The 111,683-nt window shown below is 72.2% G+C and carries 107 protein-coding genes, 2 tRNA genes and 1 riboswitch (2 of these 110 only partly in view); of the genes, 75 read left to right on the plus strand and 34 right to left on the minus strand.

Annotated features, from left to right (window positions below):
* The 7 genes from QSJ60_RS09955 to QSJ60_RS09985 all read left to right on the plus strand — a co-directional run.
* On the plus strand, nt 1-384 hold the 3' portion of the coding sequence (locus QSJ60_RS09955) for an FHA domain-containing protein (protein WP_230763145.1). It extends 174 nt beyond the left edge of the window; only the last 384 of its 558 coding nucleotides appear in the window; the start codon falls outside the window, past its left edge; its stop codon occupies nt 382-384.
* Between the two features lie 124 nt (nt 385-508).
* On the plus strand, nt 509-1,957 hold the full coding sequence (gene leuC, locus QSJ60_RS09960) for a 3-isopropylmalate dehydratase large subunit (RefSeq protein ID WP_230763147.1): 1,449 nt from the start codon (nt 509-511) through the stop codon (nt 1,955-1,957).
* Nucleotides 1,958-1,959: 2 nt separating this feature from the next.
* Complete coding sequence (leuD, locus tag QSJ60_RS09965) at nt 1,960-2,577, plus strand: 3-isopropylmalate dehydratase small subunit (RefSeq protein ID WP_230763149.1); 618 nt, start codon at nt 1,960-1,962, stop codon at nt 2,575-2,577.
* Nucleotides 2,578-3,948, plus strand: a complete 1,371-nt coding sequence (gene murA / locus QSJ60_RS09970) for a UDP-N-acetylglucosamine 1-carboxyvinyltransferase (protein WP_189084763.1) — start codon at nt 2,578-2,580, stop codon at nt 3,946-3,948.
* 44 nt (nt 3,949-3,992) lie between these two features.
* A complete protein-coding gene (locus QSJ60_RS09975) occupies nt 3,993-4,760 on the plus strand; it encodes a lysophospholipid acyltransferase family protein (RefSeq protein ID WP_502871402.1) in 768 nt (255 codons plus the stop codon).
* A gap of 37 nt (nt 4,761-4,797) precedes the next feature.
* Nucleotides 4,798-5,889, plus strand: coding sequence for an NAD(P)H-dependent glycerol-3-phosphate dehydrogenase (locus tag QSJ60_RS09980; protein WP_372458615.1), 1,092 nt, complete (start codon nt 4,798-4,800; stop codon nt 5,887-5,889).
* Nucleotides 5,789-6,895 carry a D-alanine--D-alanine ligase family protein gene (locus tag QSJ60_RS09985; protein ID WP_230763151.1) on the plus strand — a complete coding sequence of 369 codons (1,107 nt, stop codon included), beginning with the start codon at nt 5,789-5,791 and terminating at the stop codon, nt 6,893-6,895. The genes QSJ60_RS09980 and QSJ60_RS09985 overlap by 101 nt, the downstream gene beginning before the upstream one ends.
* 9 nt (nt 6,896-6,904) lie before the next feature.
* Here the strand turns inward: QSJ60_RS09985 and QSJ60_RS09990 are convergent, their stop codons facing one another.
* On the minus strand, nt 6,905-7,408 hold the full coding sequence (locus QSJ60_RS09990; RefSeq protein WP_230763153.1) for a DUF3515 domain-containing protein: 504 nt from the start codon (nt 7,406-7,408) through the stop codon (nt 6,905-6,907).
* A gap of 24 nt (nt 7,409-7,432) precedes the next feature.
* On the opposite strand from QSJ60_RS09990, the gene thiL reads away from it, so the two are divergent.
* On the plus strand, nt 7,433-8,428 hold the full coding sequence (thiL, locus tag QSJ60_RS09995) for a thiamine-phosphate kinase (protein WP_285463515.1): 996 nt from the start codon (nt 7,433-7,435) through the stop codon (nt 8,426-8,428).
* Here the strand turns inward: thiL and rsmD are convergent.
* A complete protein-coding gene (rsmD, locus tag QSJ60_RS10000; protein ID WP_230763156.1) occupies nt 8,398-9,000 on the minus strand; it encodes a 16S rRNA (guanine(966)-N(2))-methyltransferase RsmD in 603 nt (200 codons plus the stop codon). The genes thiL and rsmD overlap by 31 nt on opposite strands.
* Before the next feature lie 93 nt (nt 9,001-9,093).
* Here rsmD and QSJ60_RS10005 point away from each other — a divergent pair, with 93 nt between their 5' ends.
* Genes QSJ60_RS10005 through mutM form a run of 10 tightly spaced genes read left to right on the plus strand, consistent with a single transcriptional unit; the run spans nt 9,094 to nt 19,796 of the window.
* Nucleotides 9,094-9,897 carry a tetratricopeptide repeat protein gene (locus QSJ60_RS10005; RefSeq protein WP_230763158.1) on the plus strand — a complete coding sequence of 268 codons (804 nt, stop codon included), beginning with the start codon at nt 9,094-9,096 and terminating at the stop codon, nt 9,895-9,897.
* The gene (locus tag QSJ60_RS10010) at nt 9,894-12,095 is read left to right on the plus strand and encodes an ATP-dependent DNA helicase RecG (RefSeq protein ID WP_230763160.1); all 2,202 of its coding nucleotides are present in this window, start codon (nt 9,894-9,896) and stop codon (nt 12,093-12,095) included. The genes QSJ60_RS10005 and QSJ60_RS10010 overlap by 4 nt, the downstream gene beginning before the upstream one ends.
* A gap of 42 nt (nt 12,096-12,137) precedes the next feature.
* On the plus strand, nt 12,138-12,629 hold the full coding sequence (gene coaD / locus QSJ60_RS10015) for a pantetheine-phosphate adenylyltransferase (protein WP_189084771.1): 492 nt from the start codon (nt 12,138-12,140) through the stop codon (nt 12,627-12,629).
* A 29-nt stretch (nt 12,630-12,658) separates the two neighbouring features.
* Nucleotides 12,659-13,642 carry an AAA family ATPase gene (locus QSJ60_RS10020; RefSeq protein ID WP_189084772.1) on the plus strand — a complete coding sequence of 328 codons (984 nt, stop codon included), beginning with the start codon at nt 12,659-12,661 and terminating at the stop codon, nt 13,640-13,642.
* A gap of 2 nt (nt 13,643-13,644) precedes the next feature.
* Entirely contained in the window at nt 13,645-15,021 is a 1,377-nt protein-coding gene (locus tag QSJ60_RS10025) for a DUF58 domain-containing protein (protein ID WP_230763162.1), read from the plus strand.
* Nucleotides 15,011-17,317: a transglutaminase TgpA family protein gene (locus tag QSJ60_RS10030; protein ID WP_285463516.1), complete on the plus strand. Its 2,307-nt coding sequence runs from the start codon at nt 15,011-15,013 to the stop codon at nt 17,315-17,317. Before QSJ60_RS10025 ends, QSJ60_RS10030 begins: the two co-directional genes overlap by 11 nt.
* Before the next feature lie 11 nt (nt 17,318-17,328).
* The gene (locus QSJ60_RS10035; protein ID WP_502871385.1) at nt 17,329-17,889 is read left to right on the plus strand and encodes a YceD family protein; all 561 of its coding nucleotides are present in this window, start codon (nt 17,329-17,331) and stop codon (nt 17,887-17,889) included.
* A 9-nt stretch (nt 17,890-17,898) separates the two neighbouring features.
* Entirely contained in the window at nt 17,899-18,102 is a 204-nt protein-coding gene (rpmF, locus tag QSJ60_RS10040) for a 50S ribosomal protein L32 (RefSeq protein ID WP_067950558.1), read from the plus strand.
* A gap of 28 nt (nt 18,103-18,130) precedes the next feature.
* Nucleotides 18,131-18,841 (plus strand): ribonuclease III, encoded by a 711-nt coding sequence (gene rnc / locus QSJ60_RS10045; RefSeq protein WP_189084775.1) that lies wholly within the window; start codon nt 18,131-18,133, stop codon nt 18,839-18,841.
* Between the two features lies 1 nt (nt 18,842).
* Entirely contained in the window at nt 18,843-19,796 is a 954-nt protein-coding gene (mutM, locus tag QSJ60_RS10050) for a bifunctional DNA-formamidopyrimidine glycosylase/DNA-(apurinic or apyrimidinic site) lyase (protein WP_285463517.1), read from the plus strand.
* Nucleotides 19,797-19,805: 9 nt separating this feature from the next.
* Here mutM and QSJ60_RS10055 read toward each other — a convergent pair whose 3' ends face one another.
* Both QSJ60_RS10055 and QSJ60_RS10060 read right to left on the minus strand, forming a co-directional pair.
* Nucleotides 19,806-20,906, minus strand: coding sequence for a variant leucine-rich repeat-containing protein (locus QSJ60_RS10055; protein ID WP_285463518.1), 1,101 nt, complete (start codon nt 20,904-20,906; stop codon nt 19,806-19,808).
* A 51-nt stretch (nt 20,907-20,957) separates the two neighbouring features.
* Nucleotides 20,958-22,067 carry a GNAT family N-acetyltransferase gene (locus tag QSJ60_RS10060; protein WP_285463519.1) on the minus strand — a complete coding sequence of 370 codons (1,110 nt, stop codon included), beginning with the start codon at nt 22,065-22,067 and terminating at the stop codon, nt 20,958-20,960.
* Between the two features lie 127 nt (nt 22,068-22,194).
* Between QSJ60_RS10060 and smc the strand changes: the two genes are divergently transcribed.
* From smc to ffh, 5 genes are all read left to right on the plus strand, one after another.
* Complete coding sequence (gene smc, locus QSJ60_RS10065; RefSeq protein WP_285463520.1) at nt 22,195-25,713, plus strand: chromosome segregation protein SMC; 3,519 nt, start codon at nt 22,195-22,197, stop codon at nt 25,711-25,713.
* A 64-nt stretch (nt 25,714-25,777) separates the two neighbouring features.
* Nucleotides 25,778-26,452, plus strand: a complete 675-nt coding sequence (locus QSJ60_RS10070; RefSeq protein WP_189084780.1) for a hypothetical protein — start codon at nt 25,778-25,780, stop codon at nt 26,450-26,452.
* Between the two features lie 52 nt (nt 26,453-26,504).
* Nucleotides 26,505-27,380 (plus strand): signal recognition particle-docking protein FtsY, encoded by an 876-nt coding sequence (gene ftsY, locus QSJ60_RS10075; protein ID WP_285463521.1) that lies wholly within the window; start codon nt 26,505-26,507, stop codon nt 27,378-27,380.
* A 25-nt stretch (nt 27,381-27,405) separates the two neighbouring features.
* Nucleotides 27,406-27,894 carry a hypothetical protein gene (locus QSJ60_RS10080; RefSeq protein ID WP_285463522.1) on the plus strand — a complete coding sequence of 163 codons (489 nt, stop codon included), beginning with the start codon at nt 27,406-27,408 and terminating at the stop codon, nt 27,892-27,894.
* 61 nt (nt 27,895-27,955) lie between these two features.
* Nucleotides 27,956-29,539: a signal recognition particle protein gene (gene ffh, locus QSJ60_RS10085; protein ID WP_285463523.1), complete on the plus strand. Its 1,584-nt coding sequence runs from the start codon at nt 27,956-27,958 to the stop codon at nt 29,537-29,539.
* Between the two features lie 3 nt (nt 29,540-29,542).
* Here ffh and QSJ60_RS10090 read toward each other — a convergent pair whose 3' ends face one another.
* Nucleotides 29,543-30,694 (minus strand): glutamate--cysteine ligase, encoded by a 1,152-nt coding sequence (locus QSJ60_RS10090; RefSeq protein ID WP_285463524.1) that lies wholly within the window; start codon nt 30,692-30,694, stop codon nt 29,543-29,545.
* Nucleotides 30,695-30,983: 289 nt separating this feature from the next.
* Between QSJ60_RS10090 and rpsP the strand changes: the two genes are divergently transcribed.
* The 4 genes from rpsP to trmD are packed head-to-tail and all read left to right on the plus strand — an operon-like array spanning nt 30,984 to nt 32,972.
* Nucleotides 30,984-31,409, plus strand: coding sequence for a 30S ribosomal protein S16 (gene rpsP / locus QSJ60_RS10095; protein ID WP_285463525.1), 426 nt, complete (start codon nt 30,984-30,986; stop codon nt 31,407-31,409).
* A gap of 4 nt (nt 31,410-31,413) precedes the next feature.
* Complete coding sequence (locus tag QSJ60_RS10100) at nt 31,414-31,650, plus strand: RNA-binding protein (protein ID WP_285463526.1); 237 nt, start codon at nt 31,414-31,416, stop codon at nt 31,648-31,650.
* 1 nt (nt 31,651) lies between these two features.
* Nucleotides 31,652-32,263, plus strand: coding sequence for a ribosome maturation factor RimM (gene rimM, locus QSJ60_RS10105; RefSeq protein ID WP_230763181.1), 612 nt, complete (start codon nt 31,652-31,654; stop codon nt 32,261-32,263).
* A 16-nt stretch (nt 32,264-32,279) separates the two neighbouring features.
* A complete protein-coding gene (gene trmD, locus QSJ60_RS10110; RefSeq protein ID WP_189085143.1) occupies nt 32,280-32,972 on the plus strand; it encodes a tRNA (guanosine(37)-N1)-methyltransferase TrmD in 693 nt (230 codons plus the stop codon).
* Nucleotides 32,973-32,984: 12 nt separating this feature from the next.
* Here the strand turns inward: trmD and map are convergent, their stop codons facing one another.
* Nucleotides 32,985-33,752, minus strand: coding sequence for a type I methionyl aminopeptidase (gene map / locus QSJ60_RS10115; protein WP_285463527.1), 768 nt, complete (start codon nt 33,750-33,752; stop codon nt 32,985-32,987).
* Between the two features lie 122 nt (nt 33,753-33,874).
* Here map and QSJ60_RS10120 point away from each other — a divergent pair, with 122 nt between their 5' ends.
* The 10 genes from QSJ60_RS10120 to QSJ60_RS10165 all read left to right on the plus strand — a co-directional run bounded on the left by QSJ60_RS10120 (nt 33,875) and on the right by QSJ60_RS10165 (nt 42,156).
* On the plus strand, nt 33,875-34,375 hold the full coding sequence (locus tag QSJ60_RS10120) for a hypothetical protein (protein ID WP_285463528.1): 501 nt from the start codon (nt 33,875-33,877) through the stop codon (nt 34,373-34,375).
* A 196-nt stretch (nt 34,376-34,571) separates the two neighbouring features.
* Complete coding sequence (rplS, locus tag QSJ60_RS10125) at nt 34,572-34,919, plus strand: 50S ribosomal protein L19 (RefSeq protein WP_189084790.1); 348 nt, start codon at nt 34,572-34,574, stop codon at nt 34,917-34,919.
* A 91-nt stretch (nt 34,920-35,010) separates the two neighbouring features.
* The gene (gene lepB / locus QSJ60_RS10130) at nt 35,011-35,760 is read left to right on the plus strand and encodes a signal peptidase I (RefSeq protein ID WP_189084791.1); all 750 of its coding nucleotides are present in this window, start codon (nt 35,011-35,013) and stop codon (nt 35,758-35,760) included.
* Complete coding sequence (rnhB, locus tag QSJ60_RS10135; RefSeq protein ID WP_285463529.1) at nt 35,760-36,449, plus strand: ribonuclease HII; 690 nt, start codon at nt 35,760-35,762, stop codon at nt 36,447-36,449. Before lepB ends, rnhB begins: the two co-directional genes overlap by 1 nt.
* A 6-nt stretch (nt 36,450-36,455) precedes the next feature.
* Nucleotides 36,456-36,779, plus strand: coding sequence for a DUF2469 family protein (locus QSJ60_RS10140; protein WP_189084793.1), 324 nt, complete (start codon nt 36,456-36,458; stop codon nt 36,777-36,779).
* A 111-nt stretch (nt 36,780-36,890) separates the two neighbouring features.
* Nucleotides 36,891-37,247 (plus strand): YraN family protein, encoded by a 357-nt coding sequence (locus QSJ60_RS10145; protein ID WP_285463530.1) that lies wholly within the window; start codon nt 36,891-36,893, stop codon nt 37,245-37,247.
* The gene (locus tag QSJ60_RS10150; RefSeq protein ID WP_285463531.1) at nt 37,247-38,785 is read left to right on the plus strand and encodes a YifB family Mg chelatase-like AAA ATPase; all 1,539 of its coding nucleotides are present in this window, start codon (nt 37,247-37,249) and stop codon (nt 38,783-38,785) included. Before QSJ60_RS10145 ends, QSJ60_RS10150 begins: the two co-directional genes overlap by 1 nt.
* Nucleotides 38,782-40,077 (plus strand): DNA-processing protein DprA, encoded by a 1,296-nt coding sequence (gene dprA / locus QSJ60_RS10155; protein WP_285463532.1) that lies wholly within the window; start codon nt 38,782-38,784, stop codon nt 40,075-40,077. Before QSJ60_RS10150 ends, dprA begins: the two co-directional genes overlap by 4 nt.
* 82 nt (nt 40,078-40,159) lie before the next feature.
* On the plus strand, nt 40,160-41,056 hold the full coding sequence (locus QSJ60_RS10160) for a metallophosphoesterase (RefSeq protein WP_285463533.1): 897 nt from the start codon (nt 40,160-40,162) through the stop codon (nt 41,054-41,056).
* Nucleotides 41,057-41,061: 5 nt separating this feature from the next.
* Nucleotides 41,062-42,156, plus strand: a complete 1,095-nt coding sequence (locus QSJ60_RS10165) for a tyrosine-type recombinase/integrase (protein WP_285463534.1) — start codon at nt 41,062-41,064, stop codon at nt 42,154-42,156.
* Between the two features lie 23 nt (nt 42,157-42,179).
* Here QSJ60_RS10165 and QSJ60_RS10170 read toward each other — a convergent pair whose 3' ends face one another.
* Nucleotides 42,180-42,749: a murein hydrolase activator EnvC family protein gene (locus tag QSJ60_RS10170; protein ID WP_285463535.1), complete on the minus strand. Its 570-nt coding sequence runs from the start codon at nt 42,747-42,749 to the stop codon at nt 42,180-42,182.
* A 350-nt stretch (nt 42,750-43,099) separates the two neighbouring features.
* Here QSJ60_RS10170 and rpsB point away from each other — a divergent pair, with 350 nt between their 5' ends.
* The 9 genes from rpsB (at nt 43,100) to QSJ60_RS10215 (ending at nt 49,835) form a co-directional block, all read left to right on the plus strand.
* Nucleotides 43,100-44,011 carry a 30S ribosomal protein S2 gene (rpsB, locus tag QSJ60_RS10175; protein WP_230763203.1) on the plus strand — a complete coding sequence of 304 codons (912 nt, stop codon included), beginning with the start codon at nt 43,100-43,102 and terminating at the stop codon, nt 44,009-44,011.
* Between the two features lie 23 nt (nt 44,012-44,034).
* The gene (gene tsf / locus QSJ60_RS10180) at nt 44,035-44,859 is read left to right on the plus strand and encodes a translation elongation factor Ts (protein ID WP_230763205.1); all 825 of its coding nucleotides are present in this window, start codon (nt 44,035-44,037) and stop codon (nt 44,857-44,859) included.
* Between the two features lie 196 nt (nt 44,860-45,055).
* Nucleotides 45,056-45,793, plus strand: coding sequence for a UMP kinase (pyrH, locus tag QSJ60_RS10185; RefSeq protein WP_189084800.1), 738 nt, complete (start codon nt 45,056-45,058; stop codon nt 45,791-45,793).
* A gap of 35 nt (nt 45,794-45,828) precedes the next feature.
* Entirely contained in the window at nt 45,829-46,383 is a 555-nt protein-coding gene (frr, locus tag QSJ60_RS10190) for a ribosome recycling factor (RefSeq protein ID WP_189084801.1), read from the plus strand.
* A 9-nt stretch (nt 46,384-46,392) separates the two neighbouring features.
* Nucleotides 46,393-47,409: a phosphatidate cytidylyltransferase gene (locus tag QSJ60_RS10195; RefSeq protein WP_285463536.1), complete on the plus strand. Its 1,017-nt coding sequence runs from the start codon at nt 46,393-46,395 to the stop codon at nt 47,407-47,409.
* Nucleotides 47,410-47,429: 20 nt separating this feature from the next.
* Nucleotides 47,430-47,984, plus strand: a complete 555-nt coding sequence (locus QSJ60_RS10200; protein ID WP_189084803.1) for a DivIVA domain-containing protein — start codon at nt 47,430-47,432, stop codon at nt 47,982-47,984.
* A gap of 144 nt (nt 47,985-48,128) precedes the next feature.
* Nucleotides 48,129-48,725 carry an aggregation-promoting factor C-terminal-like domain-containing protein gene (locus tag QSJ60_RS10205; RefSeq protein ID WP_285463537.1) on the plus strand — a complete coding sequence of 199 codons (597 nt, stop codon included), beginning with the start codon at nt 48,129-48,131 and terminating at the stop codon, nt 48,723-48,725.
* A 55-nt stretch (nt 48,726-48,780) separates the two neighbouring features.
* Nucleotides 48,781-49,086 (plus strand): Rv1322 family protein, encoded by a 306-nt coding sequence (locus QSJ60_RS10210; protein WP_189084805.1) that lies wholly within the window; start codon nt 48,781-48,783, stop codon nt 49,084-49,086.
* Entirely contained in the window at nt 49,083-49,835 is a 753-nt protein-coding gene (locus QSJ60_RS10215; protein ID WP_285463538.1) for an alpha/beta hydrolase, read from the plus strand. Before QSJ60_RS10210 ends, QSJ60_RS10215 begins: the two co-directional genes overlap by 4 nt.
* A gap of 16 nt (nt 49,836-49,851) precedes the next feature.
* On the opposite strand, the gene QSJ60_RS10220 is transcribed toward QSJ60_RS10215, so the two are convergent.
* Nucleotides 49,852-50,928 carry an AI-2E family transporter gene (locus QSJ60_RS10220; RefSeq protein WP_285463539.1) on the minus strand — a complete coding sequence of 359 codons (1,077 nt, stop codon included), beginning with the start codon at nt 50,926-50,928 and terminating at the stop codon, nt 49,852-49,854.
* A gap of 22 nt (nt 50,929-50,950) precedes the next feature.
* Entirely contained in the window at nt 50,951-52,564 is a 1,614-nt protein-coding gene (locus QSJ60_RS10225; RefSeq protein WP_285463540.1) for a DivIVA domain-containing protein, read from the minus strand.
* Between the two features lie 161 nt (nt 52,565-52,725).
* Here QSJ60_RS10225 and QSJ60_RS10230 point away from each other — a divergent pair, with 161 nt between their 5' ends.
* Both QSJ60_RS10230 and QSJ60_RS10235 read left to right on the plus strand, forming a co-directional pair.
* A complete protein-coding gene (locus tag QSJ60_RS10230; protein ID WP_285463541.1) occupies nt 52,726-54,588 on the plus strand; it encodes a DUF8094 domain-containing protein in 1,863 nt (620 codons plus the stop codon).
* A complete protein-coding gene (locus QSJ60_RS10235; protein ID WP_285463542.1) occupies nt 54,585-55,520 on the plus strand; it encodes a tetratricopeptide repeat protein in 936 nt (311 codons plus the stop codon). Before QSJ60_RS10230 ends, QSJ60_RS10235 begins: the two co-directional genes overlap by 4 nt.
* A gap of 28 nt (nt 55,521-55,548) precedes the next feature.
* On the opposite strand, the gene glgB is transcribed toward QSJ60_RS10235, so the two are convergent.
* The gene (glgB, locus tag QSJ60_RS10240; protein ID WP_285463543.1) at nt 55,549-57,729 is read right to left on the minus strand and encodes a 1,4-alpha-glucan branching protein GlgB; all 2,181 of its coding nucleotides are present in this window, start codon (nt 57,727-57,729) and stop codon (nt 55,549-55,551) included.
* Nucleotides 57,722-59,764: a maltotransferase domain-containing protein gene (locus QSJ60_RS10245; RefSeq protein ID WP_285463544.1), complete on the minus strand. Its 2,043-nt coding sequence runs from the start codon at nt 59,762-59,764 to the stop codon at nt 57,722-57,724. The genes glgB and QSJ60_RS10245 overlap by 8 nt, the downstream gene beginning before the upstream one ends.
* Nucleotides 59,765-59,861: 97 nt before the next feature.
* Here QSJ60_RS10245 and glgP point away from each other — a divergent pair, with 97 nt between their 5' ends.
* Entirely contained in the window at nt 59,862-62,441 is a 2,580-nt protein-coding gene (gene glgP, locus QSJ60_RS10250) for an alpha-glucan family phosphorylase (RefSeq protein ID WP_285463545.1), read from the plus strand.
* 7 nt (nt 62,442-62,448) lie between these two features.
* Here the strand turns inward: glgP and ybaK are convergent, their stop codons facing one another.
* Nucleotides 62,449-62,946 (minus strand): Cys-tRNA(Pro) deacylase, encoded by a 498-nt coding sequence (gene ybaK, locus QSJ60_RS10255; RefSeq protein WP_285463546.1) that lies wholly within the window; start codon nt 62,944-62,946, stop codon nt 62,449-62,451.
* Nucleotides 62,946-65,033, minus strand: a complete 2,088-nt coding sequence (glgX, locus tag QSJ60_RS10260) for a glycogen debranching protein GlgX (protein ID WP_285463547.1) — start codon at nt 65,031-65,033, stop codon at nt 62,946-62,948. Before glgX ends, ybaK begins: the two co-directional genes overlap by 1 nt.
* Nucleotides 65,034-65,086: 53 nt before the next feature.
* Between glgX and QSJ60_RS10265 the strand changes: the two genes are divergently transcribed.
* From QSJ60_RS10265 to QSJ60_RS10335, 15 genes are all read left to right on the plus strand, one after another.
* Nucleotides 65,087-66,310 carry a cysteine desulfurase family protein gene (locus QSJ60_RS10265; protein WP_285463548.1) on the plus strand — a complete coding sequence of 408 codons (1,224 nt, stop codon included), beginning with the start codon at nt 65,087-65,089 and terminating at the stop codon, nt 66,308-66,310.
* Nucleotides 66,311-66,394: 84 nt separating this feature from the next.
* On the plus strand, nt 66,395-67,534 hold the full coding sequence (gene mnmA / locus QSJ60_RS10270) for a tRNA 2-thiouridine(34) synthase MnmA (protein WP_352230688.1): 1,140 nt from the start codon (nt 66,395-66,397) through the stop codon (nt 67,532-67,534).
* Nucleotides 67,535-68,281, plus strand: a complete 747-nt coding sequence (locus tag QSJ60_RS10275) for an aminoglycoside 3'-phosphotransferase (RefSeq protein WP_285463549.1) — start codon at nt 67,535-67,537, stop codon at nt 68,279-68,281.
* Between the two features lie 95 nt (nt 68,282-68,376).
* Complete coding sequence (ligA, locus tag QSJ60_RS10280; RefSeq protein ID WP_285465300.1) at nt 68,377-70,722, plus strand: NAD-dependent DNA ligase LigA; 2,346 nt, start codon at nt 68,377-68,379, stop codon at nt 70,720-70,722.
* A gap of 38 nt (nt 70,723-70,760) precedes the next feature.
* A complete protein-coding gene (gatC, locus tag QSJ60_RS10285) occupies nt 70,761-71,063 on the plus strand; it encodes an Asp-tRNA(Asn)/Glu-tRNA(Gln) amidotransferase subunit GatC (RefSeq protein WP_189084818.1) in 303 nt (100 codons plus the stop codon).
* The gene (gene gatA, locus QSJ60_RS10290; RefSeq protein WP_285463550.1) at nt 71,060-72,601 is read left to right on the plus strand and encodes an Asp-tRNA(Asn)/Glu-tRNA(Gln) amidotransferase subunit GatA; all 1,542 of its coding nucleotides are present in this window, start codon (nt 71,060-71,062) and stop codon (nt 72,599-72,601) included. Before gatC ends, gatA begins: the two co-directional genes overlap by 4 nt.
* Entirely contained in the window at nt 72,601-74,121 is a 1,521-nt protein-coding gene (gene gatB, locus QSJ60_RS10295) for an Asp-tRNA(Asn)/Glu-tRNA(Gln) amidotransferase subunit GatB (protein ID WP_285463551.1), read from the plus strand. Before gatA ends, gatB begins: the two co-directional genes overlap by 1 nt.
* 117 nt (nt 74,122-74,238) lie before the next feature.
* Nucleotides 74,239-74,877, plus strand: a complete 639-nt coding sequence (locus QSJ60_RS10300; RefSeq protein ID WP_285463552.1) for a hypothetical protein — start codon at nt 74,239-74,241, stop codon at nt 74,875-74,877.
* A gap of 43 nt (nt 74,878-74,920) precedes the next feature.
* Nucleotides 74,921-76,201, plus strand: a complete 1,281-nt coding sequence (locus QSJ60_RS10305) for a DNA polymerase IV (protein WP_285463553.1) — start codon at nt 74,921-74,923, stop codon at nt 76,199-76,201.
* Nucleotides 76,202-76,265: 64 nt separating this feature from the next.
* Nucleotides 76,266-76,601: a hypothetical protein gene (locus QSJ60_RS10310; protein ID WP_189084823.1), complete on the plus strand. Its 336-nt coding sequence runs from the start codon at nt 76,266-76,268 to the stop codon at nt 76,599-76,601.
* 82 nt (nt 76,602-76,683) lie between these two features.
* A riboswitch (TPP riboswitch) is annotated at nt 76,684-76,794 on the plus strand.
* Nucleotides 76,795-76,829: 35 nt separating this feature from the next.
* Nucleotides 76,830-77,468 (plus strand): ECF transporter S component, encoded by a 639-nt coding sequence (locus tag QSJ60_RS10315; protein WP_502871386.1) that lies wholly within the window; start codon nt 76,830-76,832, stop codon nt 77,466-77,468.
* Nucleotides 77,465-78,955 carry an ABC transporter ATP-binding protein gene (locus tag QSJ60_RS10320; RefSeq protein ID WP_285463554.1) on the plus strand — a complete coding sequence of 497 codons (1,491 nt, stop codon included), beginning with the start codon at nt 77,465-77,467 and terminating at the stop codon, nt 78,953-78,955. The genes QSJ60_RS10315 and QSJ60_RS10320 overlap by 4 nt, the downstream gene beginning before the upstream one ends.
* On the plus strand, nt 78,952-79,809 hold the full coding sequence (locus QSJ60_RS10325; protein ID WP_285463555.1) for an energy-coupling factor transporter transmembrane component T family protein: 858 nt from the start codon (nt 78,952-78,954) through the stop codon (nt 79,807-79,809). The genes QSJ60_RS10320 and QSJ60_RS10325 overlap by 4 nt, the downstream gene beginning before the upstream one ends.
* A complete protein-coding gene (locus QSJ60_RS10330) occupies nt 79,806-80,381 on the plus strand; it encodes a nucleoside/nucleotide kinase family protein (protein ID WP_285463556.1) in 576 nt (191 codons plus the stop codon). The genes QSJ60_RS10325 and QSJ60_RS10330 overlap by 4 nt, the downstream gene beginning before the upstream one ends.
* 47 nt (nt 80,382-80,428) lie before the next feature.
* Nucleotides 80,429-80,686: a hypothetical protein gene (locus tag QSJ60_RS10335; protein ID WP_285463557.1), complete on the plus strand. Its 258-nt coding sequence runs from the start codon at nt 80,429-80,431 to the stop codon at nt 80,684-80,686.
* 36 nt (nt 80,687-80,722) lie between these two features.
* Here QSJ60_RS10335 and QSJ60_RS10340 read toward each other — a convergent pair whose 3' ends face one another.
* The 6 genes from QSJ60_RS10340 to QSJ60_RS10365 form a co-directional block, all read right to left on the minus strand.
* Entirely contained in the window at nt 80,723-81,958 is a 1,236-nt protein-coding gene (locus QSJ60_RS10340; protein WP_285463558.1) for a D-alanyl-D-alanine carboxypeptidase family protein, read from the minus strand.
* 55 nt (nt 81,959-82,013) lie between these two features.
* On the minus strand, nt 82,014-82,361 hold the full coding sequence (locus tag QSJ60_RS10345) for a metallopeptidase family protein (RefSeq protein WP_189084829.1): 348 nt from the start codon (nt 82,359-82,361) through the stop codon (nt 82,014-82,016).
* 56 nt (nt 82,362-82,417) lie between these two features.
* Nucleotides 82,418-82,493, minus strand: a tRNA-His gene (locus QSJ60_RS10350).
* Nucleotides 82,494-82,532: 39 nt separating this feature from the next.
* Nucleotides 82,533-83,156, minus strand: a complete 624-nt coding sequence (gene orn / locus QSJ60_RS10355; protein ID WP_285463559.1) for an oligoribonuclease — start codon at nt 83,154-83,156, stop codon at nt 82,533-82,535.
* 64 nt (nt 83,157-83,220) lie between these two features.
* Nucleotides 83,221-83,293, minus strand: a tRNA-Arg gene (locus QSJ60_RS10360).
* A 40-nt stretch (nt 83,294-83,333) separates the two neighbouring features.
* Entirely contained in the window at nt 83,334-84,554 is a 1,221-nt protein-coding gene (locus QSJ60_RS10365; RefSeq protein ID WP_285463560.1) for a cation:proton antiporter, read from the minus strand.
* 125 nt (nt 84,555-84,679) lie between these two features.
* Here QSJ60_RS10365 and nadE point away from each other — a divergent pair, with 125 nt between their 5' ends.
* Nucleotides 84,680-85,501, plus strand: coding sequence for an NAD(+) synthase (gene nadE / locus QSJ60_RS10370; RefSeq protein ID WP_285463561.1), 822 nt, complete (start codon nt 84,680-84,682; stop codon nt 85,499-85,501).
* Between the two features lie 115 nt (nt 85,502-85,616).
* Here nadE and QSJ60_RS10375 read toward each other — a convergent pair whose 3' ends face one another.
* The 3 genes from QSJ60_RS10375 to QSJ60_RS10385 all read right to left on the minus strand — a co-directional run bounded on the left by QSJ60_RS10375 (nt 85,617) and on the right by QSJ60_RS10385 (nt 87,713).
* Nucleotides 85,617-86,300: a hypothetical protein gene (locus QSJ60_RS10375; RefSeq protein WP_285463562.1), complete on the minus strand. Its 684-nt coding sequence runs from the start codon at nt 86,298-86,300 to the stop codon at nt 85,617-85,619.
* An 80-nt stretch (nt 86,301-86,380) separates the two neighbouring features.
* Nucleotides 86,381-86,620, minus strand: a complete 240-nt coding sequence (locus tag QSJ60_RS10380) for a hypothetical protein (protein ID WP_189084834.1) — start codon at nt 86,618-86,620, stop codon at nt 86,381-86,383.
* Nucleotides 86,621-86,705: 85 nt separating this feature from the next.
* A complete protein-coding gene (locus QSJ60_RS10385; protein WP_285463563.1) occupies nt 86,706-87,713 on the minus strand; it encodes an aldo/keto reductase in 1,008 nt (335 codons plus the stop codon).
* Between the two features lie 247 nt (nt 87,714-87,960).
* On the opposite strand from QSJ60_RS10385, the gene QSJ60_RS10390 reads away from it, so the two are divergent.
* From QSJ60_RS10390 to QSJ60_RS10405, 4 genes are read left to right on the plus strand one after another with little or no spacing between them, the layout of a single operon-like run.
* Nucleotides 87,961-88,503 carry a single-stranded DNA-binding protein gene (locus QSJ60_RS10390; protein WP_285463564.1) on the plus strand — a complete coding sequence of 181 codons (543 nt, stop codon included), beginning with the start codon at nt 87,961-87,963 and terminating at the stop codon, nt 88,501-88,503.
* A gap of 44 nt (nt 88,504-88,547) precedes the next feature.
* On the plus strand, nt 88,548-89,033 hold the full coding sequence (locus QSJ60_RS10395) for a DUF6993 domain-containing protein (protein ID WP_230763268.1): 486 nt from the start codon (nt 88,548-88,550) through the stop codon (nt 89,031-89,033).
* Between the two features lie 5 nt (nt 89,034-89,038).
* Nucleotides 89,039-90,721: an energy-dependent translational throttle protein EttA gene (ettA, locus tag QSJ60_RS10400; protein ID WP_189084838.1), complete on the plus strand. Its 1,683-nt coding sequence runs from the start codon at nt 89,039-89,041 to the stop codon at nt 90,719-90,721.
* A gap of 1 nt (nt 90,722) precedes the next feature.
* The gene (locus QSJ60_RS10405) at nt 90,723-91,202 is read left to right on the plus strand and encodes an acyl-CoA thioesterase (protein ID WP_285463565.1); all 480 of its coding nucleotides are present in this window, start codon (nt 90,723-90,725) and stop codon (nt 91,200-91,202) included.
* Between the two features lie 12 nt (nt 91,203-91,214).
* Here QSJ60_RS10405 and QSJ60_RS10410 read toward each other — a convergent pair whose 3' ends face one another.
* The 3 genes from QSJ60_RS10410 to QSJ60_RS10420 form a co-directional block, all read right to left on the minus strand.
* Complete coding sequence (locus tag QSJ60_RS10410; protein ID WP_285463566.1) at nt 91,215-91,703, minus strand: DUF2231 domain-containing protein; 489 nt, start codon at nt 91,701-91,703, stop codon at nt 91,215-91,217.
* 5 nt (nt 91,704-91,708) lie between these two features.
* Nucleotides 91,709-92,185 (minus strand): QcrA and Rieske domain-containing protein, encoded by a 477-nt coding sequence (locus QSJ60_RS10415; RefSeq protein WP_285463567.1) that lies wholly within the window; start codon nt 92,183-92,185, stop codon nt 91,709-91,711.
* A 149-nt stretch (nt 92,186-92,334) separates the two neighbouring features.
* Nucleotides 92,335-93,216 carry an acyl-CoA thioesterase gene (locus QSJ60_RS10420; RefSeq protein ID WP_230763275.1) on the minus strand — a complete coding sequence of 294 codons (882 nt, stop codon included), beginning with the start codon at nt 93,214-93,216 and terminating at the stop codon, nt 92,335-92,337.
* 90 nt (nt 93,217-93,306) lie between these two features.
* On the opposite strand from QSJ60_RS10420, the gene QSJ60_RS10425 reads away from it, so the two are divergent.
* On the plus strand, nt 93,307-93,987 hold the full coding sequence (locus tag QSJ60_RS10425) for a DUF8185 domain-containing protein (RefSeq protein WP_230763277.1): 681 nt from the start codon (nt 93,307-93,309) through the stop codon (nt 93,985-93,987).
* A gap of 7 nt (nt 93,988-93,994) precedes the next feature.
* Here the strand turns inward: QSJ60_RS10425 and QSJ60_RS10430 are convergent, their stop codons facing one another.
* The 9 genes from QSJ60_RS10430 to pepN (QSJ60_RS10470) all read right to left on the minus strand — a co-directional run bounded on the left by QSJ60_RS10430 (nt 93,995) and on the right by pepN (QSJ60_RS10470) (nt 106,423).
* Nucleotides 93,995-95,653, minus strand: a complete 1,659-nt coding sequence (locus QSJ60_RS10430) for an FAD-binding dehydrogenase (protein ID WP_285463568.1) — start codon at nt 95,651-95,653, stop codon at nt 93,995-93,997.
* A 40-nt stretch (nt 95,654-95,693) separates the two neighbouring features.
* Nucleotides 95,694-96,101 (minus strand): globin, encoded by a 408-nt coding sequence (locus tag QSJ60_RS10435; RefSeq protein ID WP_189085150.1) that lies wholly within the window; start codon nt 96,099-96,101, stop codon nt 95,694-95,696.
* A 44-nt stretch (nt 96,102-96,145) separates the two neighbouring features.
* A complete protein-coding gene (locus QSJ60_RS10440) occupies nt 96,146-97,249 on the minus strand; it encodes a mechanosensitive ion channel family protein (RefSeq protein WP_285463569.1) in 1,104 nt (367 codons plus the stop codon).
* A gap of 22 nt (nt 97,250-97,271) precedes the next feature.
* Nucleotides 97,272-99,839 (minus strand): aminopeptidase N, encoded by a 2,568-nt coding sequence (gene pepN, locus QSJ60_RS10445; RefSeq protein WP_285463570.1) that lies wholly within the window; start codon nt 99,837-99,839, stop codon nt 97,272-97,274.
* Nucleotides 99,840-99,951: 112 nt separating this feature from the next.
* Complete coding sequence (locus QSJ60_RS10450; RefSeq protein ID WP_285463571.1) at nt 99,952-100,659, minus strand: response regulator; 708 nt, start codon at nt 100,657-100,659, stop codon at nt 99,952-99,954.
* A complete protein-coding gene (locus tag QSJ60_RS10455) occupies nt 100,656-101,975 on the minus strand; it encodes a sensor histidine kinase (protein WP_285463572.1) in 1,320 nt (439 codons plus the stop codon). Before QSJ60_RS10455 ends, QSJ60_RS10450 begins: the two co-directional genes overlap by 4 nt.
* Before the next feature lie 10 nt (nt 101,976-101,985).
* Nucleotides 101,986-102,849 (minus strand): ABC transporter permease subunit, encoded by an 864-nt coding sequence (locus QSJ60_RS10460; protein ID WP_230763289.1) that lies wholly within the window; start codon nt 102,847-102,849, stop codon nt 101,986-101,988.
* The gene (locus QSJ60_RS10465; protein WP_189084849.1) at nt 102,846-103,757 is read right to left on the minus strand and encodes an ABC transporter ATP-binding protein; all 912 of its coding nucleotides are present in this window, start codon (nt 103,755-103,757) and stop codon (nt 102,846-102,848) included. Before QSJ60_RS10465 ends, QSJ60_RS10460 begins: the two co-directional genes overlap by 4 nt.
* 116 nt (nt 103,758-103,873) lie before the next feature.
* Entirely contained in the window at nt 103,874-106,423 is a 2,550-nt protein-coding gene (gene pepN / locus QSJ60_RS10470) for an aminopeptidase N (protein WP_285463573.1), read from the minus strand.
* A gap of 127 nt (nt 106,424-106,550) precedes the next feature.
* Here pepN (QSJ60_RS10470) and QSJ60_RS10475 point away from each other — a divergent pair, with 127 nt between their 5' ends.
* The 5 genes from QSJ60_RS10475 to QSJ60_RS10495 all read left to right on the plus strand — a co-directional run.
* Nucleotides 106,551-107,537, plus strand: a complete 987-nt coding sequence (locus QSJ60_RS10475) for a DUF2332 domain-containing protein (RefSeq protein ID WP_285463574.1) — start codon at nt 106,551-106,553, stop codon at nt 107,535-107,537.
* Nucleotides 107,538-107,547: 10 nt separating this feature from the next.
* Nucleotides 107,548-108,072 (plus strand): ribose-5-phosphate isomerase, encoded by a 525-nt coding sequence (locus QSJ60_RS10480; RefSeq protein ID WP_189084851.1) that lies wholly within the window; start codon nt 107,548-107,550, stop codon nt 108,070-108,072.
* A gap of 10 nt (nt 108,073-108,082) precedes the next feature.
* Entirely contained in the window at nt 108,083-109,087 is a 1,005-nt protein-coding gene (locus QSJ60_RS10485; protein ID WP_285463575.1) for an Fpg/Nei family DNA glycosylase, read from the plus strand.
* A gap of 95 nt (nt 109,088-109,182) precedes the next feature.
* On the plus strand, nt 109,183-110,742 hold the full coding sequence (locus QSJ60_RS10490) for a multicopper oxidase family protein (protein ID WP_285463576.1): 1,560 nt from the start codon (nt 109,183-109,185) through the stop codon (nt 110,740-110,742).
* Nucleotides 110,729-111,683: the 5' portion of a sensor histidine kinase gene (locus QSJ60_RS10495; protein ID WP_285463577.1), read on the plus strand. It continues 500 nt past the right edge of the window; the window shows 955 of its 1,455 coding nt (coding positions 1-955); the start codon lies at nt 110,729-110,731; the stop codon falls past the right edge of the window. The genes QSJ60_RS10490 and QSJ60_RS10495 overlap by 14 nt, the downstream gene beginning before the upstream one ends.

The raw sequence follows: 111,683 nt of genomic DNA on the forward strand, positions 1-111,683 counted from the left end.
CCGCCGCTCGACCCGGCGTACGAGGTCACCGGCGTGCGGGTCCGCTGGCGTCTCGTCGCCTCCGGCGGCGTCGACGCGGTCATCACGGGCCCCTCGGTTCTCGGTCGGGCGCCCCGCGTCGAGGATGCCGAGGGCGCTCGGGCGGCGGTGCCGATCGACGATGCGAGCCGGACCGTGTCGAAGACGCACGCCCTCGCCGTCCCGGCGGGGGAGGCGCTCGCGGTCACCGACCTGCACTCCACCAATGGCGTCCGCATCGAACGCGCGGGCGCCGAGCCGGAGGAGCTCGCACCGGGCGCGACGGGACTCGTGGGCGACGGCGAGGTGCTCGTGCTGGGGCGCCTGCGGCTGCTCGTGGCGAGACTGCCCTCGCCGAACGTGTAATCTGTCAGGGTGCGTGCACGGCGACTTCTGCTTCGGTGCCGCGGCGGGGCCTCGTTCTAGGCCCTTCCCCGCCGCGGAGTCCGTCGACGGCTGATTCAGAGCAGAACCGAAGGATGACCACCGCATGACCGCGTCAAGCGAACGCCCCCGCACCCTCGCCGAGAAGGTGTGGGACGACCACCTCGTCAAGCAGGGCGAGGACGGCACCCCCGATCTCATCTACATCGACCTGCACCTGGTGCACGAGGTGACGAGCCCGCAGGCCTTCGACGGGCTGCGGATGGCGGGGCGGCCCGTGCGCCGCCCGGACCTCACGATCGCGACCGAGGACCACAACACCCCGACGCTCGACATCGACAAGCCCATCGCCGATCTGACGAGCCGCACCCAGATCGAGACGCTGCGTCGCAACGCGGCCGAGTTCGGCATCCGCCTGCACTCGCTCGGCGACAAGGAGCAGGGCATCGTCCACGTCGTGGGCCCGCAGCTCGGCCTCACGATGCCGGGCATCACCGTCGTCTGCGGCGACTCGCACACCTCGACGCACGGCGCGTTCGGCGCGATGGCGTTCGGCATCGGCACGAGCGAGGTCGAGCACGTGCTCGCGACGCAGACGCTGCCGCTGAAGCCGTTCAAGACGATGGCGATCAACGTCGAGGGCACGCTGCGCCCCGGGGTCACGGCCAAGGACATCATCCTCGCGGTGATCGCGAAGATCGGCACCGGCGGCGGCCAGGGCTACGTGCTCGAATACCGGGGCAGCGCCATCCGCGCGCTGTCGATGGACGGCCGGATGACGATCTGCAACATGTCGATCGAGGCCGGGGCCCGCGCCGGCATGGTCGCACCCGACGAGACCACCTTCGCCTACCTGAAGGGCCGTGCGCACGCGCCCGAGGGCGAGGACTGGGACGCCGCGGTCGAATACTGGAAGACGCTGCCGAGCGACGAGGGCGCCGAGTTCGACGCCGAGGTCTTCATCGACGCCGACGCGCTCGAGCCCTTCGTCACCTGGGGCACCAACCCCGGCCAGGGCGTCTCGCTCTCCGACACCGTGCCCGACCCCGCCACCATCGACGACCAGCACGAGCGCGCCGCTGCCGAGCGGGCGCTCGAGTACATGGACCTCCGCCCCGGCGTGCCGCTCAAGGAGATCAAGGTCGACGCGGTCTTCATGGGCTCCTGCACCAACAGCCGCATCGAGGACCTGCGGGCCTTCGCGTCGATCGTCGCCGGCAAGCAGAAGGCCGACGGGGTCCGCGTCATGGTCGTCCCCGGCTCCGCGCGGGTGCGCCTCGAAGCCGAGGCCGAGGGGCTCGACAAGGTCTTCGAGGCCTTCGGCGCCGAGTGGCGCTTCGCCGGCTGCTCGATGTGCCTCGGCATGAACCCCGACCAGCTCGCCCCGGGGGAGCGCTGCGCGTCGACGTCGAACCGCAACTTCGAGGGCCGGCAGGGCAAGGGCGGCCGCACCCATCTGGTCTCCCCGCTCGTGGCGGCGGCGACCGCGATCCGCGGCACGCTCTCGAGCCCGTGGGATCTCGAACAGGCCGTGACCGAGGCGGAGGCGAAGTAATCGTGGAGAAGATCAGCACCGTCACCGGCGTCGCCGTCCCGCTGCGCCGCTCGAACGTCGACACCGACCAGATCATCCCCGCGGTGTTCCTGAAGCGCGTCACGAAGACCGGCTTCGACGACGCCCTGTTCCACGGCTGGCGCCAGGACCCGGAGTTCATCCTCAACCAGCCCGCCTACCAGGGCGCCAGCGTGCTCGTCGCGGGCCCCGACTTCGGCACCGGTTCGAGCCGAGAGCACGCCGTCTGGGCGCTCCGCGACTACGGCTTCCAGGTCGTCATCTCGAGCCGCTTCGGCGACATCTTCCGCGGCAACGCGGGCAAGCAGGGACTGCTCGCCGCGCTCGTCGCCTACGAGGACATCGAGCGCATCTGGGAGGTCGTCGAGGCCGAGCCGGGAATGCCGGTCACGGTGGATCTCGTTGAGCGTACGGTGAGCGCAGCTGAGCTCACGGTGCCGTTCGAGATCGACGACTACACTCGGTGGAGGCTGTTGGAGGGACTCGACGACATCGGGCTCACTCTGCGCGAAGAAGAGGCCATCGCCGAGTTCGAACAGCATCGAGCGGCGTGGCGGCCAACAACGCTCCCGATCCGGGAGCCGGCGGAAGCAGGGAACTGAGTGAACACACTCGTTGATGACGCGAAGCAGCACGGGAGCGCAGTGGGACTCGAGGTCGACAAGATCACGATCAACGGTGGCAAGCCGCTGCGCGGCCGCATCGAGCTGAAGGGGGCCAAGAACCTCGTCACCAAGGCGATGGTCGCGGCGATCCTCGGCGATACGCCCAGCGTGCTGAAGGACGTGCCGAACATCAGCGACGTGCGCATCGTCCGCGGCCTGCTCGAGGTGCACGGCGTGACCGTCACCGAGGGTGAGGAGCCCGGCGAGCTCGTGCTCGACCCGTCCGGCGTGGCCCAGGCGCACATGGCCGACATCGACGCCCACGCCGGGTCGAGCCGCATCCCGATCCTGTTCTGCGGGCCGCTCCTGCACCGGCTCGGCGAGGCGTTCATCCCCGACCTCGGCGGATGCCGCATCGGCGACCGCCCGATCGACTACCACCTCGAGGTGCTCCGCAACTTCGGCGCCATCGTCGAGAAGCTGCCGAGCGGGATCCGCATGTCCGCCCCGAACGGCCTGAAGGGCGCGAAGGTCGAGCTGCCGTACCCGAGCGTCGGCGCGACCGAGCAGGTGCTGCTGACGGCGACCCTCGCCGACGGCATCACCGAGCTCACCGGCGCCGCGATCGAGCCCGAGATCATGGATCTCATCAACATCCTGCAGAAGATGGGCGCGATCATCACGGTCGACACCGACCGGGTCATCCGCATCGAGGGGGTCGACCGGCTCTCCGGCTACCGCCATCGCGCCCTCTTCGACCGCAACGAGGCCGCGAGCTGGGCCGCGGCGGCGCTCGCGACCGAGGGCGACATCTTCGTCGGCGGCGCCCGCCAGGCCGAGATGCTCACGTTCCTGAACGTCTTCCGCAAGGTCGGCGGCGCATTCGACATCGCCGAGGACGGCATCCGGTTCTTCCACCCGGGCGGCGAGCTGAGCTCGACGATCATCGAGACCGACGTGCACCCGGGCTTCATGACCGACTGGCAGCAGCCGCTCGTCATCGCCCTGACGAAGGCGAAGGGCGTCTCGATCGTGCACGAGACCGTGTACGAGCAGCGCTTCGGCTTCGTCGACGCGCTCGTCGAGATGGGCGCGAAGATCGACGTGCACAAGGAGTGCCTGACCGGCAAGCCGTGCCGCTTCGGCCAGCGCAACTTCAAGCACTCGGCCGTCATCTCCGGCCCGGCGAAGCTGACCGGTGCCGACATCGAGGTGCCCGACCTGCGCGGCGGGTTCAGCCACCTCATCGCGGCGCTGACGGCCGAGGGTCGATCGACCGTGTCGAACGTCGGCATCATCGCCCGCGGCTACGAGAACTTCATCGGGAAGCTCGAGCTGCTCGGGGCGGACTTCGAACTCGAAGGGTGAACGGCCAGGTGGCGAACGACGACGGCGCGGGTGAATCGAAGCCGGTGAGCGACCCGCCCACGGCGGGGGCGAAGCCGCGGTCCGAGACCCGGCGGCCCTCCTTCTTCTGGTTCCTCGCGGCGATCATCCTGCCGATCATCAACCTCGGCGTGAAGTTCCGCTTCCATCACCGGGAGCGGATGCCGCAGTCGGGCGCCTTCGTGCTCGCGCCGAACCACTACAGCGAGATCGATCCGGTCGTGATGGGCGCCGCGAGCTGGAAGCTCGGGCGCGCACCCCGCTTCCTGGCGAAGGCCTCGCTCTTCAAGGTCCCCGTCGTCGGCTGGGCGCTCCGCGCCTCGGGCCAGATCCCGGTCGAGCGCAGCGGCAGCCGGGGCCACGACGCCCTCCGCGCCGCCGAGGAGCTCGTCGAGAAGGGGCGGATGGTCATCGTATACCCCGAGGGCTCGCTCACCCGCGACCCCGAGCTCTGGCCCATGCGGGGCAAGACGGGCGCGGTGCGCATCGCGCTCGAGCGCGGCATCCCGCTCGTCCCCGCGGCCCACTGGGGCACGCAGGCCCTCATGCCCCGCTACGGCAAGAAGCTGAGCCTGTTCCCGCGCAAGACGATCGACGTCGCCATCGGCGAGCCCGTCGACCTCACCCCCTACCGCGGCCGGCCGCTCGACCAGGCGACGATGGTCGCGGCCACCGCCGATCTGATGGATGCGATCGCGGAGCTGCTCGCCGAGCTGCGCGGCGAGCCGGCGCCCGCCGAGCGCTGGGACCCCGTCGTGCACGGTCAGAAGGAGACGGGCCGAATTGAAGACTAGGAGCGGCCCCCGCAAGCCCCACGGCACGCGCGTCGCGGTGCTCGGGGCGGGCAGCTGGGGCACGACCTTCGCGAAGATCCTCGCCGACGGCGGCGCCGACGTCATGCTCTGGGCCCGGCGGCCCGAGCTCGCGCGCGAGATCCAGGAGGCGCAGCGAAACAGCGACTACCTCCCCGGCATCAACCTGCCGCGGGGGCTCCGCTCGACCAGCCGGCTCGACCTGGCCCTGGCCGGGGCCGAGCAGGTGTACATCTCGGTGCCGAGCCAGTCGCTCCGCGACAACCTCGAGGCCATCACGCCGCACCTCCACGCCGAGGCGATCGTCGTCTCGCTGATGAAGGGCGTCGAGAAGGCGAGCGGCCTGCGCATGAGCCAGGTCATCGCCGAGGTCCTGCCGATCGACGAATCGCGCATCGCGGTCATCTCGGGCCCGAACCTCGCGCTCGAGATCGCGAAGGAGCAGCCGACGGCGGCCGTCGTCTCCTCCTCGAGCCTGGAGACGGCGCAAGCCGTCGCCTCGGTGTCGCGCAACCGCTACTTCCACTCCTTCGTGAACACCGACGTGCCGGGCACCGAGTTCGGCGGCGTGCTGAAGAACCTCATCGCGGTGGCGATCGGCATCGTCGACGGCGCCGGCTACGGCGAGAACACGAAGGCCTCCATCCTCACGCGCGGCCTCGTCGAGATGACGGACTTCTCGGTCGCGTACGGCGCGCAGCCGGAGACGCTCTCGGGCCTCGCGGGGCTCGGCGACCTCATCGCCACCTGCCAGTCGCCGCTGTCGCGCAACAACACCGCGGGTCGGCTGCTCGGGCAGGGCTACCACCTGAAGGACGTCGTCGAGCGCATGCAGCAGACGACGGAGGGCTTGGCCTCGGTCGGCCCGATCCTCGAGCTGGCGAAGGCGAAGGGCGTCGCGATGCCCATCGTCGAGCAGGTGCGCCAGGTGCTCGCCGGCACGCTGGCTCCGCGCGACATCGCCCCTCACCTCACGACCGACGACGAGCCCCAGGGCGAAAGGACGAACGATGGACAAGCTCAGGGTGGTTCTGCTCTTCGGCGGGCGTTCAAGCGAGCACTCGATCAGCTGCGCTACGGCGGGGGGAGTGCTGGGGGCGATCGATCGTGACCGCTTCGAGGTGATCCCGGTCGGGATCACCCGCGACGGCGCGTTCGTGCTCGAGTCGGATGACCCGGCGCGCTTCGCCCTCGACCCGGCGCAGCTGCCCGAGGTCGTCGACAATGGCACCCGGGTGAGCTGGCCCGAGAGCGCCGTCTCGCGCGAGCTGCGGGTCACGACGGCGTCCGCGGAAGGCGGCTCGGACACGCGCTCGCTCGGCGACGTCGACGTGGTGTTCCCGATCCTGCACGGCCGCTTCGGGGAGGACGGCACGATCCAGGGCCTGCTCGAGCTGCTCGGCCTGCCCTACGTGGGCAACGGCGTCCTCGCCTCCGCGGCCGGCATGGACAAGCACGCGACGAAGACGCTGCTCGAGGGCGCCGGCATCCAGGTCGCCCCCTGGGTGACGCTCACCCGTGCGGCGCTCGACGCCGATCCGGTGCTGTGGCAGCGACGGGTGCAGGCGCTCGGTCTGCCCGTGTTCGTGAAGCCGGCCCGCGCCGGCAGCTCCGTGGGCGTCACGAAGGTGAACGACTGGTCCGGGCTCGACGCCGCGCTCGACGTCGCGTTCGCCGAGGACCGCAGCGTGCTCGTCGAGTCCGCCGTGTCCGGGCGGGAGATCGAGATCGCGGTGCTCGAGGGGCCTGAGCCCGGCGAGGTCGGCGTCAGCGTCGCCGGCGAGGTCATCGTCTCGGGCCGCGACTTCTACGACTTCGAGGCGAAGTACCTCGACGCGCCCGGCGTCGAGCTCGTCTGCCCGGCCGATCTGGGCGACGGCGAGCTGTTCGAGCTGCAGCGCGTCGCACGGCGCGCCTTCGAGGCGCTCGGCGCCGAGGGGCTCGCCCGGGTTGACGTCTTCCTGACCGACGAGGGCTACGTCGTGAACGAGGTGAACACGATGCCCGGCTTCACCCCGATCTCGATGTTCCCGACGTGCTGGCTGAACTCGGGGCTCAGCTATCCCGAGCTCATCACCCGCCTCGTCGAGGTCGGCCACGCGCGCGGCGCGCGCTGAGCGGACGGCTCAGCCCTCGCTGGGCACCTCGCCGAGGTCGTCGACCGAGGTGCAGCCGCCGTCGGCGGGGATGACGCCGACGGCGTTCGAGAGGTCGGCGATCGCCGTGGTGCCGCCGACGACGTCGTTGTCGACGAGCACCTCGACGGCCGGCGTGCGGCCGTACGTGGTGAACAGGTAGCGCGGGGCGTCGGACTCGTCGATGATCCAATCGATGCCGTCGACGCTCACGCAGCGGTCGGTCGTCGGCCCGGGAACGGGCACGCCGCAGCGCAGCAGGACCGAGGCCGGCTCGCCCCAGGCTCCGGTGCCCTGCGCGTTCGTCTCCCGCTTCGGCAGCTCGGCGACGGTGTCCGGCAGGCGGACCACGAGCGAGGCGCAGTCGGCGTCCGAGGCCTCGGGGGCGGGGTCGAAGGGCACGATCGGGGTGCAGGCGGCGAGCAGCAGGGCGGCGGGGGCGGTCACGGCTGCGGCGCGCAGGGCGCGGCGGAGCCGGGCGGAGCGGAGAGACATCCAGGCCAGGCTAGCGTGGGAGCCATGGAAGACGCTCTGAGCGCCGCGACCTCGATCGGACGGCTCGGCGAGGACGCGGTGCTGGCCAGGGTGCTGCCGAGGCTCGCGCCCGGGGAGTCCGCGCTGCTCGGCGCGGGCGACGACGCCGCGGTGGTCGCCGCCGCCGACGGCCGCTTTGTCGTCACGACCGACCTCATGGTGCACGGGCCGGACTTCCGGCTCGCCTGGTCGACGCCGCACGAGCTCGGCTGGAAGGCGGCGGCGACGAACCTCACCGATGTCGCTGCGATGGGGGCGCGGCCGACGGCGCTGACGGTCGCGATCGCGGCCCCGCCGGAGCTCGACGTCGCCGTGCTGGAGGGCATCGCCGACGGCCTCCGCGAGGCGCTCGCGTCCCTCGCCCCCGGGGCCGGCGTCGTCGGCGGGGACCTCTCCGTCTCGACCGTGCTGACGCTCGCGGTGACCGCCTTCGGCGACCTCGAGGGGCGCACGCCGGTCCTGCGCTCGGGGGCCCGCGTCGGCGACGTGCTGGCGCACGCGGGCGCCAGGGGCGATGCGGCGCGCGGGCTGGCGCTGCTGTTCGGCGAGGCGCGGGACGCCTCGGGGGAGCCGGATGCCTCGCTCGCCGCCGAGCTGCGTCGGCGCGAGCCGGAACTCCTCGCCGCGCAGCTCGCCCCGCGGCCGCCCGTCTTCGCGGGCGTCGCCGCGGCGGCGGCCGGCGCCACCGCCATGCTCGACGTGTCCGACGGCCTCGCCCGTGACGCCCGGCGCATCGCGGTGGCGAGTGGCGTCGGCCTCGACTTCGACACCGCCGCGCTGGGAGCCGACCCCAGGCTCGCCCTCGCGGGGGCCGAGGACCACGGACTGCTCGCGACCTTCCCGCCGGGCACCGCGCTGCCCGCCCCCTTCGAGCGGATCGGACGCGTGGTCGATGGCCACGGCCGCCTGACGCTCGACGGCGAACCCGTGGAGGCGCTGGGCTGGGACCCCTACTCGGGCTGGGACGGGCGCGCGGGCTGATCCGCGGCCACGGCCCACCACAGCGTCGTCTCGCCGTAGTCGCGGCGACGTTCGGGCTCGATCCCCGCGGGCCAGACCGGTTCGGGGGAGCGCGCACTGCGCTCCACGACCACGAGCGCGCCCTCCGCGAGCACTGGGGCGAGCGCGGCGAGCTCGCGGGCGAGCTCCGGCTCGCCCAGCTCGTACGGCGGGTCGATGAAGACGAGGTCCCAGGGGCCGGGCGCCGCGCCGGGCTCGAGGAAGGCCGCGACGCTGCGCTGAGCGACCCGGACGCTCGGAGCGGCGTCGCGGGGCGCCGCACGGCGCACGGCGTCGGCGTTCCTGCGGCAGACGTCCGCGGCGGGCTTCGCGCGCTCCACGAGCACGACCTCGGCGGCACCGCGGCTCGCGGCCTCCAGCCCCAGGGCCCCGGACCCGGCGTAGAGGTCGAGTACGCGGGCTCCGTCGATGGCGTCCCGCGCTTCCAGCGCGGAGAAGATCGCCTCCCGCACGCGGTCGCTCGTCGGCCGGGTGCCCGAGCGGGGGACGGCGAGGGTCTGGGAGCCGGCGAAGCCGGCGATGATGCGCGTCATGCTCCAGGCAGTGTATCGGCGGACAGCATGCCGGGCGCGTCATCCGTCGTCAAGGGGTCGCCCGTTCGGGGGGCGCGCTGCCATGATGGTGAGGTGGAGGATTCGACCGACCTGTCAGCCAGTTCGCCCGATCATCGGGGTTCGGAGCAGCGCGAGATCGATCGGCTGTGGGACTTCGCCGATCCGGTGGCGAGCGAGGAGCGATTCCGCGCGGCATCCGCGGATCCCGAGCGCAGCGCGCACAAGCGCGCGGTGATGGCCGCGCAGCTCGCCCGGGCGGTGGGACTGCAGGGCCGCACCGAGGAGGCGCTCGCGGTGCTCGACGGCGTGGCCGCCGCGGCTCCCGGCTCCGAGTCGGGGCCGGAGGCCGCCGAGCTGCGCGCCCGCGTCGCGCTCGAGCGTGGACGACTGCACGCGGCCGCGGGCCGCCCGGAGGACGCGCTGCCGGAGCTCACTCGTGCCGTCCGAGAGGCCGCTGCCGCGGGCGCCGCCTTCCTCGTGCTCGACGGCCTGCACATGCTCGCGCTCACCGACGGCGGACACGAGGAGGAGTGGGCGGCGGAGGGCTTCGACGTCCTCGCCGGCTCCCGCGACCCGCGCGTGCTGCGCTGGGGCATCGCATTGCACAACAACCTCGGCTGGACGAAGCACGACGGCGACGACCCGGTCGCCGCACTGCATCACTTCACCCTCGCCGCCGAAGCCGCCGAGCAGTACGGCAGCGCCGAGCAGCTGCGGGTCGCGCGCTGGTCGATGGCCCGGGCGCTGCGCACGCTGGGGCGCACCGAGGAGGCGCTGGCCATCCAGCGCGCGCTCGACGCCGAGCGCCCCGACGATCCGTTCGTGACGGCCGAGATCGAGGCGCTGACGGGGGTACGGCCTACGATCGAGGCATGACCGCCGCAGCAGCCGAGCCGAGCGTGGAGCCCGGCTCCTTCGCCCTGGAGTCGAAGCTCGCGACGGCGCTCGGCTCGCGCACGGCGCAGGCCGTCGAGCGCGCGTTCGGTTACCGCACCGTCGGCGAGTTCCTCTCGCACTACCCGCGCCGCTACGCGATGCGCGGCGAGCTCACGGCGCTCGACTCGCTGCCGCTCGACGAGAACGTGACGATCGTGGCCGAGGTGCTCGAGGTCCGCGAGCGGCCCATGCGGCAGCGGCGCGGCTCGATCGTCGAGGCGAAGATCTCCGACGGCAACGGCGTGCTCATCCTGACGTTCTTCAACCAGTCGTGGCGGCAGAACGAGCTGCAGCCGGGCCGGCGGGGCATCTTCGCCGGCAAGGTCGGCTCGTACAAGGGCGCCAGACAGCTCGCCCATCCCGACTACGAGCTCTTCGATGAGCAGACCCCGCGCACGGTCGACGAGGCCGAGGCGGTGCGCTGGGCGCAGGCGCCGATCCCGATCTACCCGGCGACCTCGACGATCGCCAGCTGGCAGCTCGCGAAGTCGATGGCGCTCGTGCTCGACGGCCTCGGCCGCGTCGACGACCCGCTGCCCGCCGAGGTGCGCGAGGCGCGCGGGCTCGAAGGGCACCGCCGGGCCCTCGAACTGATCCACCGGCCCTCGACCGAGGGCGATTGGAAGGGGGCGCGGCGCACGCTGCGCTTCACCGAGGCCTTCGTCCTGCAGACCGCGCTGCTGCAGCGTCGGGCGGCGCTCCGCTCGCACGCGGCGATCGAGCGCCGGCCGAAGCCGGGCGGGCTGCTCGAACGCTTCGACGCGGCGCTCGGCTTCGAACTCACCGAGGACCAGCATGAGGTCGGTCGCGAGATCGCCGACGACCTCGCGAGCGCCGCGCCGATGAACCGGCTCGTCCAGGGCGAGGTCGGCTCGGGCAAGACCCTCGTGGCCCTGCGGGCGATGCTCGCGGTGGCCGACACGGGCGGGCAGGCGGCGCTGCTCGCGCCCACCGAGGTGCTCGCCGCCCAGCACGTGCGCTCCATCGCGAAGGTGCTCGGCCCCGAGCTCTCCGCCGAGCTCATCCCGACCCTCGTCACCGGCCAGCTGCCCGCCGCCGAGCGGCGCAAGGCGCTGCTCCGGGTCGCCGCGGGCCAGGCCCGCATCGTCGTCGGCACCCACGCACTCATGGGCGACCGCGTGACCTTCGCCGACCTCGGCCTGGTCGTGGTCGACGAGCAGCACCGCTTCGGCGTCGAGCAGCGCGAGGCGCTGCGCCTGAAGGGCCGCACGGCGCCGCACGTGCTCGTGCTCACGGCCACGCCGATCCCGCGCACGGTGGCGATGACAGTGTTCGGTGATCTCGACGTCTCGACCATCCGGCAGCTGCCCGCCGGCCGCGCCGGCATCACCTCGCAGGTGGTGCCGCTCGCCATCCGTCCGGCCTGGCGGTCCCGCATCTGGGAGCGGCTCGCCGAGGAGCTCGCCCAGGGGCGGCAGGCGTTCGTCGTCTGCCCGGCGATCGACCAGAAGCAGACGGAGGACGATGGCGAGCCGCTCGAGCCCGCCGAGACGGACGCCGCGCCGGCCGCCACCGTCCTCGCGACCCTCGCCGAGCTGCGGGAGCATCCGCAGTTGGGCTCGGCCCGCATCGAGCCGCTGCACGGCCGCATGGCCGCCGACGAGAAGGACCGCGTGATGCGCGCCTTCGCCGCGGGCGACATCGACGTGCTCGTCGCCACCACGGTGATCGAGGTCGGCGTCGACGTCCCGAACGCGAGCGCCATGGTCGTGGTGGACGCCGATCGCTTCGGCGTCTCGCAGCTTCATCAGCTGCGCGGTCGCGTCGGTCGCGGCGGGGTGCCGGGGCTGTGCCTCCTGGTGACCCGGGCGGTCCCCGGCTCGGTCGCGCTGCAGCGCGTCGAGGCGGTCGCGGCGACGCTCGACGGCTTCGAGCTCGCCCAGGTCGACCTGGAGCTCCGCCAGGAGGGCGATGTGCTGGGCGCGCGGCAGTCGGGCGGGCGCTCCTCGCTGAAGCTGCTGCGGGTGGTGCGCGATGCCGAGCTGATCGGCGAGGCGCGCGGCCACGCTGCCGAGGTCCTCGCGGCCGACCCGGGCCTGGCCGGCCACCCGGCGCTCGCGGAGGCCGTGCGCCGGCGGCTCGACGACGAGGCGAGCGAGTTCCTGAGCAAGAGCTGAGGCGGCCGGCTCGGCGGCTCCGCCGGGCACTACGCTGGAGCCATGCAGCGGATCGCCGTCGTTCCCGGCTCGTTCGACCCCGTCACCCTCGGACATCTCGATGTCATCGGGCGTGCCGCCGGGCTGTACGACCAAGTCCACGTGGTCGTGGTGCACAACCCCGACAAGAGCGCCCTCCTGCCCATCGCGCAGCGCGTCTCGCTCATCGAGCAGTCGATCTCGGACGCGGGCATCCAGGGCGACATCGTCGTGGCGAGCTGGAGCATGGGGCTGCTCGTCGACTACTGCACCGATGTCGGGGCGAGCGTGCTCGTCAAGGGCATCCGCTCCCAGCTCGATGTGGCCTACGAGACGCCGATGGCGATCGTGAACCGCCACCTCGCCGGTGTGGAGACCGTCTTCCTCCTGCCGGATCCGGCGAACGCCCACGTGTCGAGCTCGCTCGTGCGGCAGGTCGCCTCCCTCGGCGGCGACGTCGGGCCCTATGTGCCCGCCTCCGTCGCGGACTACCTCGCGGCGGCGATGACGCCGTGAGCGAGGCGGGCGCTGCGACCATGACGGGGATGCCGGATCCGGGCATCGACGAGGTCGGCGCCCGCGCCGCGGCCATCGTGGAGAACGTCGAGACCGTCATCAGCGGCAAGCGCGACGCGGTGGTCGCCGCACTCACCGTGCTCCTCGCCGAGGGGCACCTGCTGATCGAGGACGTGCCGGGCGTCGGCAAGACGATGCTGGCGCGCTCGCTCGCGCGCTCCGTCGATCTCACCGTGAGCCGCATCCAGTTCACCCCGGATCTCCTGCCGAGCGACGTGACGGGCGTCTCGGTGTTCGACCAGTCCTCCCGCAGCTTCACCTTCAAACCGGGACCGGTGTTCGCGAACCTCGTCATCGGCGACGAGATCAACCGCGCCAGCCCGAAGACGCAGTCGGCCCTCCTCGAGTGCATGGAGGAGCACCAGGTCACGGCGGACGGCGTGACCCACCGCCTCGGCCGCCCCTTCGTCGTCGTCGCGACGCAGAACCCGGTCGAGATGGAGGGCACCTACCCGTTGCCCGAGGCGCAGCGCGACCGCTTCATGGCGCGCATCTCGATGGGATATCCGGCACAGGCCGACGAGCTCGCCATGCTGTCGACGCGCGAGACGGCGAGCCCGATCGAGCTCGTCGACCCCGTCGTCGGGCTGGAGGAGCTGCAGGGCATGATCCGCACGGTGTCGCGGGTGTTCACCTCCGCACCGGTCAAGGAGTACGCGGTCGAACTCGCCCGCGCCACGCGCGACGACCGCCAGCTGCGACTCGGCGCCAGCCCGCGGGCGACGCTGCAGCTCGTCCGCGCCGCCAAGGCGCATGCCGCGATGCACGGCCGGGACTTCGTGCTCCCGGACGACATCGACGCGCTCGCCGTGCCGGTGCTCGCCCACCGCCTGGTCCCGACGAGCCGGGCGCTCGGCTCGCACGACCACGACAGCGGGCCGCTCATCGACGCGGTCGTCCGCCGCATCGTCGCCGACACGCCGGTGCCGATCGGCAGCGCGCGAAGGGACTAGCCGTGCCGGCATCCACCCGCCGTCAGCCGCGCACCGTCCCGCGGCTGACGCGGCGCGGCACGGCCCTCGTGGTGATCGGCGCGGTGCTCGCCGGCGTGAGCCTCTGGTTCGATCTCCGCGACGTGCTGCTGCTCGCCTTCGTCGCGATCGCGATGCCCGTCGTCGGGCTCTGCTACGCGGCCCTGCGGATACCGAAGCTCGCGGTGACCCGCGTCTTCGCGCCCGCCACGGTGGCGGCGGGCGGGTCGACGCGGGTGCGGCTCACCGTGCAGAACCGCTCTCGGCGACCGTTCGACGGGGCGAGGTGGCGCGACGAGGCGCCGGCGCCCCTGCTCGCACCGGGGGAGGAGATCCTCCCCGGCGTCGGACCGTGGGAGCGGACGCTGCCGAGCGGGGACGACACCGTCCGGCTCGACTACCTGCTCCGCACCCCGCGGCGCGGCGCGTACCCCGTCGGGCCGCTGCAGCTCTCGCTCGGCGACCCGTTCGGGCTCGCCGTGATGCGGCGCGCGGTCGGCGGGGAGCGCGAGCTGCTGGTGACGCCGCGGGTCACGGCGATCGACGGGTCCGTCGCCCGGACGGCGTCCGTGGACGGCACCCGGCACGGTCTGCAGCGGCGCACCCACCCCAATTCCGACGAGTTGATCGCCCGCGAGTACCGCTACGGGGATCCGCTCCGGCGGGTGAACTGGGCGGCGACGGCGAGGCGCGGCGAGCTGATGGTGCGCGAGGAGGAGCAGCGGGGCGACGCGGAGGCGCGACTCCTCCTCGACTCCGCGCCGCGCAGCCGGGGCGACGACGCGCATCGCGGGGACGCGCCGGACTTCGAGTTCGAGCTGGCCGTGGAGGTCGCCGCGTCGATCGGCATCCACCTGCTGGACCGCGGATACCGGCTGCGGCTCGACCCGCTCGAGGAGGGCGCGCCGGGGCGGGGCGAGTACCGGGAACCGGGCGGCGGGGCCGCCGTGCTCCTCGAGGACCTCGCCCGGATCCCCGCACCCGGTGCGTCGCGCCGGCGGGAGCACGGCGGTGCGCGCCCCGCCCGCGACGAGCGCGCCGGCGGCGCGGCACGACTCACCGCCACTCGGGACCGGCGCGCACCGATGCCGGGATTCGCGGTCCTCGTCCGGCCGGCCGAGGAACGGCTGGCCGAACTCGCCGCGCTCCGTCCCGCCTTCGCCCCGGCGGTCGCCGTGGTGCTGCCGACGGTGGCGGAACGCTCGGTCGATGCCCTCGAACGAGCGGATTGGCGGGTGGTCCGCATCCGTCGCGCCGCCGAGCTGACGACTGCGTTCGGTCCCGGGCGGATGCCGGTGCCGCCGGCCGCCCGCGAGACGACGTGGGACGAGTTCCTGGCGGGTGAGCGCGATGCGCCGTGACCGGGCCCCGCTCAGCCGTCTGCAGTCGGTGGCGCTGAGCGGATCCGCATTCCTCCTGCTCGTGATCGCGGTGATGGCGCTGGGCCCCCTGCTCGCCGGGGCCGGCTGGTGGTGGCTCTGCGCCGCCACCGCGGCCGCGGTGCTCTTCGGCGGGGCTGGCCTCCGGGCCATCCGCGTCCCCGCCTCCCTCGTGCCGGTGGGGGAGCTCGGCATCCTCCTGCTGGTGCTCACCCTCTTCTTCGGCGGAGCGAGCTCGTTCCTCCTCCTGATCCCCACCGCCGACACCTTCGGCCTCTTCGGGGAGCTCCTGGGCGGGGCGCAGCGCACCATCCAGCAGCAGTCGGTCCCGGCCGTGGTCGTCCCGCCGCTGGCCTTCGCGCTCGCGCTCGGGACCGGACTGCTCGCCGTCGCGGTCGACCTCGCCGTGCACACGCTCAGGCTCCCGGCGCTGGCCGCGGCACCGGCGATGGTGCCGATCCTGGTGCCCGGATTCCTCATCGAGGACGGCGCGGAGGTCGGCACGCTCGTGCTCGCGGCCGCCGCGTTCCTCCTTCTGCTGCGAGTGGACGTGCGGGTGCGGCGCCGCGCCGCGCTCGCCCAGCACGACGACGACGAGGTGCGCATCACGGCGCCGCAGCGCATGCCGATCGGATCGACCCTGCTGCCGACCGTCGGGCTCGCCGCCGCCGGGCTCGTCGCCGCCTCGCTGCTCACCGCTTCTACCCCGAGCGTCTCGACGAGCCTGCTGCTCGGCACCGGGGGCCAGGGGGCGCTGTTCGCGCGCGGCGTGAGCCCGTTCCTCGACCTCGGGCGCGACCTGCGCCGGCCGGACGCGGTGCCCGCCTTCAGCTACGTCGCGCGCGATGGCGACCGGCCGTACTTCCGGCTGCTCACGATCGATCGCTTCGACGGCGAGGTCTGGGGCCCCAGCGAGCGTCGCATCGACGGCGACAATGCGGTCACGGAGTTCCCCACCCCGACGGGCCTCGGCGACGAAGTGGCGCGCTCGCAGCACCCCATCGATGTCACAGTGCAGCAGCTGCGCACCACCTGGCTGCCGCTGCCGTACCCGGTCGCCTCCGTCGAAGGGCTCGACGGCTCCTGGTTCTGGGATCGCGGCTCCCTCACCGTGCGCAGCGCCGACAGTGACACGAGCGGGCAGCAGTACCGGGCGACCATGCTCGAGATCGAGCCCACCGCCGAGCAGCTCCGTGCGGCGGGGGACCGCATCCCCGAGTCGATCCAGGAGTTCACCGCGCTCCCCGAGGACGTCCCCGCGTCGATCCGCGAACTCGCCGGGGAGCTGGGGGCGCGCGGGGGCACCGCCTACGACCGGGCCGTCGCCATCCAGGAGTATCTGCGCGGCGCGGACTTCAGCTACTCGGTGGAGGCGCCCGTCGAGGAGGGGTACGACGGCGGCGGGCTCGACGTGATCGCGGAGTTCCTGGAGCAGCGCGAGGGGTACTGCGTGCACTTCGCCTCGACGATGGCCGTCCTCGCCCGGGAGCTCGGCATCCCCTCGCGCATCTCCGTCGGCTACACCGCGGGCACGCCCACGACGAAGCGCGTCGAGAACGTCTCCGTCGTCCAGGTCGACAGCCAGGACCTGCACGCCTGGCCCGAGCTCTACTTCCAGGGCGTCGGCTGGGTGCCCTTCGAGCCGACGCCCGGCCGCGGGACGGTGCCCGACTACTCCCGCCCCGGCGCGAGCGAGACCGCCCCGGCGCCCGAGCGCGTACCCGGGACACCGGCGCCCACGCCCGGCGCCCGGCCCGATCTCGACCCGGAGCGGCAGCTCTCGGGCGGCCGGACGTCCGCGGCGACGAACGACCCGGCGGTCTGGCCGCTCGTCGCCCTCGCGCTCGCGCTGCTCCTGCTCCTACCTGCGGCCGTTCGGATCTGGGTGCGTCGGGTGCGCCTGCGCCGGATCCGCCGCGACGATCGCGGGGCGGATGCCGCGTGGCGGGAGGCCATGGCCACCGCGAGCGACCTCGGGTTCCCCGCCGGGGCCGACGACGCACTGACCCCGCGCGAGGCCGCCGAGGCACTGCTCGACGAGCTGGGCGGGCTCGACGAGGGGGCGCGCAGGGCGCTGCACGCGCTGCGGGATTCGGTCGAGCGAGCCAGGTACGGTCCGCCCGGGACCGCGGCGCCGGCGTCCGAGGAAGCGCTCGTCGAGCTCGTCGCCGCATTGCGCGCCGGCGCGTCGCCCGTCGCCCGGTGGCGCGCCCGGCTGCTGCCGGCGTCGTTGCTCGATACGGCGCGGGCGGGCCGCCGGGCGGCTGCGCGCGCGTAGAATGGCCGATCGTGGCCCATCACGATTCCCCGTACCGCATCACCGTGCGCGACCTCATGCACCGCCCGGGCGAGATGCGCGAGGTCGAGCTCGATCTCGCTGCCCCCGCCCAGCTCGGCGAGGGCCTGGTCGCCGTCCGCGAGGGCTCCGAACTCGAGCTCGACGTCCGACTCGAGTCCGTGCACGAGGGGATTCTCGCGAGCGTCGAGCTCGATGCGGTGGCCGAGGGGGAGTGCAGCCGGTGCCTCATCGACATCGCCCTGCCCGTCGAAGTCGAGTTCCAAGAGCTTTTCGCGTATCATTCTGGGGAAGCTTTCGAGTATGAGGTTCAAGACGACCACGTGGATCTTGAACCGCTCATCCGAGATGCGGTGGTGCTGGCACTGCCCTTCCAGCCGGTGTGCCGGCCTGATTGCCCGGGTCTCGACCCTGTGACCGGGCAGCGTCTGGCTGATCATCCGGAACTCGTCACCCCCGAGCAGCGCGACCCGCGATGGGCCGCGCTCGCGGGGTTCGAGGCTTCCGAAGACCAGGGCGCTGCCGAGGGCAGTGCTGAATCTGAGAGAGATTGAGAGAGAGACATGGCTGTTCCCAAGCGGAAGAAGTCACGCGCCAACACCCACGCGCGCCGTTCGCAGTGGAAGGCCGAGGTCCCCACGCTCGTCAAGACCGTCGAGAACGGCAAGGTGACCTACAGCCTCCCGCACCGCGCACGCGTGGTCGAGGACTCGGCGGGCACCCCGCTCTTCCTCGAGTACAAGGGCCGGAAGGTCGCCGACGTCTAGTCGGCCCTCGGACTCCGAACGACCGGTCGTGGCGCGCGCGCGGCAGACGGGACCTGCGGATCGAGACCTCGTAGCGCTCCAGGAGACGCTGCAGATCGAGATCGACCCCGAACTGCTGCTGCTCGCGCTCACGCACCGGTCGTTCGCGTACGAGAACGGCGGCATCCCGACGAACGAGCGACTCGAGTTCCTCGGCGATTCGATCCTCGGGCAGGCCGTCACGGTGCGGTTGTTCCGCGATCACCCCGAGCTCGACGAGGGCGAGCTGGCCAAGCGCCGGGCGAGCCTCGTCTCGAGCGCGGCGCTCGCCGAGGTCGGCCGCGCGATCGGGCTGGGTCCGTTCATCCGGCTCGGCCGCGGTGAGACGATGACCGGCGGCGCCGACAAGCCGTCGATCCTTGCCGACACGGTCGAGGCCATCATCGGCGCGACCTACCTCGACGCCGGCGACGACGCGGCGACGGCCCTCGTGCTCCGCCTCGTCAGCCCCCTCATGAGCGACCCCGCTCGCTTCGGGGCGGCGATGGACCCGAAGACGAGTCTGCAGGAGGCCGCGGCCCGCCTCGGCGCCCCGCCGCCCGTGTACGAGGTGGCCGAGAGCGGCCCCGATCACAGCAAGCACTTCCTCGCCACCGTGTCCGTCGGCGAACTCGTCCGGGCTTCCGGCGAAGGATCGAGCAAGAAGCAGGCCGAGATGGCCGCGGCGCTCGAGGCCTGGACCTCGCTGAACGCGAGCTGAGGTGCCCGAGCTTCCCGAGGTCGAGGTCGTCCGCGCCGGCCTCGCCCCCGCCGTCACCGGCGCCCTCGTCACCGGGGTCGAGGTGCTCGACCAGCGTTCGCTGAAGCGCCACGACCCGGCGAGCGGCGACTTCGAGCGCGGACTCGTCGGCGCCCGCTTCGCCGCCGCGGTCCGCCGCGGCAAGTTCCTCTGGCTGCCGATCCTGCGCGGGGAACCGGCCGGGCGGACTCAGGCGTCAGACGCTCCCGCCGCCCCGCGCGCGCTCGTCGCCCATCTCGGCATGAGCGGCCAGGTGCTGCTGCGCACTCCCGACCATCCCGGCGGCGATGCGCACGCCCGCATCCGCATCCACCTCGAGCACGAGGCGCACGGCGAGCTCCGCGTCGACTTCGTCGACCAGCGCATCTTCGGCTCGATGGCGATCGACCGCATGGCGCCGACGCCCGACGGCCGCCCCGCCGGATTCTCGGCCGAGGTCACGGGGGAATGGGCGGGCTACGTCCCCAGCCAGGTCGCGCACATCGCGCGCGACCCCCTCGATCCGGCCTTCGACGAGCGGGCCTTCCTCGCGGCGTTCGCGAAGCGGCACTCCGCCGTCAAGCGGGTGCTGCTCGACCAGACCCTGGTGAGCGGCATCGGCAACATCTACGCCGACGAGTCGCTCTGGGCGGTGCGCCTGCACGGCGAGCAGCCGGCGTCGAGCGTGAGCGCGCGCCGGGCGCGCGAGCTGCTCGAGGCCGTGCGCGGGGTGCTGCAGAAGGCCCTCGCCGAGGGCGGCACGAGCTTCGACGCCCAGTACGTCAACGTGAACGGCGCCTCGGGGTACTTCGCGCACTCGCTGAACGCGTACGGACGCGAGGGCAAGGCCTGCCCGCGCTGCGGCACGCTCATGGTGCGCGAGCCGTTCATGAACCGCAGCTCGCACCGCTGCCCGCGCTGTCAACGGCTGCGCTGACCGCGCTGCTCAGCCCGGCATCGGGGCGTGGATCTCCTTCGCCCAGTCCCGGATCGCCTGCCGCTCGGCGTCGGTGCAGACATAGCCGTACCCGAGCGTGGCGTCTCCGACGGTGAGGGACTGCAGGCCGAGGTAGGTCAGCGCGTAGCAATCCGACATGACCTCGCTGCTGCCCTGGAACAGCCCCGCGTTCTTCAGCTTCATCGCCGGCCCATCCTCGCCGCCGGCGGTGGTCGCCGCGTCGATGCTCTGGTACAGGTGCGCCAGTTCGTGCAGCGTGGTGAGTCGGGCGGCCTCGCCGCCGCCGAGTCGGTGCTCCCGCGGGAGGACGTGCACGATCAGCTGCTCCGGCGTGTTGGTCACGCAGCCCGCCGTGGTGCGCTCCGGGTTCTTCGACGCGCTGCACTTCGAGTCCGCATTCCACTGGATGTCGATGAAGCCGTTCCCCGCGCTGTCGACGAGCTGCTCCTCGTCGGTCCCAGATGCGTTCGCGCGACGACCCTCCGCGGCCGTGATGCGGCCCTGCAGATCGGAGCGGTACTGCGCTGCGCGCTCGGCGAGCAGCCGTGCTTGCGCCGCTCTCACCGTCTCGAGGGCTGTGCTCGCCTCGAGTGCTTCCACATCGGCCTGGAGCCGCTGGAACCTGGCGGGCTGCGTGACCAGGGGAGCGACGGGATTCCCGTCGAGCTGGGCTGCGAGCCTCTCGTACTCCGCGCTCTCGGTACGGATGACGGCGAGCTGGTCCTCGAACGTCGAGGCGGTGCGACTGGTCCCGTCTGATCCTCCACCCGCTGCGACAGAGGTGGCGAGCCCGGTGATCGCCACGGCGGCGATCACGATGACCGCGACGAAGGTCACGCACCCGCAGCCGGCGAAGATCCAGCCGAGTCCCGTGCGGCGCGGTGCGACCGGTGGCGCGGTGATCTGCGTCTGCGCTGAGCCGGGGTTCACCTCGGCGATCCACTGACGCAGCCGGGGGTACGTGCTCGGGTTGGCGAGGATGAAGGCGTGGAGATCGTGACGCCGGGTCGCGATGTCGGCCAGCTGTCGAGGGGGAGTGGCAGGGTTGCCTGCGGCGATCAGCTCGGGGTCATCGGGGGCTCCGGTCACGCCCGCAACTCTACCCAGGGGCCCGGCCGCGTCCGTCGGCGCTGCCGCGCGTCAGTTGAGCGACGTGGGACGGTGGGCTGCTGCCACCCGCCGCTCCCACGCGGCCGACAGCCCGTACGGCCGGAAGCCGAGCCCGAGGTTGATGCGCAGCATGTGCGCGTTCTCGTCGGCGTTCCAGGTGTGCACCCGGGTGCGCTCGGGCGCCGCCTCCTGCAGTGCGACGAGGTTCGCGAGCTTCAGCAGCAGGCCGAGCCGGTGGCCGCGGTGCGGGCCGAGCACGATCGTGTCGTCCTGGTAGGCGACGGGGCGGCCGGGCGGCAGCTCGAGCACGGTGTAGCCGGCGACGTCGCCGCCCGCGTCGACGACGGCGCAGCTCAGCAGCGTCGTTCCGCCCGAGAGGAGCTCCGACTCCCAGGCGCGCACGCGGGCGCGATCCCAACGCTCCGCGTCGATCTGCAGTGCCCCGGCCGGGATGTCTCGGCTCATATGCTCGCGGGCCGCGGCGTACGCGTCGACGAGCGAATCCGGGGCGGCATCCCGCCAGGCCACCACCCGGTAGCCGGCGTCCGCCGCGGATGTCTCGACCGCGCCGAGCTGCGCCTGCAGCTCCGTGGCGCGGCCGGCCGTATCCAGGAGGCTCACCCGCTCGATCTGGCCGAGCTCGTAGCCGGTCGCCGCCGCGAACCCGGCGGCGGGGGAGTCCGCGGGGATCTCGGCATCGCCGGCTGTCTCGGCGGGCGCCCTGAGCCCGTCGCCCGGTCCGGCGAGGCTCGCCTCGGGGTGATCGGAGAAGGAGTCGAGGGCGAGCTTGCCGGCGTCGATGGCGGCGCGCTCCGCCACCTCGAGGAGCGCGCGGCCGATGCCGCGACGGCGGTGCCGCGCGGCGACGACGACGTGGACCTCGGCGGACTCGGCCTCCGGGTCCTCGTCCCACACCGCGGACGAACGGCCGAGGAGCTCGTCGCCCTCCCAGGCGCCGAACGCCACCCGACGCAGGTGCGTGCCGCGTGCCGCGGCGAGCAGCTCTGCCGCGCTGAGGGCGAAGTCGTCGTCGCCCCACGTCTCGTGCTCGATCGCCGCGAGCAGCAGCGCCGCCTGCTCGAACTCGCGGGCGGCGGGGACGCCGAGGCACTCGGGGATCGGGATCTGACGGATCTCCATGCCCTTCAGCGTACGGGGCGGCCGCGAGCGGGCCCGCGCCCGTCCGGCATCCTGCGGCGTTCCGCCGCGCCCGCGGGGGAGAACTCGGCTACGGTAGTCCGCAGCGCCCGGAGCAGGAAGGTGGGACGTGTACCTCAAGAGCCTCACGCTCAAAGGCTTCAAGTCCTTCGCCCAGCCCACGAGCTTCGCCTTCGAGCCCGGGGTGACGTGCATCGTCGGGCCCAACGGCTCCGGCAAGTCCAACGTCGTCGACGCGCTCGCCTGGGTGATGGGCGAGCAGGGGGCCAAGACCCTCCGCGGCGGCAAGATGGAGGACGTCATCTTCGCGGGCACCTCGACCCGCGGCCCGCTCGGCCGCGCCGAGGTGAGCCTCACGATCGACAACGCCGACGGCGCGCTGCCGATCGAGTACAGCGAGGTCACGATCTCGCGCACCCTGTTCCGCAGCGGGCAGTCGGAGTACGCCATCAACGGCGAGCAGTGCCGGCTCCTCGACGTGCAGGAGCTGCTGAGCGACTCCGGGCTCGGGCGGGAGATGCACGTCATCGTCGGCCAGGGTCGACTCGACTCGGTGCTGCACGCCAGCCCGGAGGACCGCCGGGGCTTCATCGAGGAGGCGGCGGGCATCCTGAAGCACCGTCGGCGCAAGGAGAAGACGCTCCGCAAGCTCGAGGCGATGCAGACCAACCTCACGAGGCTCTCCGACCTCGCGGGCGAGATCCGCCGGCAGCTGAAACCGCTCGGTCGCCAGGCCGAGGTCGCGCGCGAGGCCGCGGGCATCGCCGCCGTCGTCCGCGACGCGAAGGCTCGGCTCCTCGCCGACGAACTGACCGGCCTGCGCCGCGCCCTCGAGGAGCACGGCCGCAGCGAGCACGAGCGGCACGCCGAGCGGCTCGTCCTGCAGGAGAAGCTCGAGCAGCACCAGGCCCGGGTCACCGCGCTCGAGCAGACCTTCGAGGGCGACGAGGTCGATCGGGCGCGCTCGCTCGGCTTCGAGCTCGAGCAGGCGCAGAGCGCCCTCCGCGCCGTCGACACGCTCGCCCGCCAGCGGATCGCCCTGCTCGGCGGGCAGAGCGAGACGCAGGAGACCGTGCCGACCGTCAGCCGGCAGGACATCGTGCACGCCATCGACGCCCTCGAAGCGCTCCGCGACGGCATCGGCACGGCGGCCGCCGAGCTCGACCTCGCGCACGAGGCCACGGGGGTCGCCCGCGCGGCGCTCGACGAGGTCGACGCCGAGATCGCGAAGCAGAGCGCACTCGTCTCCGCCTACGACCTCGAGCTCTCCAAGCTCGCCGGTCAGGCCGACGCGGCCGCGTCGAAGCTCGCCTCCGCCCGCGGCGAAGTCCTCCGGCACGGCAATGCCCTCGAGGCGGCCGACGCCCGCCGCACCGCGGCCGCCGCCGCGCTCGCCGAGGCCGAGCAGCAGGCCGAGAGCGACGACGCCGGCGAGACCGATCTCGACGAGGCGTACGAGCTCGCCCAGGCGGCGGTCTTCGAATCCGAGGCCGAGATCGAGCGCCTCCGGGAGGAACTGCACGGGCTCGAGCGCGAGCAGGGCGCCCTGCAGGCGCGCACCCAGGCGCTCTCGCTCGCCCTCGATCAGCGCGACGGCTCGGCCGCTCTCGTCGCCGCCGGTGTGCCCGGTGTGCGGGGCCTGCTGGCCGAAGGCATGCAGGTGCGCTCCGGCTTCGAGGCCGCGATCGCCGCGGCGCTCGGCTCGCTCGCCGACTCGGTGCTGGTGGACGACCGGGATGCCGCGTTCCGCGCCGTCGCCGCGGCGGCGGACGGCGATCTCGGGCGCGTGTCGATCACCCTCGCCGACGCGGGCGGCGTCCCGGCCGCCACCGCGACGCCGAACGTGCCGGGGCTCACGCCGGCCGCCGAGGTCGTCACGGCGCCGTCGGGCGTGCGTGCATTGCTCGCGGAAGTGCTCGTCGCCGACGACCTCGACGCGGTGCGCGCCGCGGATCCCGCGCTCGCGAAGCTCGATCGCCCGATGACGGTGATCACCCGCGACGGGACCGTCGTCGGCCGCTTCGTGCTGCGCGGCGGCTCCGGCCGCAAGCAGAGCCGCATCGAGCTCGTCGCCGAGCGGGACGAGGCCCAGAACGCGCTCGACGAGCTGCGCGGCGCGCTCGAGCGCAGCCGCACCGCCCTGGCCGAGGAGCGCACCGCGCACGAGCAGGCGAAGCAGGTCTCCAAGCAGGCGCTGACCGCGCTCCGCGAGTTCGACGCTCAGCTCGCCCAGCGCACCGAACGGCTCAACCGGGCCCGGGTGCAGCTCGAGGCGGCCGACGCCGAGCTCGATCGCCTGCGCCAGGCGGCGGCGAGCGCCGAGGGGCGCGTCGGCGAGGCCGAGACCGCCGCCGAGGCGGCCAAGGCGGCGCACGAGGCGGCGCGCGCGGTGCCCAGGCCCGTGCTCGACGCCTCGATGCGCGACGGTGCCGTCGCAGCGCTCGACGCCGCGCGCGAACGCGAGGTCGAGGCCAAGCTCGCGGTGGAGACGATCCGCGAGCGGGTGCGCTCCGAGGAGGCTCGCATCGCCCAGCTCGAGCGGCAGTTCGACACCGAGCAGCAGCAGGCGGTCGAGGCCGCCCGGCGCGCCGTCATCCGTCGGGCCCAGCTCGAGGCGGCGAGCCGGGTCGCCGAGGCGCTGCCCGCCGCGCTCGCCTCCGTCGACGCCTCCGTCGCCGAGGCGCGCGTCGCGCTCGGCCGGGCCGAGGCCGAGCGGGCGAGCCGCAACGAGCAGCTGCAGGCCGTCCGCCGCGAGGAGTCCCAGGTGCGCGAGCGCCTGCAGTCGGTCACCGAGGACGTCCACGGCCTCGAACTGCGGATCTACGAGAAGAAGCTGCACGCGGCCTCGCTCGCCGAGCGAGCGGAGTCCGAGCTCGGGCTCACCGAGGAGGTGCTCGTCGCCGAGTACGGCCCGGAGCAGGAGGTGCCCCCGGAGACCGAGGACGGCGAAGCCACCCCGTACTCGCGCGAGGTGCAGCAGCGGCGGCTCGCGCAGGCGGAGCGGAAGCTCGCCCAGCTCGGCCGGGTGAACCCGCTCGCGCTCGAGGAGTTCGCGGCGCTCGAGCAGCGCCACCAGTTCCTCACCGAGCAGCTCACCGACCTCGCGAACACCCGCAAGGACCTGCTGACGATCATCGAGGAGATCGACGGCAAGATGGAGGCCATCTTCCGCGCCGCGTTCGAGGACACCAGGGACGCCTTCACCGAGGTGTTCCCGGTGCTGTTCCCCGGCGGCACGGGCAGCATCTTCCTCACGAACCCCGACGACCTGCTGAGCACGGGCATCGAGGTCAGCGTGAAGCCGGCCGGCAAGAAGATCGAGCGGCTGTCGCTGCTCTCCGGCGGTGAGCGCTCGCTCGCCGCGGTCGCACTGCTGATGGCGATCTTCAAGGCGCGCCCCAGCCCGTTCTACATCATGGACGAGGTCGAGGCGGCGCTCGACGACGCGAACCTCGGCCGGCTGCTGACCACCTTCGAGTCGCTCCGCGAGGCGTCCCAGCTCATCGTCATCACGCACCAGAAGCGCACCATGGAGATCGCCGACGCCCTGTACGGGGTCTCGATGCGCCAGGACGGCGTCTCCGCCGTCGTCGGTCAGCGGGTCCGCGAGGAGCGCGCGGCGAGCTGAGCGACGCGCGGCGGCGGGGAGCGCTCCCCATTGCCGGATCCCGGCGGATGGCTAGGCTGGCCGCATGAGCACCGTCAGCACCGCACCTCGTTCCGCACTCCGCGCCCTCGCGATCGTCGCCGCCGTCGCGGCGCCCCTCGCGCTCAGCGGCTGCTTCCCGATCGACGTGACGAACGCGCAGCGCATCGACGGCGGCGGCACGAGCGCGGGCGACGACCCGATCGTCGAGACCGACGCCGCCGAGCTCGACGAGCTGTCCTTCGAGGACGGCGCGCTGCTCACCTCCGCCTCGACCGCGGAGTGGGCCGACGGGCTCATGTTCGACGACGGGTGGACGCTCACCAGCCCGGACGACGGCAACGGCAACTGGGGCTACACCTCGGCCGACGGGGCCTGCACGGCCGCCTACTGGCAGGGCTTCATCGGCGACGTCGACACGAGCTCGGGCGACGACCGCATCGCCACCGACGAGATGCTCGCCGTCGTGTTCGGCGCCACCGCGGCCGAGGTCGGCGAGGTGGCGGTCGACGGCGGCTTCGCGCTCGGCGTGCCGGGCAACGACGACGTCGATACCCGCTACGTCGTGGGCGACGACGGCACGGTCCAGTGGGTCGTCGCCGGACGCGCCCTCGCGCAGCCCGGGCTCGGATTCACGCTCACGATCGACTGCACGGGGCAGGACCCGGAGGCCGTGCTCGACGCGCTCAACGAGCTCTCGGCCATCGCCGTGGTGCCCTGAGCGGACTCGGCGCGTGCTCCGACGGGCATCGCTGAACGAATAAGCTCGACGCATGGCAGAACGCGCATCCTGGTCGCTCGGTTCGGCGCTCCGAGGCATCTTCGGTGCGAAGACGATCGACGACGAGACCTGGGACGATCTCGAGGCGGCGCTCATCACCGCGGACTTCGGCCCCGCCGTGACCGAGGAGATCGTCGAGCAGATCAAGGCGCAGGTGGAGCGGTACCGCACCACCGACCCGCGTGACGTCCAGCGGATGCTCCGCGAGGTCGTCGAGGAGCGGCTCGCGAAGTACGATCCGACGCTCCGGCTGACCGAGCGTCCGGCGGTCGTCCTCGTCGTCGGCGTCAACGGCGTCGGCAAGACCACGACCATCGGCAAGTTCGCCCGCTTCCTCCGCAGCTACGACCGCAGCGTCGTCGTCGGGGCGGCAGACACCTTCCGCGCCGCGGCCGTCGATCAGCTCGCGACCTGGGCCGAGCGCGCCGGCGTCGCCATCGTCCGCCCGGAGCGCGAGGGGCAGGACCCGGCATCCGTCGCGTTCCAGACGGTCGAGCAGGCCAAGCGCGACGGCACCGAGATCGTCGTCATCGACACCGCGGGCCGGCTGCACACGAAGGGCGGGCTCATGGACGAGCTCGGCAAGATCCGCCGCGTCGTCGAGAAGCAGGCGCCGATCAGCGAGGTGCTCCTGGTGCTCGACGCCACGACCGGGCAGAACGGCCTCGCGCAGGCCGAGGCCTTCATCGAGCACGGCGGGGTGACGGGCCTCGTGCTGACGAAGCTCGACGGCAGCGCGAAGGGCGGCTTCGTGCTCGCGGTGCAGGAGAAGACCGGCCTGCCGATCAAGCTCGTCGGTCAGGGGGAGGGCATCGCCGACCTGACCGGATTCACCCCGCACGTCTTCGCGCAGAAGCTCGTCGGGTAGGCGCGGAAGGGAAGAGGGGCGCGACATGGCCACCGAGCACGACTACTTCGGCGTCGTCGGAGACTACTGGTCGGAAGACGTCGAGTACGCGGATCAGCGGGTCGAGGTCGTCCTGGATGCCGAGGGGGAGTCCGCCTCGACCGCGGCCCTCGACGCGGCGGCCACCCTCGTCGGCGAGCTCGAGCTCGTCGACGACGAACTCCGCGGCGCATTCGTCGGCCAGCTCGACTCGGGCTCCTCGCCCGTGGTGCGGTTCCTCGACACCGTGCTCGACTCCGAGCTCGAGCAGGCGGAGGACGTCGAGGCCGCGATCGGGCGCGAATCCGGCGACCGGCAGGTCGACGCGCTGCGCTCGCTGAGCCTCGTGCGGGTCGACCTCCGCCCCGAGGCCGACGGCGACGGCGAGCCCTTCGCCGAGTTCGAGTACGGCCTCGCGCCCGACGACACCGACGAGCGGCTCGTCGCCGTCATCGACGTCGCTCGCGAGATCGTCGACGTCCGTTTCGAGGGCTGAGCCGGGCGCTGCGCCGCGCTGGCCCGCGAGGTCCAGGGCATCCCGATAGAATCGGCCTGTTATGGCTACCTTCGGAACCCTGTCTGACCGCCTCGCCGACACCTTCAAGCACCTCCGCACGAAGGGCAAGCTGTCGGCCTCCGACGTCGACGGCACCGTTCGGGAGATCCGTCGGGCGCTGCTCGACGCCGACGTCTCGCTCGACGTCGTCAAGCAGTTCACCGCTCGCGTGCGCGAGCGGGCGCTCGGCGACGAGGTCAACAAGGCGCTGAACCCCGCGCAGCAGGTCGTCCAGATCGTCAACGAGGAGCTCGTCGGCATCCTCGGCGGTCAGCAGCGGCGCCTCCAGTTCGCGAAGAACCCGCCGACGGTGATCATGCTCGCCGGCCTCCAGGGCGCGGGCAAGACCACGCTCGCCGGCAAGCTGGCGAAGCACCTCGTGAAGGAGGGGCACACGCCCATCCTCGTCGCGAGCGATCTCCAGCGCCCGAACGCCGTGAACCAGCTCCAGGTCGTCGGCGGCCAGGCCGGCGTCCCCGTCTACGCGCCGGAGCCCGGCAACGGCGTCGGCGACCCGGTCAAGGTCGCGAAGGACGGCGTCGCGCACGCGGCTCGCGCGCAGCACGACGTGGTCATCATCGACACCGCCGGGCGGCTCGGCGTCGACGCCGAGCTCATGAAGCAGGCCTCGAACATCCGTAGGGCGACGAACCCCGACGAGGTGCTGTTCGTCATCGACGCGATGATCGGTCAGGACGCGGTCGCCACCGCGAAGGCGTTCCAGGACGGCGTCGACTTCACCGGCGTCGTGCTCTCCAAGCTCGACGGCGACGCGCGCGGCGGCGCCGCGCTCTCGGTCGCCTCGGTCACCGGCCGGCCCATCATCTTCGCCTCGACCGGTGAGGGGCTCGACGACTTCGAGCCGTTCCACCCCGACCGCATGGCGAGCCGCATCCTCGACCTCGGCGACATCCTCACCCTCATCGAGCAGGCGCAGCAGGCCTTCGACGAAGAAGAGGCGATGAAGGTCGCCGAGAAGCTCGCGAGCGAGCAGTTCACGCTCGAGGACTTCCTGAAGCAGATGCAGCAGCTCCGCGGAGCGGGCTCCATCAAGAAGATGCTCGGCATGCTGCCGGGCGCCGGCGGCATGAAGCAGCAGCTCGAGAACTTCGACGAGCGCGAGATCGTGCGCACCGAGGCGATCATCCAGTCGATGACGCCGGCGGAGCGCAAGAACACGAAGCTCCTGAACGGCTCGCGCCGCCTCCGCATCGCGAAGGGCGCCGGCATGACGGTGACCGACGTGAACCAGCTCGTGCAGCGCTTCGAGCAGGCCGCGAAGATGATGAAGACGGTCGCGCGCGGCGGCGTGCCGCAGATCCCCGGCATGGGGCCGATCCCCGGCGCCGGCGGTTACGGCGGCGGCAAGCGGCAGTCGGCCAAGAACAAGAAGAAGTCTGGCGGCTCGCGCTCGGGCAACCCGGCGAAGCGGGCGGCCGAGAACCAGGCCATCGCCGAGGGCCGTCCGGTCGCCGGCAACGCCGAGGAGCCGAAGGGAGCCGGGTTCGGCCTCGGCGGTGCGAAGGCGCCGAGCCCCTCGGCCGACGACCTGGCAAACTTCCAGAAGCTGCTCGGCGGCCGCTGAGGCTCAGCGCCGCGCCGCGTCCATCCCCGAGCGCAGCTCGTGGGCCAGATGCGCGACGACGGCCTTGAGATCTCCGGCGTTCGCCTCGGCGACCTGCAGCTGACGCTGGGCGCTCGCACCCTCGGCGACCATACGGGTCACCTCGGCGAGTTCCGCGCTGCAGCCGAGCCGTTCGGCGACGGGGGAGAGGCGCTCGACCAGCTCGAGCAGGTCGTCGGCGACGGGGCGCTCGGTGCCCGAGGCATCCGTGATCACCACCGCCTGCAGGCCGTACCGGGCGGCGCGCCACTTGTTCTCCCGGCTGAACCAGGGCTGCAGCACCGTGAGGGGCTCGCCGTGGTCGAGGCGGGTGCTCATCCATTCGACGAGGCACTGCACGAGCGCCCCGATGGCGCCGAGCTCCCGAGCGGTGGAGACACCGTCGCAGACCCGCACCTCGACCGTGCCCCAGCGGGGCGACGGGCGGATGTCCCAGCGCACCTCGCTGTGGTCCTCGATGACCCCGGTGCGGCGGAGATCCTCGACGTAGCGCTCGTAGGCGGCCCAGTCCGGCAACGGGTACGGGAGCCCGGCGGTCGGCAGCTGCTGGAACATCAGCGCCCGGTTGGACGCGTAGCCGGTGTCGACGCCCGCCCAGAACGGGCTCGACGCGCTGAGCGCCTGCAGATGCGGGAGGAACGTGAGCAGGCCGTCGAGGATGGGCAGCGCCTTGTCGCGGTCCTCGATGCCGACGTGCACGTGCACGCCCCAGATCATCATGTTGCGGCCCCACCAGCGGGTGCGCTCGATGAGCTTGTGGTACCTGGGCTTGTCGGTGAGCTGCTGGTCGTACCACTGGCTGAACGGGTGGGAGCCGCTGCAGATCAGCTCGTAGTCGCCGAGCTCCTCGACGACCGCGCGCACCTCGGCGAGCTGGCCCTCGAGATCGGCGACGGCGGCGGGCACGGTCGCGTGCACGCTGCTCACGAGCTCGACCGTGTTCGTCAGAAGCTCCGAGGTGATGAACGGGTGCTGTCCGCCCGGACTGATCGAGTCGAGCAGCTGCAGCGCCCGGTCGGCCACCGAGGCGAGCTCGCCCGTCTCCCGATCGACGATGGCGATCTCCCACTCGAGGCCGACGGTCGAACGGGGGGAGTCGGCGAACTCGATGGGCATGGGCGGCCTTTCTCGGGACGGATGCCGTGCGGCCCATCATGACACGGACGGTGCCCGCGGCCGCACGTACGACGCCGCATGACGGGCACCCGATCGATCGTGCGCACAGTCGCGGGCGACACGGCGCCGCTCTGGTTCGCGGCGGCCGTTCGGATCTGGCAGAATAGGCGGTTGGACCGCCGCCCGACCCTCTATCAGGCCGTGGTCCGCCCATTTCGAGCTTCCGCCGGGTGTGCACCCCACGCTCCAGGCGATCGGTTCAACTCTCGTTACATCCTCCAGGAGAATCGTGGCTGTCAAGATCCGTCTCAAGCGGCTCGGCAAGATCCGTGCCCCGTACTACCGCATCGTCGTCGCCGACTCGCGCACCAAGCGCGACGGTCGTGTGATCGAGGAGATCGGCAAGTACCACCCCACCGAGGAGCCCTCGTTCATCGAGGTCGACTCGGAGCGCGCCCAGTACTGGCTCTCCGTCGGCGCGCAGCCGACCGAGCAGGTCCGGGCCATCCTCAAGCTCACCGGCGACTGGGGTCGCTTCAAGGGCGACAAGGACGCCGTCTCGACCGTCAAGGTCGCCGCGGCGAAGGAGGCCTTCGTGGCCGACGACAAGAAGAAGCCGGTGCTCAAGCCCAAGGCGGAGAAGCCGGCCAAGGCCGAGGAGGCCCCCGCGGCCGCCGAGGCCCCCGCCGACGAGACCGCGACCGACGAGGCGTAACGTCTTGCTCAGGTCCGCGCTCGAGCACCTCGTCAAGGGCATCGTCGAACACCCCGACGAGGTGAAGGTCGTCTCCGCGTCGAGCGCACGTGGCGAGGTCCTCGAGGTTCATGTGAACCCCGAGGACCTCGGCCGCGTCATCGGACGCGCCGGCCGCACCGCCAAGTCGCTCCGCACCGTGGTGACCGCCCTCGCGGACGGTCGCCGTGTCCGGGTCGACGTCGTCGACACCGACGCCTGACGTGGCGCGCGACAAGCGCCCCCAGCAGTTGCGGGTCGGGCGCCTTACCAAGGCCCACGGGCTGAAGGGCGCCATCAAGCTCGAGCTCTACACGGACGACCCCGAACGGCGGTTCGTCCCGGGAGCCGAGTTCTCCCTCCAGGTGCCTGCCGAGTCCCCGTGGCACGGCAAGCACCTGGTCTTCCGTGAGCTCCGCTGGTACAACCAGCAGCCGGTCGGCTTCTTCGACGGCGTCGACGACCGCACCGCGGCCGAGACGCTCGTCAAGGCGATCCTCTGGGTCGACATCGATGAGGCCGCCGAGGCCGCCGACGCCGAACCGGACGCCTGGTACGACCACCAGCTCGTCGGACTCGCCGTGCTGCGCGACGGCGTCCGCGTCGGCGAGGTCGCGCACGTCGACCACCTGCCGGCGCAGGACCTGCTCGTCGTCAAGACCGCGTCGGGCGAGGTCATGGTGCCGTTCGTCGCGGCGATCGTCCCCGAGGTCGACCTGGAGGCGGGCACGCTCACCGTGACGCCGCCGGCCGGGCTCTTCGAGGAGCTGCCGGACGACGCCGAGCCGGCGCCGCGCGACGCCGAGGCATCCGCTGCCGGCGACGACGCGGACTAACGAAGGGGACGGGGCCATCCGGATCGACATCGTCACGATCTTCCCGAGCTTCTTCGACGTGCTCGACCTGTCGCTGCTCGGCAAGGCCAGGCAGTCCGGCCTCATCGAGGTCGCCGCCCACGATCTGCGCGACTTCACGCACGACCGGCACCGCACGGTCGACGACACGCCCTACGGCGGCGGCGCCGGCATGGTCATGAAGCCCGAACCCTGGGGCGAAGCCCTCGATGCGATCGTCGGCGAGGGCCCGTCCGACGCCCTGCTCGTCGTGCCGTCCCCGGCCGGCGAGCCGTTCACGCAGCAGCTCGCCCGCGAGCTCGCCGCGGAGTCCCACCTCGTCTTCGCCTGCGGTCGCTACGAGGGCATCGACCAGCGCGTCGTCGACCACTACGCCACCCGCATGCGGGTGCGCCTCGTGTCGCTCGGCGACTACGTGCTGAACGGCGGCGAGGTCGCCGTCATGGCGATGATCGAGGCCGCCGGCCGGCTCGTCCCTGGCGTGGTCGGCAATCCGGAGTCCCTCGTCGAGGAGTCCCACGAGGACGGCCTGCTCGAGTACCCGAGCTACACGAAGCCGCAGCAGTGGCGCGGCCTCGAGGTGCCGCCCGTGCTGCTCTCCGGCAATCACGGCCGAGTCGCCGAGTGGCGCCACGAGCAGCAGCTCGAGCGCACCCGCGCGGTCCGTCCCGATCTGCTGCCGCCCGAGTAGGGCGCGCCCGCGTCAGCCGCGGGCGGTGAGCACGATCGGGTCGCCGTCGGTGATGGCGATCGTGTGCTCCGAGTGCGCGCCCCGCGAGCCGTCGGCGCTGCGCAGGGTCCAGCCGTCGGGGTCGGTGAAGATGCGGTCGGTCGTCTCGAGCCACCACGGCTCGATCGCGAGCACGAGCCCCGCCTTCAGCGGCATCCCGCGTCCGGGCCGCCCGGAGTTCGGCACGTGCGGGTCGCCGTGCATGGTGCGGCCGACGCCGTGGCCGCCGAAGTCGGTGTTCACGAGATATCCGGACGCCTTCGCGACGTCGCCGATCGCCCGCGAGATGTCGCCGATCCGGTTTCCGACGCGGGCTGCGTCGATGCCCGCCGCGAGCGCCTCCTCGGTGGTGGAGATGAGGCGGAGGTCCGCCTCGCGGGGCGTCCCGACGACGACGGAGATGGCGGAGTCGGAGACCCAGCCGTTCACCGAGGCGGCGAAGTCGAGGCTCAGCAGGTCGCCGTCGCGCAGCACGTAGTCGTGGGGGAGGCCGTGCAGCACCGCATCGTTCACGGAGGTGCAGATGACCTTGCCGAAGGGGCTCGCGCCGAAGGAGGGGTGGTAGTCGATGTAGCAGCTCTCGGCGCCGGCCTTGCGGATCATGTCGTGCGCGAGGGCGTCGAGCTCCAGCAGGTTCATGCCCGGCTTCGCCGCGGCGGAGGTGGCCTGCAGCACGCTGGCCACGAAGCGGCCGGCGGGCCGCATCTCCTCGATCTCGGCGGGGGTCCTCAGTTCGATCACGATCATCCTCTCCGAGACCATTCTGGCGGATGCCGCGGGCGCGGCCTCGCCGACCAGTCTTCAGGCTCCGCCCTGAGTGAACACCCGGTGCGCTCACAGCGCGCCGAGGTTAGCCTGTCGGCATGCTCCTCAGGCGCCTCTTCTACCGCTGGCAGTTCGTCGCGGTGATCGCGCTGCCGCTCTGGCTGGTGATCGGCTGGGCGTTCTTCGGCGCCGGCGGCTGGGGCACGCTCGGGCTCGTTATCACGGTGCCCGCCGCGTTCCTCACGCTGCTCGTCGTGGCGCTGCTCGTGAACGCCCGCCCGACCGCCCGCTCCGAGCGGGCCGCGTCCTGGCTCGACGTCGGCGTCCTCGGCGCCTGGCAGCTCGCGATCATCGGCACCGGGTTCTACGGCGCCACGGCCACGCTGTTCAGCGTCCTCGCCATCGTCGGCGCCGTCGCCGCGTTCTGGGTCGCGCTGTCGCAGCTCGTCGCCGACGGATCCCGGCGGATGCGCGCCACGATGGCGGAGTTCGAGCGGCAGGCCGCCGCGCAGAGCGGGCAGCCGGTGCCCGGCCCGCCGAAGCCGCCGTTCGACGACGGCGACGGCGACGTCATCATCGTGCACGAGGTCCGCGACTGAGACCGGACGCGCGTCCGATCATCCGCCGCCGTGCCGTGTTGGCGGGCGGCGCCGCGATCTGGCAGAATAGACGCTTGTGCCGCTGCTCGGCCCTGCCTCCGGGGAGCCTGCGACGCGCTCACGCGCGAGGCGGCACCGCACTCTTTCCAATTCTGATCCGCGTTCGACCGGTGGCGGGCGCAGAGAGCGAACCATCATGCACATCCTCGACCACGTCGACGCCGCGAGCCTGAAGTCGGACATCCCCGACTTCCGCCCGGGCGACACCGTCAAGGTGCACGTCAACATCGTCGAAGGCACGCGCTCGCGCGTCCAGGTCTTCCAGGGCGTCGTCATCGGCCGCTCGGGCGAGGGCGTCCGCGAGACCTTCACGGTCCGCAAGATCAGCTTCCAGGTCGGCGTCGAGCGCAAGTTCCCGGTGCACTCGCCGATCATCGACAAGATCGAGGTCGTCACCCGCGGTGACGTGCGTCGCGCGAAGCTCTACTACCTGCGCGAGCTCCGCGGCAAGAAGGCCAAGATCAAGGAGAAGCGCGAGAGCTGAACCGCTCGCGTCGAAGCGCCTGTCCGAGCTCCCCGCCCCTACACTGGGACGGGGAGCTCGGCGTTTTTCCGAGCGAATGACACGGGGTTCCATGACAGACGAGACGCAGTCCACCGCGACCACCGACGACCGCGGGCAGCAGAAGCAGGGCAGGAAGCGCGGGGTGCTGCTGTTCCTCCGCGATCTGCTGATCATCTTCGTGGTCGCGGTGCTGGTGTCCTTCCTGATCAAGACGTTCCTGATCCGCTCGTTCTTCATCCCGTCGCAGTCGATGGAGCAGACGCTCGAGGTCGACGACCGCATCATCGTCAACGAGCTCGTCCCCGACGTCGTCCCGCTCGAGCGCGGCGACGTCGTGGTGTTCCGCGATCCGGGCGGCTGGTTGCCCGTGCGCGAAGAGCCGCAGCAGCCGCCGCTCGTCGCGGCGGTCGACTGGTTCCTCGCCTTCGTCGGTCTCTCGGCTCCCGACTCCAACGACCACCTGGTGAAGCGCATCATCGGGCTGCCGGGCGACCACGTGGTCTGCTGCAACGCGCTCGGCCAGATGAGCGTCAACGGCGTGCCGCTCGACGAGCCTTACGTGGCGCTGCCCCCGGGCGAGACGCGGGTCTCCCGCGACGACTTCGACGTGACGGTGCCCGAGGGCTCGCTCTGGGTGATGGGCGACAACCGCTACAACTCGAAGGACAGCCGCTACAACGGCGACACCCCGCTCAAGGGCTACGTGCCGGTCGACAATGTCGTCGGGCGCGCGTTCGTCGTGAGCTGGCCGCTGTCTCGGTGGGCGTGGCTCGACAACTACCCGGAGGTCTTCGCCGGCGTCGACGAGGGCTCGGGCTGATGGCCGCCGCCGCGCCCACGATGCGTTTCGAGCGGGAGCTGCTCGACGGCGGGGCCTCGCTCGTGGTCGCCTGCGACGAGGTCGGCCGTGGCGCGCTCGCCGGCCAGGTCGCGGTCGGGGTCGTGGTCGTCGACGCCGGGATGCGACGGATGCCGGCCGGGCTCCGCGACTCGAAGCTGCTCGCCGAGCCCAAGCGCGAGCTGCTCGCGCCGCGGGCCGCCGCGTGGGTGCGCGCCTCCGCCGTCGGCGAGGCGAGCGCGGCCGAGATCGACGAACTCGGCATCATGGCGTGCCTCGGGCTGGCCGGGGCGCGCGCGTTCGCCGCCGTCCGGGAGCTCGTCGACGTGCCCTTCGGCTCACCGCTGGTGCTCGACGGCAACTACGACTGGCTGAGTCAGGCGATCGAGCATCACGTCCGCGTCATCACGCGCATCAAGGCGGACCGGGACTGCGCCTCCGTCTCGGCGGCCTCGGTCATCGCGAAAGTGCATCGCGACCGGGCGATGCGGGCGGCGCACGTCGATTGGCCGGTCTACGGCTGGGACGAGAACAAGGGCTACTCGTCGCGCGCGCACTTCGAGGCGATCGCGGAGCACGGCCCGAGCGGGCTGCACCGCCGCACCTGGCTCCACGATCGTTCGCGCGAGGCTGAACCTGCCGCCGCGCTCTTCGAGCTCGGCGTAGGATGATCAGCGATGGATGAAGACGAGTTCGACGACTACGACCGCGAGGTCGAGCTGGCCCTGTACCGGGAGTACCGCGACATCGTGTCGCAGTTCCAGTACGTGGTCGAGACCGAGCGTCGCTTCTACCTCGCGAACGAGGTGGAGCTGGTCCGCCGCGACACCGAGCACGACTTCTACTTCGAGCTCACGATGAAGGACGTCTGGGTCTGGGACGTCTACCGCGCCGACCGCTTCGTGAAGAGCGTTCGCGTGCTGACCTTCAAGGACGTGAACATCGAGGAGCTCGCCACCCGCGAGTTCGAGCTGCCGAAGGAACTCGCGCTCGACGAGTAGTCCGCGCTCGTCCGCAGCCGCCACTGTGCGCGTCGCCCACTCCACCGATCCGCCCGGCACGACCGTGCCCGCGCCGATGCTTGGCGAGGCTGGGTCGCGGAGGTGGTGCGGATGTCCCACAACGCAGAACTCGGACGCCTCGGCGAAGACCTCGCCGCAGCGCACCTGGAGGCTCGAGGCTTCCGGCTGATCGAGCGCAACTGGCGGTGCAGGCACGGCGAGATCGACGTCGTCGCGGCCCATCGGGCCTGCACGGTGTTCATCGAGGTGAAGACGCGGGCGGGGGAGCGCTTCGGTCATCCGTTCGAGGCCATCACCCCGGTGAAGCTCGCCAGGCTCCGCCGTCTCGCTGCGATGTGGTGCGAGGCGAAGGGCGCCGTCGCGGGGCCGCCCCGCATCGACGCCGCCGCGGTGCTCGTCAGACCGGGCGAGTCCGCGGTGATCGAGCACCTCGAAGGCATCGGCTGATGCCGGTCGCACGCACGCGGTCGGTGGCGCTCCTCGGTCTCAGTGGATCCATCGTCGAGGTCGAGGCCGACCTCGGCAGCCAGCTGCCGGCGTTCCTCGTGATCGGCCTGCCCGATGCCGCCATCGGTGAGTCGCGCGAGCGCGTCCGGGCGGCCGCGGCCAATTCCGGATGCCCCCTCCCGGCACGCCGGCTCACCGTCAACCTGTCACCGGCCACCCTGCCCAAGCACGGCTCCGGCTTCGACCTCGCGATCGCGATCGCCTGCCTCGCCGCGGCGGGGCGCCTCGACGCCGGCTCCGCGGGATCGCTCGTGCACCTGGGCGAGCTCGGCCTCGACGGCCGCCTTCGGCCGACCGACGGCGTGCTCCCCGCGGTGCTCGCCGCGCGCCGGGCCGGGGCCGAACGGGTCATGGTGCCGACGGCGAACGCTCCCGAGGCGGCGCTCGTCGACGGGATCGACGTGGTCGGGGTGTCCTCGCTCGCCGAGGCGGTGGCCTGGCACGGCGGCGATGCCGAGGTGGTCCCCGTCGAGGCGGTCCTCTCGGCTGACGCGCCCGAGCCGCCGCACGTCCACTCCGGCGATCTCGCCGATGTCGTGGGCAATCCCGAGGCGGTGGCGGCGCTCATCGCGGCCGCGGCCGGCGGCCATCACCTCGGGCTCTACGGGCCGCCGGGCGCGGGCAAGACGATGCTGGCGTCGCGCTTGCCCGGCATCCTTCCCGACCTCGCGCTCGACCAGTCGCTCGAGGTGGCGTCGCTGCGCTCGCTCTCGGGGCTCGGGGTCGGTGGCCTCTCAGCGAGGCCGCCCTTCGAGGCGCCGCACCACACTGCGAGCGCGGCCTCGATCATCGGCGGAGGCGGCCGCCTCATCCGACCCGGCGCGGCGGCGCGGGCCTCCCACGGGGTGCTCTTCCTCGACGAGGCGCCCGAGTTCCCCGCCTCGGTGCTCGACGTGCTGCGCCAGCCGCTCGAATCCCGTTCGATCTCGATCCACCGGGCGAGTGCGATCGCCTCGTTCCCGGCGAGCTTCCAGCTGGTGCTGGCGGCGAACCCCTGCCCGTGCGGACAGTGGTCGCCGAAGGGCGAGTCGTGCACCTGCGCACCGAGCGTGAAGCGGCGCTACCTCTCCCGGATCTCCGGCCCGTTGCGCGACCGGCTCGATCTCGAGCTCTGGGTGCCGCGACTGACGACGACGGCGAGCGCGGGCGCGGGCGGGCGGGTGTCCAGCGACGAAGCCCGACGACAGGTGGAACTCGCTCGGGCGGTGGCCGCGGAGCGCTACCGCGGGACGCCGTGGCGGACCAACGCCGAAGTCCCGGGACCGTGGCTGCGCGGCGCCGGAGGCATGCATCCGGGCCATCGGGCGACCGTCGCGATCGACCGGGCGTTGGAGAGCGGCGGGCTCACCATGCGCGGCTACGACAAGGTACTGCGGCTGGCCTGGACGCTGGCTGACCTCGACGGCGCCGGCGTGCCCGACGGCGACCACGTCGGGCAGGCGAACGTGCTGCGAAGGGCTCCGCTGTGGGCGGCGTGAGCGACGTCGTGTCCGCCGCGTTGCAGCAGGCCGAGCCGCTGGTGGCCGCGATGCGGGCGGACCCGCGCACACCCGCGCAGCCGTCGTCCGGCGATGCGGCGCGTCGAGCCCTGCTCGGCGTCCTCGCCGAGCCCGGCGACGGCACGCTCGGCGCCCTCGTCGCGTCCCTGGGGGCCGAGGGAACGGTGGCGCTGGTCGCGGGGGAGCGCCGGGCTGAGGAAGCCTTCCGCGCCCGACAGGATCTCGCCCTCGATCCGGGCGTTCGCTCCGTCGAGGACGGGCTCGAGCGGTGGCGGCAGCGTCTCGACGCCGGTGCGTTCCTGCGCTCGCTCGAGGCGGCTGAACGTCTCGGCGCCCGCCTGCTCGTTCCCGGGGACGACGTCTGGCCCGCCCGGCTCGACGACCTCGGCATGCATGCACCGCTCGCCCTCTGGGTCCGCGGCGACCCCGGGCTCGTCGGCGCGGAGGCGAGCCTCGCCGTGGTCGGGGCTCGGGCGGCGACCGGCTACGGCGAGCAGCTCGCGCTCGACGCGGTCGCCGGACTCGTCGATCGCGGCTGCACGATCGTGTCCGGCGGCGCCTACGGCATCGACGGGGCGGCGCACCGGGCCGCACTGCGCCGAGGGGGAACGACCGTCGCCGTGCTCGCCGGCGGACCCGATCGGCTCTACCCCCAGGGACACGCGGCGCTGCTCGGAGAGATCGTCGAGCGCGGGGCCGTCGTCTCCGAGCTCCCGTGCGGCGCCGCGCCGACGAAATGGCGGTTCCTCGCGCGCAATCGGGTGATCGCGGCGTTGAGCGATGCCGTCGTCGTCGTCGAGGCCGGGTGGCGCTCCGGCGCGCTCAATACCGCGCACCACGCGGCATCGCTCGGTCGTCCGGTCGGCGTGGTGCCGGGGCCGGTCACGAGTCCGGCGTCCGCGGGGTGCCATCGCCTGCTCCGGGAGCAGGATGCCGTCTGCGTCACCGACGCCGCCGAGATGGCGGAGCTCGTGGGTCGGGGTGATGACGGGCTCCTCGCGTTTCCCGCTGACGCGTCGCAGCCGTGGGCGGGGTCGCGAAGCGGGGGCGCGGGCCGGAACGCTCAGGCGGGTCCCGACGTCGTCGGCGCCGGCCTGCGCGGCGTCGAGATCCGGCTGCTCGACGCGATGAGCGTCCGGGTGCCGCGCAGCGTCGCCGAGCTCGCCGCCCGAGCCGGGCTCGAGCCGTCCCGCGCGCTCGGGGCGCTCGGCACGCTGGATGCGCTCGGGCGGGTTCGGCGCACCACCGACGGGTGGCTCATCCGACGATGAGTGGAACTCCTCCCGACCACGCCGAGGCGCCGCCCGCCGGTGGCAGGGGTCCACCGTAGGCTGTGCCCGGGAGGCCAGACGGATGCAAATCGGCAGATACCCGGCAGCGCACACGACAATCGCGCACCTGAGCGACACGCACCTGCTCGCCGGCGGCGCCCCGCTCGGCGGTGCAGCCGACACGGTTGCGGCGCTCGATCGGGCCGTCAACCAGCTCGATCGGCTCGGCACCGCCCTCGACGCGATCGTCGTCACCGGCGACATCGCGGATCTCGGTGAACCCGATGCCTACCGGCTGGCGCGTGCCGCACTCGACCCCCTCGCCGAGCGCGCCGGTGCGGAACTCGTCTGGGTGATGGGCAATCACGACGAACGCGAGCCCTTCGCCGCCGAGTTGCTCGACCTTCCACCGAGCCTCGAGCCGCTGCACCGCGTGGTCGAGCTCGGCGGAGTGCGTCTCGTCTCCTTCGACGTCTCCGTGCCCGGCTGGCACCACGGCGCCGTCGATGAGGAGCGCGCCGACTGGTTGTCCGCGGTGCTGGCGGAGCCCACCCCCAAGGGCACCGTGCTCGCGGTGCACCACGCGCCGATCCCGACGCCGATCGCGCTGATGGACGTGCTCGAGCTGCAGGGCCAAGCGCGACTCGCCGAGGTGCTGCGGGGGAGCGACGTCCGCCTGATCCTCGGTGGGCACCTGCACTATCCGAGCGCCGGGAGCTTCGCGGGCATCCCCGTCTCGATCGCCGGCGCCACCGCCTACACGCTCGATGTCAGCGCCCCGCCGCGCGAGCTGCAGGGCGTCGACGGCGGGCGATCGTTCTCGCTCGTGCAGCTCTTCGACGACGGGCACCTGGTCTCCGTGGCGCCGCTCGGGCCGAATACGGTGATCTCCCGCTTCGACGAGGGGTTCCTCGACGAGCTCTCGGCGCTCGATCCGCCGGCGAGGCTCGAACGCTTCTCGCGCAAGCGAACGGAGTGACGCCGATGAGTCGGCTCGACCCCGTCATCGAGGACTACCTCGCCCACCTCCGAGACGAACGCCGATACTCGGCGCACACCATCGCGGCATACGCGGCCGATCTCGCCGACCTCGCCCGCTTCGCGGACGGGCGGCGCGGCACGGCGAGCGAACCGCCAACCGGCGAGGCGAGATCGCCCGACCGCGACGGCGCGCCCGCCCGCGACGGTGGGCCTGCCCACGACGTGGCGCCGGTCGACGAGGCGGCGGGCGCCGAACTCGATCTCTCGCTGCTCCGAGACTGGCTCTGGGACGCGGATCAACGCGGACTCGCCCGTGCGACGCTCGCCAGACGAGCCGCCACCGCCCGGGGGTTCGCCGCCTGGCTGGCCACGAGCGGTCGCGCCGCGAGCGACGCGGGCGCCAGGCTCCGCGCTCCCAAACCGCAGCGCGCGCTCCCTCGCGTCCTCAGCCGCGACGCCGCCGACGGCCTGCTCGCGCAGCTCGAGGAGGCCGCGGCCGAGGGGGACCCGAACGCCCTACGGGACCATGCGGTCGTCGAACTGCTCTACGCGGCCGCCCTGCGCGTCTCTGAGCTCGTCGGCCTCGATCTCGACGACGTCGACGGTTCGAACCGAACGGTGCGCGTGCTCGGCAAGGGGGCCAAGGAACGCGTCGTGCCGTACGGCGCCCCGGCGGCGCGTGCGCTCGACCGGTATCTCGAGTACGGGCGGCCGGCACTGCTGGCGCGGGCGGCCGCCCGAACGGATCCCGCCGCAGCGGCCTCGTCGGCGGCCCGGACGTCTCGCCGCACGGGCGGTCGGGGTGCGTCGGACCGCCCCGGTCCCGCCGTGTTCCTCGGGGCCCGGGGCGGCCGGCTGAACGCGAGGAGCGTGCACCGCCTCGTCGCCGGCCTCCTCGCCGAGGTGCCAGGCGGCGGCCCGGCCGGTCCGCACGCATTCCGCCACACGGCGGCCACGCATCTGCTCGACGGCGGCGCGGAGCTGCGAGCGGTGCAGGAGTTCCTGGGGCACGCGAGTCTCGGCACGACCCAGATCTATACGCACGTCTCGGCCGAGCGGCTGAAGCAGAGCTACCGCACCGCCCATCCTCGGGCCTGACGGGGCACGCCCGGGCGGAGGGCTCAGTCGAGCGGGAGCAGCACCGCACGGGGCACCGAGCCGAGCAGCAGCATCGGCGAGATGTACTCGCCGTGCAATCGGACGCCGAAGTGGACGCAGGCCCCGTCGCAGTGGCCGCCGCTCGCGACGGTGCCGAGCGGCTCGCCCGGGGCGACCGCCGATCCGGCCTCCACGAGCGCGGACACCGGTTCGACGGCGCTCACGTAGCCATCGCCGTGATCGATGGCGACGAGCGGCCGCCCGGCGACCGCGCCGACGAAGCTCACGGTGCCGGCCGCGGGCGCGCGGACCGGCGAGCCCGCCGCTACGGCGAGGTCGATGCCGCGATGGCCCGATGCGTATGGAGTGGGCGGCGCCCGGAACGGAGCGGTGATGGTCGCAGGCGGATCGAGCGGCCAGCGCCACCGCGCAGTTGCCGTGGAGTCCGCAGGCGGCGAGGCGTCTCCGGATGCGGTGGGGGCCGCGGGAGCGGCCGCTCGGGCCTCGGCGGAGTGCGACGAGGCGAGGGCGCCCATCGTGAGCGCGCCGCACACGAGGAGGAGCAGCGGGATGGGGCGATGCAGTCGGGGCATGCCTCGACTTTGGCTCCCACCGGACGGACCGACAGCCGGATGCGCGCGAACCGTGCAGTCGCCCGCTGGCGCGGGCGCTGTGGAGGACGAGGCATCCGCCAGCTCCCGGCGACGCCGCCGCGTCGACCCCGCGCCCGACCGCGGCCCGCCCGGCGAACTGGTAGAGTGGACCCGCACCTCGCATGTCGAGGTGACTCCGCGTGCCCATTCGGCCGCCGATCCCACTCAGTCCGACTCCACGCGAGTCGCTGCCCAGCAGCGAATCGCCGGTGCGGCGGGATCGCGCCGGGCACCAGGGCTTCCGGCCGCCGGTCGGCAGCGTACAACTGAGAACAGAAGGAGAACGGCTCATGGCCGTCGTCACCATTCGCCAGCTGCTCGACAGCGGCGTGCACTTCGGGCACCAGACCCGCCGCTGGAACCCGAAGATGAAGCGCTTCATCTTCACCGAGCGCTCGGGCATCTACATCATCGACCTGCAGCAGTCGCTCGCCTACATCGACAAGGCGTACGACTTCGTCCGCGAGACGGTCGCCCACGGCGGCACCGTCCTCTTCGTCGGCACGAAGAAGCAGGCGCAGGAGTCCATCGCCGAGCAGGCGACCCGCGTCGGCCAGCCCTACGTGAACCAGCGCTGGCTCGGCGGCCTCCTCACCAACTTCAGCACGGTGTCGAAGCGCCTCGCCCGCATGAAGGAGCTCGAGGAGCTCGACTTCGAGGGCACCACCTCGGGCTTCACGAAGAAGGAGCTGCTGCTCAAGAAGCGCGAGCTCGACAAGCTCCACAAGTCGCTCGGCGGCATCCGCAACCTCTCGAAGACGCCCTCGGCGCTCTGGGTCGTGGACACCAAGAAGGAGCACCTCGCGATCGACGAGGCCAAGAAGCTCGGCATCCCCGTCATCGGCATCCTCGACACCAACTGCGACCCCGACGAGGTGCAGTACCCGATCCCGGGCAACGACGACGCGATCCGCTCGGTGAGCCTGCTCACCCGCATCATCGCCGACGCCGCCGCCGAGGGGCTCATCGAGCGCCACCAGAAGCCGGAGGAGAGCGGCAACGTCTCCGCCGTCGAGCCGCTCGCCGAGTGGGAGCAGGAGCTCCTGCAGCAGGGCGCTGCGACCGAGAAGGCCGTCGAGACCGAGGCTGAGGCCAAGGCCGAGGCCGCCGAGGTCGTCGACGAGGCCGCGACCGAGATCGCCGCGACCGAGTCCGAGGCAGACGCCGAGGGCGAGGCCGCTGCCGCCACCCCCGCCGAATAAGTCCCCGAAGGAGACAGCCAGACATGGCAATCAGCATCGCTGACATCAAGGCCCTGCGCGAGCAGCTCGGCACGGGCATGGTCGACACCAAGAAGGCGCTCGAGGAGGCCGGTGGCGACCTCGAGAAGGCCACCGAGATCCTGCGCCTGAAGGGTGCCAAGGGCAACGCCAAGCGCGCCGACCGCTCGACGAGCGAGGGCCTCGTGGCCGCCAAGGAGTCGGGCGCGGGCTACACGATGATCCAGCTCGCCTGCGAGACGGACTTCGTCGCGAAGAACGAGAAGTTCATCGCCCTCGCCGACAAGGTGCTCGACGCGGTCGCCGCGGCCGGCGCCACCGACGTGGCGTCCGCCCTCGCCGCGCCCGCCGACGGCAAGACCGTCGGCGAGCTCATCGACGAGCAGGCCGCCACGCTCGGCGAGAAGGTCGAGCTCTCGAAGGTCGCCACGCTGAGCGGCGAGCAGTTCGCCGTCTACCTGCACAAGACCTCGAAGGACCTGCCCCCGCAGATCGGCGTCGTCGTCGCCTACACGGGTGACGACGCCGAGACCGCGCGGGCGATCGCGCAGCACATCGCGATGTTCGACCCGACGTACCTCACGCGCGACGAGGTGCCGGCCGACATCGTCGAGAAGGAGCGCGAGCTCGTCACCGAGATCAGCCGCAACGAGGGCAAGCCCGAGGCCGCCCTGCCGAAGATCGTGGAGGGTCGTCTCACCGCGTTCTTCAAGCAGGTCGCCCTGCTCGAGCAGGACTACGCCCGCGACAACAAGCAGCAGGTGAAGAAGGTGCTCGACGACGCCGGCCTCACCGTGACCGGTTTCGCCCGGTTCAAGGCCACGGCGTAACGCCGATGAGGAGGAGTCCGGATCGCTCGTCGATCCGGACTCCTTTTCTGTGCGCCCGAGAGGCGCGCACGTGCCCGCACGGGCGCACGCCTGGCCCCGTCCTCCTCGTCGGGCGGGATTCCCAGGCTCCGTACGGCTCCACCACGAGGCCGACGCACTAGTTTGAACTCAGACGAGCGGGAAGGAACCGACACCCATGACCGAGACGCCCAAGCGACGCAGGGTCCTCCTCAAGCTCTCCGGCGAGTCGTTCGGCGGCGGCGCCCTCGGCGTCAACCCCGACGTCGTCAGCCAGATCGCCCGTGAGATCGCGGATGCCGCGCGCACCGTGGAGATCGCGATCGTCGTCGGCGGCGGCAACTTCTTCCGCGGCGCCGAGCTCAGCCAGCGCGGCATGGACCGCGGTCGGGCCGACTACATGGGCATGCTCGGCACTGTCATGAACTCGCTCGCACTGCAGGACTTCCTCGAGCAGGCGGGTGCGGAGACCCGGGTGCAGTCGGCCATCGAGATGACGCAGGTCGCCGAGCCGTACATCCCGCGCCGCGCCGAGCGCCACCTCGAGAAGGGTCGCGTCGTCATCTTCGGCGCGGGCGCGGGCCTCCCGTACTTCTCGACCGACACCGTCGCCGCGCAGCGCGCGCTCGAGATCGGCGCCGACCTCGTGCTCGTCGCGAAGAACGGCGTCGACGGCGTGTACTCGGACGACCCGCGCACGAACCCCGACGCGCACAAGATCGACCGCATCAGCTACCAGGAGGCGCTCCAGCGCGGCCTCAAGGTCGTCGACTCGACCGCGTTCAGCCTGTGCATGGACAACGGCATGCCGATGCAGGTGTTCGGCATGGAGCCGGCCGGCAATGTGACCGCGGCCATCCTCGGCGCCGACTTCGGCACCGTCGTGGCGAACGGCGTGGAACCCGTCAGTCGATAGACTGACCAGAGGCTTAGAACCGTAAGGAGTTCGACGTGATCGCGGATGTACTTTCCGACGCCGGTGTGCGCATGCAGAAGGCCGTCGAGGCGGCGAAGGAGGATTTCGCCACCGTGCGAACGGGTCGTGCGAACCCGCAGCTCTTCCAGAAGATCATGGTGAGCTACTACGGCACGCCCACCCCGCTCGCCCAGCTCGCCTCGCTCGCCAATCCGGAGGCGCGCACGCTCGTCGTGACGCCCTACGACAAGAGCGCGATGAAGGACATCGAGCAGGCCATCCGCGACACGCCGAACCTCGGGGCCAACCCGAACAACGACGGCAACGTCATCCGGGTGACGCTGCCCGAGCTCACCGAGGAGCGCCGCAAGGAGTTCGTCAAGATCGTCCGCTCGAAGGCGGAGGACGCCCGGGTCTCGGTGCGCAACGTGCGCCGCAAGGCCAAGGACGACCTCGACGCGCTGAAGGGCGAGGTCGGCGACGACGAGGTGGCTCGCGGTGAGAAGGAGCTTGAGCAGGTGACCAAGGCGCACGTCGACCAGATCGACGAGGCGCTGAAGCGCAAGGAAGCCGAACTCCTCGAGGTCTGAGGGCAGCGGATGTCGGGCGTTCCCGAGGAGGAGCGCGACGGGGGATCGGGGCGGGAGCCCGCGTCGCGCGGTGAGTTCCGCGCTCAGGTGCAGGCGCGGAAGGCCGATCTCGAGCGGCAGTTCGGGGCGAGGAAGGCCGATTTCGAACGGCAGTTCGAGGCCGGCAAGGCGCAGTTCGATCAGGCGCAGGAGCGCATCCAGGCACGCACCGGCCGGAATCTGATCCTGGCTGTGCTGATCGGCGTCGTCTTCGGCGGCGCCCTGCTGCTGAGCCTGCTGTTCCTCAAAGAGCTGTTCATGCTCCTCGCCGTGCTGATGGTCGGCTTCGCGAGCTACGAGCTCGCGCAGGCGCTGCGCAAGGGCTCGTACCTCGTGCCGCGCATCCCGACCGTCGTCGCGGCGGTGGTGGCCGTGCCCGTCGCGTACTACGGCGGACCTGGCGGGCAGCTGCTCGCGGTGCTCGGCGGCATCCTGCTGGTGACGCTCTGGCGTCTCGTCGAGCAGGCGTTCCCGAAGGCCGTCGCAGGCTCCAGAGGCCTCGTGCGCGATCTCGCCGCCGGGGCGTTCGTGCAGGGGTATGTGACGTTCCTCGCGTCCTTCGCCGTCGTGCTGACGGCGGCGGACGGCGGGCAGTGGTGGACGCTCGCGTTCATCATCATCGCGGTCGGCGCGGACACCGGCGCCTACGCCGCCGGACTGATGTTCGGCAAGCATCCGATGGCCCCGGTGATCAGCCCGAAGAAGACGTGGGAGGGCTTCGCCGGGGGAGCGCTGGCGAGCCTCGTCGCCGGAGTGCTGCTGTCGGTGTTCATGCTCGGCAACACGTGGTGGTTCGGGCTCATCTTCGGCGCCGCGGTGCTGCTCACGGCGACCCTCGGCGATCTCGCGGAGTCGCTCATCAAGCGGGATCTCGGCATCAAGGACATGAGCTCGTGGCTCCCCGGGCACGGCGGCTTCCTCGACCGGCTCGACTCGATCCTGCCGTCCGCCGCAGTTGCCTTCGTGGCCTTCCAGCTCTTCGGATGAGCGTGCGCAATACTGGAGCGGTGTCTTCTCCCTTTCCGCGCGCACGAAAGCCCAAGCTCGGGTACCACACCGGCGAGGTCGACGAGTTCCTGAGGCTGGCGCGTCGCGCCTACGACGGCACTCCGGCGCCTGGAGACCGGGCGATCACGGCGGAGTCGATCCGGCTGACCGCGTTCGGCATGCAGAAGCACGGCTACTCGACCGACCACGTGGATGCCGCGCTCGAACGCCTGGAAGACGCCTTCGCCGCACAGGAGCGCCGCACGTCCGCGCTGCTGTACGGCCAGGAGGCGTGGCTGCGGGAGGCGCGCACCACGGCGCAGGTCATCGCCAACCGCCTCGGGCGTCCGGAGCACCACCGCTTCGAGCGGGTGAACCCGCTCGTCACGGGCTACCGGGTCGAGGACGTCGACCGCTTCGCGGACAAGCTCACGCGGTACTTCCGCGACGGCTGGCCGATCTCGGTTGACGATGTGCGCACGGTGACCTTCCGGCCCCAGCGCGGCGGCTACCGCGAGGCGCAGGTCGACCTCGTGCTCGACGCCGTCGTCGACGTTATGCTGGCCGTGCGATGAGCCACGTGGTCTGGCTAGACTCGGAGCATCGTGGGTAGGCACTCTGACGCAGGCGCGCCAAGCGCATCCGATCCCTCCTCGCCCGGTTCGGCGAGCGGCGCGGTCGTGGCATCGGCGCCCGCAGCGCCGCGCTCGAGTTCCGCCGTGCGCTCCAGGCTGAAGCAGGCGCTGACCGTGGGCTTCGCCTCGGCGGCGAGCATCGGCATCGTCCTCGTCAACCTCGTCGACCCGACCGTCGACGCGCGCGCCACGGCGTCCGGTGTCGAGTTCGCCGCGGCCGGCGACCGCTTCGACGGACGAGCGGTGCAGGACCTCGATCTCGCGGGCGAGTACACGCTCTCGGTGGGTCGAGAGGACTACGCGGTCGAGAAGAAGCCCGAGCCCATCGTCGAGGCGCCCGCAGCCGTCGCCTGGGCGCCGCCCGCGGTCACTCCGGATCCGGGGTCGGCCCAGGAGTACGCCGCCGGCGCGGTCGCCGCACGCGGCTGGGGTTCCGGGGAGTTCGACTGCCTCGTCGCGCTGTGGAATCGCGAGTCGGGCTGGCGGGTGAACGCCCACAATAGTTCGAGCGGGGCGTACGGCATCCCCCAGGCGCTGCCCGGTTCGAAGATGGCCAGCGCGGGCGACGACTGGGAGACGAACGCCGCCACCCAGATCGAATGGGGCCTCGGATACATCCAGGGCCGCTACAGCTCGCCGTGCGGCGCGTGGGCCCACTCCGAGTCCGCCGGCTGGTATTGACGCCGGCGCCGCCGTCCGGCAGGCGCCCTCGCCACCTCGCCATAGACTGGTTCGCATGGCACCCTCGCACCGCTCCCGTGGGCGGGCCGCGCGCGCACGCGAGCCGCACCAGGAGCTCGACGTCGAACGACTGACCTCGGGCTGGCGTCGGAGCGAGACCCGGCGCGGCCGCGAGTGGAACGTCCAGCCGGTCTCAGAAGCGCAGGCGCAGAAGGCGTACGCCTGCCCCGGCTGCGGTCAGCAGATCGCACCGGGCACCGCCCACCTCGTGGCGTGGCGGGCGGACGGAGTGCTCGGCGATGCGGCGGACCTCTCCGCACGCCGGCACTGGCACACCCACTGCTGGAAGGCGGGCACATGACGCAGCACGACTCGGCCGAGACCGCCCCGGTGGAGATCCGCGCGGGCATCGAACTCCCCGCGGTCAGAGAACTGATCGAGCTGATCACGAGCGACGGCCTCCGGCTCGTCGGCGAACTCGCCGTGCCCGAGGGCCGCCCGCCGGTCGCGACGCTCGTCACGCTGCATCCGCTGCCCACCGCCGGCGGCTTCATGGACTCGCACATCCTGCGGAAGGCGGCGGCCAGGCTTCCGGCCCTCGCGGATCTCGCCGTCCTGCGCTTCAACACCCGGGGGACGACGTCCCCGCGAGGAACGAGCGACGGCGCGTTCGGCGAAGGGGATGCCGAGCGGGCGGACGTCGCCGCGGCGATGGACTTCGTTGAGGCGCGGAACCTCCCGCACCCGTGGCTGCTCGGCTGGTCGTTCGGCACCGAGCTCGCCCTCAAGTACGGCCTGGAGCATCGCATCGACGGCGCCATCCTGCTGTCGCCGCCGTTGCACCGGACGAGCGACGCCGAACTGCGGCGCTGGCAGGACGCCGCCCCGCGCCTCGTCGCGCTCATTCCGGAGTTCGACGACTACCTGCGACCCGCCGAGGCGGCGACCAGGTTCGCCGGCGTGCCGCGGCTCGAGCGGATCGACGTCGCGGGCGGTCGGCACCTGTGGGTCGGCGAGACGCAGACCAGGCGCGTCCTCGACGAGATCGTCGCGGTGGTGAACCCCGCGGCCGCGCCGTTGCCTACGAGCTGGCCGCTCACGAGCGCCTGACCCGCGGCTGCGCGCCTCAGCGCTCGTTCTGGCGGGGAATGACGACCTGCTTGATGATGAGCAGGAGCGACGCGGCGATGGGGATGGCGACCAGGGCGCCCAGCACGCCGAGGAGCGCACCGCCTGCGAGCGCCGCGACCACCACGAGCGCGGCGGGTACCTTGACGGCCCGATTCATGATGCGTGGGCTCAGCACGTATGCCTCGACCTGCATGTAGACGACGTAGTAGACCGCGGCGACGAGCGCGGTGAGCGGCGAACCCAGCCCCGGGATGAGGCAGACCAGCACGATCAGGATCGAACCGGTCAGCGTGCCGACGAGCGGGACGAGCGAGAACGCGAACGCGACGAAGGCGAGCACCGCGGAGAACGGCGCCTGGATCACCGAGAGGAAGACGAAGCTCGCCATGCCGTTGATGGCTGCGAGCGAGACCTGGCCGATGACGTAGCGTCCGACCGACTGGGTGATCTGCTCCGTGAGGTCGGCGAAGCGGGCGCGGCGCGAGGCGGGCACGAGCTGGTAGATCCCGCGCTTCATGGTGTTCAGCGACGCCGTGAAGTAGAGCGTGAGGATGACCACGATGATGACGGCGAAGAGGCCGGATCCGAGGGCGACGGCGACCTGCCAGACGCCGCCCGCGAGCTCGCTGATCTTGTCGGGGTCGCTCACGAAGTCGACGACGCCCTTTGAGACGCTGTCCCAGATCTCCTGGACGTTCAGGAGCGGGAACTGCTCCTGCAGCGACTCGAGCGTGCCGGACACCCATTCGGTCGAGTTCAGATTGGCGACCAGCAGCGGCACCCGCTGCACGAGCTGGCCGACCTGTTCGACGATGATCGGGATGACCGCGAGGAGCAGCGCGGCGACGAGTGCCGCGACACCCGCCATGACGACGACGATGGAACTCCAGCGGGGGAGACCCCGCCGCTCGAGCCAGGCGATCGCCGGCTCGAGCCCGAGGGCGAGGAAGAGGGCCGCCCCGACATAGGTGAGGATCGTCGAGAGGCTCGCGAGCGACATCAGGATCAGCAGCCCGACGCCGACGCCGAGCGTGCCGACGAGCCCGACCCGGAACGCGTTCTGGATCTTCATGCCGGGTGCAGCCCCGCCCTCGCTACTTGGTGTCCGCGGCGACCTGCTCCGCCTGGGTCAGGACCCCGCGGAGGCTCTCGAAGTATCCGGCGACGGCGTCGCGCTCGATGCGGATCTGCGAGAGCCGGTCCTCGGCGTCGGCGACGAGGGCGCGGGTGCGCTCCTCGGCGTCTGCGATGAGCTTGCGGGCTTGGTCGTGGGCGGCTTGCACGCGGGAGTGGGCCTCGTCCTCCGCACGGGTGCGGAGCTCGGCGATCTCGGCGCGGACCTCGGTTTCGAGCCGCTCGACCTCGGCCCGGCTCGCGGCGGTCCGCGCGACGGCGTCGGCGAGCTCGGCGTTCGCCTCGTCGAGGAACTTCTTGGTCTCGGCGACGCCCTGCTGGTGGGCGGCGAGCAGCTCCTGCTCGGCTTCGTCGCGCTTCGTCGCGAGCTCGGTCTCGAGGTCGATGCGGGCCTGCTCGATCTCGCGGGTCTTCCGGTTCACCTCGTGCGTCGTCTTCTTGCGCATCGAGGTGAGCTGGTTGTCGAGGTCGATGCGGGCCTGCTCCGCCTCGGCCTCGAAGTCCGCTCGGGCCTGCTCCTGCTCGAGGGCGAGGTCGGCCCGCATCTGCTCGAGCTCCGCGGCGTGCTTCGCCCGGATCCGCTCGAGCTCGTGGGCGAGCTTCTGCTTCGCGGCCTCGGCTTCGCGGGCGCGATCGATGGCGGCCTGCTCGCGGGCGAGCTCGAGCTCCTCGCGACCGGCGGCGAGCTCACGGGCGAGGTCGGCGCGGGCCTGCTCGAGCTCGTGCCCGAGGGCGGTGCGCTTCTCGGCGGCCTCGGCGGCCACGGCGGCGCGCGCCTCGTCGCTCTCGCGGGCGAGGTCGAGTCGTGACTGCTCGGTCTCGGCGGCCAGGTCCAGACGGACCTGCTCGCTCTCCTTCGCGAGCTCGGCCCTGGCGCGGTCGAGCTCGACCGCGACCTCGGCGCGAGTCTGCTCGGTCTCCTGCGCGAGCCCCGCGGCCGTGGTCTTCGCCTCGTTCGCCTCGGCGTGCGCCTCCGCGAGCAGCTCGGACGCGCGCCGCTCCGCCTCGGAGAGGGTCGCGGCGGCCTCGCGCTTCGCACTCGCCCGGAGCTCTGCCGTCTCGGTCGAGGCCGAGCTGCGGATGGCGGCGGCGTCACGGGCGGCCTCCTGACGCAGCTGCTCGCTCGTCTCGTGCGCGCGAGCGACCATGTCGTCGGCCTCGGCGCGGGCGTTCTCGAGCAGGCGGCTGGCCTGGGCACGCGCCTCGGAGACGCTCCGCTCGGCGAGCTCCTTGGCGTCGGACTTCAGGACGTGCACTTCGTCCTCGGCGGCGCGGCGGAGCTTCTCGGCGTCGATGTCGGCCTGGGCGATCAGCCGGGTGGACTGCTCCTCGGCGACGCGCAGCGTGTTCTCGAGCTTGGTGCCGAGGCCGGAGAAGGTGGGGCTGCCGACCTCTTCGAGTTCGGCCGTGAGCTCTTCGATCCGGGCGAGGAGTCGCTTGTTCTCCTTCGACGCCTCGGCCGACTGGGTGTTCGCGGCGATGATGTCGCGACGCAGGCCGTTGATCGCCTTGTCGACTTCGTCCTTGTCGTATCCGCGGAACACCTGGGTGAACTCGGTCTCTTCGACGGCCATTCTTCCTCCGTGTCGGTCCCGCGTCGGCGAAAAGGCGCGCGGGAATCGCCTCCGATTGTACGGGTAGGAGGCGCAGCCGGGGATTTCGTCTTCAGCTGGCGGTTAGGAGACGCTCAGGCGCGCTGGGTAGTGTGGAATGTCTTTGCCCCTGGAGGTCCTCCGTGCGATTCGTCCTCGCCATCGTGGCGTTCGTCGCTGCCGCCGTGCTGATCGGGCTGGGCATCGCCCAGCGCACGGTCTTCCTCGAGCCTGCCCGGGTGTCGCTCACGGCGACCGTCGACGAGTCGGTCGACTACGTCGTGATCGAGCCCGACGCGCTCGCCGCGCACCCCGGCAAGCAGACGCTCAGCGCCGCCGGCGACGGTTCGGTCTTCCTCGCCTACGGGCGCTCGTCCGACGTGGAGGCATGGGTGCGCGCGAGCGACCACGTGACCATCGGCTACGACGCCGAGACCGACGAGCTCGTGAGCGAGCGGGTCGACGGGATGACGGACACCCCGACCGAGGAGCCGCCGGTGGCCGGCGCGGTGGAGCCGGCGACGCCGGAGACGCCCGGGACGGAGGCCGACACGGCGACCGTCTCGCCCGCCGGATCCGACCTCTGGCTGGACCAGTTCACGGGCGACGGCCGTGTCACGACCACGATCGCGGCACCCGAGGGCATCTCCGTGATCGTGGCCTCCGGTTCGGAGGACGCGGTGCCCGACCGGCTCGCCGTCGCCTGGCCGCTCGACAACTCCACCCCCTGGGCGGGTCCCCTGCTCGTCGGGGGCAGCGTCATGTTCCTCGTCGGCCTGGTGCTGCTCCTCCTCGGCATCCGCCACCACCGCCGCTCGCGCGGCCCGCGGCGCAACCTCCCCAAGGGGCCGCGCGGTCTCCGCCGCCGCCCTGCGCCGAGTCAGGCCGAGCAGTCGCAGGCGCTCGGCCGCGGCCGTCGGGCGCTCCTCGCCCCGCTCGTGCTGGTGCCCGCGCTCGCGCTCTCCGCGTGCTCGTCCGACTACTGGCCGAGCTTCGAGCAGCCGGCGCCCAGCGAGGAGGCGACCGCGACGCCCGGTCCGACCGAGAGCGAGGCGCCCGCCGAGGGCGAGCCCACCGAGGCCACCGTGCCCGCGGTCACCGAGCCGCAGATGGAGCGCATCATGCGCACGATCTCGGAGTTCACCGTCGCCAACGACGAGGCGCGGGCGAGCGACGAGCTCGAGACCCGCTTCACGGGCCCTGCCCTCGAGGCACGGGCGGCCGACTACACGATCCGCGGCACCCTGCCCGATCAGACGCAGGTGCTCGCCATCCCGCCGGGTCCGCTGTCCGTGATGCTCCCGCAGCAGACCAGCGCCGATCCGACGACCGGATGGCCGCGTACCGTGCTGACGGTCATGGAGTCCTCCGACGACGCCGCGGTCGCCCCGACGGCGCTCGTGCTCCAGCAGGATTCGCCGCGCGACCAGTACCACGTGCTGTACACGATGTCGCTCGTGCCGGGGCCGGAGTTCCCCGACGTCGCGCCCGCGTCGATCGGCGCGCCGATCATCGCGCCCGAGTACAAGGGCCTCTCGCTCGCACCGTCGCAGGTCTCGACCGCGTTCGCCGACATCCTGATGAAGGGGGCCGAGAGCGAGTACGCACCGCTGTTCGACCTCGAGGGCACCGACCTGGACGACACGCTCAACGCGACCGCGCGGGCGAACGAGGTCCAGGGCGCGAACCCGACCATCACGCTGAGCGTCTCCGCCGTCGCCGGCGACGCCCCCGTCGTCGCGCTCGCGACGAACGACGCGGGCGCGCTCGTCTCGACGCTCGTGCGCCGCACCGAGCAGTCGCGGCCGAACGACGGCGGCACGACCGGCTTCAAGGAGGACACGCCCGCTCGCGCGCTGTCTGGCTTCACCGAGCAGAGCGCGAAGGGCGTGCAGTCCACCCGCGATCTGCAGCTGCTCTTCTACGTGCCGGCCGTCGGCACGGATGAACCCATTCGGCTCCTCGGCTGGTCCGAGAGCCTCGTCAGCGCCTCGGAGGTCCAATGACGAACTCGAACGACCCGATCGGCCTGCGCGGAGCGGTCGACCTCTCCTCGCTCGCGCAGCGCCCTCAGCCGTCGGCCGACGGCACGGGCGCGGCAGGTGGAGGCTCCGATCCGCTGATCGTCGAGGCCGACGACCAGAGCTTCGGCCGGGTGCTCGAGCAGAGCAAGACGGTCCCGGTGGTCACGGTCCTGTGGGCCGGGTTCAGCGAGCCCTCCATCGAGCTCGTCGACCGGATCGCCCGACTGGTGCGCGCTCGCGACGGCCGGCTGCTGCTCGCCGCCGTCGACGCGGAGCGGAGCCCCCAGCTCGTGCAGGCGCTGCAGGCGCAGTCCGTGCCGACCGTCGTCGCCCTCGTCGCCGGGCAGCCGGTGCCGCTCTTCGCGGGCTCGCAGCCCGACGAGGTCATCGAGCAGCTGTTCGATCAGCTCCTCGAGCTCGGCGCGCAGCACGGTGCCGACGGTCGGATCGATCCCGGCGGGACGGCTGGAGACGAGCCGGCCGAGCCGGTCGAGGCCCCGCTGCCGCCGCTCCACCAGGAGGCGTACGACGCCATCGAGCGCGGTGACTACGCGGCCGCCGAGACCGCGTACCGCACGGCGATGGCGCAGGACCCGCGCGACCAGCTCGCGGTCGCCGGGCTGGCCCAGGTGCGCCTGCTCGGGCGCCTGCAGGGCAAGAGTCTCGACGAGATCCGGAACGCCGCGGCATCCGCCCCGGGCGATCTCGACGCGCAGCTCGCCGTCGCCGACCTCGACCTCTCCGGGGGGCACATCGACGACGCCTTCGACCGGCTGCTGAGCCTGTTCCCGACGCTCGACCCGGAGGGCAAGGCGGCCGTGCGCGAGCGTCTCGTGGAGCTGTTCGAGGTCGTCGGCACCGAGGACCCGCGAGTGGCCGTTGCACGCCGCAGGCTCGCGAGCCTGCTGTACTGAGCGCGCGCCGCGCGGCCGAACCCGCGGGTCACCCCTCCAAGCGGAACCAGAGCGCGCCGAGCGGCGGCAGCGTGACGGCGGCCGACGCGGGCCGTCCCGCCCAGGGCGTTTCGACCGCCTCGACCGCGCCCAGATTCCCGACGCCGGAGCCGCCGAACTCCAGCGCGTCCGAGTTCAGCACCTCGACCCAGCGGCCGGCTGCGGGCAGTCCGAGCCGGAACCCCTCGTGCGGCCGGCCGGCGAAGTTGACCACGCAGAGCAGGGGAGTGCGCTCCCGGTCGTAGCGGAGGAACGCGACCACGTTCTCGGCCGCTGCGCCCCCGTCGACCCACTCGAAGCCGCCCGCGTCGTCGTCGAGCTGCCAGAGCGACGGCAACTCGCGGTAGACGCGGTTCAGTCGTGCCACGAACTCGGCGAGCTGGCGGTGCGAGGGCTGGTCGAGGATCCACCAGTCGAGCCCGCGCTCCTCGCTCCACTCGGAGAGCTGGCCGAACTCCTGCCCCATGAACAGGAGCTGCTTGCCGGGGTGCGCCCACATGAAGGCCAGGTAGGCGCGCGTGGTGGCGAGCTGCTGCCAGTGGTCACCCGGCATCTTGCGCACGAGGGAGCCCTTGCCGTGCACGACCTCGTCGTGGCTGATCGGCAGCACGTAGTGCTCGCTGAACGCGTACTGGAACGAGAAGGTGAGCTCGTGGTGGTGGTGCGCCCGGTACAGCGGATCGCGGGCGACGTACTGGAGCGTGTCGTGCATCCAGCCCATGTTCCACTTGTAGCCGAAGCCGAGCCCGCCTGAGGAGGTCGGCGCGGTGACGCCAGGCCACGCCGTCGACTCCTCGGCGATCATCACGATGCCCGCGTTCCGCTTGTACGCGGTCGCCGTCGCCTCCTGGAGGAACGCGATCGCCTCCAGGTGCTCGCGGCCGCCGTGCTCATTCGGGAGCCATTCGCCCTCGGCGCGCGAGTAGTCCAGGTACAGCATCGAGGCGACCGCGTCGACCCGCAGCCCGTCCACGTGGAACTCCTCGAGCCAGAACAGCGCGTTGGCGACCAGGAAGTTCCGCACCCGCGGATTCCCGTAGTCGAAGACGAGCGTGCCCCAGTCGAGCTGCTCGCCGCGCCGCGGGTCGGCGTGCTCGTAGAGGGGTTCGCCGTCGAAGCGGGCGAGGGCCCACTCGTCCTTCGGGAAGTGGCCTGGGACCCAGTCCATGATGACGCCGATGCCGGCCTGATGCAGCCGGTCGATGAGGTACCTGAGGTCGTCGGGCGTGCCGAAGCGACTCGTGGCTGCGTAGTAGCCCGTGACCTGGTACCCCCAGGACCCGCCGAAGGGGTGCTCGGCGAGCGGCAGGAACTCGACGTGGGTGTAGCCGAGCCAGTCGAGGTACTCGATGAGCTCGTCGGCGACGTCGCGGTAGCCGCGCCCGGGGCGCCACGAGCCGAGGTGGAGCTCGTAGATGCTCATCGGGCGTTCGTGGACCGAGTGCGCGGCCCGCTCGGCGAGCCACGCGGCGTCGCCCCAGCGGTGCTCGCTCGTCGAGACCACCGAGGCCGTCGCCGGGGCGTGCTCGGCCTGCCTGGCCATAGGGTCGGCCTTCATGATCCAGCTGCCGTCCGCGGTGAGCAGCTCGAACTTGTACCGTGCGCCGGCCTCGACGCCCGGGACGAACAGCTCCCAGACGCCGCTCGCGCCCATGCTGCGCATGGCGTGCCCCCGCCCGTCCCAGCGGTTGAAGTCGCCGACGACGCGCACGGCGCGCGCCCTCGGCGCCCACACCGTGAATGCGGTCCCGGTGACGGTCGCCCCGGTGCCGTGGTGGCTGCGGAGGTGGGCGCCGAGCGCGCGCCAGAGCTCCTCGTGCCGCCCTTCGCCGATGAGGTGCAGGTCGAGTTCGCCGATGGTGGGCTCGAAGCGGTACGGGTCGTCGGCGGTCCACTCGCTGCCGTCGGCGTACCGGGCGCGGAGGAGATACCCGCTCGGCGCGCCGTCGTCGCCGCCCGACCAGATCCCCTCGCCGAGATGACGGAGCGGGATGACCCGGCCGTCGTCGAGGAGCGCGTCCACGGAGTCTGCGAGCGGCCGGCGCGCCCGGATCAGGGTGCGCGCAGCACCGGGCGTCTCGCCGCCGTGCTGGCCGAGCACGGCGTGCGGGTCGGCCGAGCGACCCTCGGCGACGGCGGTCAGGAGCTCGTGCGGGACGGGGTCAATCATGGGCGATCCTCTCCGAGGCATCCGCGACTCGTGGTCGCACGTGCAGGACGTGCGCCGGCCGGGTGAACGCGTCGAGCCGCACGTAGGCGTCCGCGCCCCACTCCCAGTGCTGTCCCGTCACGAGGTCCTCGACGTCGAACGTGCTGCCCGGCGGCAGGCCGAGCGCGTCGAGCTCGAGGTGCACGGTCGTCTCGCGCACGGAGTGCGGGTCGACGTTCGCGACGACGATCAGCGTGTCGTCCGCTCCGGTGCCGGTGAACTCGGCGGCGAGCCGCTTCGAGTACACGAGGACGGCCTCGTCGTCGCTGCGGTGCACGTGCAGGTTGCGGAGCTGGCCGAGTGCGGGGTGCTCGGCTCGGATGCGGTTCAGGATGCCGAGGTAGAGCGCGAGCGAGCGGCCCTCCGACTCGGCGAGCGCGAAGTCCCGGGGCTTGTACTCGTACTTCTCGTTGTCGATGGCCTCTTCCGCGCCGGGACGGGCGACGGACTCGAAGAGCTCGAAGCCCGAGTACACGCCCCACGTGGGGGCGGCGGTCGCGGCGATCGTCGCCCGGACGGTGAAGGCCGCCGGGCCGCCGAACTGCAGGTATTCGGTGAGGATGTCGGGGGTGTTCACGAAGAGGTTCGGCCGCAGGAAGTCGGCCGTGTCCCGGGCGAGGCCGAGCAGGAACTCCTCGAGCTCCTCCTTCGTGTTCCGCCAGGTGAAGTACGTGTAGGACTGCTGGAACCCCGCCATGGCGAGCGCCTGCAGCATGGCCGGCCGGGTGAACGCCTCGGCGAGGAAGACGACGTCGGGCTCCTCGGCGTTCACCGTGGCGATCAGTCGCTCCCAGAACGCGAGCGGTTTGGTGTGCGGGTTGTCGACGCGGAAGATGCGGATGCCCTGGGCGATCCAGTGGCGCACGATCCGCAGGACCTCGGCGAAGAGGCCCTCCGGGTCGTCGTCGAAGTTCACCGGGTAGATGTCCTGGTACTTCTTCGGCGGGTTCTCGGCGTAGCGGATGGTGCCGTCGGGCAGCACGGTGAACCACTCCGGGTGCTCCGCGACCCAGGGGTGGTCCGGGGAGGCCTGCAGGGCGAGGTCGAGGGCGACCTCGATGCCGCGCGCGGCGGCCTCGCGCACGAAGCGGCGGAAGTCGGCGAGCGTGCCGAGATCGGGGTGAATCGCGTCGTGCCCGCCCGGGGTGCCGTCGGCGAGCGGTCCGCCGATCGCCCAGGGCGAGCCGGGGTCGTGCGGCCCGGGGTCGAGGGTGTTGTTGCGCCCCTTGCGGTTCGTGACCCCGATCGGATGGATCGGCGGGAGGTAGACGACGTTGAATCCCATCGCCGCGATGCCGTCGAGGCGTTTCACCGCGGTGCGGAAGGTGCCCGACCTCCAGCTGCCGTCGGCGTTCCGCTTCGCGCCCTCCGAGCGGGGGAAGAACTCGTACCAGCTGCCGACCCCGGCCCGGCGGCGTTCCACGAGCAGCTCGCGCTCGGGGGAGTCGCCCGCGAGGCGGCTGAGCGGTCGCAGCTCGAACTCCGCGAGGGCCGCGTCGTCGATGAGACCGCGGCGCTCCGCGGGATCGAGCTGCGGATCGCGCAGCCGGGCTGCGAGCGCGGCGATCGCCCGTCGGGCGGCGGCCGGTCGCTCCCGCTCGGCTGCCGCGCGGTCGAGGAGCCGGGCGCCGAGCTCGTACATGAGGGCCACGTCGACGCCCGCGTCGATCTTCACGGCGGCATCGTGCCGCCAGGTGCCGATCTCGTCGTCGAAGCCGGTAACGTGCCAGTGCCAGCGGCCGGTCTCGTCGAGCTGCACCTCGGCGGTCCAGCGGTCGGTGCCCGGCCCGGCGGTCCGCATCCGTCGGCGCAGGACGCGCCCGCTCGGCGCGGTGAGCACGAGGAGCGCCCCCACGAGGTCGTGCCCTTCCCGGAAGACCGTCGCCCCGAACGGCACCACCTCGCCCTCGAACGCCTTCGGATGCCAGCGCGGGTCTGGCACGGCCGGGGTGAGCCCGGTCACGGGGATGCGGTCGGCGGCGAGGCGGAACGTCACCCTCCGAACGTTAGCGCAGCCCGGTTTCGACACGCTCGGCGGTGAGCGGTGATGCGGAGTTCACACACCGGACACGAGGGCCTCCTAGTCTGAGGGGGTGAAGTCGATCCGGAAGTTCACCGTCCGTGCCGTCGTCCCCGAGCGTCTCGCCGCGCTCGAGAAACTCGCGGCGAACCTCCGTTGGGCGTGGCACGAGCCGACGCGCCGGCTGTTCGAGCACATCGACCCGGAGGCGTGGGCGCGTTCCGAGCACGACCCGGTGACGTTCCTCGGCGAGGTCGAGCCCGCCCGGCTCGAGCAGCTCGCCGCCGACGACGAGTTCGTCGCCCGGGCCGAACGCGAGCAGGCCGAACTCGACGCGTATCTCGGTGAACCGCGCTGGTATCAGCGGCTCGAGGGGGATCGGCCGGAGCTCGTGGCGTACTTCTCGCCGGAGTACGGCATCGCGGCGGCCCTGCCGCAGTACTCGGGCGGCCTCGGCATCCTCGCCGGCGACCATCTGAAGGCCGCCTCCGACCTCGGCGTCCCGCTCGTGGCCGTCGGCCTCTTCTACCGCACGGGGTACTTCTCGCAATCGCTCTCGCCCGACGGCTGGCAGGAGGAGCGCTATCCCGCGCTCGATCCCGACGGGCTGCCGCTCGCGGTGCTCCGCCGGCCCGACGGCAGCGCGGTGCAGGTCTCCCTCGCGCTGCCCGACGGCGGCACCCTGACCGCGAGGGTCTGGCGCGCGGCGGTGGGCCGGGTCACGCTGCTGCTGCTCGACACCGACGTCCCCGCGAACGGCGACGAGCTCCGCGGCGTCACCGACCGGCTGTACGGCGGGGGCAGCGAGCACCGGCTCCTGCAGGAACTGCTGCTCGGCATCGGCGGGGTGCGGGCGCTGCGCGCCTGGAGCGAGCTCGTCGGCGGGCCCGAGCCTGAGGTGTTCCACATGAACGAGGGGCATGCCGGTTTCCTCGGACTCGAGCGCATCTCCGCCGCGATCGGCGAGGGGCTCACGTTCCCCGAGGCGCTGCAGCTCGTGCGCGGCGGCACCGTGTTCACGACGCACACCCCGGTGCCCGCCGGCATCGACCGCTTCGACCGTGCGCTGGTGGAGCGCTACGTCACCTCCGAGCTGCTGCCCGGCGTCGCTCCCGCCGACGCGCTCGCCCTCGGCGTCGAACCCGGTGCCGACCCCGCGACGAGCGCGTTCAACATGGCGGTCATGGGGCTGCGCCTCGCGCAGCACGCGAACGGCGTCTCCGAGCTGCACGGACGGGTGAGCCGCCGCATGTTCGCCGATCTCTGGCCGGGTTTCGACGCCGAGGAGGTGCCGATCACCTCCGTGACGAACGGCGTGCACGCGCCCAGCTGGACCGACCCCGCGCTCATCGCGCTCGCCGAACGCATCCTCGGCACCGACGACAGCGAGCACGCCGATTGGCAGAACCCCGCCCTCGGCGACGGCGAGCTCTGGGCCGTGAAGCGCGAGATGCGCGCGCGACTCGTCGACGAGGCGCGGCGCCGCCTCGTCGCGAGCTGGCAGGAGCAGCATCCCGGCGGCCAGGCACCCGAGTGGATGAGCCGAGCACTCGACCCCGACGTGCTGACCGTCGGTTTCGCCCGACGGGTGCCGACGTACAAGCGACTCACCCTCATGCTGCAGGACCCGGAGCGTTTCGCCGCGATCCTCACGGACCCGGTGCGCCCCGTGCAGTTCGTCATCGCCGGCAAGGCGCACCCGGCCGACGACGAGGGCAAACGGCTCATCCAACGGCTCGTGCAGTTCGCCGCCCGACCGGAGCTGCGGGAGCGCATCGTCTTCCTGCCGGACTACGACATCGGCATGGCCGAACTCCTCTACCCGGGCTGCGACGTCTGGCTGAACACCCCGCTGCGGCCGCTCGAGGCCTGCGGCACCTCCGGCATGAAAGCGGCGATGAACGCCGCGCTGAACCTCTCCATCCTCGACGGCTGGTGGGCCGAGTACGCCTCGGACGACTTCGGCTGGGTCATCCCCTCCGCGGATTCGGCAGGCGATGAGGGCGAGCGCGACGAGCGGGAGGCCGCAGCGCTCTACGAACTGCTCGAACACCGGATCGTCCCGGCCTTCTACGACCGGCCGGACCCCGCGGAGTCCGCCGGTTTCTTCGAGCGCGACGCCGACGGCGTCCCGGGGGAGTGGCTCCGGATGCTGCGCGCCACCCTCACCCGGCTCGTCCCCGAGCTCGGGGCCGACCGGATGGTGCGCGAGTACGTCGAGCGGCTCTACGGCCCGGCGGCCGAGCGACGCCGGGCCCTCGTCGCCGACGGTGCGCGGGGCGCCAGGGATCTCGCCGCGTGGAGCGCCAGAGTGCGCGCCGCCTGGCCGGAGGTGCGCGTGCTGCACGTCGAGTCCGGCGGGCTCGATCAGCCCGCGGTCGGCGACGAACTGCACGTGCGCGCCGAGCTCGCCCTCGGCGGCCTCGACGACGCCGACGTCGCCGTCGAGCTCGTCTCCGGCCGCAGCCGAGCCGACGACTCCCTCGCCGAACCGCGGACGACCCGGCTCGCCCGGCTCGGCGACGGAGCGTACGGCGGCACCGTCACGCTCGACCGCGCCGGCGCCTTCGGCTACACGGTCCGCGTCGTGCCCTCGAACCCGCTGCTCGCGGGGCCGGCCGAACTCGGCCTCGTCGCGCTCGCCGAGGGCTGAGGCCGGGTCAGCGCGCGCGGGCGATCGGCGCGTAACTCCCATCGGTCACGCGGAGGAGGTCGTCGGGCGCGAGTTCGAGGTCGAAGCCGCGTCGCCCGCCGGAGACGAGGATCGTCTCGAAGAGGATTGCGGTCTCGTCGAGCACCGTCGGCAGCGCCGTCTTCTGACCGATCGGACTGATGCCGCCGACGACGTACCCCGTCTTCCGCTCTGCGAGGGCGGGGTCGGCCATCTCCGCCCGTTTGCCCCCGACCGCCTGCGCGAGCGCCTTCAGGTCGAGCTGCTCGGCGACCGGCACGATGCCGACCACCAGGGCGCCGTCGACGGACGCCAGCAGGGTCTTGAACACGCGCTCCGCCTCGACGCCGAGCTTCTCCGCCGCCTCGAGGCCGAACGCCGCGGCACGGGGGTCGTGATCGTAGGCGCGCGGCACGAACGGGATCCCCGCCGAGGTGAGCGCCACCGTCGCCGGGGTGCCGACCGCGGGCTCGGCGCGCCTGGCCATCAGACGGCTCCGCTCTCGGGCTCGGCTCGGAGCAGCTGCATCGACCATGCGGCGACCGGCAGCCCGGCACCCGGCGCGAGCGTCCGGGCGTCGGCCTCGGGCTCTTCCGGTGCCGAGTCCCAGAGCAGCGTGTAGCCGGCGACGCCCGCGTGCGCGGGCAGCACCACCTCGGTGTCCTCGGAACGGGCGTGCACGACGAGCAGGATTCGGTTCGGCGGCTCGTGCTCCGGCGTCGAGGCGGCGAGGTACTGCAGCGTGCGCTCGGCCTGCGAGTTCCAGTCGTCGATGCCCATCGACTCGCCCTCGGCGTTGTACCAGTCCATCTGCGTCGCGCTCGGCGTCGTCTCGCCGAACACGCCGTAGCGGACCGGGCGGAGCGCCGGGTTCTCCGCGCGGAGGCGGATGAGCGCCCTGGCCGTGCGGTGCAGCGCAGCAGCCGACTGCGGCCGGTCCTCGTCCGACCACGCCAGCCAGGTCAGCGGCGAGTCGTGGCAGTACGCGTTGTTGTTGCCGCGCTGCGTCCGCCCGTACTCGTCGCCCGCCGTGAGCATGGGAACGCCCGCCGAGAGCAGCAGGGTGCCGAGGAGGTTCCGGATGCTGCGCCGCCGCGCGGCGCGCACCTCGGGGTCCGCGGCCTCGCCCTCGACCCCGTGGTTGTACGAGCGGTTGTGATCGGCGCCGTCGCGGTTGTCCTCGCCGTTGCCGAGGTTGTGCTTGACGTCGTACGCGGTCAGGTCCGCGAGGGTGAAGCCGTCGTGGGCGGTGATGAAGTTCAGGCTCGCGAGCGGGCCCCGCTCCGGCGAGAAGGTGTTCGCCGAGCCCGCCAGCCGTGTCGCGAAGCGGCCGATCCCGCTGCCCGCCGAACCCGTCTCGCGCTCCTGGCGCAGATCCGTCAGCCAGAAGTCGCGCATGCGGTCGCGATAGCGGTCGTTCCACTCGCTGAATCCGGCGGGGAACCCGCCCGTGCGCCAGCCGTCGGGACCGAGGTCCCACGGCTCCGCGATGAGCTTCGACGCGCCGATCACCGGATCGTCGAGCATCCCGCGCAGCAGCGGGTGCTCCGGAGTGAACGCGCCGTGGTCGTCGCGGCCGAGGGTCGCGGCCAGATCCAGCCGGAACCCGTCCACGCCGAGCTCGCCCGCCCAGTACCGCATCGAGTCGAGCGCGAGACGCACTGTCTGCTCCCGGCCGAAGTCGAGCGTGTTGCCGCACCCGGTCGTGTCGACGTACCGGCCGTGCGCGTCGTGCCGGTAGTAGGCGGCGTTGTCGATGCCGCGGAAGCTGTAGGTCGGCCCCTCGCGGTGCTCCTCCGCAGTGTGGTTGTAGACGACGTCGAGCACGAGCTCGAGGCCCGCCTCGTGCAGGCGCCGTACCATCCCCGCGAACTCGCGTCGCACCCCCGCAGCGCCCTCCGCCTGCGCCGCCGCGCTCGCGTACGCGCCGTGCGGCGCGAAGAAGCCGAGCGTGTTGTAGCCCCAGGAGTTCACCCGTCCCTGCCGGACGAGCCGCTCCTCCGAGACGAAGGCGTGCACGGGCAGCAGCTCGACCGTCGTCACCCCGAGATCGCGCAGGTAGTCGAGCGAGGCGTCGTGCGCGAGTCCGGCGTAGGTGCCGCGCAACGCCTCGGGCACCGCCGGATTGCGTTTGCTGAAGCCCCGCACGTGGGTCTCGTACACGACGGTGCGATCGAGCGGGATCCGAGGCGCGGCCACGCCGCCCCACTCGAAGCCGTCGTCGTCGCCCAAGCGGCCGAGCGCGACCCCGCGCCAGGACCCGTCGTCGGCGCGCACCAGCCCCCGCGCGTAGGGGTCGAGCAGATCGTGCACGGGGTTGAAGGCGTGCTCCACGCCGGCCGGCCCGTCAACCCGGATCGCATACCGCGCGCCGGACGTGAGCGCGCCCGAACGCCCCGACCAGACACCGTGCTCGTCGCGCTCCAGCGCGACCCGGTCGACCGCCCACTCCAGATCCCCGTCGTCGAAGACGACGAGCTCCACCGCCGAGGCATGCGCCGACCAGATGCGCACCGCACCGCCGTCGACACCGGGGGAGGCGCCGAGCTCGCGCAGGGGATCGGGGGCCGACATGCGATCTACAGTAGTTCGTGGACCACGTGTCACCGGCAGGAGAGGAGAGCGGCGTGCCCGTCTACCTCGACCATGCCGCGACGACTCCCATGCGGCCCGAGGCCGTCGCCGCACTCACCGCCGCGCTCGCCACGGTCGGCAACCCGGCGTCGATCCACAGCGCCGGCCAGCGCGCCAAGCGCTCCCTCGAGGAGTCCCGCGCCGTCGTCGCCGCGACCCTCGACGCCGACCCCATCGAGCTCGTCTTCACCGGGAACGGCACCGAGGCGATCAACCTCGCGATCAAAGGCCTCTACTGGCAGCGTCAGCACGACGCCGCCAGGCCGCGGATCGTGCTGCCCGCCGGTGAGCACCACGCCACCCTCGACACCGTCGAATGGCTCGCCGCCCACGAGGGCGCAGAGATCGTCGAGCTCCCGGTCGACGAGCTCGGCCGCCTCGACATCGACGCGCTCGCCGCGGAGCTCGAGGCCAATGCCGAACGGATCGCGCTCGTCACGATGCTCTGGGCGAACAACGAGGTGGGCACGGTGCAACCGGTCGCCCGGGTCGCCGAGCTGACGGCCGCCGCGGGCGTGCCCCTCCACCTCGACGCGGTCGCGGCCTACGGGCAGTTGCCCGTCGGCCTTCACGCCTTGCGCCGCGAGACGGGCGCCAAACCGGGAGAGGGACTCGTCGCGATCAGCGTCTCGGCGCACAAGATCGGCGGCCCGGCCGGCATCGGCGCCCTCGTGCTCGACCGCACCGGACGCATCGAGCCGCTCATCCACGGCGGCGGGCAGCAGCGGCGGGTGCGCTCGGGCACGCAGGATGTCGCGGCGGCGGCGTCCTTCGCGGCCGCCGCGGAGACGGTGGCGCTCCGGCTCGAGGACGACGCCGCCCGTATGGCGGCGCTCCGCGCCCGGCTCATCGAGGGCGTCGCCGAGGCGGTCCCCGGCGCGGTCCTGTCGGGCGACCCCGCGCCCGCCGGCCGCCTGCCCGGCAACGCGCACTTCGCCTTCCCGGGCTGCGAGGGCGATTCGCTGCTCTTCCTCCTCGACGCCGCCGGCGTCGCGGTCTCGACCGGCTCGGCATGCCAGGCCGGGGTTCCCGAGCCCTCCCACGTGCTGCTCGCAATGGGCCGCAGCGAGAGCGAGGCGCGCGGTGCGCTCCGCATCACCCTCGGCCACGACTCGAGCGAGGCCGACGTCGACGCCTTCCTCGCGGCGCTGCCGGCGGCCCACGAGCGGGCGGCCAAGGCCGGGCTCGCCGCCCGCCGCACCTCCTTCGACCGCTGAGGCCGGGGCGCGGCATCCGTCCCGAGCTCGGCCGATCCGCGCCATCCGGCCGCCGTCCAGCCGTGACTTCGTAGACTGGTGGGCATGCGAGTGCTAGCAGCCATGTCCGGGGGCGTCGACAGCGCCGTCGCCGCGGCGCGCGCGGTCGAGGCCGGCCACGACGTCGTCGGTGTGCACCTCGCGCTCAGCCGCATGCCGGGCACGCTCCGCACCGGCAGTCGCGGCTGCTGCACGATCGAGGACTCGATGGACGCGCAGCGCGTCGCGAATCTGTTGGAGATCCCGTACTACGTCTGGGACTTCTCCGAGCGCTTCAAGGAGGACGTCGTCGACGACTTCGTCGCCGAGTACACCGCCGGGCGCACGCCGAACCCCTGCATGCGCTGCAACGAGCGCATCAAGTTCGCCGCGTTGCTCGAGAAGGCGCTCGCCCTCGGCTTCGACGCCGTCGTCACCGGCCACTACGCGAAGGTGCTCCCGGGCCCGTCGGGCGAGCTGGAGCTGCATCGCGCGAGCGCCGAGGCCAAGGACCAGAGCTACGTGCTCGGTGTGCTCACCGCCGAGCAGCTCGCGCACGCGTGGTTCCCGCTCGGCGACACACCCTCCAAGGAGCTCGTGCGCCAGGAAGCGGAGCGACGTGGCCTCGCGGTCGCGCGGAAGCCCGACTCCTACGACATCTGCTTCATCCCCGACGGCGACACCAAGGGCTGGCTCGCCGACCGAGTGGGTGAGACACCGGGCGACATCGTCGACCGTACGGGCGCCGTCGTCGGCAGCCACGACGGCGCGCACGCGTACACCGTCGGCCAGCGCCGCGGCCTCCGCCTCGGCACGCCGGCCCCCGACGGGCGGCCCCGCTTCGTGCTCGAGGTGCGGCCGAAGGAGAACACCGTCGTCGTCGGCCCGAAGGAGGCGCTCGCCACGGCCGAGATCGCCGGGTCGCGGTTCAGCTGGGCGGGGCTCGACCCCGTCGCCTCGGGGCTCGTCGCCGCCGACGGCGAGGACTTCGACTGCGAGGTGCAGATCCGGGCGCACGCCGACCCGGTGCCCGCGGTCGCCCGCATCGATCGCGGCGACGACGGCGCGGCGGAGCTCGTGGTGCGCCCCGCGCACCCGCTCGACGGCGTCGCGCCCGGTCAGACCGCCGTGGTCTACGTCGGCACGCGGGTGCTCGGGCAGTGCACGATCGATCGCACGGTCAGCGCCGTCCCGGTCGGCGCGTAGGTGGGCGCCCCCGAGCTCGCGAGCCAGCAGCCCGAGTCCGAGGTCGTGCGGCCGGCGAAGGTGCTCGAGCTCGCCGCAGGACGCCCGACGACCCCGCTGTGGCGGAACGAGGCGGGCGGACTGACCTTCCGCATCGAGGGCGAGCGCGCGAGCGTCGTGAAGTGGAACCCGCCCGGCTCGGGCGAGTCGCTCGCCGACGAGGCCGAGCGGCTGCGCTGGCTCGCGGGTCGGCTGCCGGCGCCGCGTGTACTCGGGGTGGGAGCGGATGCCTCCGGCGAATGGCTGCTGAGCGAGGCCATCCCCGCCCGGTCCGCCGTCGACGAGCGCTGGCTGGCCGAGCCGGGCACCGCGGTGCGGGCCATCGCGGACGGGCTTCGGCGCCTGCACGCGCTCGAGGTGGCCGACTGCCCGTACGACTGGGGCGTCGCGCACCGGCTCGACGTCATGCGCCGCGACGGCCTGCCGGTGCCGGCGGAGCTGCGCGACCCGCCGCCGGTCGAGCCCGTCGTCTGCCACGGCGATCCGTGCGCGCCGAACACGCTGCTCGGCGACGACGGCCGCTTCGCGGCGATCGTCGACGCGGCCAGGCTCGGCGTCGCGGACCGCTGGGCCGACCTCGCGGTGGCGAGTTTGAGCCTCGAATGGAACTACGGGCCGGGCTGGCAGCCGACGTTCTTCGCGGAGTACGGCGTGGAGCCCGACGAGCGGCGGCTCGCCTACTACCGCGCCCTCTGGGACGCCGAGTGAGTGTCGTCGGTCGTCCGTAGGATTGGCCTGTGAGCGAGACGAATGCGGCGAGCGAGACCACGGCTGCGAGCGAGTTCCCGGCCGATTTCGAGGGCATGAGCTTCGACGAGGCGCGGGCGGAGTCCGAGCGGCTCGCCGAGCGCATCGAGGCGGCGCGGCTCGCCTACTACGGCGACGGTGACTCGACACTCTCCGACGCCGAGTACGACGCCGACTTCCATCGCCTCGAGGCGCTCGAGCGCGCGTTCCCCGAGCTCGCCGGCCAAGACAGCCCGACGCAGCAGGTCGGCGCCGCCATCGTCTCGGCCGGCTTCCCCGAGCACGAGCACGCCGAGCGCATGCTGAGCCTCGACAACGTGTTCTCGATCGAGGAGTTCCGCGACTGGGCGGCGAAGACGCATGCCGCTGCCGGGCGGCCGGTGCACTGGCTGTCCGAGCTCAAGATCGACGGGCTCGCGATCAGCCTCGCGTACCGCGACGGGGTGCTCGAGACGGCCACCACCCGCGGCGACGGCCGGGTCGGCGAGGACATCACCGAGAACGTCGACTGGATCCCGGTGATCCCGCGCGAGCTCTCCGGCGAAGGTTTCCCCGCCTTCTTCGAGGTGCGCGGCGAGGTGTTCCTGCGCACGGTCGACTTCGAAGCGTTGAACGAGCGTCAGCACGAGCTGCAGGCGGCGTACGAGGCCGAGCAGCTCGCCAAGGGCCGCCCCGCCGACGAGATCCCCACGAAGTACCCCGAGTTCGCCAACGCGCGTAACACCGCGGCGGGCAGCCTGCGGCAGCGGCGCGAGAAGAAGGGCCCCCTGGAGCTCGAGCTCATGCGCGAACGACTCGGCCGGCTCGCGCTGTATCTGCACGGCATCGGCGCCTGGCAGCATCCCGAGGTGCGCGAGCAGTCCGAGATCTACGGCCTGCTCGCCGGCTGGGGTCTGCCCGTCTCGCCGCACTCCCGAGTGTTCTCGTCGGTCGACGAGGTCACCGAGTTCATCGCGGACCGGGGCGAGCACCGCCACGACGTCGAGCACGAGATCGACGGCATCGTCGTGAAGGTCGACGAGCTCGCGCTGCACGACGAGCTCGGCGCCACGAGCCGGGCGCCGCGCTGGGCCATCGCGTACAAGTACCCGCCCGAGGAGGTGCACACGAAGCTCCTCGACATCGCCGTCGGGGTCGGCCGCACCGGCCGCGCCACGCCCTACGCGATCATGGAGCCCGTCAAGGTCGCCGGCTCGACCGTGCGCCAGGCGACGCTCCACAACCAGCAGGTCGTGAAGGCGAAGGGCGTGCTCATCGGCGACACCGTCGTACTGCGCAAGGCCGGCGACGTCATCCCCGAGATCCTCGGCGCGGTCGAGCAGCTGCGCGACGGCACCGAGCGCGAGTGGCAGATGCCCGAGCGGTGCCCCGAGTGCGGCACGCCGCTGCGGCCCATGAAAGAGGGCGACATCGACCTCCGCTGCCCGAACGCGAAGTCCTGCCCCGCACAGGTGCGCGGGCGCATCGAGCACATCGGCTCGCGCGGCGGCCTCGACATCGAGGCGCTCGGCGAGGTGACCGCGGCGGCGCTCACCCAGCCCACCGTGCCGGCCGAGCCCCCGCTCGCGACCGAGGCCGGTCTGTTCGAGCTCACGCTCGACGAGCTCGTGCCGATCGAGGTCGTCGTGCGCGATGCCGAGACCGGCGAGGTGAAGATCGACGAGCAGACGGGCGAACCCGTGCGGCGGCTGCCGTTCCAGAAGCTCGGTCCCGCGAGCTACCCGCCGGGCACCGAGTCCATGAGCCCCGCCGAGCGCCGCGCCGCCGGCGTGCGCAAGGACTACCGCGATGTCGGTCCCTCCGAGGCGGCGACGAAGCTGCTCGCCGAGCTCGAGAAGGCCAAGACCAAGCCACTGTGGCGACTCATCGTCTCGCTCAACATCCGGCACGTCGGCCCGGTCGCCGCCCGGGCCCTGGCCGAGTGGTTCGGCTCACTCGACGCGATTCGCGCCGCCGATCGGGCCGAGCTCGCCGAGGTCGAGGGCGTGGGCGGCATCATCGCCGACTCGCTCCTCGAGTGGTTCGAGGTGGACTGGCACCGCGAGATCGTCGAGCGCTGGGCCGCCGCGGGCGTGCAGTGGGCGACGCCCGGACACCCGGGCCCCGGCGCGGCCGTCGCGGCGGGCGGCGTGCTCGCCGGGCTGACGGTCGTCGCCACGGGCAGCCTCGAGGGCTTCACGCGGGAGGGCGCCCAGGAGGCCATCATCTCCGCGGGCGGCAAGGCCGCGTCGAGCGTCTCGAAGAAGACCGACTACGTGGCTGCGGGCCCGGGCGCGGGCTCCAAGCTGGCCAAGGCCGAGGAGCTCGGCATCCCCGTCCTCGACGCCGAGCAGTTCCGGCTGCTCGTGACGGAGGGCCCGTCCGCGCTCGGCGACTCGATGCCCGGCGACGCGCTCGAATAGACTGGCAGGCATCCCCGTCACGACACGTTCGGAGCAGCATGCCTGAAATCAGTGCGGAGCAGGTCGCCCATCTGGCGAACCTCGCTCGCATCGCGCTCACCGAGGAGGAGATCGCGCACCTCACCACCGAGCTCGGCCAGATCATGCAGGCCGTCGAGCAGGTGAACCAGGTCGCGACCCCCGATGTCCCGCCGACGAGCCACCCGATCCCGATGCAGAACGTCTTCCGCGCCGATGTGGTGACCGACGACGTGCTGAGCCCCGAGCAGGCGCTCTCCGGCGCGCCCGAGCGCGACGGCGACCGCTTCGTGGTCTCCGCGATCCTGGGGGAGGAGCAGTGAGCCACTCCGACGAGCTGATCCGTCTCAGCGCCGCCGAGCTCGCCGGCCGCCTCGGCCGCGGCGAGGTGAGCTCTGTCGAGGCGACGCAGGCGCACCTCGACCGCATCGCCGCCGTCGACGGCGCTGTGCACGCCTTCCTGCACGTGAACGCGGAGGGCGCCCTGCGCGCCGCCGCCGAGGTCGACCGGGCCCGTGCCGCGGGCGAGTCGCTCGGCGAGCTCGCCGGCGTGCCCATCGCCATCAAGGACGTGCTCGTGACCGAGGGCATGCCCTCGACGTCCGGCTCGAAGATCCTCGAGGGCTGGATCCCGCCGTACGACGCCACCCCCGTGCGCAAGGTCCGCGAGGCGGGCCTCGTGCCGCTCGGCAAGACCAATATGGACGAGTTCGCGATGGGCTCCTCCACTGAGCACTCGGCCTACGGCCCGACGCACAACCCGTGGGACCTCGACCGCATCCCCGGCGGCTCGGGCGGCGGCTCCGCCGCCTCCGTCGCGGCCTTCGAGGCGCCGCTCGCCCTCGGCAGCGACACGGGCGGCTCGATCCGCCAGCCCGCGCACGTGACCGGCACGGTCGGCGTGAAGCCCACCTACGGCGCTGTGAGCCGCTACGGCTCGATCGCCCTGGCCTCCTCGCTCGACCAGATCGGGCCCGTCACCCGCACGGTGCTCGACGCGGCGCTGCTGCAGGATGTCATCGCGGGCCACGACCCGCACGACTCCACCTCGATCGCCGAGCGCTGGCCCTCGATGGCCGAGGCGGTGCGCCGGGCCGACGTGCAGGGCCTGCGCATCGGCGTCGTCAAGGAACTCGACACCGACGGCTTCCAGGCCGGCGTCCGTCAGCGCTTCCACGAGTCGCTCGAACTGCTCGAGCGCAACGGCGCCGAGATCGTCGAGGTCGAGGCGCCGAACTTCGAGCACGCGATCGCCGCGTACTACCTCATCCTGCCCGCCGAGGCCTCCTCGAACCTCGCGAAGTTCGACTCGGTGCGCTTCGGCCTCCGGGTGACCCCGCAGGGCGGCGGCACGGTCGAGCAGGTCATGGCGGCGAGCCGCGAGGCCGGCTTCGGCCCCGAGGTCAAGCGCCGCATCATCCTCGGCACCTACGCGCTCTCCGCCGGCTACTACGACGCCTACTACGGCAGCGCCCAGAAGGTGCGCACCCTCGTGCAGCGCGACTTCGACCAGGCCTTCGCGAAGGTCGACGTGCTCGCCACGCCCACCGCGCCGACGACGGCCTTCAAGCTCGGCGAGAAGCTCGACGATCCGCTCGCGATGTACCTGAACGACATCGCGACGATCCCGGCGAACCTCGCCGGCGTGCCCGGCATCTCGCTCCCCGCCGGCCTCGCGCCGGAAGACGGCCTGCCCGTCGGCATCCAGTTCCTCGCCCCGGCCCGCCAGGACGCCCGCCTCTACAACGTCGGCGGCGCGCTCGAGCGGCTGCTCGAGGCGGAGTGGGGCGGCCCGCTGATCGCGAAGGCCCCCGACCTCTCGACCCATGAGCTCACCGCGACCGAGGAGGGCGCACTCTGATGGCGCGCGTCGAACTGATGGACTACGAGCAGGCGCTCGAGCTCTTCGAGCCGGTGATCGGCCTCGAGGTGCACGTCGAGCTCAACACCGAGACGAAGATGTTCTCGCCCGCCCCGAACCCGGCGAACCAGAAGTACCACGGCGCGGCGCCGAACACGCTCGTGTCGCCGGTCTGCCTCGGGCTGCCCGGCTCGCTGCCGGTCGTCAACGGCGAGGCGGTCGAGAAGTCGATCTCGCTCGGCCTCGCCCTGGGCTGCTCGATCGCCGAGTCGAGCCGCTTCGCCCGCAAGAACTACTTCTACCCCGACCTCGCGAAGAACTACCAGATCTCGCAGTACGACGAGCCGATCGCGTTCGACGGCGAGGTCGAGGTCGAGCTCGCCGACGGCCGCACCTTCCAGGTGCCGATCGAGCGGGCGCACATGGAAGAAGACGCGGGCAAGCTCACGCACGTCGGCGGCGCCACCGGGCGCATCCAGGGCGCCGAGTACTCGCTCGTGGACTACAACCGTGCCGGCGTCCCGCTCGTCGAGATCGTCACCCGGCCGATCTTCGGTGCCGAGGGCGACGCGCCCGAGCTCGCCAAGGCGTACGTGTCGACGATCCGCGACATCGCGATCTCGCTCGGCATCTCCGAGGCCCGCATGGAGCGCGGCAACCTGCGCTGCGACGCGAACGTGTCGCTGCGTCCGCGGGGCGCCGAGCAGCTCGGCACCCGCACCGAGACGAAGAACGTGAACTCGTTCCGTTCGATCGAGCGGGCGGTGCGCTACGAGATCCAGCGGCAGGCGGCGATCCTCGCGAAGGGCGGCGCGATCACGCAGGAGACCCGGCACTGGCACGAGGACACGGGCACCACGAGCCCTGGCCGCCCCAAGTCCGACGCCGACGACTACCGGTACTTCCCCGAGCCCGACCTGGTGCCCGTGGTCCCGTCGCCCGAGCGCGTGGCCGAGCTGCGCAACGCGCTGCCCGAGCCGCCGGCGGCGCGCCGTCGCCGGCTCAAGGCCGAGTGGAGCTTCACCGACCTCGAGTTCCAGGACGTCGTGAACGGCGGCCTGCTGAACGAGGTCGCCGCCACGGTCGCCGCCGGGGCGAGCCCCGCCGCCGCCCGCAAGTGGTGGACGGGCGAGCTCACCCGACTCGCGAACGCGAGCGAGACGGATGCCGCGTCGCTGGCCTCGCCCGAGCACGTCGCCGAGCTCGCCGCCCTCGTCGAGGCCGGCACGCTCACCGACCGTCTCGCCCGCCAGGTGCTCGAGGGGGTCGTGGCCGGCGAGGGCTCGCCGCAGCAGATCGTCGACGCGCGCGGGCTCGCCGTCGTCTCCGACGACGGCGCCCTCATCGCGGCGATCGACGAGGCGCTCGCGGCGCAGCCTGATGTGCTCGCGAAGATCCGCGACGGCAAGGTGCAGGCCGCCGGTGCGGTCATCGGCGCCGTCATGAAGGCGATGCAGGGCAAGGCGGATGCTGCGCGCGTCCGCGAGCTGGTGCTGGAACGAGCGGCGGCGGCCGAGTAGTCGCAGACCGCCATCCGCGCTGAGAGCCGGGGTCGACCAGGTCGGCGCCCGGCTCTCAGCCGTTTCGGGGCCGCGCTCGGTACGATCGCCTTCCCCACCAGGATTGACGAGGACAGCATGGGATTCTTCGACCGACTCTTCGGCGCTCCCGAGGAGCGCCCCGCCGCCCAGCCCGCCCCGCGGGCCCGGGCCCTGAGCGACGACGAGCTCGCGGTCGAGCGCTACCGCTACCTGCTGCGCACGGCCCCGCCCGAGTCCATCGAGCAGGTGCACGCCGAGGCCTTCGCGAAGCTCACGCCCGAGCAGCGCCAGCAGGTGTTCCAGGCTCTCAGCGAGCAGGCGCCGGCGGGGGAGCGCCTCGTGTCCGACGAGCCCAGCGCGCTCGCCCGGGCGGCCACGCGCCAGGAGCTCCGGGCTCCGGGCAGCATGGAACGCGCGTTCCAGGGCGGCGGGCGCGCCGGAGGCGCCGCAGCGGCGGGCGGTCCCTCGTTCGGGCAGATGCTCGGCGGGTCCATGCTCGGCACCATCGCGGGCGTGGTGGTCGGCTCGGCGATCGCCCAGGCCTTCCTGCCCGGCCCCGGCGCGTTCGAGGCCGGTGGCGAGGGCTCGGCCGATCAGAGCGGCGACACCGGGGCCGATCAGGGTGGCGACGCCGGCTCGGTCGATGCCTCGGGCGCGGATCAGGGCGGCTTCGGCGACGGCGGCTTCGGTGACTTCGGCGGCGGCGATTTCGGCGGCGGCGACTTCGGCTTCTGACCGCCGGGCCGGCGATGTCGGCGGCGGGGGATAGGGTCGCAGCATGAGCAAGCAGGACGGCTCGTCGAGGCAGGTCACCACCGGCCCCGTCGACGACTCCGGCACCCCCATCCTCCACGTCGACATGGACGCCTTCTTCGTCTCCGTCGAGCTGCTGAGCCGACCCGAGCTGCGCGGCAAGCCCGTGCTGGTCGGCGGCACGGCCGGGCGAGGGGTGGTGTCGGCGGCGAGCTACGAGGCGCGCCGCTACGGCGTGAACTCCGCGATGCCCATGTCGGTCGCCCTGCAGCGCTGTCCGAACGCCATCGTCCTCCGGGGCGACTACCGCAAGTACAGCGAGTACTCGCGTCGGGTGCTCACGATCTTCGAGTCGATCACCCCGCTCGTCGAGCCGCTCTCGATCGACGAGGCGTTCCTCGACGTCTCGGGGGCTCGGCGACTGCACGGCAGCCCGGCCGAGATCGCCTGGAGCATCCGCGAGCGCGTGCGGGCCGAGACCGGGCTCACCTGCTCGGTCGGCGTCGCGGCCTCCAAGTACGTCGCCAAGGTGGCCTCCGGTCGGGCGAAGCCCGACGGCATGCTCGTGGTCCCCGCCGACGAGACGGTCGCGTTCCTCCACCCGCTGCCGGTGTCCGCGCTCTGGGGCGTCGGCCGGGTCACCGAGCAGTCGCTCGCGAAGCTCGGTCTGCACACCGTCGGCGACGTCGCGGCCATGCCGCCCGAGGCGCTCGAGCGCGCGGTCGGGCCGGCGCTGGCTGAACGCCTGCTCCGCCTCGCCAACGGCGACGACCCGCGCGAGGTGTCGACGCACCGCGTCGAGAAGTCCATCGGGCACGAGACGACCTTCGGGCACGATCTCGCCGATCCCGCCGAGATCCGGCGTTCCCTGCTCGACCTCTCGGGCAACGTCGCGGTCCGGCTGCGACGGGCGGGCATGGTGGCCCGAACGGTCGTGCTGAAGCTGCGCTACGACGATTTCCGCACGATCACGCGCTCGCGAACGCTCGCCGAACCGACCGATGTCGCCCGTCGCATCTACGACGAGGCGGTCGAGGCGATGTCCGGGCTCGTCGGCCGGGGCGAGCGGGTGCGACTCATCGGGGTGCGGGGCGAGCAACTCCGGCCCGCGGACGGCGGCTTCGCACTGTGGGACCCCGACGAAGAGTGGCGCGATGCCGAGCGCACGATCGATCAGGTCGTGGCGAAGTTCGGCACGGGCGCGGTGAAGCCCGCGGCGCTCGTGGGGCGTGCGCCCGAGCGATCGGCGGCGGGCGCGCGATTCAGGCAGCCGCTCGAGGGCGGCGATCGCCCGGCTGACCACTGAAGCGGCGCACGCGGGCCGAGCGCAAGCCCTGGAGTCCGGTGGTCGGCGCGGGTACCGTGGTCGCATGGCTGAATTCGTGCTCGACCTCGCAGAGAACGTCGCCGGTGTCGGCGTCAAGACCTCCTACGGAGACGCCGTCGACCTCGACGGCACCACGGTGATCCCCGTCGCGCTGGGCTGGTACGGCTTCGGCGGCGGGTCGGGCACCGACGACGAAGGGCAGTCCGCCTCGGGCGGCGGTGGCGGCGGCGCATCCATTCCGCTCGGCGCATACGTCGCCCGCGGTGGCGGCGACGTCCGCTTCGAGCCGAACCTCATCGGCCTGCTGCTCGCCGCGACGCCCCTCGTCTGGGTCGCCGGTAAGGCGCTGAAGGGCGTCATCCGCGCGTTGAAGCGCTGAGCGACGCGCACGACGCACGTCGCGCCGCGATGACGTGCGACGACGCCGGTCGGCCCATGCCGGCCGGCGTCCGCGTATACTCGTGCTCGAACACGGGAGTCCGGTGAGCCGGGCTGAGAGGAAGGTGCTCCAACCTTCGACCGTCGAACCTGATCTGGGTCATGCCAGCGCAGGGAGATCGATCTCTTCAATCCCGTGCCGCTTTCCACTGAAGAAAGGGCACGTACAGTGCACGCGAACGCGAACCAGCAGTCCACCATCGAGCGGCCCGCCAAGCGGGCCCGCGACCTGCGCTGGCGGGTCGTCGACATCGTCGTCGCCGCCGTCATCGGCGTCGCGACGGGCCTCCTCTTCCTGCTCTGGAACAACCTCGGCTACGCCTGGTTCTCCGCAGCCGACGCCCTCACCCCCGGCCTCGGCGGCATCGCCGTCGGCATCTGGCTCATCGGCGGCGTCCTCGGCGGGCTCATCATCCGCAAGCCAGGTGCGGCGCTCTTCGTCGAGCTCCTCGCAGCCGTCATCTCGGCCCTCGTGGGAAACCAGTGGGGCATCGAGACGCTCTACTCGGGCATCGCGCAGGGCCTCGGCGCTGAGCTGGTCTTCGCGCTCTTCGCCTACCGACGCTTCGGCCCCGTGCCCGCGATCCTCGCGGGCGCGGCAGCCGGCGCCGCGGCCTGGCTGCTCGAGCTCTTCACCTCCGGCAACCTCCAGAAGTCGCCCGAATTCCTCGGCCTGTACTTCACCACGATCGTGATCTCCGGCGCGGTGCTCGCAGGCATCTTCGGCTGGATCATCGTGCGCGCGCTGGCCGCGACGGGGGCGCTCAGCCGCTTCGCCGCCGGACAGGACGTGACCCAGCGGGTATGAGTGGCACGGTGAGCGGGCGCGTAGCGCCCGCGGGCGTCGAGGCCCGCGGTTGGGGCTGGCGGCACGCCGGCCGCCGTCGCTGGGCGATCGACGGGCTCGACCTCAGCATCGCGCCGGGGGAGCGGGTACTGCTCGTCGGACCGTCGGGCAGCGGCAAGTCGACGGTGCTCCACGCCCTCGCCGGCGTGAACGGCGGGGCGGAGGAGGGCGAGTCCGTCGGCGAACTGCTCATCGACGGCCTCCACCCCGCCGATCGGCGTGGACGGTCGGGCCTGGTGCTGCAGGACCCGGACTCGCAGGTGGTGCTCTCGAGGCTCGGCGACGATGTCGCATTCGGCTGCGAGAACCTCGGCGTCGAGCGGTCGGAGATCTGGGCGCGCGTCCGGGCCGCGCTGGATGCCGTCGGCTTGCAGCTGCCGCTGGATCATCCGACGAGCCGGCTCTCCGGCGGGCAGAAGCAGCGGCTCGCCCTCGCGGGGGCGATCGCGATGCAGCCCGGCCTGCTCCTCCTCGACGAGCCGACGGCGAACCTCGATCCCGCGGGGGTCGCCGAGGTGCGCGACGCGGTCTCCCGCGTGCTCGATCGCACGGGGGCGACCCTCGTGGTCGTCGAGCACCGCGTCGATGTCTGGCACCGGCTCGTCGAGCGGATGGTGGTGCTCGGTCGCGACGGCCGGGTGATCGCCGACGGCCGGCCGGCCGAGGTGCTGGTGTCCGCGCGCACCGAACTGCTCGCGGCGGGCGTCTGGGTGCCCGGCGAGCCGCTCGAGGTCGGTTCGGCGCGCGCCGTCGCGAGACCGGAAGACGAGGCGCTGCTGCTCGGGCACGAGCTGACCATCGGCCGCTCCGCCGGCCGGCCCCTGCTCGCCGAGATCGAGCTGGCCATCCCGGCCGGCGCCTCGACCGTGCTCACCGGGCCGAACGGGGCGGGCAAGTCGACGCTCGCACTGACGATGGGCGGCCTGATCCGGCCGCTCGCCGGCCGGGTCGCCGCGGCGCCCGCCCTCGCGAGGGGGCTCGGCGCCGATCCGGCGGGCTGGCGCTCCCGCGAGCTGCTGAGTCGGATCGGCACCGTGTTCCAGGAGCCGGAGCATCAATTCGTCGCCCGGACGGTGCGGGCCGAGCTCGGTGTCGCGCTCCATGCGCTCGGCGCGAAGGACTCGGCGGCGCGCATCGATCCGGTGCTCGAGCGCCTCCGGCTCGACCATCTCGCCGAGGCGAACCCGTTCACGCTCTCCGGCGGCGAGCAGCGCCGGCTCACGGTCGCCTCCGTCCTCGTCGCCCGCCCCGGCGTCGTGATCCTCGACGAGCCCACCTTCGGCCAGGACCGGCTGACCTGGATCGAGCTCGTCCGGCTCGTGCGCGAGCTCACCGACGACGGCGTCGCCGTGCTCTCGGTGACGCACGACTCGGCGTACCGCGAGGCGCTCGGCGACGTCAGGTATGCCCTCGGCGCCGATGCTCCGGCAGAAGGCAGGGCGGCATGACGGGCCGGGTCGGGCGCGCCCAGCCGGTCACGACGATCGTCGGCCGGCCGCCGAGCGGCCCCTCCGGGGAGGGGACGGATGCCTCGCGGCGCCCCCGCCTGCGGTTCCTGCCCCGGGTGAATCCCGTCACGAGGCTCGCCGCCGCGATACTAGTGACGACGCCGCTGCTCTTCACGATCGACTGGCTGAGCGCCGCGATCGCCCTCGTGCTGCAGCTCGCGCTCTTCCTGGCCGCCGGAGTGCGCCCGTCGGCCATGTTGCGACGCTGCTGGCCGATCCTCGTGGCGGCGCCGCTCGCCGGCCTCTCCATGCTGCTCTACGGGCGTCCGGCGGGCACTGAGTACTGGAGCTTCTGGCTCGCGCGAATCACCGACGGCTCGATCGAGCTCGCGATCGCCGTCACGCTGCGCGTGCTCGCCATCGGTCTGCCCGCGGTGCTGCTCTTCCTCGACGTCGACCCGACCGAGCTCGCCGACGGCTTGGCCCAGGTGTGGCGGCTGCCGTCGAGGTTCGTCCTCGGCGCGCTTGCCGGAGCGCGCCTCATCGGGCTGTTCCTCGACGACTGGCGGGCGATGGCGATGTCGCGGCGCGCCCGTGGCATCGGCGATCACGGCGCCGTGCGGCGCTTCGCGACGATGGCGTTCGCGCTCCTGGTGCTGGCCATCCGGCGCGGTTCGAAGCTCGCGACGGCGATGGAGGCTCGGGGATTCGGCGCGCGGACCGCGCGGAGCTGGGCCCGGCCATCGAAGGTCGGCGCGGCCGATACCGTGCTCCTCGCCATGGCCCTCGCGGTGGCCGCGTGCGCGATCGGCGGCGCGATCCTCGCCGGCACCTTCCACCCGGTGTGGTCGTGAGCGCGACGACGCCCGGGCCGAGCGCGACGATGCCCGCGCCCAGCGCGGCGGCGCTCGCCCGCGTCCACGAGCTGCTCCGGCGCCGTCGACCGTCCCTCGTGGCGATCGACGGGCCGAGCGGTGCGGGGAAGACGACGCTCGCCGAGTCAGTGGCGGCCGAGTGGTGTCGCCGTCCGGTGCTCGTCCACCTCGACGAGGTGTACCGCGGGTGGGAGGGGCTCGACGAGGGCGCCGAGGAGCTTCGTCGCCACCTCGTGCCGGCGATCCAGGCCGGGCGGGTCGGCCGGGTCCGCGGGTGGGACTGGTCGCGTTCGCGCGTCGTCGACGGGCGCAGCATCCGTCCGGGTCGCCCGCTCCTCATCGAGGGGTGCGGCGCCTTCGCTGCGGTCGCCGACCAGCCCGCGGCGGTGCGCATCCTGGTCGCAGCGCCGCTCGGCGCACGGCGCAGCCGCGCGCTCCGGCGCGACGAGGGCGCCTTCGACCCGTACTGGGAGCTGTGGGAGACCCAGTGGCGGCGCTACCTCGCGCGCGGGCGGGGCGGGATCGTCCCGGACCTCGTCATCCGCGCCTGATGGCGCGCGCACTCCCGTGGACGCGGCACCGGGGCTACGGTAGTGCCATGACTGCAGACAGCGCACCCGCCGAATACCTCGCCGAGTTCGTCGACGGCCCGCTGGAGGGCGAGTTCGACCGTCGCGCCCTCGTGGACGGTGGGTCGGAGGCCCGGATCGGCATGGTGGCCGCGGTCGACGGCCTCGAGTCCCTGTTCTGGTACGACCGAATCGACGAGCGCGAGGTGGCCGGGGAGCTCCGGGCACGATTCCGTTTCGACCCGAGCGATTCCGACCCCGTCGAGGCCGACGAGGAGAACGACTGAGCCGAGCGACGCGGCGTCGACGGCCCCCGCGCGGACTCAGCGGGCCTGCTGGCCCTCGATGAACGCGCCGATGATGGCGCCGGGGTTCAGCAGCCGCCACATCGGGCCGGGATCGCCGATGGCCGTCTCGAGCCGCACTCCGGTCGACAGCGTCTCGCCGGCGACCGGCACGCGCACCTCGCCGACGATCCGATCCGCAGCAGCGGTCGAGAACGGCTCGACCACGAGCTCGGGGTCGCCGGGGGCCGCGCCCCACGCGCCGGCCTCCCGCGTCCCCGCGGCCAGCAGGGCGGAGTGCTCGCCCCAGGGTGCCCTGGCCTCGCCGTAGCGGCCGCCCTCGGTGATGACGGGCACCGCGGCCGAGGCCGCGGGAATGCTCTGCACGAAGCCCGCGATCGCCGGGTCCAGCGTCTCGTAGTCGGGCATCCGTACGAAGGCGACCACCGCATCCTCCGGATCGTCGGCAGCCCCGAGCGGCGCACGGCCCACGAAGACGAGGCCGGCCTGGTCGGTGTATCCGCGGACGATCGCGTCCACCCCGTCGTCGCCGGCGTGGTCGACCGTCAGCGGGATGTCGCGCCCGCCCGGCAGGGTCGTGCCGTCGACGATCGAGGCGATGGTCGGCTGTGCGAGCGCGAGCGCCGCGAGTCGGGCGACGTCTTCGGCGGTGCCGACGTTGTCGCCTGAGAGTCCCGTCGCATCGGCGACGCGGAGCGTCTCGAACCCGTGCTCCTCGAGCCATCCGTTCGCGCGCTCCACGTAGGCATCGACGCTGCCGAACGCCCACCGGGCGAGCGTGTCCGCGTGATTGTTGCTGCTCACGAGGAGGACGGCCCGGGTCACGTCGCGCTGCGACCAGCGATCGCCGGGGGAGACGGGGAGCGTGCGGGTGCCGTCCTTCTCGGCCTGCAGGTACTCGCTGTAGTCCTGCGGCCCGATGGTCAGCTCCGCACCGGCCCCGTCGGTGGGGAACGGCAGCGCCTCGCTCGTCACGAGCACCGTCACGAGTTTCGCGGCGGCGCCGATCGGCAGTGGCGCGGGGTCGCCCGCGGTCGCCAGCACGACCGGCTCCTCCGCCACGCGCGCGACTGCGCTCGCCCCATCGCCGGGAAGTGCGAGCGACGACGGCGACTGGACCTCGGGCGGAGCAGCGGCGACCACCTGCACCTCGGGCAGCGGACCGAGCAGCATGGCCGGAGCGTAGACGCCGACGCCGAGGATGGCGATCGCTCCGGCGACGATGCCGATCGTGCGGCCGGGCGAGGAACTCATGGCACCAGGCTACCGGCGTGCGCCTGCGACTCCGCTCGATGGCACCGGGCGTCGCTCAGGCCCAGCCGAGCTCGTGCAGTCGCTCGTCGTCGATGCCGTAGAAGTGCGCGATCTCGTGCACGAGCGTGACGTGGATCTCGTCGCGCAGGGTCTCCTCGTCGTCGCAGATCGCCAGCAGCGGTTCGCGGTAGAGGATGATCCGATCGGGCATCTCGCCGAAGCCGTAGCGGTCGCGGTCGGTGAGCGCCGTGCCGTCGTAGAGGCCGAGCAGGTCGAGCGATCCGTCCTCGGGCCGATCCTCGACGACGAACACGACGTTCTCGAGCCCATCGACCATGTCGTCGGGCAGCTGGTCGAGCTCGTCGACCACGATGCGTTCGAAGGCCTCGGCGTCGAGTTCCATACGTGCTCCTCACCCGGATGCAGCGATGGCCCCGACGCGGTGTCGGGGCCATCGGATGGGGTGAGTAACGGGGCTTGAACCCGCGACCTCCTGGACCACAACCAGGCGCTCTACCAACTGAGCTATACCCACCATGCGCCACCGCAGAACGCGGGAGGCAACTCCACGAGCTTACACCACGTCGGGCGTGAACTCGTCCACTACGGCGGCCGAGATGGCCTGCAACTCCTGGCTGGTGGGACCGGGGTCGGCGACGAAGACGGCGCGGCGGTAGTAGCGCAGCTCGAGGATCGACTCGAGGATGTCGGCGAGGGCGCGGTGCCCGCCGTGCTTCGCCGGCGCGTTGAAGTACGCGCGGGGGAACCAGCGCTTCGCGAGCTCCTTGATCGAGGAGACATCGACGTTGCGGTAGTGCAGGTGCGCGTCGAGCCGGGGCATGAACTTCGTCAGGAAGGCGCGGTCGGTGCCGATCGAGTTGCCGGCGAGGGGCGCCTTCCGCTCCTCGGGGACGTGCTGGAGCACGTACTCGAGCACCTGGTACTCGGCGTCGGCGAGCGAGACGCCGCTCGGGATCTCGTCGATGAGGCCGGACTCCGTGTGCATCGCGCGCACGAAGTCGTTCATGTGCTCGAGCGCGCTCGCATCGGGCTTGATGACGATGCTGATGCCGTCGTCGACGGGGTTCAGCTCGTAATCGGTGATGACGACGGCGATCTCGACCAGTTCGTCGACCTCGAGGTCGAGTCCGGTCATCTCGCAGTCGATCCAGACCAGTCGGTCGCTCGCGCTTGCCATGCGGCGAGTCTACCGGCGAGCGGGGCGGCGGCCGGGAGCGGTCTCTGGAGGCGGTGCGCCGGCGTCCCCCCGGAGAGATTCGAACTCCCGACCAAGTGGGTAGAAGCCACCTGCTCTGTCCACTGAGCTACGGGGGGCCGGCACGACCGCCGAAGACAGCATAGCGAGCCCGGAGCCTCACCCCTCCGTCGGCACGTCGAGGCGGTCGGGGCTGGGAGCGCTCGGGGCGTCCGCCGCGCGACGCCTGAGCGAGAGCGCGACGAGCGGGAACACGAGCACCGAGAGCATGCCGGCGCCGACGAGCGCCGCCGCCGTGCCGCTCGGCAGTTCGCCGCGATCGACGCCGATCGCGGTCACCGCGACGATGATCGGCAGGCCGGTCGCGCCGAAGAGCAGGGTCGCGCCGCGGTCCCGCCAGTCGCTTCCCTGCGGGGCGGCGAGCATGGAGGGGACGCCTCGCACGACGAGCAGGAGCAGCACGAAGATGGGCAGCAGCAGCAGGTTGCGCGGGTCCGAGGTGAGGCCGGCGAGGTCAAAGGTCACGCCGGTGTTGATGAAGAAGATCGGCACGAGGAAGCCATAGCCGATCGCTTCCAGCTTGCGCTCGATGAGCTCCGTGTCCGGCTCGGGCGCGCCGTTCAGCAGCAATCGGTACAGCACGCCCGCCGCGAACGCGCCGAGCAGCATGTCGAGGTCGAGCACCGTGCTGAGCGCGACGAGGGCGGCGAGGATGAGCAGCACGAGTCGCACCGCGAACTGTCCGCTCGTGCGCAGCGTCGCGGTGATGACTCGGTGCAGGCGACGCCCGGCGCCGCTCGCGGCGGCCCAGATCGCGAGCCCCGTGATCACCGCGAACGCGAGCAGGACGAGGGTCGCGACGCCGGGCGCGCGCCCGCTGAGGAAGAGCGAGATCGCGATGAGCGGGCCGAACTCGCCGACGGCGCCGATCGCGAGAACGCCGATGCCGAAGGGAGTGCGCAGCTCGCCGGCGTCGCGGAGCACCGGCATGATCGTGCCGAGCGCGGTCGAGGTGAGCGCGATGCCGATGAACGCGGCGGCCGGCAGGGTCGGAGCGAGGAGGGCGGCGATGCCGACGCCGGCGCAGAGGGACACGATCCAGCCGATGGTCGCGCGGCGCAGTGGCCGGCCCTGGATCGTGCGCAGGTCGATCTCGTTGCCGGCCAGGAAGAACAGCATGGCGAGGCCGAAGTCGGCGAGCATGCCCGTGAAGTCGTCCGGCCGGATCCAGCCGAGCAGCGAGGGGCCGAGCACGAGGCCGAGCACGATCTCGAAGACCACGAGCGGGATCGCGACGAGCTTGCCGACGGCGCGGACGAGCAGCGGCGCGGCGACCGCGACGGCCGGGAAGAGCACGAGCGTGCCGATCGAGACGTCCATGGTTCCCCCTCCGCACCGATCATCTCGGACCGATGCGCCCGGCGCGGCGAGAGCTGCGCGCTGTCGCCGAGCGTAGCGCTCGGCCGCGTAGCACGGGCGAAACACGCGAGCGCTAGGGTCGAGGCATGCGAGCGATGCAGGCCACCATCATCGAGGAACTCCATGTCCGCCCCCGGATCGACGCAGCCGAGGAGGTCGCGGAGCGGGTGCGGTTCCTGCAGGACTACCTGCGCCGAACGGGGGCTGCCGGCCTGGTGCTCGGCATCAGCGGCGGGCAGGACTCCTCGCTCGCCGGCCGGCTCTGCCAGCTCGCGGTCGAGGGCCTGCGGGCGGACGGGCTCGAGGTGAGCTTCGTCGCCGTGCGCCTGCCCTATCGCGTGCAGCACGACGAGGCCGACGCGCAGCTCGCGCTGGACTTCATCCGCCCCGACGAGCGGGTCGTCTTCGACATCGGTCGTGGCGTCGACGGCGTCGACGAGGAGTACGCCGATGCACTCGGCACCGAGTTGAGCGACTTCGGCAAGGGCAATGTGAAGGCCCGGATGCGCATGATCGCGCAGTATGCGATCGCGGGCGAGCGGCGGATGCTGGTCGTCGGCACCGACCATGCCGCGGAAGCGGTCACGGGCTTCTTCACGAAGTTCGGGGACGGCGGTGCGGATCTGCTTCCGCTCACCGGCCTCACCAAGCGCCAGGGGCGCTCGCTGCTCGAGGTGCTCGAGGCGCCCGAGCGGCTCTACCTGAAGATTCCCACTGCGGATCTCCTCGACGACGACCCGGGCCAGTCCGACGAGGCGAATCTCGGGCTGAGCTACCGCGATCTCGACGAGTACCTCGAGGGCGGCGAGGTCGATGACGCGGTCGCCGAACGCATCGAGGCCCGCTACCTGCAGACCCGACACAAGCGCGAGACCCCGGCGTCGAAGTTCGACGACTGGTGGCGGTAGCCGCTGCCCCCGGCGACTCGAGTGCAGAGCGAGGAAGCCCCGTCGGACCGGTTCGGTCCGACGGGGCTTCCTTCGTGGTGGTTCGCGGGACGAGGCCGCCGCCGAGTGGGCGCGCTCAGCGCCCCGAGTCGCTGGGGGCGAGGGGCGTCGTGGCGGCGGACTCCGGTGCGGACGACGACTGAGCCGCGGTCGCCACGGGAACGGTGCGGGCGTCCGCCACCGCGTCACTGTCGCGGAACCGCTCGTGGTGCTGCGTCGCGACCCAGGCGTCCTGCTCGTCCATGACCGACTGCTCCGGCGCCTGCCGCTGCGAACGCCACCGCTCGAGATCGTTCTGGAACTGGCGCTTGGTGCGTGAAGGACGGCGCTGCCATTCGAGCAGGCGGTCGCGGAACTCGGCCACCGCGGGGTCGAGCTGGTAGCCGAACGTCGCGGACGCGCGCTTCAGCTCGTGCAGCTGGTGCGCCGACCAGTTCGCGGCGACATCGGCACCGCGGATCGGAAGGGTCCGGACGAGGATGTCCGCCTGCCCGACCGCGCGGTCGGCCAGCACCTGCTCCTGCGGAGTCAGGGAGTTCCAGACGGATGCTTCGGTCGCCGCATCGACGAGCGCGGCGATCGCGGCCGTCTTGAGCTCGCGGTCGCGTTGGGCGACCACTCGCTTGACCGCTCCGCTGGCGATCCACGCCGCGAGCAGACCGGCGGCGAGCACCGCGAAGAAGAGCACGACGGCCGAGAAGACCGCGGGCCGCGAAGCGCTCGAGTCGAGCCAGGAGATGAGATCAGTCCACCACTGCATGAGCGCAGCGTACCGTCGCTCCGGCGTGCGCTCGCACGCGCGCGCGGCGTGCCATGAAGCCGCCTCGCTCTGCTGCCGAATCAGCGGAAGACCTCGGCCGCGTCGCGGGGCGACCAGAACTCGCCGAGATCGATGCCCTGCCGCCCGCCCGGGAGCACCCGCCGCGAGCTGAAGCGTTCGACTCCGCCGATCTCGCGGCGGCGGATGTGCCCGAGCAGCGCGCCGTCGCTCGCCGCGACCCGCCACAGATCGGGTGCGGCCGCGGCGAAGTTCAGACCGGGGATGCGGTCGGGGAACGGCTCACGGATGGAGATGGTCATGGACATGTCGCTCCTCTCTTCGTGCAGCCGGCCCTGCGTCTGCTTCGAAGGTACGGGCGACCACCGACATCCGCACCGATCGGACTCAGTCCCGCGCGGTGCCGTCGACGGCGAACGGTTCGACGGCCGCGATCTCCGCCTCGTCCAGCGCCGGTGCGTCGAGCGCGGCGACGTTCTGCTCGAGCTGCTGCACGCTCGACGCGCCGATGATGGCGCTCGCGACCTGCGACTGCCGCAGCACCCAGCTGAGGGCGAGTTGGGCGAGCGTCTGCCCGCGGCGCTGCGCGATCCCGTTCAGGGCGCGGACGCGCTCGAGGTACGTCTCGCCGATTCGCTCCGCGCTCAGGAAGCGGCTCGTCGCCGCGCGCGAGTCCGAGGGGATCGCCCCGTCGAGGTAGCGGTCGGTGAGCAGCCCCTGCGCGAGCGGCGAGTAGACGATCGCCGAGGCTCCCACCTCGTCGAGCACGGGCAGGAGGCCGCGTTCGATGTGGCGGTCGAACATGGAGTAGCTCGGCTGGTGCAGGGTGAGCGGCACGCCCTCCGCGGCGAGCGCCTCGGCGGCACGCGCGGTCTCCTCCGGCGAGTAGTTGGAGACGCCGACGTAAAGCGCCTTGCCCTGGCGGACCGCCGCAGCGAGGGCGCCCATCGTCTCCTCGATCGGGGTGTCGGGGTCCGGTCGGTGCGAGTAGAACACGTCGACGTAGTCGAATCCGAGTCGCGCGAGGCTCTGGTCCAGCGAGGCGAGGACGTGCTTGCGGGAGCCCCACTCGCCGTACGGTCCCGGCCACATGTCGTAGCCCGCCTTGCTCGAGACGATGAGCTCGTCGCGGTACCGGCCGAGCCCGGTGGCGAGGATCCGGCCGAAGTTCGTCTCGGCCGAGCCGGGCGGCGGCCCGTAGTTGTTGGCGAGGTCGAAGTGCGTGATGCCGAGGTCGAAGGCGCGGTGCACGATCGCGCGCTGCCGATCGAGCGGCCGCGCGTCGCCGAAGTTGTGCCAGAGCCCGAGCGAGAGCGACGGCAGGCGGAGCCCGCTCCGCCCCACGCGGCGGTAGGGCATGCGGTCGTAGCGTGCAGCGGCGGCGCGATGGCTCATGCCCTCATCTTCGCCGATCCGAGCGGGGGCGGGGACACCTGTATCTCGGTCGAAGCGCCCGGTTCGCGATGCTCGTCCCCAACTGCGCGTGCCAATCGGAGACTCTCCACAGAAGCACGCTCGGGGGCTCTCAGAGCGCGCGGTCCCGAGCAGGCTGAATCGCACGCGGCATCCGGGGCGATCCCGGCACGAGCGCTCCGGATGCCGCCAGGGCACCGGCTGGCGGCGCCCGGAGAGCGAGGAGACCATGAACGAGGACAACATCGCCGTGACCGGCATCGTCGGAAGCGACCCGCGAACCTATGTGACCGCGAAGGGGGTGCCGATCGTGTCGTTCCGGCTCGCGTCGTCGCGACGCGTGTTCGATCGCGAGCGGGGCGAGTGGCACGACGGCGAGACCAACTGGTACACCGTGTCGGCCTTCCGGCGGCTGGCCGATCACGTCGGCTTCTCGGTGCGCAAGGGGGAGCATGTCGTCGTCACCGGACGGTTGCGCATCCGCGCCTGGCAGACCGCGGAACGGCAGGGCACGACGGCGGAGATCGACGCCGAGGCGATCGGCCACGACCTGAACTGGGCGATGACCCGCCCTCGGCGCATCCAGCCGGGGCCGAACGACGGCGCCCGGCAGAACGGCGAGACAGTGCGCGAGGACCGCGACGCCGACGCGGTCGGATTCGTGTCCGAGGCGCGCGACTCGCGCACCGAGCAGCTCGAGGAGGTCGAGGCGGGGGAGCTCGACGCGGCGTTCGACGAGGCCTTCCAGGCCCTCGCCGGCCCGAGCACCTAGACTCGTAAGGTGCGGCGATCGCCGCCCCGAGCGAGGAGCGAGCGATGCGACGGCGAGCGAGTCAGGTGACGGGTGCAGCGGCGCTGACGTTCGCGACCGCGGTCCTCCTGGCCGGATGCTTCGGAGGCGCCCCGAGCCCGAGCGACAGCGCACGGCCGAGCCCCGACGCGAGCACCCCGCCGACCGCGGTCGCGCCGCTCGTGCTGCAGCCCGACGCCTCGGCCGATGAGAACCTGCCCTTCTTCGATCAGGTGAACACCGGCGTCGTCGCCGCGAATGCCGCCGCGGGCGGGCGCGACTTCATCGACGCCCTCGTCGCGGCAGGGTTCGACAAGGCGGCGATGTCGGTGACGGCCGACCAGACGACGCTCGGCGAGCCGGCCGACTCGATCCAGTTCGCCGTCGCGTTCCAGGGCGCCTGCCTGGTCGGTCAGTACGGCCCGAAATCGGGCGGCTACCACGGAGCGGTGCGCCCGGTGCTCGGCGACGGCGGATGCCTCATCGGACAGACCCGGCCCATAGACTGGTAGGCGACATGGCTGAATACATTTACTCGATGGTGCGCGCCCGCAAGGCGGTCGGCGACAAGGTCATTCTCGACGACGTGACGATGGCGTTCCTCCCGGGAGCGAAGATCGGTGTCGTCGGCCCGAACGGGGCGGGAAAGTCCACGATCCTGAAGATCATGGCCGGACTCGACCAGCCCTCCAACGGCGAGGCCCGGCTCACGCCCGGCTTCTCGGTTGGCATCCTCATGCAGGAGCCCGAGCTCGACGAATCCAAGACGGTGCTCGAGAACGTTCAGGAGGGCGTCGGCCCGATCAAGGGCAAGATCGACCGCTTCAACGAGATCTCGCTCCTGATGGCCGAGCCCGACGCGGACTTCGACGCCCTGCTGGCGGAGATGGGCACGCTGCAGGAGGAGATCGACGCGGCTGACGCGTGGGACCTCGACTCGCAGCTGGAGCAGGCGATGGACGCACTGCGATGCCCGCCGGGCGACGAGCAGGTGTCCGTGCTCTCCGGCGGTGAGAAGCGTCGCGTCGCGCTCTGCAAGCTGCTGCTGCAGAAGCCGGATCTGCTGCTGCTCGACGAGCCCACCAACCACCTCGACGCCGAGAGCGTGCTGTGGCTCGAGCAGCACCTCGCCAAGTACCCCGGCGCTGTGCTCGCCGTCACCCACGACCGGTACTTCCTCGACCACGTCGCGGAGTGGATCTGCGAGGTCGACCGCGGTCGCCTCTACCCCTACGAGGGCAACTACTCGACGTATCTCGAGAAGAAGGCCGAGCGCCTCGAGGTGCAGGGCAAGAAGGACCAGAAGCTCCAGAAGCGCCTGCGCGAGGAGCTCGACTGGGTCCGCTCCAACGCGAAGGGGCGTCAGGCGAAGTCGAAGGCGCGCCTCGCCCGCTACGAGGAGATGGCGGCCGAGGCCGAGCGCACGCGCAAGCTCGACTTCGAGGAGATCCAGATCCCGCCGGGCCCGCGTCTGGGCGACATCGTCCTCGAGGCCAAGAACCTGCAGAAGGGCTTCGGCGACCGCAAGCTGATCGACGGTCTGAGCTTCTCGCTGCCGCGCAACGGCATCGTGGGCATCATCGGCCCGAACGGCGTCGGCAAGACCACGCTCTTCAAGACGATCGTCGGCCTGGAGCCGCTCGACGCCGGCGACCTGAAGATCGGCGACACGGTCAAGATCTCCTACGTCGACCAGAGCCGTGGCGGCATCGACCCGAAGAAGACCCTCTGGGAGGTCGTCTCCGACGGACTCGACTACATCCAGGTCGGCAAGACCGAGGTGCCGAGCCGGGCCTACGTCTCGACCTTCGGCTTCAAGGGCCCCGACCAGCAGAAGCCGGCGGGCGTGCTCTCGGGCGGTGAACGCAACCGCCTGAACCTCGCGCTCACCCTCAAGCAGGGCGGCAACCTCCTCCTGCTCGACGAGCCCACGAACGACCTCGACGTCGAGACCCTCTCGAGCCTCGAGAACGCGCTGCTCGAGTTCCCCGGCTGCGCCGTGGTGATCACTCACGACCGGTGGTTCCTCGACCGCATCGCGACGCACATCCTCGCCTACGAGGGCACCGAGGAGGACCCCGCGAACTGGTACTGGTTCGAGGGCAACTTCGAGGCATACGAGGCGAACAAGGTCGAGCGCCTCGGCGCCGACGCCGCGAAGCCGCACCGCTCCACCTACCGCAAGCTCACCCGCGACTGACATGCGGCTGCACGTCCCGACCCCGCTCCGCTGGAGCGACCTGGACGCGTACGGGCACGTCAACAACGCCCGGATGCTGAGCCTCCTCGAGGAGGCTCGCATCCAGGCGTTCTGGGTGAACGACGACGGCTCCGTCGAGCACGCCGTGGGCGCGTCCACGGCCGTGCTCGACGCGACGCCGGGGGCGACGACGGTCACGCTCATCGCCAGGCAGGAGGTCGAGTACCTCGCGCCGATCCCGTACCAGCGGCTCCCGCTCGACATCGAGCTCTGGATCGGCCACATGGGCGGGGCGAGCCTCGACGTCTGCTACGAGGTGTACTCGCCGCTCGGCGCCGAACCGCGCACGCTCTACACGCGGGCCTCGACGACGATCGTGCTCGTCGACGCTGCGAGCGAGCGCCCGCGGCGCATCACTGATGACGAGCGCGCGGCCTGGGAGCCGTACCTCGAAGCCCCGGTCGCGTTCCGGCGACGCTGAGCGAGCCGCAGCTCACCGCTCCAGCGGAGTCTCGCTGAAGCCGCCCTCCCAGACGGCCCGGCTCCCGGACTCGCCGATCGCGACGAGCGTGACGACGGTCCCGGTTCCGACGGCGAGGCTCGCGACGATCAGCACGAGGGACGCGGCGACGCTCGCCCCGCGTCCCCTCGGCCGCCGTTCGAGGAGCGCCCAGGCGGACACCGCCACCGCGACGACGAGCAATCCGACGAGCCACGGCACGATCGACTCGCCCCGCGCGGTGTGATCCTGGATGAGGGGCCCGGGCGGGACCCGCACCTCCAGCCACTTCCCGGCCTCGATCGTGACGAGGCCGAGCGGCAGCAGCAGTGCGGTCCCGATCAGGGCTGGCAGCCACAGCGTCCGACGTGCGCGGGGCCACGCCGCGAGCACGACGAGCAGCAGCGCGCAGAGCGGGGTGAGCACGACGACGGCGTGCACGAGGAGCACGTGCAGCGGCAGTCCGGCGATCTCGTAGTCCACGTGCCTCACCCGGAGACGACGACGCGATCCCCGTCGACCTCGACCGGGATCGCGGTCAACGGCTTCAAGGCGGGTCCCTGCAGCACGTCGCCGGTCGCGGCATCGAACTTCGATCCGTGGCAGGGGCAGTCGAACTCCGCACCCGCCGCGGCGACCACGCACTGCTGGTGGGTACAGATGGCGCTGAACGCCAGCACGGCCCCGGCGGTGGGTCGCGAGAGGAGGATTGCCTCCCCGTCGACCGTCGCCGAGACGCTGCCCCCGACGGGGACGTCCGCGAGCTTGGCGAGCTCGCTGCCCGGCGCGAGGGCCGGAGTAGAGTCGCCGCCGCTCCCGCCGCCGGAGCCGGCGGTCGAATCGGAGCCTCCGTCCGCGTCGCCGGACGGTGCGCCGCCGGTCGCGCAGGCGGCGAGCACCAGCGCTCCGCCGGATCCGCCGAGCGCGATGAGCGCGCGTCGGCTGAGTCGAGTGGCATCGGACATCGGCGACCTCCTCGTCCCGACCTCGGCGGGCCGGTGAGGCGATTCTGCCCCAACTCGACGGCCGGTGGAGGAACGCTCAGCGTGCGTCCAGCTCCCGGCGGGTCCCAGCGTGCACCGGCACCCGCACCCGCACCGCCGTCAGCACCGGATCAGTCGAAGGAACCCGGGTTCGGCACCCGGACCATCCCCTCCTGGGCGACGCTCGCGACGAGCACCCCGTCTCGCGTGTAGATCCGGCCGAGCGACAGCCCTCGCCCGCCGGCCGCCGACGGCGACTCCTGCGTGTACAACAGCCACTCGTCGACGCGCGCGTCGCGGTGCCACCACATGGCGTGGTCGAGGCTCGCGATCTTCAGGCCGGGCGTCGTCCAGGCGACGCCGTGGGCGCGCAGGATGGGCTCGAGGATCGAGTAGTCGCTCGCGTAGGCGAGTGCCGCACGGTGCTGATTCGGGTCGTCGGGCAGCCGGCCGAAGGCGCGCATCCAGACCGCCTGCCGCGGCACCCGCTCGCCCTCGACCTCGAGGTAGATGGGGGAGGGGACGTGGCGCATGTCGAACGCCCGTTCGCTGGCCCAGTAGCGGGCGACGTCGTGGTCGACCTTGCCGAGCACGTCGGCGGTGGAGGGCAGGCTCTCCGGGTCCGGCAGATCGCTCGGCATCGCGAGCTGGTGCTCGAGCCCGTCGTCGCGGGTCTGGAAGGACGCGATGAGCGACAGGATCGGCTCGCCGTTCTGGAAGGCGTGCGTTCGCCTGGTCGAGAAGGACCGGCCGTCGTGCAGGCGGTCCACCGAGAAGGTGATCGGGTGCTCGACGTCGCCCGGGCGCAGGAAGTACCCGTGCATCGAATGGATGACCCGCTCGGGCTCGACCGTGTGCATCGCCGCCATGAGCGACTGGGCGAGCACCTGCCCGCCGAAGACGCGCCCCAGCGGCATCCACTGCGAGGGGCCGGTGAAGATGTCCTCGGTGGTGCGCGCGCCCGTGTTCGTCAAGTGGAGCGTGCTCAGCAGTCCGTCGATGGGTCCGTTCACCCGTGCCTCCAGCGAAAAGCTCCTTCGCGCTCCGGATCGAGCGCGCGGCGCGGACGTCCGGCCGCCGCCCCTTGGTAGTTTAGACAAGACATGGTTCAGCACTTCACGCTCGCCGACAGCCTGTCGCTCGGCGACCTGCACACCTATCTGCAGCGGGCAGCTCGCGTCGACGAGGGCTCGGTGCGGCTCATCGCCGGCTCCGGCATCCTCGCCGTGTACTCCGCGATCCTCTACCCCCGCGGCATCCTCGACGAGACGCCCACCGTGCTCGGCCTGCGCACGTTCGGGCTCGAGGAGACCGAGGACTTCGACATCGTCGTCCCGCTGCGCTCCCTCACCGATCGCATCGCTCGGGCGAAGGCCGATGTCGACCCCGATGACCCGTCGCGGCCGGTGACCATGTCCCGCCCGCACGAGGTGAGCACCGTGACCTGGGCCGGCATCTCGCCGCCACGCGGCGGCTGGCGCTCGATCGGTGCGACCGACGCCGCCACACTCGAACGAGCCGCGCGCGCAGGAATCGACGAGGTCGCCGAAGCGATCCCGGACGGCACCGGGGAACAGCTCGTGCAGCGGGTCCGTTCCGAGGTCTGGGGACGTGGAGTCGAGGGGCTCGAGTATGTCCCGGCCGGCGCCGCGTTCGCGACGTTCAGCCTCGGCTTCCTGGGTGACGACGAGGTGTCGATGTTCGAGACCGGTCCGTGGACCAGGCTCTCGACGAAACGCGGCCACGTGCTCGTGCGGCAGCGTCCCTGGTCGCTGAAGAGCTGACCCCGGCTCAGCCCGCCGCGATCGCGCGCCCGGCGGCTCGCCCGCTGAAGAGGCAGCCGCCGAGGAACGTGCCTTCCAGCGCGCGGTAGCCGTGCACGCCGCCGCCGCCGAAGCCCGCGGCCTCGCCGACTGCGTACAGGCCGGGCACGGGCTCGCCGTCCGCGCCGAGCGCCCGCGAGGACAGGTCGGTCTGGATGCCGCCGAGCGACTTCCGCGTCAGCAGGTGCAGCTTCACCGCGATGAGCGGGCCGTTGGCGGGGTCGACGAAGCGGTGCGGCGCGGCGACGCGGATGAGCTTGTCGCCGCGCGAGGCGCGCGCGCCGCGGACCGCCGAGAGCTGCGCATCCTTGCCGAAGTCGTTCTCGAGCGCCCGGTCGTGCGCGAGGACCTCGCGGGCGATGTTGGCGGTGTCGAGCTCGACGTCGGGGGAGCGGCGAGCCATCTCGGCGAGGAGCTCGTCGAGGGTGTCGGCGACGATGAAGTCGGCGCCGTGCTCCTTGAACGCCTCCACGGGCGCCGGGGCGCCGGAGCCGAGCCGCTGGGCGAGCAGCTTCAGGTCCTTGCCCGTGAGATCGGGGTTCTGCTCGCTGCCGGACAGCGCGAACTCCTTCTCGATGATCTTTTGGGTGAGCACGAACCAGGAGTGGCCGTAGCCGGTCGCGACGAGGTGCTCGAGCGTGCCGAGCGTGTCGAAGCCGGGGAAGAGCGGCGCCGGCAGCCGCGAGCCCGTCGCGTCGAACCAGAGCGACGAGGGCCCGGGCAGGATGCGGATGCCGTGCAGCGGCCAGATCGGATCCCAGTTCTGGATGCCCTCGACGTAGTGCCACATGCGGTCGCCGTTCACGAGCCGGGCCCCGGCGTCCTCGGTGATCTGCAGCATGCGCCCGTCGACGTGGGCCGGGACGCCGGAGAGCAGCTCGGCAGGCGGGGTGCCGAGGCGCTCGGGCCAGAACTGCCGAACCAGCTCGTGGTTGCCGCCGATGCCGCCGGAGGCGACGACGACCGCGGGGGCGCGGAGCTCGAACTCGCCCACGACGTCGCGATTGCTCGGCGCCCCGCGTTCCGCGTCGTCGTCGGCGAGTACCGCGCCGCGCGCGCCGACGACGGCGCCGCCCTCGACGATGAGCTCGTCGACGCGGTGGCGGTGCCGGAACTCGACGAGTCCGGCCGCCTCGCCGGCCTTCACCCGGGCGACGAATGGGGCGAGCACGCCGGGGCCGGTGCCCCAGGTGATGTGGAAACGGGGCACCGAGTTGCCGTGCCCGAGCGCGCGGCCGTCACCCCGCTCCGCCCAGCCCACCACGGGGAAGAAGCGCACGCCCTTGCCGTGCAGCCAGTCGCGCTTCTCGCCGGCGGCGAACTCGAGGTAGGCCTCGGCCCAGCGGCGACCCCACTCGTCCTCGTCGCGGTCGAAGCCTGCGGTGCCGGCCCAGTCCTCGCTCGCGAGCTCGAGCGAGTCGCGGATGCCCATCCGCCGCTGCTCGGGGGAGTCGACGAGGAAGAGGCCGCCGAACGACCAGTGCGCCTGCCCGCCGAGGCTCGCGGCGGGCTCCTGGTCGAGGATCAGGACGCGCCGGCCGGCGTCGACCAGCTCGGCGGCGGCGACCAGGCCGGAGAGGCCGGCGCCGACGATGATCGCGTCGGGGGTACGGTCGGATGCTGCCACGTGGACTCCTTCGTCGCTTCGGGTGGTGGCGGTGCGGGGCTCAGTCGTCGAAGGTGTTCACCATCGCGAATGCGGCTCGCTGCAGATAATCCCACAGCGTGGCCTCGGCGAGGGGCGGCAGCTCGAGGGAGTCGACGGCGCGGCGCATGTGCGCGAGCCACCGGTCGCGGGCATCGGGGTTGACCTTGAAGGGGAGATGCCGCATCCGCAGTCGCGGGTGGCCGCGCTCCTCGCTGTAGGTCCCGGGCCCGCCCCAGTACTGCTCGAGGAAGAGCTGCAGGCGCCTGGCGGCCGGACCCAGATCCTCCTCGGGGTACATCGGCTTCAGCACAGGGTCGTCGGCGACGCCGCGGTAGAACTCGGCGACGAGCCGTTCGAAGGTGGGGCTGCCGCCGACCGACTCGTAGAAGGTCTGGCCGAGCCCGGGGCCGTGCTCGCTGCCGCGCAGCTGCACCCCGGCGGGCGGGAGCTTTGTCGGCTCGTTCGCGTCGCTCACAGCGTGGTCCCTTCGTCGTCGGCCGGGCGTCGCTTCGCGGCGCGAGACGGCTTCGCCTTCGGAATGTACGGTTCGGCGCCCGGGACCACGGCGTTCGGCGCGGTCCGCGGCGGGCGAGCGCCCTTCACCCGGGTGACGCTGTCGAAGCCGGCGAGCACCACGGAGTTCATGCTCGGCAGCTTCACGCCCATCTCGTCGAGCGAGTGCTTGAGGCGGACGCGCAGCTCGCGCGCGACGTCGTCCTTCGAGGAGGTGCGCACCTTCATCACGATCCGGATGACGAGCGCTTCGGCGGAGATCGACTCGAGGCCCCAGATCTCGGGCTTCTCGAGGATTCGGCTGCGCCACTTGCTCGACTTCGCCATCTCGGTGGCGGTGCGCAGCATCTCGGTCTCGACGGCTTCGACGTCGGCGTCGTACGGCACCGCCAGGTCGAGGATGACGCGGGCCCAGCCCTGCGACATGTTGCCGACGCGGAGGATCTCGCCGTTGCGGACGAACCAGAGGGTGCCGTTCACGTCGCGCACGGTGGTCACCCGGATGCGCACCTCCTCGACGATGCCCGTCGCCGGTCCCAGGTCGACGACGTCGCCGACGCCGAGCTGGTCCTCGACGACCATGAACAGCCCGTTCAGCGCATCCTTCACGATGTTCTGCGCGCCGAAGCCGAGGCCCGCGCCGATCGCCGCGGAGAGCAGCGCGAAGGAGCCGAGGAGCGTGCTGTCGATCGTGTTCACGATCATCAGCACGACGACGATGAAGAGCGTGACGTTGACGATGTTGCGGAGCACCGAGCCGAGCGTGCGGGTGCGTTGCACGAGCCGCACGGCCGCGAGCGGGGAGGCCTGCAGCGCCTGCGTGTCGGTGACGTCCTGCTTCTTCTTGACCCCGGAGACGATCTGCTTCACCACGCGATCGATGACGAAGTGCAGCACCCAGCGGATCAGCAGCGCGATGCCGACGATGAGCAGGATCGCCACGAGCTTGCCGACGATGGTGCCCCAGTGCTCCGACCAGAACGTCGCGATATCGGTCCAGAATCCGGGGTCGACGGGGGTGTCCTCACCGTCGACCGGGGGCGTTTCAGCGAACACGAGCATGATGGCCCGAGTCTAGTGAGCGCTACTGGGCATCGACGGTGAGGGACGCGGCGTCGCGTTCGCGGGCCGCGAGTGCACGGTCGAGCTCGGCGAGCTTCTCCGTGACGAGCCGCGCGAGCGGGGCCGGCTCCGGGTTCCGGGCGAGCCAGTCGCGGGCGAGCTCGGCGAGCCCTTCGTCGACCAGGGCGACGGGGAAGAGCCCGCGCACGATGATCGCGGCCATGTTGAAGCTGCGGCTCGCCCACACCTCCTGCAGCTCGTCGAAGTACGCGGCCGCCGTCGGCGCGAGCAGTTCGGCGGGTCGGGCCCGTCGCCAGCCCTCGGCGATCGCGCGGGCCAGGTCGTTGGAGAGCGAGGCATCCCGCATCACCCGCTCCCACGCCGCCTGCTTGACCGCGGGGTCGGGGCGCGCGGCGCGGGCGGTCTCGGCGAGCTGACGCCCCTTCGCGGTGTCGTCCGCGGCCAGGGCGCGGTCGATCTCGTCGTCGCTCGCGACGCCGAGCCCGGAGCGGGCGATGACGAGCTCCCAGCGCAGGTCGAGGTCGACCTCGAGGCCGGGCAGGGCGGTGCCGCCGTCGGCGAGCCCGGCGAGCAGCTCGGCGTGGGCGGAGCTGGACGCGATGCGGGTGAACGCCTTCACGAGCTGCAGCTGCGCGTCGGAGCCGGCCTCGGAGAGCTCGGCGAGCGCCCAGATCGCGTCGCCGGCCTCGCCGGCGATCCGCTCGCGGTGCTCGTCGGCGAGGTACTGCGAGAGCGCGAGCTCGAGTCGGGCGAGCGCGAGCCCGCGCGCCGAGGACTGGGTCTCGCGCCCGATGTTCGCGAGCACGAGCCGCACGAACGCCGAGGCGGGCAGCTCGGCGTCGCGGACGGCGTCCCACGCCGAGCCGAGCACGACGGCCCGCGCGACGGGGTCGTCGATCGCCGAGAGGTGGTCGACCGCCGTGGCGAAGGACTCGTCGTCGAGACGCACCTTCGCGTAGCTGAGGTCGTCGTCGTTCACGAGCAGCAGCGCGGGGCGGGAGAGTCCGACGAGCTCCGGCACCTCCGTCACTGCCCCGTCGAGGTCGAGTTCGACGCGGTGAGCCCGCACGAGGCGTTCGTCGCGGAGCTCGTAGGCGCCGATCGCGATGCGGTGCGGCCGCAGCGTAGGGTGCTCCCCGGCCGCGGTCTGCTCCACGCGTGCCGCCGTGATGCGGCCCGAGGCATCCGTGTCGATCACCGCGCGCAGCGTGTTGACGCCCGCGGTCTCGAGCCAGCGCGCCGACCAGTCGGCGAGGTCGCGACCGCTCGCCCGCTCGAGCTCGGCGAGGAGGTCCGCCAGTGTCGCATTGCCGCCGCCGTGCTTCGCGAGGTACGCCCCGACGCCCCGCTGGAAGGCGTCGAGGCCGACCCACGCCACGAGCTGCTTCAGCACCGAGGCGCCCTTGTCGTAGGTGATCGCGTCGAAGTTCACCTCGACGTCGGCGATGCTCGGGATCTCCGCGACGATCGGATGTGTCGAGGGCAGCTGGTCCTGCTCGGCCGCGTGGGTCTTCTCGTCGCTCGCGAAGGTGGCCCAGACGCCGGTGAACTCGGTCACGCGCGAGGTCGCGAGCGTCGAGGCCCAGGTGGCGAACGACTCGTTCAGCCAGATGTCGTTCCACCAGCGCATCGTCACCGAGTTGCCGAACCACATGTGGCTGAGCTCGTGCAGCACGACGATGGCGCGCTGCTCGCGGCGCGCGTCGGACACCCGCGAACGGAACAGGTAGGACTCGTTGAACGTCACCGCGCCGACGTTCTCCATCGCGCCCCAGTTGTACTCGGGCACGAAGATCTGGTCGTACTTGCCGTACGGGTACGGGACGCCGAAGGCCTCCTCGTAGAACGCGAGGCCCGCGGCGACCGTGCCGAACATCATCTCGGGGTCGGCGTACTCGGCGAGCGAGGCCCTGGTGAAGAGCCCGAGCGGCACTTCTCGGCCGTCGACGCTCGCGGCGCTGCCGTGCCAGCTCGCGTACGGTCCGGCGACCACGGCGACGATGTAGCTCGAGATGACGGGGCCGGTCTCGAAGCGCCAGACGGCGTTCGGCGTGCCGGCGATCGGCTCGGCCTCGGGCGACGGCGCGTTGCTCAGCACCGACCAGTGCGCCGGGGCGCTGATCGTGAAGCGCACGGCGGCCTTGAGGTCGGGCTGGTCGAAGACGGCGTAGACCCGGTTGGCCTCGGCGACCGCGAACTCGGTGTAGAGGTAACGCTCGCCGTCGACCGGGTCGACGAAGCGGTGCAGTCCCTCGCCGGTCTTCGAGTACGCGTTCGTCGAGACGACGCGCAGCTCGTTCTGCTCCGCGAGCCCGTCGAGGCGGATGCGCACGCCGTCGCTGACGACGGTCGGGTCGAGCGCTCGGCCGTTCAGGGTGAGCGCGTGGATCGTCTCCGTGTTCGCCTCGATGAACGTCGCGGCGCCGGCGACGGCGGCGAAGCGGGCGGTGGTCTCACTGCGGAAGGTCTCGCCGTCGTCGGTGAGGTCGAGCACGACCTCGTAGCTCGGCGCGCCGACGATCGCGGCCCGCTCCTCGGCTTCGACGCGGGTGAGGTTGGCAGCAGGCATGGACGATCCCTTCGTAGCGATGGCGCCGGACCAGCCTAGCGAGCCGCGCCCGGCCGCCGGCGGCCGCTCGTGCAGCGCCGGCGGTCGCTCGCGCGGCGTCGGCGCGGTTCGATCAGCCGAGCAAGCCCTGCTCGTAGGCGAGGATGACGAGCTGCACCCGGTCGCGTGCGCCGAGCTTCTGCAGCACGCGGCCGACGTGGGTCTTCACGGTCGACTCGGAGAGGAAGAACCGCTCGGCGAGCTCGGCGTTGTTCAGCCCCTCGGCGATCGCGATGAGGATCTCCCGCTCGCGCGCGGTGAGCGCGTCGAAGCGGCCCGGCTCCGGCCGTCGCGCCGCCCGCTGACCCGTCGCGTCGGCCGATGCGGGCAGCTCGGCGGCGAAGAGCTCGAGCATGCGCCGGGTCACCCGCGGCGAGAGTGCCGCCTCGCCGCTCGCGACCGTGCGGATCGCGGCGACGAGCTCCTGCGGTCGCACGTCCTTCAGGAGGAAGCCGCTCGCGCCGGAGCGGATGGCCGCGAAGGCGTACTCGTCGAGGTCGAAGGTGGTCAGCACGATGATCCGGACCTCGGGATGCCGCGCACTGAGCTCGGCGGTCGCGGCGATGCCGTCCATCCCGGGCATGCGCACGTCCATGAGCAGCACGTCGACCGCGGTACTGCGCGCGAGCGCGAGTGCGGCGAGCCCGTCGCCGGCCTCGCCGACGACCTCGATGCCGGGCTCCGCGTCGAGCACGAGGCGGAACCCGGTGCGGACGAGGGCCTGGTCGTCGACGATCGCGACCCGGACCGGGCCGGTGGTAGGCGGAGCTTCGATGGTCATTCGGGGGTCCCGTCTTCGGTTCGTTCGTGGGGGTGCTCGGTGCCGCAGGGCTCGGACGGTGCGACCGGGAGCGTCGCCCGGAGCCGCCACCCGCGGGCGCCCCGCGGCCCCGCGTCGAGCGTGCCGCCGTACAGCGCGATGCGCTCGCGCAGCCCGGCGAGGCCGCGTCCGGCGCCGTGCGTCGCCGGCGCGTCGCCCTGCGGTGGCAGGGCGTCGTCCTCGACGAGCACCTCGACCTCTCCCGGGCGGTGCTGGAGGCGCACCTCCACGTGCTGGGCGTTCCTGCCGTGGCGGAGGGCGTTCGTCAGCCCCTCCTGCACGAGGCGGTAGACCGCGAGCGCGACGGCGGGATCGGCTTCCGGCACGCCGCTCGTGGTGAGCCGCACGGGCATGCCCGCCTCGCGGAAGCCGTCGATCAGCTCCGGGATGGCCGAGAGGCCCGGCTGAGGCGCGAGTTCGGCCGGGCTGCCGCCCGGCTCCCGGAGGACGCCGAGCATGCGGCGCATCTCGCCGAGCGCGCTGCGCCCCGTCTCGGCGACGGAGCGCATGGCCTCTGCGGCGCGTTCCGGGTCGCGCGAGGCGGTCGCGGCCGAGCCGTCGGCGAGGGTCACCATCACGGTGAGCCCGTGCGAGACGATGTCGTGCAGTTCGCGGGCGATGCGGGCCCGCTCGGCCGCCGCGGCGAGCTGGGCCTGCTGGTCGCGCTCCCGCGCGAGGTCGTGCGCGCGGGCGATGAGCGCGAGGAGGTACCGCCGCCGGTTGCCCACCGTCACCCCGATGAGCGTGACGATGAGCATGATCGCGGCGTACTGCGAAGAGGTGGCCACCGGGCCGCCGAACGGGGAAGGGGCGACCCACGCCTCGAGGTAGGCGCTCAGCGTGGTCACCGCGACGGAGCCGCCGAAGCCGATCCAGGCGGCCTTCGTCGAGCGGTACACCCCGAGCGCGTAGAGCGCGTAGAGGATCGGGAATCCGTCGCTCATGCCGAACGGCGCGACCAACAGGCACACGAACCAGGCGATGCCGGTCAGCAGCCACGGTCGGGTTCTCCGGAACAGCAGCACGGCCGCGCCGCCGATCGCGATGCCGACGACCTGCAGCAGGGTGGCGACCAGGGGCGGTGTCGGCGTGTCCGAGGCGATGACCATCGTGGCGATGAACGTCGGGACGACGTAGAGCGCGGCGAGGATGGAGTCGGTGAGCCGCGGATGGCGGGCCCAGAACTGTCGGATGACCCCGGGTGGCTTCGGCAGACGGAGCTCACCCCCGACCGCCGGAACGGGGCGGTCGGGGGTGAGCGGTGGCGCGTCCGGCATAGGCAGGACTCTACGCGTCGCGGCGCTTCAGCAGCACGGCGGCGCCGGCGAGCGAGACCGCCAGCCAGGCGAGGACGACGAGCAGGCTCTGCCAGGCGTTCGGCCCAGAGAGCGTCGCGGGGTCCGCGCCGATCGTCATGTACATGGTCATCCCGGACGTGGAGAGCAGGTACGGCAGGATGGCGGACGCCCAGTCCGCGGGAATGAGCCCGAAGACCGTCGGGAGCAGCAGCAGCACCCCGAGCACCGCGGCGATCCCGCCGGCGCTCGATCGGATGATCGTGCCGATCCCGAGGGCGAAGACCGCGACCAGGGCGAGATAGAGCGCCGCCCCGCCCAGCACGAGGAGCACGTTCTCGGAGAACAGGGAGACCGGCGCGCCATGGCCGGCGAAGATCGCCGCGGCGATTGCGAACGCCGCGAGGTTCGTCACGACCCCGACGACGAGCGTGGCGACGAAGAGGACGACCGCCTTACCGGCGAGCGCGGGAAGCCGCTTCGGCACCGCCGAGAGGGTCGACCGGATCATCCCCGTCGTGTACTCGCCGCTGATGACGAGGACACCGAGCACGGCCACCACGAGCTGACCGAAGTAGGTGCCGAACACTGCGGACTGCAGGACCATGAGCGTCTGCTCGGAGGCCGGCAAGGTCGCCACGTCGGGGCCGCCCATTCCGCTGACGAGGCTGAATCCGAGCAGCACGGCCATGCCGAGCGAGATCGCGACGACGATGAGGTACGACCAGACGGTCGAGCGGAGGCTGCGGAGCTTGATCCACTCCGAGCGGAGGATGCCTCCGAAGCTCAGCCGGGCGGTGTGCGCGAGCCGGGGACCGCCCTGGACGGGGCGGGCCGCGGTGGTGGCGGTGGTCATCGGACGGCCTCCGTACGGTACTCGACGGCGTCCGCCGTGAGGGCCAGGTAGGCCTCCTCGAGCGACGCGTTCTGCGGGGTGAGTTCATGGATGGCGAGGCCGTTGGCTGCCGCCAGGTCGCCGATGCCGGCGGCCTCGAGCCCGGTGATCTCCAGCAATCCGGCCTCGGAGCGGATGATGACGACGTCGGGCGCCGCGAGCAGCTCCGCGAGCTGGGAGGCGTGCGGCGAGCGGACCCGCACGCGCTGGCGGGTGCCGGCGGCGATGATCTCCTCCACTGGCGCGTCGGCGATGATCTCGCCCCGGCCCAGCACGATGAGGTGATCGGCGGTCTGCGCCATCTCGCTCATCAGGTGCGAGGACAGGAAGACCGTGCGGCCCTCCCCGGCGAGGTGCCGGACGAGCTGGCGCACCCAGAGCACGCCCTCGGGATCGAGCCCGTTCACGGGTTCGTCGAGGATCAGCACCGACGGGTCGCCGAGCATCGCAGCAGCGATACCGAGGCGCTGACCCATGCCGAGCGAGAAGCCGCCGACCCGCTTGCGGGCGACGGACTCGAGGCCCGTGAGTTCGATGACCTCGTGCACCCGGCGCTTGGCGATCCCGTGCGTCGCGGCCATCGCGAGGAGGTGGTTCTCGGCGGTGCGCCCGGTGTGCACGGCCTTCGCGTCGAGCAGGGCGCCGACCTCGTGCAGGGGCGCGCGGTGCTCGGCGTAGGGCTTGCCGCCGACCGTGACGGATCCCGTGTCGGGTCGATCGAGGCCGACGATCATGCGCATGGTGGTCGACTTGCCGGCGCCGTTCGGGCCGAGGAAGCCCGTGACTTGCCCGGGGCGCACCTCGAACGACAGATCGTGGACGGCGGTCTTCGCGCCGTAGCGCTTGGTGAGCGCGGTTGCGGTGATCATGCCTTCGACGGTACGCAGCCCGCCAGCTCCGCGCATCGCCCTCGGGAATGGCAGACGGGCGGTGCGGTGGTACCCGGGTACCACCGCACCGCCCGTCCACGGTGCCGGTGCGCCGCTTACGCTGCGTCGCGCTCCTGCGCGGCGAGGGCGCGCTCGACGCCGGCGACGTTCTCGACGACGAGGCGACGCAGCGCCGGCGCGGCGTCGGCGTTCGCCGCGAGCCAGGCGTGGCTCGCCTCGACGAGCTCGCGGTTGGCGAGGGTCGCAGGGTAGAGCAGCTCGACGAGCTTCTCGGCGATGGCGTAGCTGCGCTCGGTCCAGACGCGGCCGATCATGTCGAAGTAGCGCGGCACGAACGGCGTGAGCAGCTCGCGGTCGCCGGCGCGGACGAAGCCCGCGGCGGTGGTGCGGACCACCGAATTGGTCGCGGTGTCGGCCTCGACGATCGAGTCCCAGGCGCGCTGCTTGCCCTCGGCGGTGGGGATCGCGGCGCGGGCGTGCGCCGCGGACTCCTGCCCGGTCGCGGTCTTGTCGGACTCGAGGCGGGCATCGATCTCGGCATCGCCGGCACGACCGGCGGCGACGAGGGCGATGAGCAGCTCCCAGCCGAGGTCGGTGTCGATGTCGAGGCCGTCGAGGCTGCGCTCACCCGCGAAGAGCGCGGCGAGCTCGTCGATGTGGCTCCCGGACTCGGCGAGTGCGGCGAAGTACTTGACGAACTGGAACTGCGCGTCGCTGCCGGCCTCCGCCTGCTGTGCGAGCTCCCAGAGGCCGTCGGCCAGGGCACGGCGCGCGTCGCCGCGCCGCTCGGGTGCCACGTAGGAGCTCGCTGCCAGCTGTGCGTTCGCGAGCACGATGCGCAGGGTCGTCGACTCGGTCTCGGCGGCGATGTTGCCGAGCACGAGGTCGAGGTAGTCGCTCGCGCCGGTCTCGGCATCGCGGGTCGCGTCCCACACGCTCGACCACACCATGGCCCGGGCGAGCGGGTCCTCGATCTTGGAGAGGTTCGCGAGCGCGACCGCCTGGGAGGCGTCGTCGAGGCGGATCTTCGCGTAGGCGAGGTCGTCGTCGTTCAGCAGCACGAGATCAGGGCGGGCCAGCCCGATCAGCTCCGGAACATCCGTACGCTCACCGTCGACATCGAGCTCGACCCGGTGCGTGCGCACCAGCTTCCCGTCGACCAGGTTGTAGAAGCCGATCGCGAGACGGTGCGGGCGGATCGTCGGGTAGTCGGGGTGCGCCGACTGGAGCACCGCGAACGAGGTGATCTCGCCCTCGGCGTCGGCGATGATCTCGGGACGCAGGGTGTTCACGCCCGCCGTCTCGAGCCAGAGCTTCGACCAGCCCGACAGGTCGCGGCCCGAGGCCGCCTCGAGCTCGGTGAGCAGGTCGGCGAGGGTCGTGTTGCCCCAGGCGTGCTTCTTGAAGTAGGCCGAGACGCCGGTGAAGAACGCCTCGATGCCCACCCACGCGGCGAGCTGCTTCAGCACCGAGCCGCCCTTGGCGTAGGTGATGCCGTCGAAGTTCACCAGCACGTCCTCGAGATCGCGGATCTCCGCGACGATGGGGTGCGTGGAGGGCAGCTGGTCCTGCCGGTACGCCCAGCTCTTCTCCATCGAGTTGAACGTCGTCCAGGCGTGCACCCACTCGGTCGCCTCGGCGGTGGCGATGGTCGAGGCCCACTCGGCGAACGACTCGTTCAGCCAGAGGTCGTTCCACCACTTCATCGTGACGAGGTCGCCGAACCACATGTGCGCGAGCTCGTGCAGGATCGTGACGACGCGGCGCTCCTTGATCGCGTCGGTCACCTTCGAGCGGAACACGTACACCTCGGTGAAGGTGACTGCGCCCGCGTTCTCCATTGCACCCGCGTTGTACTCCGGCACGAAGAGCTGGTCGTACTTCGTGAAGGGGTAGGGCACGTCGAACTTCTCCTCGAAGTACGCGAAGCCCTGCTTCGTCTTCTCGAAGATGTAGTCCGCGTCGAGGTATTGCGACAGGCTCTTCCGGCTGAACACCCCGAGCGGGATGACCCGGCCGTCCGAGCTCGTGAGCTCGTCGCGCACCACGTCGTACGGGCCCGCGATGAGCGCCGTGATGTAGCTGGACATGCGCGGGGTGGGCTCGAACGCCCAGGTGGCCGTACCCTCGCCCGCGGCGACGGGCTCGGGGGTCGGCTGGTTCGAGACGACCTGCCAGTGCGACGGTGCGGTCACGGTGAACCGGAACGCCGCCTTGAGGTCGGGCTGCTCGAACACGGCGAACATGCGCCGCGAGTCGGGCACCTCGAACTGCGTGTAGAGGTAGACCTCGCCGTCGGCGGGGTCGACGAAGCGGTGCAGGCCCTCGCCGGTGTGCATGTAGCGGCCGTCGGCGACGACGACGAGCTCGTTCTCGGCGGCGAGGCCGGGCAGCTGGATACGGACGCCGTCGCTGACCTCGGCGGGGTCGAGGGCGACCCCGTTCAGGGTGACGGAGTGCACCTCGGCGGTGATGGCGTCGATGAACGTCGAGGCGCCGGGCGTCGTCGCCTGGAACCGGACGGTCGTCGTCGAACGGAACACCTCGGGGCCCGTCGTGACGTCGAGGACGACGTCGTAATCGTGGACCTGGACGAGCGCGGCACGCTCCTCGGCTTCCAGGCGGGTGAGGTTCTCTCCGGGCACGTGCGCTCCTTCGCTTCATCGACGCGGCTCGTGGCCGCAGGCAACGCCGACCAGCCTACTCGCGCGACCGCGCTCGCGCCCGGTCGCAGTGGTTCCGCTCCGGGCGAACCCGACGTAGCGTGGCCGCATGCGCGAGACCATGAATCCGGATGCCTCGACCGCCGCCCGCTACCGGGCCTTCGCCGAGGTCGAGGCGCGCGGGATGTCCGCGACGTACGAGGCATGGGCCGCGGGCGTGGCCGGTGACCCGCCGACGATCGCGCTGATCGAGGAACTGCCGGTCGCGAAGCGGCAGCCGAACCTCGTGTTCAGCGCGGCGCGGTTCCAGGGCGCGCCGCTCGGCCCCTACGCCGTGCTGCGGGACTGGCTGCACCGGCACTGGATCGAGGTCCGCGCCACGGTGCTCGACCACGCCACGCAGACGAACGAGGCCGGCCGCTGCGCACTGCACCTCCCGGTGCTCGCAGCGCTCCCGGGCCCCCTCGCCCTGCTCGAGGTCGGCGCCTCGGCCGGGCTCTGCCTGTACCCGGATCGCTATACCTACCGCTACGACGAGCGGCCGCCGATCGAGCCGAGCGGCGGCCCGAGCCGGGTCGTGCTCGACTGCGAGACCAACGGTCGGGTCCCCATCCCCGAGCGGTTGCCGGAGGTCGTCTGGCGGGCGGGCATCGATCTCAACCCGCTCGACGTGACGCACGCCGACGACCTCGCCTGGCTCGACGCGCTGATCTGGCCCGAGCACGACGACCGCCGCACCCGGCTCCGCGAGGCGGCCGCCATCGTCGCCGCCGAGCCGCCCCGCCTCGTCGCGGGCGATCTCGTCGAGGAACTCGCCCGCCTCGCAGCCGAGGCGCCCGCCGGGGCGACGCTCGTCGTGCTGCACACCGCGGTCATCGCGTACCTCGACGAGGAGGCCAAGCGCCGCTTCGTCGCCGAGGTGCGGCGGCTCGACGGGCACTGGCTCTCCGTCGAGGGGCGCAGCATCGTCCCCGGCATCGCGGCGCGCGAAGACGCGCCGAACGCCGCGAGCGACTTCGTGCTCGCCCTCGACGGGGAGCAGCTCGCGTGGGTGCAGCCGCACGGCCGGGCCATCCGCTGGATCGGCACTCCCTAGAATCGTCAGCATGCGCATCCACATCGCGACCGACCACGCCGGCCTCGAGTTCAGCCGGACCCTGCAGGCCCACCTGACGAACGGCGGGCACGAGGTCGTCGACCACGGCCCGGCCGAGTACGACGCGCTGGACGACTACCCCGCGTTCTGCATCAACGCCGCCCTCGGCGTCGCCCGCGACCAGGCGGCCGGGGTCCGCGCGCTCGGCGTGGTCTTCGGCGGTTCCGGTAATGGCGAGCAGATCGCGGCCAACAAGGTGCGCGGCATCCGCGCCGCCCTCGTCTGGAGCATGGACACCGCGATCCTCGCCCGCGAGCACAACGACGCCAACGTCATCTCCATCGGTGCGCGCCAGCACACCGTGGAGGAGGCCATCCGGTACATCGACGCCTTCATCGCGGAGCCCTTCTCCGGCGACGAACGTCACGTGCGCCGCATCGCCCAGCTCGCCGAGTACGAGACCACCGGCGACATCGCCGGCAAGGGCGTCGACACCTCGGCCGGCTCGGCGCAGGTGTCGGAGCCCGAGGCGTAGGGCGCGCCGGATGCCAGAGGGCCACTCCGTCCATCGCATCACCCGCCAGTTCGAGCGGAACTTCGTCGGGCACCTCGTGCACGTGTCGAGCCCGCAGGGGCGGTTCGCCGAGGGGGCTGCGCTCCTCGACGGCCGGCGCATGACCGACGCGCGCGCCGTCGGCAAGCAGATGTTCCTCGGCTTCGAGGGCGACCGCTGGCTGCGCGTCCACCTCGGCATCTACGGCGCCTGGGACTTCGCCGGCGACATCCTCCTCGACGCGACGATCGCCTCCGCGAACGGTCGCATGGGGCAGACGAACATGCGCGGCACCTTCCTCGACGGCCCGAACCCCGACGCCGTCGTGCTCGACGCCGCCGGCGAGAACTCGCTGACCTCCATCGGTGCGCCGCGGCGCACCCGGCTGCGCATGGCCGAGTCGGAGAAGGAGGGGGACACCGCCTGGTCGTTCCCGCCCGAGCCGGTCGGCCAGGTGCGAGTGCGTCTGCTCACCGACGCCGTCTGCGCCGACCTGCGCGGGCCGACCGCCTGCGAGGTGCTCGACCCGGCCCAGGTCGAGGCGACGGTCGCCAGGCTCGGCCCCGATCCGCTGCTCGACGACAGCGCCGAGGCGGAGGAGCGCTTCGTCTCGACGGTGCGGCGCAAGCCCACGCCGATCGCGCTGCTGCTCATGGATCAGAACGTCGTCGCCGGCATCGGCAACGTCTACCGCGCGGAGCTGCTGTTCCGGGCAGGCCTCAACCCGCACACGCCCGGCCGGCTCGTGCCGGAGGAGACCGTACGGGAGCTCTGGCACGACTGGGGCCGGCTCCTGCGCATCGGCGTGGAGACCGGGCAGATGATGACGATGGACGGCCTCGAGGGCGAGGCCTACCGCGCAGCGATGGCGAACCGCGACGACCGCCACTGGGTCTACAAGCGGGAGGGCCTGCCGTGCCGCGTCTGCGGCACGAACATCGTGCTCGAGGAGCTCGGGGCGCGGAAGCTCTACTGGTGCCCCTCCTGCCAGGCGTGAGCCTGCGTCGCGGCTGAGCGGCGGGGGATAACCCCCGCCACGATCCGGACGGGTGCCGGATGGGGCGGGGCGATCGCGCTCGCGAGGCTGGAAGCATGCTCGGTACCAGCACGCGACCAGCCCGGCCCGCGCCGATCCGGCGTCCTCGCGCGACCCTCGTCTCTGGGCTCACTGCGCTCGCGGCCGGCGGGCTCGTGGCGCTCGCCTTCGCGGGCTGCGGCATCGTGACGCCGGGCCCGGTTTCGACGATCGGGCGGATCGACTTCGATCGCCCGCTCGCGATCCCGCCGCTCGCCGAGTCGAGCGTGGACGCCGACGGCACCCGGGTCTTCGCGCTCACCGCGCAGGCCGGCACCACCGAGTTCGAGCCCGGCGTGCCGAGCGAGAGCTGGGGGTTCAACGGCGGCTACCTCGGCCCGACGCTCGTCGCGGACCGCGGCGAACGGGTGCGTGTCGAGGTGCGCAACACGCTCGACGAGCCGACCACCGTGCACTGGCACGGGATGCATCTGCCCGCGGCGATGGACGGCGGTCCGCACCAGATGGTCGCGCCCGGCGCCACGTGGGCGCCCGAGTGGCTCGTCGCGCAGCAGGCGGCGACGCTCTGGTACCACCCGCATCCGCACGGCGAGACCGAGACGCACGTGTCCTGGGGCCTCGCCGGACTGTTCCTGCTGCACGACGACGCCGAGCGCGCCCTCGGGCTGCCGGCCGAGTACGGCGTCGACGACGTGCCCGTGATCGTGCAGGACGCTGGGTTCAGCGCCGAGGGCCGTCGCGAGCCGGCGCAGCGGGGCTACGCGGGCGCGCTCGGCGACGAACTCCTCGTGAACGGCACCCGTTCGCCGTACTTCGAGGCCGGTGACGAGCTTGTCCGGCTCCGGCTGCTGAACGCGTCGACGGCGCGCAGCTACGCCTTCGCCTGGGCCGACGACCGTCCGGTGCGACTGATCGGGACTGACGGCGGACTGCTCGACGCGCCGGTGGAGCTGTCGGAGCTCCGGCTCTCGCCGGGGGAGCGGGCCGAGGTGCTTGTTCGGCTCACCCCCGGGGAGCGGCTCGTGCTGCAGTCCCGCATGACGCCGGAACTCGCCGGGCTCGTCGGACCGGTCGCGCAGACGAACGGGGCGGCCGACGGCTTCGACGTGCTCGAGCTGCGCGCTGCCGAGCAGCTCCGAGCAGCGACCGCCGATCCCGACGCGCTCATCCCGCTGCCGCCGCTCGGGGACGGCGAGCTCGCCGCCGATCGCCGCTTCGTCCTGGGCGACAGTTTCGAGATCAACGGCCACGCCATGGACCTCGGCCGCATCGACGAGACCGTCACGGTCGACACGCTCGAGCGCTGGACCGTCGTGAACGACACCGCGCTCCCGCACAGCTTCCACGTGCACGACGTGCAGTTCCGACTGGCTGCGGTGGCCGGTGAGCCCCCGCCGCCGGAGCTCGCGGGCTGGAAGGACACGATCTTCGTCGAGCCCGAGACCGAGTACGTGCTGCTCCTCCGCTTCGCCGACTACGCCGACCCGGACACGCCGTACATGTACCACTGCCACCTGCTGTGGCACGAGGATCAGGGGATGATGGGGCAGTTCGCCGTCGTCGAGCCGGGTCAGCGTGCGACGATTCCCGAGGGGACCGACCATGACCACCACTGATGCGCCCGACACCGAGCTGCCGACCACCCACACGAATCGCGAGGCCATGAGCACCGAACCGGCCAACAAGCCATCCGCCGAGACATCGCCGCGGAAGCGCCGACGCGGCTACGGCGCGCTCTGGGCCTCGATGCCACGAGAGCTCGGCTTCCTCGTGCTCACCATGCCGATCGCGGTCGTCGGCCTCAGCTTCGCCGCCACCGTGTTCTTCACGGGAGTCGGCCTGCTCGCCCTCGTCGTCGGCGTGTTCGTGATGGTGGCCGCGTTCTACGTGGCGCGCGGCTTCGGCACGCTCGAGCTCGTGCGCCTCGAGTGGGCCGGCCGTCCCCGCATCGAGCGGCCGGACTGGGCACGCGATGGGCGTGAGGCGGGGTTCTGGCGGGCCGCTTTCGTGCCCTTCGTCGACGGGCACTACTGGTTGTACGTGCTGCACACGCTCATCGTCAATCCGATCATCAGCATCTTCACGTGGACGGTCACGATCGTCTGGGTGTCGATGGCGCTCGGCGGCACCACCGGCTGGTTCTGGCAACCCTTCATCCCGGAGAACGACCGGAACTTCTGGCTCAACGAGTGGCTGCTCGACCGCCTCTTCCCGGGCAACGACTTCTCCTACGACCTCGTCGCGGGGGAGCGGCTGCTCGAGTTCATCCTCGGCGTGATCTTCCTGCTCACGCTCCCGTACGTGCTCCGGGGTCTCACGCTGCTGCACGAGGCTGCGGCGCGCGGGCTGCTCGGCGCCTGGCGTTCCGAGGCGCTCGAGGTCGAGGTGGCGCAGCTCGCCGCCTCGCGCGGCGCCGCGGTGCAGGCGGAGGATGCCTCGCTGCGACGTCTCGAGCGGGACATCCACGACGGCCCGCAGCAGCGGCTCGTCCGGCTGCAGATGGATCTCGCGACCATCGAACGGCGGATGGAGCGCGACCCGGACTCCGCCCGAGAGC

Source organism: Agromyces sp. NBRC 114283, assembly GCF_030268405.1.
Taxonomy (GTDB): domain Bacteria; phylum Actinomycetota; class Actinomycetes; order Actinomycetales; family Microbacteriaceae; genus Agromyces; species Agromyces mediolanus.

What these genes read in the sequence shown, in the direction of transcription:
- leuC (WP_230763147.1), top strand. Translation starts at nt 509, where the DNA reads ATGACCGCGTCAAGCGAACGCCCCCGCACCCTCGCCGAGAAGGTGTGG.
- QSJ60_RS09985 (WP_230763151.1), top strand. Translation starts at nt 5,789, where the DNA reads ATGGACAAGCTCAGGGTGGTTCTGCTCTTCGGCGGGCGTTCAAGCGAG.
- QSJ60_RS09990 (WP_230763153.1), bottom strand. Translation starts at nt 7,408, where the DNA reads ATGTCTCTCCGCTCCGCCCGGCTCCGCCGCGCCCTGCGCGCCGCAGCC.
- thiL (WP_285463515.1), top strand. Translation starts at nt 7,433, where the DNA reads ATGGAAGACGCTCTGAGCGCCGCGACCTCGATCGGACGGCTCGGCGAG.
- rsmD (WP_230763156.1), bottom strand. Translation starts at nt 9,000, where the DNA reads ATGACGCGCATCATCGCCGGCTTCGCCGGCTCCCAGACCCTCGCCGTC.
- QSJ60_RS10010 (WP_230763160.1), top strand. Translation starts at nt 9,894, where the DNA reads ATGACCGCCGCAGCAGCCGAGCCGAGCGTGGAGCCCGGCTCCTTCGCC.
- coaD (WP_189084771.1), top strand. Translation starts at nt 12,138, where the DNA reads ATGCAGCGGATCGCCGTCGTTCCCGGCTCGTTCGACCCCGTCACCCTC.
- QSJ60_RS10020 (WP_189084772.1), top strand. Translation starts at nt 12,659, where the DNA reads ATGCCGGATCCGGGCATCGACGAGGTCGGCGCCCGCGCCGCGGCCATC.
- QSJ60_RS10030 (WP_285463516.1), top strand. Translation starts at nt 15,011, where the DNA reads ATGCGCCGTGACCGGGCCCCGCTCAGCCGTCTGCAGTCGGTGGCGCTG.
- rpmF (WP_067950558.1), top strand. Translation starts at nt 17,899, where the DNA reads ATGGCTGTTCCCAAGCGGAAGAAGTCACGCGCCAACACCCACGCGCGC.
- QSJ60_RS10060 (WP_285463519.1), bottom strand. Translation starts at nt 22,067, where the DNA reads ATGGAGATCCGTCAGATCCCGATCCCCGAGTGCCTCGGCGTCCCCGCC.
- QSJ60_RS10070 (WP_189084780.1), top strand. Translation starts at nt 25,778, where the DNA reads ATGAGCACCGTCAGCACCGCACCTCGTTCCGCACTCCGCGCCCTCGCG.
- ftsY (WP_285463521.1), top strand. Translation starts at nt 26,505, where the DNA reads ATGGCAGAACGCGCATCCTGGTCGCTCGGTTCGGCGCTCCGAGGCATC.
- QSJ60_RS10080 (WP_285463522.1), top strand. Translation starts at nt 27,406, where the DNA reads ATGGCCACCGAGCACGACTACTTCGGCGTCGTCGGAGACTACTGGTCG.
- ffh (WP_285463523.1), top strand. Translation starts at nt 27,956, where the DNA reads ATGGCTACCTTCGGAACCCTGTCTGACCGCCTCGCCGACACCTTCAAG.
- QSJ60_RS10090 (WP_285463524.1), bottom strand. Translation starts at nt 30,694, where the DNA reads ATGCCCATCGAGTTCGCCGACTCCCCCCGTTCGACCGTCGGCCTCGAG.
- QSJ60_RS10120 (WP_285463528.1), top strand. Translation starts at nt 33,875, where the DNA reads ATGCTCCTCAGGCGCCTCTTCTACCGCTGGCAGTTCGTCGCGGTGATC.
- rplS (WP_189084790.1), top strand. Translation starts at nt 34,572, where the DNA reads ATGCACATCCTCGACCACGTCGACGCCGCGAGCCTGAAGTCGGACATC.
- lepB (WP_189084791.1), top strand. Translation starts at nt 35,011, where the DNA reads ATGACAGACGAGACGCAGTCCACCGCGACCACCGACGACCGCGGGCAG.
- rnhB (WP_285463529.1), top strand. Translation starts at nt 35,760, where the DNA reads ATGGCCGCCGCCGCGCCCACGATGCGTTTCGAGCGGGAGCTGCTCGAC.
- QSJ60_RS10140 (WP_189084793.1), top strand. Translation starts at nt 36,456, where the DNA reads ATGGATGAAGACGAGTTCGACGACTACGACCGCGAGGTCGAGCTGGCC.
- QSJ60_RS10145 (WP_285463530.1), top strand. Translation starts at nt 36,891, where the DNA reads ATGTCCCACAACGCAGAACTCGGACGCCTCGGCGAAGACCTCGCCGCA.
- QSJ60_RS10150 (WP_285463531.1), top strand. Translation starts at nt 37,247, where the DNA reads ATGCCGGTCGCACGCACGCGGTCGGTGGCGCTCCTCGGTCTCAGTGGA.
- QSJ60_RS10160 (WP_285463533.1), top strand. Translation starts at nt 40,160, where the DNA reads ATGCAAATCGGCAGATACCCGGCAGCGCACACGACAATCGCGCACCTG.
- QSJ60_RS10165 (WP_285463534.1), top strand. Translation starts at nt 41,062, where the DNA reads ATGAGTCGGCTCGACCCCGTCATCGAGGACTACCTCGCCCACCTCCGA.
- QSJ60_RS10170 (WP_285463535.1), bottom strand. Translation starts at nt 42,749, where the DNA reads ATGCCCCGACTGCATCGCCCCATCCCGCTGCTCCTCCTCGTGTGCGGC.
- rpsB (WP_230763203.1), top strand. Translation starts at nt 43,100, where the DNA reads ATGGCCGTCGTCACCATTCGCCAGCTGCTCGACAGCGGCGTGCACTTC.
- tsf (WP_230763205.1), top strand. Translation starts at nt 44,035, where the DNA reads ATGGCAATCAGCATCGCTGACATCAAGGCCCTGCGCGAGCAGCTCGGC.
- pyrH (WP_189084800.1), top strand. Translation starts at nt 45,056, where the DNA reads ATGACCGAGACGCCCAAGCGACGCAGGGTCCTCCTCAAGCTCTCCGGC.
- QSJ60_RS10195 (WP_285463536.1), top strand. Translation starts at nt 46,393, where the DNA reads ATGTCGGGCGTTCCCGAGGAGGAGCGCGACGGGGGATCGGGGCGGGAG.
- QSJ60_RS10210 (WP_189084805.1), top strand. Translation starts at nt 48,781, where the DNA reads ATGGCACCCTCGCACCGCTCCCGTGGGCGGGCCGCGCGCGCACGCGAG.
- QSJ60_RS10215 (WP_285463538.1), top strand. Translation starts at nt 49,083, where the DNA reads ATGACGCAGCACGACTCGGCCGAGACCGCCCCGGTGGAGATCCGCGCG.
- QSJ60_RS10220 (WP_285463539.1), bottom strand. Translation starts at nt 50,928, where the DNA reads ATGAAGATCCAGAACGCGTTCCGGGTCGGGCTCGTCGGCACGCTCGGC.
- QSJ60_RS10225 (WP_285463540.1), bottom strand. Translation starts at nt 52,564, where the DNA reads ATGGCCGTCGAAGAGACCGAGTTCACCCAGGTGTTCCGCGGATACGAC.
- QSJ60_RS10235 (WP_285463542.1), top strand. Translation starts at nt 54,585, where the DNA reads ATGACGAACTCGAACGACCCGATCGGCCTGCGCGGAGCGGTCGACCTC.
- glgB (WP_285463543.1), bottom strand. Translation starts at nt 57,729, where the DNA reads ATGATTGACCCCGTCCCGCACGAGCTCCTGACCGCCGTCGCCGAGGGT.
- ybaK (WP_285463546.1), bottom strand. Translation starts at nt 62,946, where the DNA reads ATGGCCAGGCGCGCCGAGCCCGCGGTCGGCACCCCGGCGACGGTGGCG.
- glgX (WP_285463547.1), bottom strand. Translation starts at nt 65,033, where the DNA reads ATGTCGGCCCCCGATCCCCTGCGCGAGCTCGGCGCCTCCCCCGGTGTC.
- mnmA (WP_352230688.1), top strand. Translation starts at nt 66,395, where the DNA reads ATGCGAGTGCTAGCAGCCATGTCCGGGGGCGTCGACAGCGCCGTCGCC.
- ligA (WP_285465300.1), top strand. Translation starts at nt 68,377, where the DNA reads ATGAGCTTCGACGAGGCGCGGGCGGAGTCCGAGCGGCTCGCCGAGCGC.
- gatC (WP_189084818.1), top strand. Translation starts at nt 70,761, where the DNA reads ATGCCTGAAATCAGTGCGGAGCAGGTCGCCCATCTGGCGAACCTCGCT.
- gatB (WP_285463551.1), top strand. Translation starts at nt 72,601, where the DNA reads ATGGCGCGCGTCGAACTGATGGACTACGAGCAGGCGCTCGAGCTCTTC.
- QSJ60_RS10300 (WP_285463552.1), top strand. Translation starts at nt 74,239, where the DNA reads ATGGGATTCTTCGACCGACTCTTCGGCGCTCCCGAGGAGCGCCCCGCC.
- QSJ60_RS10305 (WP_285463553.1), top strand. Translation starts at nt 74,921, where the DNA reads ATGAGCAAGCAGGACGGCTCGTCGAGGCAGGTCACCACCGGCCCCGTC.
- QSJ60_RS10310 (WP_189084823.1), top strand. Translation starts at nt 76,266, where the DNA reads ATGGCTGAATTCGTGCTCGACCTCGCAGAGAACGTCGCCGGTGTCGGC.
- QSJ60_RS10320 (WP_285463554.1), top strand. Translation starts at nt 77,465, where the DNA reads ATGAGTGGCACGGTGAGCGGGCGCGTAGCGCCCGCGGGCGTCGAGGCC.
- QSJ60_RS10325 (WP_285463555.1), top strand. Translation starts at nt 78,952, where the DNA reads ATGACGGGCCGGGTCGGGCGCGCCCAGCCGGTCACGACGATCGTCGGC.
- QSJ60_RS10335 (WP_285463557.1), top strand. Translation starts at nt 80,429, where the DNA reads ATGACTGCAGACAGCGCACCCGCCGAATACCTCGCCGAGTTCGTCGAC.
- QSJ60_RS10340 (WP_285463558.1), bottom strand. Translation starts at nt 81,958, where the DNA reads ATGAGTTCCTCGCCCGGCCGCACGATCGGCATCGTCGCCGGAGCGATC.
- QSJ60_RS10345 (WP_189084829.1), bottom strand. Translation starts at nt 82,361, where the DNA reads ATGGAACTCGACGCCGAGGCCTTCGAACGCATCGTGGTCGACGAGCTC.
- orn (WP_285463559.1), bottom strand. Translation starts at nt 83,156, where the DNA reads ATGGCAAGCGCGAGCGACCGACTGGTCTGGATCGACTGCGAGATGACC.
- QSJ60_RS10365 (WP_285463560.1), bottom strand. Translation starts at nt 84,554, where the DNA reads ATGGACGTCTCGATCGGCACGCTCGTGCTCTTCCCGGCCGTCGCGGTC.
- nadE (WP_285463561.1), top strand. Translation starts at nt 84,680, where the DNA reads ATGCGAGCGATGCAGGCCACCATCATCGAGGAACTCCATGTCCGCCCC.
- QSJ60_RS10375 (WP_285463562.1), bottom strand. Translation starts at nt 86,300, where the DNA reads ATGCAGTGGTGGACTGATCTCATCTCCTGGCTCGACTCGAGCGCTTCG.
- QSJ60_RS10380 (WP_189084834.1), bottom strand. Translation starts at nt 86,620, where the DNA reads ATGACCATCTCCATCCGTGAGCCGTTCCCCGACCGCATCCCCGGTCTG.
- QSJ60_RS10385 (WP_285463563.1), bottom strand. Translation starts at nt 87,713, where the DNA reads ATGAGCCATCGCGCCGCCGCTGCACGCTACGACCGCATGCCCTACCGC.
- QSJ60_RS10390 (WP_285463564.1), top strand. Translation starts at nt 87,961, where the DNA reads ATGAACGAGGACAACATCGCCGTGACCGGCATCGTCGGAAGCGACCCG.
- QSJ60_RS10395 (WP_230763268.1), top strand. Translation starts at nt 88,548, where the DNA reads ATGCGACGGCGAGCGAGTCAGGTGACGGGTGCAGCGGCGCTGACGTTC.
- ettA (WP_189084838.1), top strand. Translation starts at nt 89,039, where the DNA reads ATGGCTGAATACATTTACTCGATGGTGCGCGCCCGCAAGGCGGTCGGC.
- QSJ60_RS10405 (WP_285463565.1), top strand. Translation starts at nt 90,723, where the DNA reads ATGCGGCTGCACGTCCCGACCCCGCTCCGCTGGAGCGACCTGGACGCG.
- QSJ60_RS10415 (WP_285463567.1), bottom strand. Translation starts at nt 92,185, where the DNA reads ATGTCCGATGCCACTCGACTCAGCCGACGCGCGCTCATCGCGCTCGGC.
- QSJ60_RS10425 (WP_230763277.1), top strand. Translation starts at nt 93,307, where the DNA reads ATGGTTCAGCACTTCACGCTCGCCGACAGCCTGTCGCTCGGCGACCTG.
- QSJ60_RS10440 (WP_285463569.1), bottom strand. Translation starts at nt 97,249, where the DNA reads ATGCTCGTGTTCGCTGAAACGCCCCCGGTCGACGGTGAGGACACCCCC.
- pepN (WP_285463570.1), bottom strand. Translation starts at nt 99,839, where the DNA reads ATGCCTGCTGCCAACCTCACCCGCGTCGAAGCCGAGGAGCGGGCCGCG.
- QSJ60_RS10450 (WP_285463571.1), bottom strand. Translation starts at nt 100,659, where the DNA reads ATGACCATCGAAGCTCCGCCTACCACCGGCCCGGTCCGGGTCGCGATC.
- QSJ60_RS10455 (WP_285463572.1), bottom strand. Translation starts at nt 101,975, where the DNA reads ATGCCGGACGCGCCACCGCTCACCCCCGACCGCCCCGTTCCGGCGGTC.
- QSJ60_RS10460 (WP_230763289.1), bottom strand. Translation starts at nt 102,849, where the DNA reads ATGACCACCGCCACCACCGCGGCCCGCCCCGTCCAGGGCGGTCCCCGG.
- QSJ60_RS10465 (WP_189084849.1), bottom strand. Translation starts at nt 103,757, where the DNA reads ATGATCACCGCAACCGCGCTCACCAAGCGCTACGGCGCGAAGACCGCC.
- QSJ60_RS10475 (WP_285463574.1), top strand. Translation starts at nt 106,551, where the DNA reads ATGCGCGAGACCATGAATCCGGATGCCTCGACCGCCGCCCGCTACCGG.
- QSJ60_RS10480 (WP_189084851.1), top strand. Translation starts at nt 107,548, where the DNA reads ATGCGCATCCACATCGCGACCGACCACGCCGGCCTCGAGTTCAGCCGG.
- QSJ60_RS10485 (WP_285463575.1), top strand. Translation starts at nt 108,083, where the DNA reads ATGCCAGAGGGCCACTCCGTCCATCGCATCACCCGCCAGTTCGAGCGG.
- QSJ60_RS10490 (WP_285463576.1), top strand. Translation starts at nt 109,183, where the DNA reads ATGCTCGGTACCAGCACGCGACCAGCCCGGCCCGCGCCGATCCGGCGT.